This is a genomic window from Enterobacter kobei (assembly GCF_001729765.1).
GTDB lineage: Bacteria > Pseudomonadota > Gammaproteobacteria > Enterobacterales > Enterobacteriaceae > Enterobacter > Enterobacter kobei.
Window position 1 is genome coordinate 1490428 of the sequence record NZ_CP017181.1, and the last position, 115108, is coordinate 1605535.

Annotated in this window: 106 protein-coding genes, 3 tRNA genes, 3 pseudogenes and 1 CRISPR repeat array (2 of these 113 running past the window's edge); of the genes and pseudogenes, 74 read left to right on the forward strand and 38 right to left on the reverse strand. The window is 54.2% G+C overall.

Annotation, left to right across the window (positions count from 1 at the left end):
* A protein-coding gene (locus BFV64_RS07090; protein ID WP_045134888.1) for an ExeA family protein crosses the window boundary here: on the reverse strand, nucleotides 1-385 show its 5' portion. 1181 nt of this gene lie to the left of the window's left edge; only the first 385 of its 1566 coding nucleotides appear in the window; it begins with the start codon at nucleotides 383-385; its stop codon lies beyond the left edge, outside the window.
* Between the two features lie 300 nt (nucleotides 386-685).
* Between BFV64_RS07090 and BFV64_RS07095 the strand changes: the two genes are divergently transcribed.
* A complete protein-coding gene (locus tag BFV64_RS07095; protein WP_069601852.1) occupies nucleotides 686-1372 on the forward strand; it encodes a type II secretion system protein N in 687 nt (228 codons plus the stop codon).
* Here BFV64_RS07095 and BFV64_RS07100 read toward each other — a convergent pair.
* Nucleotides 1307-2004, reverse strand: a protein-coding gene (locus BFV64_RS07100) for an IS1-like element IS1B family transposase (protein WP_095033700.1) whose coding sequence is annotated in 2 segments (ribosomal slippage) — nucleotides 1307-1755 and nucleotides 1755-2004 — 699 coding nt in all. Because the reading frame shifts where the segments join, the coding sequence is not laid out codon by codon here. The genes BFV64_RS07095 and BFV64_RS07100 overlap by 66 nt on opposite strands.
* 36 nt (nucleotides 2005-2040) lie before the next feature.
* Here BFV64_RS07100 and gspG point away from each other — a divergent pair.
* The 5 genes and pseudogenes from gspG to BFV64_RS07125 all read left to right on the forward strand — a co-directional run.
* Nucleotides 2041-2346: pseudogene (gene gspG, locus BFV64_RS07105) on the forward strand (type II secretion system major pseudopilin GspG); the annotation flags it as partial.
* Nucleotides 2346-2609 (forward strand): annotated as a pseudogene (locus BFV64_RS07110) (prepilin-type N-terminal cleavage/methylation domain-containing protein); the annotation flags it as partial. The pseudogenes gspG and BFV64_RS07110, both read left to right, overlap by 1 nt.
* Nucleotides 2606-4918, forward strand: a pseudogene (locus BFV64_RS07115) (glycosyl hydrolase family 18 protein); the annotation flags it as partial. The pseudogenes BFV64_RS07110 and BFV64_RS07115, both read left to right, overlap by 4 nt.
* Nucleotides 4919-5021: 103 nt before the next feature.
* The gene (gene iagB / locus BFV64_RS07120; protein WP_045134882.1) at nucleotides 5022-5462 is read left to right on the forward strand and encodes a type III secretion system invasion protein IagB; all 441 of its coding nucleotides are present in this window, start codon (nucleotides 5022-5024) and stop codon (nucleotides 5460-5462) included.
* A 133-nt stretch (nucleotides 5463-5595) separates the two neighbouring features.
* Nucleotides 5596-7425, forward strand: coding sequence for a glycoside hydrolase family 19 protein (locus BFV64_RS07125; RefSeq protein WP_069601853.1), 1830 nt, complete (start codon nucleotides 5596-5598; stop codon nucleotides 7423-7425).
* Nucleotides 7426-7529: 104 nt separating this feature from the next.
* Here BFV64_RS07125 and BFV64_RS07130 read toward each other — a convergent pair whose 3' ends face one another.
* The 4 genes from BFV64_RS07130 to poxB form a co-directional block, all read right to left on the reverse strand.
* Nucleotides 7530-8543 carry a 3-beta-hydroxysteroid dehydrogenase gene (locus BFV64_RS07130; RefSeq protein ID WP_023336997.1) on the reverse strand — a complete coding sequence of 338 codons (1014 nt, stop codon included), beginning with the start codon at nucleotides 8541-8543 and terminating at the stop codon, nucleotides 7530-7532.
* An 89-nt stretch (nucleotides 8544-8632) separates the two neighbouring features.
* A complete protein-coding gene (locus BFV64_RS07135) occupies nucleotides 8633-10072 on the reverse strand; it encodes an SDR family oxidoreductase (protein ID WP_059372788.1) in 1440 nt (479 codons plus the stop codon).
* Between the two features lie 10 nt (nucleotides 10073-10082).
* Nucleotides 10083-11084 (reverse strand): low-specificity L-threonine aldolase, encoded by a 1002-nt coding sequence (ltaE, locus tag BFV64_RS07140; protein WP_045268543.1) that lies wholly within the window; start codon nucleotides 11082-11084, stop codon nucleotides 10083-10085.
* A gap of 38 nt (nucleotides 11085-11122) precedes the next feature.
* Nucleotides 11123-12841 carry a ubiquinone-dependent pyruvate dehydrogenase gene (gene poxB / locus BFV64_RS07145; protein ID WP_023332523.1) on the reverse strand — a complete coding sequence of 573 codons (1719 nt, stop codon included), beginning with the start codon at nucleotides 12839-12841 and terminating at the stop codon, nucleotides 11123-11125.
* 151 nt (nucleotides 12842-12992) lie between these two features.
* Between poxB and BFV64_RS07150 the strand changes: the two genes are divergently transcribed.
* On the forward strand, nucleotides 12993-13427 hold the full coding sequence (locus BFV64_RS07150; protein ID WP_023332524.1) for a DoxX family protein: 435 nt from the start codon (nucleotides 12993-12995) through the stop codon (nucleotides 13425-13427).
* Between the two features lie 165 nt (nucleotides 13428-13592).
* Nucleotides 13593-14584: direct repeats of the CRISPR family, unit length 28 nt; unit sequence GTTCACTGCCGTACAGGCAGCTTAGAAA.
* 261 nt (nucleotides 14585-14845) lie between these two features.
* Here BFV64_RS07150 and hcr read toward each other — a convergent pair.
* From hcr to aqpZ, 4 genes are all read right to left on the reverse strand, one after another.
* Entirely contained in the window at nucleotides 14846-15814 is a 969-nt protein-coding gene (gene hcr, locus BFV64_RS07155) for an NADH oxidoreductase (RefSeq protein ID WP_023337002.1), read from the reverse strand.
* Between the two features lie 10 nt (nucleotides 15815-15824).
* Nucleotides 15825-17477 carry a hydroxylamine reductase gene (gene hcp, locus BFV64_RS07160; RefSeq protein ID WP_014883191.1) on the reverse strand — a complete coding sequence of 551 codons (1653 nt, stop codon included), beginning with the start codon at nucleotides 17475-17477 and terminating at the stop codon, nucleotides 15825-15827.
* Nucleotides 17478-17621: 144 nt separating this feature from the next.
* Nucleotides 17622-18521: a LysO family transporter gene (locus BFV64_RS07165; RefSeq protein WP_023332526.1), complete on the reverse strand. Its 900-nt coding sequence runs from the start codon at nucleotides 18519-18521 to the stop codon at nucleotides 17622-17624.
* Nucleotides 18522-18691: 170 nt separating this feature from the next.
* Nucleotides 18692-19387, reverse strand: a complete 696-nt coding sequence (gene aqpZ / locus BFV64_RS07170; protein WP_014883193.1) for an aquaporin Z — start codon at nucleotides 19385-19387, stop codon at nucleotides 18692-18694.
* A gap of 289 nt (nucleotides 19388-19676) precedes the next feature.
* Here aqpZ and BFV64_RS07175 point away from each other — a divergent pair, with 289 nt between their 5' ends.
* Nucleotides 19677-21335, forward strand: coding sequence for an ATP-dependent endonuclease (locus tag BFV64_RS07175; protein ID WP_069601854.1), 1659 nt, complete (start codon nucleotides 19677-19679; stop codon nucleotides 21333-21335).
* Here the strand turns inward: BFV64_RS07175 and BFV64_RS07180 are convergent.
* Nucleotides 21332-22288, reverse strand: a complete 957-nt coding sequence (locus BFV64_RS07180; protein WP_023332528.1) for a VirK/YbjX family protein — start codon at nucleotides 22286-22288, stop codon at nucleotides 21332-21334. The two genes, BFV64_RS07175 and BFV64_RS07180, sit on opposite strands and share 4 nt — an antisense overlap.
* 159 nt (nucleotides 22289-22447) lie before the next feature.
* Here BFV64_RS07180 and macA point away from each other — a divergent pair, with 159 nt between their 5' ends.
* Together macA and macB are read left to right on the forward strand one after the other, a co-directional pair.
* Nucleotides 22448-23563, forward strand: coding sequence for a macrolide transporter subunit MacA (gene macA / locus BFV64_RS07185; protein WP_014883196.1), 1116 nt, complete (start codon nucleotides 22448-22450; stop codon nucleotides 23561-23563).
* Nucleotides 23560-25500, forward strand: coding sequence for a macrolide ABC transporter ATP-binding protein/permease MacB (gene macB / locus BFV64_RS07190; protein ID WP_069601855.1), 1941 nt, complete (start codon nucleotides 23560-23562; stop codon nucleotides 25498-25500). The genes macA and macB overlap by 4 nt, the downstream gene beginning before the upstream one ends.
* Before the next feature lie 70 nt (nucleotides 25501-25570).
* Here macB and cspD read toward each other — a convergent pair whose 3' ends face one another.
* Nucleotides 25571-25792: a cold shock-like protein CspD gene (gene cspD / locus BFV64_RS07195; protein ID WP_069601856.1), complete on the reverse strand. Its 222-nt coding sequence runs from the start codon at nucleotides 25790-25792 to the stop codon at nucleotides 25571-25573.
* A gap of 267 nt (nucleotides 25793-26059) precedes the next feature.
* Here cspD and clpS point away from each other — a divergent pair, with 267 nt between their 5' ends.
* The 3 genes from clpS (at nucleotide 26060) to BFV64_RS07210 (ending at nucleotide 29391) form a co-directional block, all read left to right on the forward strand.
* The gene (gene clpS, locus BFV64_RS07200) at nucleotides 26060-26380 is read left to right on the forward strand and encodes an ATP-dependent Clp protease adapter ClpS (protein WP_006174393.1); all 321 of its coding nucleotides are present in this window, start codon (nucleotides 26060-26062) and stop codon (nucleotides 26378-26380) included.
* Nucleotides 26381-26407: 27 nt separating this feature from the next.
* Nucleotides 26408-28687 carry an ATP-dependent Clp protease ATP-binding subunit ClpA gene (gene clpA, locus BFV64_RS07205; protein ID WP_014831269.1) on the forward strand — a complete coding sequence of 760 codons (2280 nt, stop codon included), beginning with the start codon at nucleotides 26408-26410 and terminating at the stop codon, nucleotides 28685-28687.
* Nucleotides 28688-28941: 254 nt separating this feature from the next.
* The gene (locus BFV64_RS07210) at nucleotides 28942-29391 is read left to right on the forward strand and encodes a hypothetical protein (protein WP_069601857.1); all 450 of its coding nucleotides are present in this window, start codon (nucleotides 28942-28944) and stop codon (nucleotides 29389-29391) included.
* A 71-nt stretch (nucleotides 29392-29462) separates the two neighbouring features.
* Here BFV64_RS07210 and infA read toward each other — a convergent pair whose 3' ends face one another.
* The 5 genes from infA to trxB all read right to left on the reverse strand — a co-directional run bounded on the left by infA (nucleotide 29463) and on the right by trxB (nucleotide 35286).
* Nucleotides 29463-29681 carry a translation initiation factor IF-1 gene (gene infA / locus BFV64_RS07215; protein WP_002211347.1) on the reverse strand — a complete coding sequence of 73 codons (219 nt, stop codon included), beginning with the start codon at nucleotides 29679-29681 and terminating at the stop codon, nucleotides 29463-29465.
* Between the two features lie 284 nt (nucleotides 29682-29965).
* The gene (aat, locus tag BFV64_RS07220) at nucleotides 29966-30670 is read right to left on the reverse strand and encodes a leucyl/phenylalanyl-tRNA--protein transferase (RefSeq protein ID WP_014883199.1); all 705 of its coding nucleotides are present in this window, start codon (nucleotides 30668-30670) and stop codon (nucleotides 29966-29968) included.
* Between the two features lie 45 nt (nucleotides 30671-30715).
* A complete protein-coding gene (gene cydC / locus BFV64_RS07225) occupies nucleotides 30716-32437 on the reverse strand; it encodes a heme ABC transporter ATP-binding protein/permease CydC (RefSeq protein WP_045281067.1) in 1722 nt (573 codons plus the stop codon).
* On the reverse strand, nucleotides 32437-34203 hold the full coding sequence (gene cydD, locus BFV64_RS07230) for a heme ABC transporter permease/ATP-binding protein CydD (RefSeq protein ID WP_023332534.1): 1767 nt from the start codon (nucleotides 34201-34203) through the stop codon (nucleotides 32437-32439). The genes cydC and cydD overlap by 1 nt, the downstream gene beginning before the upstream one ends.
* A gap of 114 nt (nucleotides 34204-34317) precedes the next feature.
* The gene (trxB, locus tag BFV64_RS07235) at nucleotides 34318-35286 is read right to left on the reverse strand and encodes a thioredoxin-disulfide reductase (RefSeq protein WP_023332535.1); all 969 of its coding nucleotides are present in this window, start codon (nucleotides 35284-35286) and stop codon (nucleotides 34318-34320) included.
* 544 nt (nucleotides 35287-35830) lie between these two features.
* On the opposite strand from trxB, the gene lrp reads away from it, so the two are divergent.
* From lrp to BFV64_RS07290, 11 genes are all read left to right on the forward strand, one after another.
* Nucleotides 35831-36325 (forward strand): leucine-responsive transcriptional regulator Lrp, encoded by a 495-nt coding sequence (gene lrp / locus BFV64_RS07240; RefSeq protein WP_000228469.1) that lies wholly within the window; start codon nucleotides 35831-35833, stop codon nucleotides 36323-36325.
* A 135-nt stretch (nucleotides 36326-36460) separates the two neighbouring features.
* On the forward strand, nucleotides 36461-40156 hold the full coding sequence (locus BFV64_RS07245; RefSeq protein WP_045281066.1) for a DNA translocase FtsK 4TM domain-containing protein: 3696 nt from the start codon (nucleotides 36461-36463) through the stop codon (nucleotides 40154-40156).
* A 128-nt stretch (nucleotides 40157-40284) separates the two neighbouring features.
* The gene (gene lolA, locus BFV64_RS07250; RefSeq protein ID WP_014883204.1) at nucleotides 40285-40899 is read left to right on the forward strand and encodes an outer membrane lipoprotein periplasmic chaperone LolA; all 615 of its coding nucleotides are present in this window, start codon (nucleotides 40285-40287) and stop codon (nucleotides 40897-40899) included.
* 9 nt (nucleotides 40900-40908) lie between these two features.
* The gene (gene rarA / locus BFV64_RS07255; protein ID WP_014883205.1) at nucleotides 40909-42252 is read left to right on the forward strand and encodes a replication-associated recombination protein RarA; all 1344 of its coding nucleotides are present in this window, start codon (nucleotides 40909-40911) and stop codon (nucleotides 42250-42252) included.
* A 92-nt stretch (nucleotides 42253-42344) separates the two neighbouring features.
* Nucleotides 42345-43637 (forward strand): serine--tRNA ligase, encoded by a 1293-nt coding sequence (gene serS / locus BFV64_RS07260; protein ID WP_023332538.1) that lies wholly within the window; start codon nucleotides 42345-42347, stop codon nucleotides 43635-43637.
* 212 nt (nucleotides 43638-43849) lie between these two features.
* Nucleotides 43850-46294, forward strand: coding sequence for a dimethylsulfoxide reductase subunit A (gene dmsA, locus BFV64_RS07265; protein WP_023338208.1), 2445 nt, complete (start codon nucleotides 43850-43852; stop codon nucleotides 46292-46294).
* A gap of 10 nt (nucleotides 46295-46304) precedes the next feature.
* Nucleotides 46305-46922 carry a DMSO/selenate family reductase complex B subunit gene (locus BFV64_RS07270; protein WP_014883208.1) on the forward strand — a complete coding sequence of 206 codons (618 nt, stop codon included), beginning with the start codon at nucleotides 46305-46307 and terminating at the stop codon, nucleotides 46920-46922.
* 1 nt (nucleotide 46923) lies between these two features.
* Complete coding sequence (locus tag BFV64_RS07275; protein ID WP_069601858.1) at nucleotides 46924-47787, forward strand: dimethyl sulfoxide reductase anchor subunit family protein; 864 nt, start codon at nucleotides 46924-46926, stop codon at nucleotides 47785-47787.
* A gap of 273 nt (nucleotides 47788-48060) precedes the next feature.
* On the forward strand, nucleotides 48061-49209 hold the full coding sequence (locus BFV64_RS07280; RefSeq protein WP_045282256.1) for an MFS transporter: 1149 nt from the start codon (nucleotides 48061-48063) through the stop codon (nucleotides 49207-49209).
* An 89-nt stretch (nucleotides 49210-49298) separates the two neighbouring features.
* Nucleotides 49299-49996, forward strand: a protein-coding gene (locus BFV64_RS07285) for an IS1 family transposase (protein WP_223216367.1) whose coding sequence is annotated in 2 segments (ribosomal slippage) — nucleotides 49299-49548 and nucleotides 49548-49996 — 699 coding nt in all. Because the reading frame shifts where the segments join, the coding sequence is not laid out codon by codon here.
* Nucleotides 49997-50108: 112 nt separating this feature from the next.
* Nucleotides 50109-50630: an anti-virulence regulator CigR family protein gene (locus BFV64_RS07290; protein WP_023338209.1), complete on the forward strand. Its 522-nt coding sequence runs from the start codon at nucleotides 50109-50111 to the stop codon at nucleotides 50628-50630.
* A 36-nt stretch (nucleotides 50631-50666) separates the two neighbouring features.
* Here BFV64_RS07290 and pflA read toward each other — a convergent pair whose 3' ends face one another.
* From pflA to ycaO, 4 genes are all read right to left on the reverse strand, one after another.
* Complete coding sequence (gene pflA / locus BFV64_RS07295; protein WP_014883212.1) at nucleotides 50667-51407, reverse strand: pyruvate formate lyase 1-activating protein; 741 nt, start codon at nucleotides 51405-51407, stop codon at nucleotides 50667-50669.
* 203 nt (nucleotides 51408-51610) lie between these two features.
* Nucleotides 51611-53893, reverse strand: coding sequence for a formate C-acetyltransferase (pflB, locus tag BFV64_RS07300; RefSeq protein ID WP_045282257.1), 2283 nt, complete (start codon nucleotides 53891-53893; stop codon nucleotides 51611-51613).
* A 51-nt stretch (nucleotides 53894-53944) separates the two neighbouring features.
* Nucleotides 53945-54802 (reverse strand): formate transporter FocA, encoded by an 858-nt coding sequence (gene focA / locus BFV64_RS25270; protein WP_032637072.1) that lies wholly within the window; start codon nucleotides 54800-54802, stop codon nucleotides 53945-53947.
* Nucleotides 54803-55208: 406 nt separating this feature from the next.
* Nucleotides 55209-56969: a 30S ribosomal protein S12 methylthiotransferase accessory factor YcaO gene (gene ycaO / locus BFV64_RS07310; RefSeq protein ID WP_167353003.1), complete on the reverse strand. Its 1761-nt coding sequence runs from the start codon at nucleotides 56967-56969 to the stop codon at nucleotides 55209-55211.
* A 127-nt stretch (nucleotides 56970-57096) separates the two neighbouring features.
* On the opposite strand from ycaO, the gene BFV64_RS07315 reads away from it, so the two are divergent.
* The 13 genes from BFV64_RS07315 to BFV64_RS07375 all read left to right on the forward strand — a co-directional run bounded on the left by BFV64_RS07315 (nucleotide 57097) and on the right by BFV64_RS07375 (nucleotide 72023).
* Nucleotides 57097-57789 (forward strand): DUF421 domain-containing protein, encoded by a 693-nt coding sequence (locus BFV64_RS07315; protein WP_014883216.1) that lies wholly within the window; start codon nucleotides 57097-57099, stop codon nucleotides 57787-57789.
* 162 nt (nucleotides 57790-57951) lie between these two features.
* Entirely contained in the window at nucleotides 57952-59040 is a 1089-nt protein-coding gene (gene serC, locus BFV64_RS07320; RefSeq protein WP_045134663.1) for a 3-phosphoserine/phosphohydroxythreonine transaminase, read from the forward strand.
* A 68-nt stretch (nucleotides 59041-59108) separates the two neighbouring features.
* Nucleotides 59109-60392, forward strand: coding sequence for a 3-phosphoshikimate 1-carboxyvinyltransferase (gene aroA / locus BFV64_RS07325; protein WP_069601860.1), 1284 nt, complete (start codon nucleotides 59109-59111; stop codon nucleotides 60390-60392).
* 185 nt (nucleotides 60393-60577) lie between these two features.
* Nucleotides 60578-61261: a (d)CMP kinase gene (cmk, locus tag BFV64_RS07330; protein WP_013097305.1), complete on the forward strand. Its 684-nt coding sequence runs from the start codon at nucleotides 60578-60580 to the stop codon at nucleotides 61259-61261.
* 111 nt (nucleotides 61262-61372) lie between these two features.
* Nucleotides 61373-63046 carry a 30S ribosomal protein S1 gene (gene rpsA / locus BFV64_RS07335; RefSeq protein ID WP_008499966.1) on the forward strand — a complete coding sequence of 558 codons (1674 nt, stop codon included), beginning with the start codon at nucleotides 61373-61375 and terminating at the stop codon, nucleotides 63044-63046.
* Nucleotides 63047-63216: 170 nt separating this feature from the next.
* On the forward strand, nucleotides 63217-63504 hold the full coding sequence (ihfB, locus tag BFV64_RS07340) for an integration host factor subunit beta (RefSeq protein ID WP_008499965.1): 288 nt from the start codon (nucleotides 63217-63219) through the stop codon (nucleotides 63502-63504).
* 214 nt (nucleotides 63505-63718) lie between these two features.
* The gene (locus tag BFV64_RS07345; protein WP_059372648.1) at nucleotides 63719-65983 is read left to right on the forward strand and encodes a ComEC family protein; all 2265 of its coding nucleotides are present in this window, start codon (nucleotides 63719-63721) and stop codon (nucleotides 65981-65983) included.
* A gap of 36 nt (nucleotides 65984-66019) precedes the next feature.
* A complete protein-coding gene (msbA, locus tag BFV64_RS07350) occupies nucleotides 66020-67768 on the forward strand; it encodes a lipid A ABC transporter ATP-binding protein/permease MsbA (protein WP_014883220.1) in 1749 nt (582 codons plus the stop codon).
* Complete coding sequence (gene lpxK, locus BFV64_RS07355; protein ID WP_045134661.1) at nucleotides 67765-68742, forward strand: tetraacyldisaccharide 4'-kinase; 978 nt, start codon at nucleotides 67765-67767, stop codon at nucleotides 68740-68742. The genes msbA and lpxK overlap by 4 nt, the downstream gene beginning before the upstream one ends.
* 44 nt (nucleotides 68743-68786) lie before the next feature.
* Entirely contained in the window at nucleotides 68787-70016 is a 1230-nt protein-coding gene (locus BFV64_RS07360) for a winged helix-turn-helix domain-containing protein (RefSeq protein ID WP_059372646.1), read from the forward strand.
* A gap of 45 nt (nucleotides 70017-70061) precedes the next feature.
* On the forward strand, nucleotides 70062-70244 hold the full coding sequence (gene ycaR, locus BFV64_RS07365) for a protein YcaR (protein ID WP_006174474.1): 183 nt from the start codon (nucleotides 70062-70064) through the stop codon (nucleotides 70242-70244).
* Nucleotides 70241-70987 carry a 3-deoxy-manno-octulosonate cytidylyltransferase gene (gene kdsB / locus BFV64_RS07370; protein ID WP_014883223.1) on the forward strand — a complete coding sequence of 249 codons (747 nt, stop codon included), beginning with the start codon at nucleotides 70241-70243 and terminating at the stop codon, nucleotides 70985-70987. Before ycaR ends, kdsB begins: the two co-directional genes overlap by 4 nt.
* Nucleotides 70988-71129: 142 nt before the next feature.
* Nucleotides 71130-72023: a YcbJ family phosphotransferase gene (locus tag BFV64_RS07375; protein WP_045134659.1), complete on the forward strand. Its 894-nt coding sequence runs from the start codon at nucleotides 71130-71132 to the stop codon at nucleotides 72021-72023.
* On the opposite strand, the gene elyC is transcribed toward BFV64_RS07375, so the two are convergent.
* Nucleotides 72000-72779: an envelope biogenesis factor ElyC gene (gene elyC, locus BFV64_RS07380; RefSeq protein WP_045134658.1), complete on the reverse strand. Its 780-nt coding sequence runs from the start codon at nucleotides 72777-72779 to the stop codon at nucleotides 72000-72002. The two genes, BFV64_RS07375 and elyC, sit on opposite strands and share 24 nt — an antisense overlap.
* Nucleotides 72780-72903: 124 nt before the next feature.
* On the opposite strand from elyC, the gene cmoM reads away from it, so the two are divergent.
* The 7 genes from cmoM (at nucleotide 72904) to BFV64_RS07415 (ending at nucleotide 83542) form a co-directional block, all read left to right on the forward strand.
* The gene (cmoM, locus tag BFV64_RS07385; protein ID WP_014883226.1) at nucleotides 72904-73683 is read left to right on the forward strand and encodes a tRNA uridine 5-oxyacetic acid(34) methyltransferase CmoM; all 780 of its coding nucleotides are present in this window, start codon (nucleotides 72904-72906) and stop codon (nucleotides 73681-73683) included.
* Nucleotides 73684-73686: 3 nt separating this feature from the next.
* On the forward strand, nucleotides 73687-75009 hold the full coding sequence (gene mukF, locus BFV64_RS07390) for a chromosome partition protein MukF (protein ID WP_014883227.1): 1323 nt from the start codon (nucleotides 73687-73689) through the stop codon (nucleotides 75007-75009).
* Nucleotides 74990-75694, forward strand: coding sequence for a chromosome partition protein MukE (mukE, locus tag BFV64_RS07395; RefSeq protein WP_008499954.1), 705 nt, complete (start codon nucleotides 74990-74992; stop codon nucleotides 75692-75694). Before mukF ends, mukE begins: the two co-directional genes overlap by 20 nt.
* Nucleotides 75694-80145 carry a chromosome partition protein MukB gene (mukB, locus tag BFV64_RS07400; RefSeq protein ID WP_069601861.1) on the forward strand — a complete coding sequence of 1484 codons (4452 nt, stop codon included), beginning with the start codon at nucleotides 75694-75696 and terminating at the stop codon, nucleotides 80143-80145. The genes mukE and mukB overlap by 1 nt, the downstream gene beginning before the upstream one ends.
* A 178-nt stretch (nucleotides 80146-80323) precedes the next feature.
* The gene (gene ldtD / locus BFV64_RS07405; RefSeq protein ID WP_023332553.1) at nucleotides 80324-82147 is read left to right on the forward strand and encodes a L,D-transpeptidase; all 1824 of its coding nucleotides are present in this window, start codon (nucleotides 80324-80326) and stop codon (nucleotides 82145-82147) included.
* 175 nt (nucleotides 82148-82322) lie between these two features.
* A complete protein-coding gene (locus tag BFV64_RS07410) occupies nucleotides 82323-82874 on the forward strand; it encodes a peptidoglycan L,D-endopeptidase MepK (RefSeq protein ID WP_014883230.1) in 552 nt (183 codons plus the stop codon).
* Between the two features lie 20 nt (nucleotides 82875-82894).
* A complete protein-coding gene (locus BFV64_RS07415) occupies nucleotides 82895-83542 on the forward strand; it encodes an MBL fold metallo-hydrolase (RefSeq protein WP_023332554.1) in 648 nt (215 codons plus the stop codon).
* Between the two features lie 52 nt (nucleotides 83543-83594).
* On the opposite strand, the gene aspC is transcribed toward BFV64_RS07415, so the two are convergent.
* The 15 genes from aspC to BFV64_RS07485 form a co-directional block, all read right to left on the reverse strand.
* The gene (gene aspC / locus BFV64_RS07420) at nucleotides 83595-84785 is read right to left on the reverse strand and encodes an aspartate transaminase (protein ID WP_014883232.1); all 1191 of its coding nucleotides are present in this window, start codon (nucleotides 84783-84785) and stop codon (nucleotides 83595-83597) included.
* Between the two features lie 184 nt (nucleotides 84786-84969).
* Nucleotides 84970-86076: a porin gene (locus BFV64_RS07425; RefSeq protein ID WP_014883233.1), complete on the reverse strand. Its 1107-nt coding sequence runs from the start codon at nucleotides 86074-86076 to the stop codon at nucleotides 84970-84972.
* 606 nt (nucleotides 86077-86682) lie between these two features.
* Nucleotides 86683-88083, reverse strand: a complete 1401-nt coding sequence (gene asnS / locus BFV64_RS07430) for an asparagine--tRNA ligase (protein WP_014883234.1) — start codon at nucleotides 88081-88083, stop codon at nucleotides 86683-86685.
* A gap of 165 nt (nucleotides 88084-88248) precedes the next feature.
* Nucleotides 88249-89451: a nicotinate phosphoribosyltransferase gene (gene pncB / locus BFV64_RS07435; protein WP_059373113.1), complete on the reverse strand. Its 1203-nt coding sequence runs from the start codon at nucleotides 89449-89451 to the stop codon at nucleotides 88249-88251.
* A 184-nt stretch (nucleotides 89452-89635) separates the two neighbouring features.
* The gene (locus BFV64_RS07440; protein ID WP_069601862.1) at nucleotides 89636-90928 is read right to left on the reverse strand and encodes a tyrosine-type recombinase/integrase; all 1293 of its coding nucleotides are present in this window, start codon (nucleotides 90926-90928) and stop codon (nucleotides 89636-89638) included.
* Nucleotides 90929-90972: 44 nt separating this feature from the next.
* Complete coding sequence (locus BFV64_RS07445; protein WP_045261754.1) at nucleotides 90973-91230, reverse strand: excisionase family protein; 258 nt, start codon at nucleotides 91228-91230, stop codon at nucleotides 90973-90975.
* Nucleotides 91214-91585 carry a hypothetical protein gene (locus tag BFV64_RS07450; protein ID WP_062939324.1) on the reverse strand — a complete coding sequence of 124 codons (372 nt, stop codon included), beginning with the start codon at nucleotides 91583-91585 and terminating at the stop codon, nucleotides 91214-91216. The genes BFV64_RS07445 and BFV64_RS07450 overlap by 17 nt, the downstream gene beginning before the upstream one ends.
* Nucleotides 91586-91599: 14 nt before the next feature.
* Nucleotides 91600-92178 (reverse strand): DUF5375 family protein, encoded by a 579-nt coding sequence (locus BFV64_RS07455; protein ID WP_044596884.1) that lies wholly within the window; start codon nucleotides 92176-92178, stop codon nucleotides 91600-91602.
* On the reverse strand, nucleotides 92178-92591 hold the full coding sequence (locus tag BFV64_RS07460; RefSeq protein ID WP_023062998.1) for a hypothetical protein: 414 nt from the start codon (nucleotides 92589-92591) through the stop codon (nucleotides 92178-92180). The genes BFV64_RS07455 and BFV64_RS07460 overlap by 1 nt, the downstream gene beginning before the upstream one ends.
* Nucleotides 92588-92827 (reverse strand): ParE family toxin-like protein, encoded by a 240-nt coding sequence (locus BFV64_RS26110; protein WP_418251736.1) that lies wholly within the window; start codon nucleotides 92825-92827, stop codon nucleotides 92588-92590. Before BFV64_RS26110 ends, BFV64_RS07460 begins: the two co-directional genes overlap by 4 nt.
* Nucleotides 92781-93188 carry a hypothetical protein gene (locus BFV64_RS07465; protein WP_006811080.1) on the reverse strand — a complete coding sequence of 136 codons (408 nt, stop codon included), beginning with the start codon at nucleotides 93186-93188 and terminating at the stop codon, nucleotides 92781-92783. Before BFV64_RS07465 ends, BFV64_RS26110 begins: the two co-directional genes overlap by 47 nt.
* Entirely contained in the window at nucleotides 93181-93405 is a 225-nt protein-coding gene (locus BFV64_RS07470) for a hypothetical protein (RefSeq protein ID WP_006811079.1), read from the reverse strand. Before BFV64_RS07470 ends, BFV64_RS07465 begins: the two co-directional genes overlap by 8 nt.
* Before the next feature lie 106 nt (nucleotides 93406-93511).
* Entirely contained in the window at nucleotides 93512-93898 is a 387-nt protein-coding gene (locus tag BFV64_RS07475; protein WP_069601863.1) for a S24 family peptidase, read from the reverse strand.
* A 66-nt stretch (nucleotides 93899-93964) separates the two neighbouring features.
* Complete coding sequence (locus BFV64_RS07480) at nucleotides 93965-94396, reverse strand: helix-turn-helix domain-containing protein (protein ID WP_006811077.1); 432 nt, start codon at nucleotides 94394-94396, stop codon at nucleotides 93965-93967.
* Nucleotides 94397-94571: 175 nt separating this feature from the next.
* Nucleotides 94572-95357: a S24 family peptidase gene (locus BFV64_RS07485; protein ID WP_102135191.1), complete on the reverse strand. Its 786-nt coding sequence runs from the start codon at nucleotides 95355-95357 to the stop codon at nucleotides 94572-94574.
* Between the two features lie 49 nt (nucleotides 95358-95406).
* Between BFV64_RS07485 and BFV64_RS24100 the strand changes: the two genes are divergently transcribed.
* The 6 genes from BFV64_RS24100 to BFV64_RS07510 are packed head-to-tail and all read left to right on the forward strand — an operon-like array spanning nucleotide 95407 to nucleotide 100004.
* Nucleotides 95407-95637, forward strand: a complete 231-nt coding sequence (locus BFV64_RS24100; RefSeq protein ID WP_071978052.1) for a transcriptional regulator — start codon at nucleotides 95407-95409, stop codon at nucleotides 95635-95637.
* 25 nt (nucleotides 95638-95662) lie between these two features.
* Nucleotides 95663-95959 (forward strand): transcriptional regulator, encoded by a 297-nt coding sequence (locus tag BFV64_RS07490; RefSeq protein ID WP_069602470.1) that lies wholly within the window; start codon nucleotides 95663-95665, stop codon nucleotides 95957-95959.
* Nucleotides 95956-96867 (forward strand): helix-turn-helix domain-containing protein, encoded by a 912-nt coding sequence (locus tag BFV64_RS07495; protein ID WP_069601864.1) that lies wholly within the window; start codon nucleotides 95956-95958, stop codon nucleotides 96865-96867. The genes BFV64_RS07490 and BFV64_RS07495 overlap by 4 nt, the downstream gene beginning before the upstream one ends.
* A 15-nt stretch (nucleotides 96868-96882) precedes the next feature.
* On the forward strand, nucleotides 96883-97764 hold the full coding sequence (locus BFV64_RS07500; RefSeq protein WP_069601865.1) for an ATP-binding protein: 882 nt from the start codon (nucleotides 96883-96885) through the stop codon (nucleotides 97762-97764).
* Nucleotides 97761-99140 (forward strand): replicative DNA helicase, encoded by a 1380-nt coding sequence (locus BFV64_RS07505; protein WP_069601866.1) that lies wholly within the window; start codon nucleotides 97761-97763, stop codon nucleotides 99138-99140. Before BFV64_RS07500 ends, BFV64_RS07505 begins: the two co-directional genes overlap by 4 nt.
* A gap of 27 nt (nucleotides 99141-99167) precedes the next feature.
* Entirely contained in the window at nucleotides 99168-100004 is an 837-nt protein-coding gene (locus BFV64_RS07510) for an antitermination protein (RefSeq protein WP_069601867.1), read from the forward strand.
* 108 nt (nucleotides 100005-100112) lie between these two features.
* On the opposite strand, the gene BFV64_RS07515 is transcribed toward BFV64_RS07510, so the two are convergent.
* Nucleotides 100113-101063, reverse strand: a complete 951-nt coding sequence (locus BFV64_RS07515; protein WP_016240226.1) for a hypothetical protein — start codon at nucleotides 101061-101063, stop codon at nucleotides 100113-100115.
* Between the two features lie 125 nt (nucleotides 101064-101188).
* On the opposite strand from BFV64_RS07515, the gene BFV64_RS07520 reads away from it, so the two are divergent.
* The 24 genes from BFV64_RS07520 to BFV64_RS07630 all read left to right on the forward strand — a co-directional run.
* A tRNA-Ile gene (locus BFV64_RS07520) sits at nucleotides 101189-101265 on the forward strand.
* 78 nt (nucleotides 101266-101343) lie between these two features.
* Nucleotides 101344-101419, forward strand: a tRNA-Thr gene (locus BFV64_RS07525).
* 3 nt (nucleotides 101420-101422) lie between these two features.
* A tRNA-Gly gene (locus tag BFV64_RS07530) sits at nucleotides 101423-101497 on the forward strand.
* 755 nt (nucleotides 101498-102252) lie between these two features.
* Nucleotides 102253-102558, forward strand: a complete 306-nt coding sequence (locus BFV64_RS07535) for a phage holin family protein (protein WP_122008274.1) — start codon at nucleotides 102253-102255, stop codon at nucleotides 102556-102558.
* Nucleotides 102545-102985: a lysozyme gene (locus tag BFV64_RS07540; RefSeq protein ID WP_058660492.1), complete on the forward strand. Its 441-nt coding sequence runs from the start codon at nucleotides 102545-102547 to the stop codon at nucleotides 102983-102985. The genes BFV64_RS07535 and BFV64_RS07540 overlap by 14 nt, the downstream gene beginning before the upstream one ends.
* Nucleotides 102982-103368 carry a DUF2570 family protein gene (locus BFV64_RS07545; protein ID WP_058660491.1) on the forward strand — a complete coding sequence of 129 codons (387 nt, stop codon included), beginning with the start codon at nucleotides 102982-102984 and terminating at the stop codon, nucleotides 103366-103368. The genes BFV64_RS07540 and BFV64_RS07545 overlap by 4 nt, the downstream gene beginning before the upstream one ends.
* Nucleotides 103352-103522, forward strand: coding sequence for an Rz1-like lysis system protein LysC (lysC, locus tag BFV64_RS26115; RefSeq protein WP_418251737.1), 171 nt, complete (start codon nucleotides 103352-103354; stop codon nucleotides 103520-103522). The genes BFV64_RS07545 and lysC overlap by 17 nt, the downstream gene beginning before the upstream one ends.
* Nucleotides 103523-103647: 125 nt before the next feature.
* Nucleotides 103648-104271 (forward strand): phage tail tip fiber protein, encoded by a 624-nt coding sequence (locus BFV64_RS07550; RefSeq protein WP_069601868.1) that lies wholly within the window; start codon nucleotides 103648-103650, stop codon nucleotides 104269-104271.
* Nucleotides 104272-104281: 10 nt separating this feature from the next.
* The gene (locus BFV64_RS07555) at nucleotides 104282-104509 is read left to right on the forward strand and encodes a hypothetical protein (RefSeq protein WP_044901840.1); all 228 of its coding nucleotides are present in this window, start codon (nucleotides 104282-104284) and stop codon (nucleotides 104507-104509) included.
* 17 nt (nucleotides 104510-104526) lie between these two features.
* A complete protein-coding gene (locus tag BFV64_RS07560; RefSeq protein WP_047363385.1) occupies nucleotides 104527-105984 on the forward strand; it encodes a glycosyltransferase family 2 protein in 1458 nt (485 codons plus the stop codon).
* Entirely contained in the window at nucleotides 105966-106163 is a 198-nt protein-coding gene (locus BFV64_RS07565) for a hypothetical protein (RefSeq protein ID WP_047363387.1), read from the forward strand. The genes BFV64_RS07560 and BFV64_RS07565 overlap by 19 nt, the downstream gene beginning before the upstream one ends.
* A 633-nt stretch (nucleotides 106164-106796) precedes the next feature.
* On the forward strand, nucleotides 106797-107384 hold the full coding sequence (locus tag BFV64_RS07570; RefSeq protein ID WP_394817752.1) for a hypothetical protein: 588 nt from the start codon (nucleotides 106797-106799) through the stop codon (nucleotides 107382-107384).
* Entirely contained in the window at nucleotides 107381-107722 is a 342-nt protein-coding gene (locus BFV64_RS07575) for an HNH endonuclease signature motif containing protein (RefSeq protein ID WP_042863315.1), read from the forward strand. The genes BFV64_RS07570 and BFV64_RS07575 overlap by 4 nt, the downstream gene beginning before the upstream one ends.
* Nucleotides 107722-107958 (forward strand): hypothetical protein, encoded by a 237-nt coding sequence (locus BFV64_RS07580; protein WP_042863313.1) that lies wholly within the window; start codon nucleotides 107722-107724, stop codon nucleotides 107956-107958. Before BFV64_RS07575 ends, BFV64_RS07580 begins: the two co-directional genes overlap by 1 nt.
* 149 nt (nucleotides 107959-108107) lie before the next feature.
* Nucleotides 108108-108593: a hypothetical protein gene (locus BFV64_RS07585; protein WP_033146302.1), complete on the forward strand. Its 486-nt coding sequence runs from the start codon at nucleotides 108108-108110 to the stop codon at nucleotides 108591-108593.
* Between the two features lie 6 nt (nucleotides 108594-108599).
* Nucleotides 108600-110114 carry a terminase large subunit gene (locus BFV64_RS07590; protein WP_069601869.1) on the forward strand — a complete coding sequence of 505 codons (1515 nt, stop codon included), beginning with the start codon at nucleotides 108600-108602 and terminating at the stop codon, nucleotides 110112-110114.
* Complete coding sequence (locus BFV64_RS07595; RefSeq protein WP_069601870.1) at nucleotides 110114-111388, forward strand: phage portal protein; 1275 nt, start codon at nucleotides 110114-110116, stop codon at nucleotides 111386-111388. Before BFV64_RS07590 ends, BFV64_RS07595 begins: the two co-directional genes overlap by 1 nt.
* Nucleotides 111389-111405: 17 nt before the next feature.
* A complete protein-coding gene (locus BFV64_RS07600) occupies nucleotides 111406-112083 on the forward strand; it encodes an HK97 family phage prohead protease (protein WP_016063561.1) in 678 nt (225 codons plus the stop codon).
* Nucleotides 112084-112085: 2 nt separating this feature from the next.
* Entirely contained in the window at nucleotides 112086-113243 is a 1158-nt protein-coding gene (locus BFV64_RS07605; RefSeq protein WP_045626368.1) for a phage major capsid protein, read from the forward strand.
* Nucleotides 113244-113276: 33 nt separating this feature from the next.
* Entirely contained in the window at nucleotides 113277-113603 is a 327-nt protein-coding gene (locus BFV64_RS07610) for a head-tail connector protein (RefSeq protein ID WP_016063563.1), read from the forward strand.
* Nucleotides 113603-113941, forward strand: a complete 339-nt coding sequence (locus BFV64_RS07615) for a phage head closure protein (RefSeq protein ID WP_045626370.1) — start codon at nucleotides 113603-113605, stop codon at nucleotides 113939-113941. Before BFV64_RS07610 ends, BFV64_RS07615 begins: the two co-directional genes overlap by 1 nt.
* The gene (locus tag BFV64_RS07620; RefSeq protein ID WP_069601871.1) at nucleotides 113938-114387 is read left to right on the forward strand and encodes an HK97-gp10 family putative phage morphogenesis protein; all 450 of its coding nucleotides are present in this window, start codon (nucleotides 113938-113940) and stop codon (nucleotides 114385-114387) included. Before BFV64_RS07615 ends, BFV64_RS07620 begins: the two co-directional genes overlap by 4 nt.
* The gene (gp17, locus tag BFV64_RS07625; RefSeq protein WP_069601872.1) at nucleotides 114384-114731 is read left to right on the forward strand and encodes a tail completion protein gp17; all 348 of its coding nucleotides are present in this window, start codon (nucleotides 114384-114386) and stop codon (nucleotides 114729-114731) included. Before BFV64_RS07620 ends, gp17 begins: the two co-directional genes overlap by 4 nt.
* 54 nt (nucleotides 114732-114785) lie before the next feature.
* Nucleotides 114786-115108 carry the 5' portion of a phage tail tube protein gene (locus tag BFV64_RS07630; protein ID WP_069601873.1) on the forward strand. Its footprint extends 148 nt past the window's final position, so the window shows 323 of its 471 coding nt (coding positions 1-323); it begins with the start codon at nucleotides 114786-114788; its stop codon lies off the right edge, out of view.

Genomic DNA, 115108 nt, shown 5'->3' on the forward strand with positions numbered 1-115108 from the left:
TCTCTTTCATCGCCTCGCAATGGCTAACGATCAGTATCTTCGCCCGGTTTTTTTCCGCCTGCCACTGGTGCAGTACGGCATCCACCGCCTGAATCCGGTTCTTGTTCTCTTTGGTTCCCGGGCTGAGCTTGTACAGCAGGCTACTGGCACTCAGTTTTGGAAACGCATTAATAGCAAGCACGTCGGGGTGGGCAGATTTGAGGGCGTCACTGAACTGCCCCAGCAGAGGGGCATCGTCGGAAAAGAGCCCGATAATTCCCGCCTGTTGGGTTTTCTCCTTCAGCAGGTTGAAAACATCCTGATAATAAGGCACCAGAAAATCGCCGTTTGAGCGGACGATCTTCCGAAAGGGCGGATTTTTAAAATTAAAGTGCTTCTGATACATAACGACTTACCGTCTCTGATTGGGAATAGCAACAGGACGAGAAAGTAAAGCAACGCCAGGGTGTGGTCAATTTACACACAGGGTAAAAATATCCACTGGACGATGCCTAACATCTGGATTTTATACGGTCAATAGTTTTCTGTATGAAAGTTAGTGGCAAAGTCAGTGGTCGAATTTACAGCAGCTCATTACTATTTCCTCACATGTTAGCGCAGCACGACGCTGCTTATTTTCGCTTTGCTATAGGCCAGATGAAAAATGAGGTTCTCATTTCTGTCACGGTGGATAACCCCCTGTATTATGTTTGCGCTGTTGCTATTTTGCGGCCAACAAGGGTATCTGACGTTTAAAGATTATAAAAAAGTTACAAATAAGTTGGCTAATTCTGATGTGCAGCCGCTGAAAAAACGTCGCGAAGAAAAATCCTTCACGCTTTTCACGGCTGCTGTTCGCCAGGATAACGTCGAGATAGCGGCAAAAGCGCCGCTGGCAGCGGAGATCGAAGGTATCGTGCGCAGTGATGATGCCTGGCTCTCCTTCGCCGTCATTAAAACCCCCGGAGGGGCGAGAAGCTACCGGGAGGGCGAGCCGTTGACCGGTTTTACCGACGCGTTTGTTCAGGAAATTAATAAAGATAATGTGGTGGTTAATTATGAAGGTGCTACGCAGGTACTCGCATTAAATAAGCCGGATTATTTTAAGGGCGGCGTTGACAGCGGCCCGGTGACGAAATTGACGAAGGATGCAGGCGCGGAAAGCGTGCATCTGGATGATTATCTGGTGTTAAAACCTCTGATCGAAAAAGGCCAGCTGGAAGGCTACAACATTAATCCAAGGAACGCCTCCGCCTTCTTCAGTCATTCAGGACTGGAAAAGGGGGATGTGGCGGTAAAAGTAAACTCTGTCGGTAATGACTCCAACTTATTGATAGTGTTTTATGTTCAGATAATGCCCGATGACTTTGTCATGCAGCTCCACCGATTTTGAGAACGACAGCGACTTCCGTCCCAGCCGTGCCAGGTGCTGCCTCAGATTCAGGTTATGCCGCTCAATTCGCTGCGTATATCGCTTGCTGATTACGTGCAGCTTTCCCTTCAGGCGGGATTCATACAGCGGCCAGCCATCCGTCATCCATATCACCACGTCAAAGGGTGACAGCAGGCTCATAAGACGCCCCAGCGTCGCCATAGTGCGTTCACCGAATACGTGCGCAACAACCGTCTTCCGGAGCCTGTCATACGCGTAAAACAGCCAGCGCTGGCGCGATTTAGCCCCGACGTATCCCCACTGTTCGTCCATTTCCGCGCAGACGATGACGTCACTGCCCGGCTGTATGCGCGAGGTTACCGACTGCGGCCTGAGTTTTTTAAATGGCGGAAAATCGTGTTGAGGCCAACGCCCATAATGCGGGCGGTTGCCCGGCATCCAACGCCATTCATGGCCATATCAATGATTTTCTGGTGCGTACCGGGTTGAGAAGCGGTGTAAGTGAACTGCAGTTGCCATGTTTTACGGCAGTGAGAGCAGAGATAGCGCTGATGTCCGGCAGTGCTTTTGCCGTTACGCACCACCCCGTCAGTAGCTGAACAGGAGGGACAGCTGATAGAAACAGAAGCCACTGGAGCACCTCAAAAACACCATCATACACTAAATCAGTAAGTTGGCAGCATCACCCGCTCGAAGGTTCGCTGGATATGTATAAGCTGGATAACCACCGTTATCCGACAACCGAACAGGGCCTGCAGGCGCTGGTGACCAAGCCGGAAATCGCGCCAATCCCGAACGGCTACCGCGCGGATGGCTATATTCGCCGTCTGCCGCAGGACCCATGGGGTAATGATTATCTCCTCGTAAGCCCGGGTGAGCACGGTGCGGTTGACGTCTTCTCGTCTGGCCCGGACGGTGAAGCCAATACCGCCGATGATATTACGAACTGGTCTCTGGATAAGAAAGAGAAATAATGAAAAATCAACGCGGCTTTACGTTGCTGGAAATTATTCTGGCGCTGGTGATATTTGCCAGCTGCGCCATGATGGTGGTGTCAACAATACCTTCGCGCAGCGGTGCGGATATATTTGGCCAGCAATTAAAAGCCCTCGTTGATTATGGTTCAGACCGTGCGGTGATGGACGGAAATATCGTCGGGCTGGTGATCACCACGGATAACTATCAGCTGGTGACGCTCGAAGATAAAGAGGGCGAGCGTCGCTGGGTACCGTTAGCCACCTGCTGCCGCTGAACACGACAATGCACGAGAACAACAAATCCTTCGCGCAGCATACCGATAAAGTGGTTGCGGCCTACTTCCCTGAGTGGGGCGTTTACGACCGTAACTTCCCGGTTGACAAAATTCCTGCTGCGAACCTCAACCACATTCTGTATGGCTTCATTCCAATCTGTGGCGGTGACGGCATCAACGACGGCCTGAAAACCGTAGAAGGCGGCAACAGCTACGGCGTGCTGCAGCGCGACTGCCAGGGACGTCCTGACTTTACCGTGGCGATCCACGATCCATGGGCTGCCCTGCAAAAACCACAGGCAGGCGTGTCCAACTGGGACGACCCGTACAAAGGTAACTTTGGTCAGCTGATGGCGCTGAAAAAAGCGCATCCGGACCTGAAAGTACTGCCATCTATCGGTGGCTGGACCCTGTCCGATCCGTTCTTCCACATGGGCGATCCGGCTATCCGCGCACGCTTTGTCTCCTCTGTTAAAGATTTCCTGCAGACCTGGAAATTCTTCGACGGTGTGGATATCGACTGGGAATTCCCGGGCGGCGGCGGTGTGACCGAGACGAAAGGCAACCCGCAGCAGGATAAAGCGACCTATACGGCGCTGATGCACGATCTGCGCGCGATGCTGAACGAGCTGTCTGCCCAGACTGGCCGTACCTATGAGCTGACCAGCGCAATCGGTGCGGGTAAAGATAAGATTGAAGACGTGGACTACACCACTGCTCAGCAGTACCTCGACCACATCTTCCTGATGAGCTACGACTTCTACGGCGGCTGGAGCAACACCGAGCTGGGCCACCAGGCTGCGCTGCATGCGCCAGCATGGCGACCAGACACCAACTATACCACGGAAAACGGGGTTGATGCCCTGCTGCAGCAAGGCGTACAGCCTGGCAAGATCGTGGTCGGTGCGGGCATGTATGGCCGTGGCTGGACGGGTGTACACGGCTACACCGGTAACAATCCATTCACCGGTACCGCGACCGGTATGGTGAGAGGAACCTGGGAACCGGGCGTGGTTGACTATCGTCAGATCGTTAACGAGTACAAAGGCAAACCAGGCTGGGAATACGGCTACGACGCGGATGCAGAAGCGCCATACGTGTTCAACAAAACGACGGGTGACCTGATCACCTATGAAGACGCGCGTTCTACTGCTGCAAAAGGCAAATACGTGCTTCAGAAAAACCTGGGTGGTCTGTTCGCATGGTCTATTGACTCCGATACCGGCGACATCCTGAACGCCATGAATGAAAGCCTGCTGGGTGGCGGCTCTACGCCGGTTGATCCTGTTGTGACCAACCATGCGCCAATCGCCTCTTCTGCAGACCAGAACGTTTCTGGCCCGGCAACCGTTACGCTCGATGGTTCCGCGTCCAGCGATCCAGACGGCGATGCAATTACCTACAAATGGACTCAGGTTTCTGGCCCATCGGTCACCCTGACCAACAGCACCAAAGCGAAAGCGACCTTCAACGTCGCGGCTGCGACCAGCGATCAGACCATGGTGTTCCGCCTGACGGTTACCGACGCCAAAGGCCTGAGCAACGCGATTGACGTGCAGGTTGTTAACAAGGCGCCGAAGGCTAACCAGGCACCGGTTGTGAACCCAATGGAAGCGGTGACGCTGCAGGCGGGTGAAACCTATGTTGTGCATGCACAGGCTGCGGATCCAGACGGTGATAACCTGACCTATACCTGGAGCGTTCCGGCAGATATGCACGCGACCGGTACTGACACCGCGAACGTGACCATCACTGCGCCAGAAGTGGCTTCTACCTCTTCCTACACCCTGAGTGTGGTGGTAGGCGATGGTAAAACCAGCGTGCAGTCTAACGTCCAGGTAACGGTTAATCCGAAACCAGCCGACGTGACGCCGCCAGCTGATGATGTGACTCCGCCGTCTGACGACGTTACACCACCTGCTGATGACGTGACTCCGCCATCTGACGAAGGCACTGCAACCGGCAGCTGCGACGCACCGGTTGACGCCAACGCCGGCAACTACGCCGCGTGGGATTCCAGCAAAATCTACAACACTGGCGATACCGTAAGCTTCGACCATCTGGTGTGGAAAGCGAAGTACTGGACTCAGGGCAACCAGCCTGGCTTCGGCGTGGACGCATGGGAACTTGCGAGCAACGTGAAGATGAACTGGCGTTCTGATCTGGTGTACAACGGCGGCGAAACCACTACTTACCAGGGCAACGTTTACCGTGCAAAATGGTGGACCCGTGGTGACAACCCAGCGAACAGCGATGTATGGGTCAAAGAAGGCCCAGCGACAGATTGCCAATAATCTGAGCTGATAAAGACTCCCCCCGTATAAGGGGGGAGTAAATCAAAAATGATTTTACAGGATGTTGTTAAGGAGAAATAAACGAAACGGTCAGCAGGTAAAAATGAAAAAGTTAATTTTTTTATTATTGATTATCAGCCAAAGCGCGCTGGCAAACTGTTGGGATAAAGCGGCACATTATTATCACGTCGATCCTTATTTACTGTACGCCATTGCCAATGTGGAGTCGGGAATGAACCCGTATGCGGTCGGCAGAAACCATGACGGTACGCGTGACGTGGGGTTGATGCAAATTAACAGCTCACATTTTTCGGCACTGGAGAGCAGGGGGATAGATGAATATCGGCTAATAACCGAACCCTGTACCTCGATTATGGTTGGCGCATCGATTTTATCCAGCATGATTAAAGTGTATGGCTATAACTGGGAGGCGGTCGGCGCCTATAACGCCGGATTAAAGAAAGAGAATTATCCGCAACGCATGATATACGCCCACAAAGTGTGGAGAAAATATCAGGAACTGAAAGCGACAGCAAACGAATGAGTTTTTTATTTTTGAAGAATTCCTGAGGGTGTTCTTCGAAAAGAGAAAACAGCTGTCTGCGGTTTATTTATTAACGGATTAATACATAAGCCTGGATTGTTATTATTTAACTTAAATAAACAGGAATAGTGAAATGAACAAAAGGACGTTACTGAGTGTTCTCGTTGCCGGCGCATGCGTAGCACCGTTTATGGCGCAGGCTGCCTCGCTGCAAGCGACCACCAGTGAACCATACACCATGAACGCCAGCGATCTGGCGAAGAAAGAGAAAGAGCTGACCAGCTTCCCGCTGATGGATGCCGTAAAGGAAACCATTAAGACGCTGGACAACGCCCAGGTTGAACTGATTGAACCTGGTCGTGCGGCGAACCCGGAGAACGTGAAACGCGTGGAAGGGATCGTGAAAGCCAGCGACTGGGAATATCTCTTCCCGCTGCGCGCGCAGGCGTACACCTACAGCAACTTCCTGAAAGCGGTTGGTAAATTCCCGGCGCTGTGTAAGACCTACAATGACGGTCGCGACAGTGACGCTATCTGCCGTAAAGAGCTGGCAACCATGTTTGCCCACTTTGCTCAGGAAATGGGCGGTCACGAAAGCTGGCGTCCGGAAGCCGAATGGCGTCAGGCCCTGGTTCACGTGCGTGAGATGGTCTGGAGCGAAGGCCAGAAGGGCGGCTATAACGGCGAATGTAACCCGGACGTCTGGCAGGGTCAGACCTGGCCGTGCGGTAAAGATAAAGACGGCGACTTCCTGAGCTACTTCGGTCGCGGTGCGAAGCAGTTGTCCTACAACTACAACTACGGCCCGTTCTCTGAAGCGATGTACGGTGACGTGCGTACGCTGCTCGACAAACCTGAGCTGGTGGCGGATACCTGGCTGAACCTGGCGAGTGCGATCTTCTTCTTCGCCTATCCACAGCCGCCTAAACCAAGCATGCTGCAGGTTATCGACGGCACATGGCAGCCGAACGATCACGATAAAGCCAACGGCCTGGTCCCTGGCTTCGGCGTGACCACTCAGATCATCAACGGTGGCGTTGAGTGCGGTGGTCCAACTGAAATTGCACAGTCTGAAAACCGTATCAAGTACTACAAAGAGTTCGCGAACTACCTGAAGGTCCCTGTTCCGGCGAACGAAGTGCTGGGCTGCGCGAACATGAAGCAGTTCGACGAAGGCGGTGCTGGTGCGCTGAAGATTTACTGGGAGCAGGACTGGGGATGGAGCGCGGATACACCAAGCGGTGCAACCTACTCTTGCCAGCTCGTCGGCTACCAGACGCCGTTCAGCGCGTTCAAAGAGGGTGATTACAGCAAGTGCGTGCAGAAGTTCTTTAACGTGAACATCGTTAACGACGACGGTTCCGTTACGCCGGATGAAACCCCGGTAACGCCAACGCCAACACCTACGCCGTCAGAAGACGAAACGCCGGCGCCTGCGCCAGTTCCGGATGAAACCCCGGCTGAACCTGCTGCGGTGAACCACGCGCCAGTGGCGCATATCGCGGGTCCAATTGGTGCAGTTGACGCCGGTGCGCAGGTTTCACTGAGCGCGGAAGGCTCTACTGATGAAGACGGCAACGCGCTGACCTACACCTGGCGTTCCCAGGACGGCCAGACCGTAACCGGTCAGGATAAAGCGGTAGTGAACTTCAAGGCGCCTGAATCGGCAACGGCTCAGCAAATTGAAATCAGCCTGACCGTGAGCGACGGTGAGTTGAGCAGCACGACCTCTTATCTGCTGAACGTGAAAGCCAAAGCAGCACCGTCTCAGGACGAAGGCACGTCTGGCGATTACGCGGCGTGGAGCGCGAACAGCAAGTACAAGGCAGGCGATATCGTGAACAACCACGGTAAACTGTTCCAGTGCAAACCGTTCCCGTACAGCGGCTGGTGTAACAACGCCCCGGCATACTATGAACCGGGCGCTGGTCTGGCATGGTCTGATGCCTGGACAGCTCTGTAAAAGCAAACGGCAACCGAAAGGTTGCCGTTTTAGTTTTTGCACCCTTTCCAGCGGTACGGTGCAGTTGTAGACCCGGTAAGGCGAAGCCGCCACCGGGCAACAGGCTAGCGGTGCAGTTTCCCGTGATCCCGTAACCACGCCGCCGTGCGCACAATCCCTTCATCCAGCGTCACCACCGGCCGATACCCCAGTTCGTTCTCTGCTCGCGAAATATCCAGCGTGAAATCAAAGTTGAGTTTTGAGACACCGTAATGCGTCAGCGCAGGTTCTTTGGCCGCTTTACTGCCAAATCGCTCCATGCTGCGGGCAATCATGTCAAGCATGGGGTAGGGGACAGAACGGATGCGGCAGTCGATCTGCAGTTCATCAATCAGCCGCTGCACAATGCTGCGTAACGTACAGGGTTCGCCGTTGGTGATGTTATAGGCGCGGCCAGAGATCAGCTTATCGCAGTCCGACTGGCTGGCCAGCCACATGGCGTGGACGGCGTTTTCGTAATAGGTCATATCCACCAGCGCATCGCCACCGCGCGGCAGCAGCACGCTGCCGTAGTGATGCATCATCTGCGCCAGGCGCGGAATAAACACTTTGTCGTGCGGTCCGAACAGGCTCTGCGGACGCAGTACCGTAAAACGGGTGTGCGGGTTCGACTGCGCCAGCAGGTCGATCACCTCTTCACTGGCCGCCTTGCTGCGCGCAAATTCACAGGCAAAGCGTGCCGGACGGAAATCTTCCTGCACATCGCGATGGTGGTGATAGTCGAAATAGAGCGACGGGGAGGAGATATGAATAAAGTTACGTACCCCCCAGGCAACGGCCCATTCGCCCAGACGGCGGGTGGCCCGCACGTTGGCGAGATCGAAGGCTTCCTGGGTCCCCCACGGAGAGGTAAAACTGGAGCAGTGCCACAGCGTATCGATTCCGGCGAGCATCACCTTCGCCTGCGAGGAGACCAGCTCCGTCAGGTCGGCATGGACGAACTCTGCGCCCATTTTTTGCAGCAGTTTTCCCATCGCCTCGTTGCGACCGGTAGCCCTGACGCTAATGCCCTTGTTGCGCAGAAATTCGACCGCATTTCGGCCTAAGCCGCTGGTCGCCCCGGTAACCAGTACCTTCATATCAATCCACTGTGTTGAAAAAGAATTTCGTGCGCATTCTTTCGTGAATTACGGCGCTATGCAATGGGAAAGGTGAAAGAAAAAGCGTTTTAATGAGTTATTTTCGTTTTTTGTTCTGCCAGTTGCGCAATCCGTTTCGCCATTCCCCGGAAGATAAAAAGATGGGCGGGGATCATGAACAGCCAGTAAAACAGGCCCGGCATCCCGTGCGGGTGCCACCAGGCGCGGACGTCCAGTTCCCGATGATCGCCTTTATCCTTAAGGGTGAAGCAGAGTCGCCCCAGCCCCGGCGCTTTCATACCGAACAACAACGCCAGCTGCTTTTCCGGCTCGACGATGATCACTTTCCAGCTGTCGACCGCGTCGCCCACCTCAAGAAACGGGCGCGCCGGGCGGCCTTTCGCCAGCCTGTGCCCCACCAGCAGATCCATTGTCCCACGCGTTTGCCAGAGAAGATTGCCGAAGAAATAACGTTCTTTGCCGCCAATTTGGTTCACCACTTCCCACAGCGCCTCAAGGCTGGCAGAGGTTTTTACCGTGCAGCCCGCCTGTTTCGGGTAATAACCGTACTCCGGCCGCCAGCGGGCAAAGGCCTGCGCGTCATAACCCCAGTCGCTGGAGTTCACCAGCTGCTCTTCTTCTTTCAGCGTATTGCGTACCGCGTCGTCAAAACGGATCAGATCCTGAGGGATTAAGGCGCGCAGCTCGCGATCGTCCGCCAGCAGATCGTGTTTCAGCCCCTGAATCAGCGCTTTGGCGGTGGTCGGCGGCACGGAGGTGATCACATTTAAAAACCAGACTGAGATCCAGCGGGTCGGGAAAGGGATGGGGATCAGCCAGCGGCGGCGTCCGCTGACGCGCATGAAATGTTCGAACTGCTGCTGATAGCTCAGCACTTCAGGGCCTGCTGCTTCAAGCACCCGGTGTTGCTCCGCCGGGTGATCGAGCAATGCCACCAGATAGTGGAGCAAGTTCGCCAGCGCAATCGGCGTGGTGCGCGAGCGGACCCAGCGCGGCGGCGTCAGTACCGGCAGGTTGTAGACCATATCGCGCATCACTTCAAAAGCGGCTGAGCCCGCGCCGACGATGATCCCTGCGCGCAGTTCGGTGACGGGGATATTCGCCCCGCGGAGGGTGTCCGCCGTCAGCTGGCGGGCGCGCAGGTGATCGGACTGCTCGCTCTCAGGCGCCTGGAGCGAACTTAAAAAAATCACCTGCTTCACCGGCGTTTGCAGCAGGGCATCGCGGACGTTCAACGCCACCTGTCGCTCGTGGGCGATAAAATCGCCGCCTTCGCCCATGCTGTGGACCAGGTAGTAAAGCGTGTCGACCTCTTCCAGCAGCGCGGGAAGCGCCTTCGGCCAGTTGAGGTCAACGTTGTGGCAGGTGACGCCCGGCAACGCCAGCTTTTGCAGGCGGTCGGTGTTGCGTGCCGCTGCCAGCACCTGATGTCCCCGCTGGCTCAATGCCGTGGTGAGATGCTGACCGATATACCCGCTGGCGCCCAGCACCAGAATGCGTTGCGGCACGTGAGGCTCCTTAGCGCTGTAAAAACGCCTGCCAGTGTTTCACCACCTCTGCCAGCTGTTCGCGGTTCACGTCGAGGTGCATGACCAGACGCACCACTGGAGAGGCGTTGATCAGCACGCCGCGCGCTTTCATAAATTCGCCCAGCGCAGCGGCATGTTCGTCGCCCACGCGAATGAACAGCATGTTGGTGTCGTGGCGCATCACGTCCGCACCGATCTCGCGCAGCTGTGTGGCCATCCATGCGGCGTTATCGTGATCGTCTTTCAGGCGCGCCACGTTATTTTTGAGAGCATACAGACCCGCTGCCGCCAGAATACCGGCCTGGCGCATGCCGCCGCCGGTCATCTTACGCCAGCGGTTGGCGCGCTTGATGTAATCCGCATTGCCGACCAGCAGGGAACCCACCGGCGTACCCAGCCCTTTGGAGAGGCAAATGGTGAACGAGTCGCAATATTGCGTAATCTCTTTCAGCTCGCAGCCGTACGCCACTACGGCGTTAAAAATGCGCGCACCGTCAACGTGCAGGCCGAGCTTGCGCTCGCGGGTGAAGTCCCATGCCGCTTTCAGGTACTCGCGCGGCAGCACTTTACCGTTGTGGGTATTTTCCAGACTGAGCAGTTTCGTGCGGGCGAAATGAATATCGTCGGCTTTGATTTTTGCCGCGACCTTATCGAGCGGGAGTGTACCGTCCGGCGCGGCGTCAATCGGCTGCGGCTGGATGCTGCCAAGCACCGCCGCACCGCCGGCTTCGTAGAGATAGTTATGCGCGCCCTGGCCGACAATATACTCTTCGCCGCGCTCGCAGTGGCTGAGCAGCGCCACGAGGTTCGCCTGCGTGCCGGTCGGCAGGAACAGCGCGGCCTCCTTGCCACTCAGCTCTGCCGCATAGCGCTGTAACGCGTTGACCGTCGGGTCATCGCCGTAGACGTCGTCCCCGACCGGGGCGGCCATCATCTCTTCGAGCATGGCACGGCTCGGGCGGGTAACGGTATCACTACGCAAATCAATCATTTCACATCCCTTTATTTTAAGAGGTCACGTGAAATGTTTTACCTGAGCCAGTTGGTTTTTGCCAGTTCGATCACTTCATCACCTCGGCCGCTGATGATGGCGCGCAGCATATAGAGGCTAAAACCTTTCGCCTGTTCCAGCTTGATTTGCGGTGGAATAGCCAGCTCTTCTTTGGCGACTACCACATCCACCAGCACCGGACCGTCGATAGAAAAGGCGCGCTGCAGGGCTTCATCCACGTCAGACGCTTTTTCCACGCGAATACCGGTGATGCCGCACGCCTCGGCAATGCGCGCGAAGTTGGTGTCATGCAGTTCGGTACCGTCCGTCAGATAACCACCGGCCTTCATCTCCATCGCCACAAAGCCCAGTACGCTGTTGTTGAAGACCACGATTTTGAGCGGCAGCTTCATCTGTACCACGGAGAGGAAATCCCCCATGAGCATGCTAAACCCGCCGTCGCCGCACATGGCCACCACCTGACGTTCCGGTGCCGTCGCTTTTGCGCCCAGCGCCTGCGGCATGGCGTTGGCCATCGAGCCGTGGTTGAACGAACCCAGCAGGCGGCGTTTGCCGTTCATCTTCAGGTAGCGTGCTGCCCAGACGGTTGGCGTGCCGACGTCGCAGGTAAAAATGGCGTCGTCGTCAGCGAAATGGCTGATCTGCTGTGCCAGGTACTGCGGGTGGATGGCTTTGTCGCTCGGTTTGGCGAGATCGTCCAGCCCCTTACGGGCATCGCGGTAGTCACTGAGGGCTTTATCAAGAAACGCGCGATCCGTTTTCTCCTCGAGCAGCGGCAGCAGGGCGGCCAGGGTGGATTTGATATCGCCTACCAGCGCCATATCCACCTTGCTGTGCGCGCCGATGCTGGCCGGATTGATATCGATCTGAATGATTTTGGCATCCGTCGGGTAAAACGCGCGGTAAGGGAACTGGGTACCGAGTAAAATCAGCGTGTCGGCGTTCATCATGGTGTGGAACCCGCTGGAGAAACCGATCAGCCCGGTCATTCCCACATCGTAGGGGTTGTCGTACTCGACGTGCTCTTTGCCGCGCAGGGCGTGAACAATGGGGGCTTTTAGCTTACCCGCGAATTCAAGTAGCTCCTTGTGCGCGCCCGCGCAGCCGCTACCGCACATCAGGGCAATATTGCTGGAGTAACGCAGCAGCTGCGCCAGCTTTTTCAGCTCTTCTTCCGCAGGCGTCACCACAGGCTGCGGGGCGTGATACCAGTGGGTGCTGGCCCCTTCTGGTGCGGACTTGAGGGCCACATCACCCGGGATAACGACCACCGACACGCCGCGGTTCAGCACCGCCTTGCGCATGGCGATAGCCAGAACCTGCGGGATCTGCTCCGGGGATGAAACCAGTTCGCAATAGTGGCTGCATTCACGGAACAGCTCCTGCGGATGCGTCTCCTGAAAATAGCCGCTACCGATTTCGGAAGAGGGGATATGGGCGGCAATCGCCAGCACCGGCACGTGGTTACGGTGGCAGTCAAACAGACCGTTGATCAGATGCAGGTTACCTGGCCCGCACGAGCCTGCACACACGGCCAGTTCACCGGTGAGCTGCGCTTCGGCTCCCGCGGCAAATGCGGCGACCTCTTCATGGCGGGTCGGCATCCATTCAATGGTTTTCATTTTGTTAAGGCTGTCGCTCAGTCCGTTCAGGGAATCGCCGGTTACGCCCCAGATACGTTTCACGCCAGCCTGTTCCAGGGTTTTCGCTATATATGCAGCCACGGTTTGTTTCATGGGTGTCCTTCTCCTTTTTGTGATATCGCTTACAAGCTTAGAAGAAAGTCGCTGTATTGCCTGCTCAATACCCCTCAATTAACAGGGTTTCCTTGCGCGATAATTCGGCATAATCTGGTGCTGACTCAGGTGAAAACAGGAATCATTTCAAATGGTTAAATCATTGTTAATTGCTGTTAATGAAAAGCTATCGTGCGACGATCTTGGCAAACTCTTGTTACGACTTGCCGTCGGTGGGTTGATGCTCTTTCACGGTTTGCACAAGTTATTCGGCGGCGTGGGCTTTATCAGCGGCATGCTGGTGGAAAAAGGGTTGCCGGGGTTTATCGCTTATGGCGTGTTGATTGGCGAAGTGGTGGCACCGATGTTGATTATTGTCGGGCTCTTTACGCGCCCGGCCGCGCTGATGCTGGCGTTTACGATGATTGTGGCATGGCTTATGGTAGGAATGGGTGAAACGCTCGCCCTCGATAAGGTTGGGGCATGGGCGATTGAAAGCCTGGTGTACTTCTTTATTGGCTCGCTGGCGGTGGCATTTTTAGGGGCAGGGCGGTTTGCGCTGGGGAAAGCACCGGCGTGGCGTTGAGGTTTGTGCTCTGGTATGAAGGAAGGGGTCTATAGACCCTTTTTTATTGGCTGTTTTTAACTTATTGATTTTATTGTGCTGAAATGTATGTGAAGAAAAAAGGGATCGAGACGATTTTTTAGGTTATTTCTTTATCTGACAACGTGATAGGTGTAGATTGTTCCAGTTCACTGCCGTACAGGCAGCTTAGAAATGTTCCGACACTGCGTTACCCGTCAGCTGCGCCGTTCACTGCTGTACAGGCAGCTTAGAAATGCAAAAATCCGCCACGTAATCAAGACTCGACGTTCACTGCCGTACAGGCAGCTTAGAAAGTTGGCAGTGGGTTCACTCTCACAACGCCTGAGTTCACTGCCGTACAGGCAGCTTAGAAATGATGGTTGGTTATGCACGAGAAAAGGGAACGAGTTCACTGCCGTACAGGCAGCTTAGAAATGCACTAACTGATTGATGCGAGGGTAGTTGTAGTTCACTGCCGTACAGGCAGCTTAGAAAAGTCATTTCAACGGGGCCATATCAAAACGTGAGTTCACTGCCGTACAGGCAGCTTAGAAAGTGCACGTTCGTGTTCAACCCGCAGATAGCGTCGTTCACTGCCGTACAGGCAGCTTAGAAAAGGAAACCCTTCTGATCCATGAGAACGAATGGGTTCACTGCCGTACAGGCAGCTTAGAAACTACACTTCGGGTTACGATCAGCCATTTCAACTGTTCACTGCCGTACAGGCAGCTTAGAAAGTCGCTATGAGCTGCACCGGCTCAACAAAAACGTTCACTGCCGTACAGGCAGCTTAGAAAAGAATCCCGGAGGACGGGATGGTGTTAAAACTGTGCACTGCCGTACAGGCAGCTTAGAAATCTTCAGGCATGTTGCAAATATGAACGCGATCGTGCACTGCCGTACAGGCAGCTTAGAAAAATCACGATAGTCCGGAGTATCGAAACTCTCAGTTCACTGCCGTACAGGCAGCTTAGAAATCTTTAATCCGAGCCTCAAGGACATCGTTTGTGTTCACTGCCGTACAGGCAGCTTAGAAAGAAAACCTCCTGCACGGAGGCGCGAAAACAGATTTCATTGCCGTACAGGCAGCTTAGAAAAGTCCGACACTGTGTTTCCGTCTGTTCAGTACGTTCACTGCCGTACAGGCAGCTTAGAAAACAATCTGAACTCCTTACCTTGTCACAGATGCGCTTAGTGCAATACAGGCAGCTTATAAAGTCGCGGAATACAACGACGCCATCTATCAATAGTTCACTGCCGTACACGCAGCAACCATATGTAGTTCGGCACAAACACTGTGCCGCCTGATTATAAGCCCGGTGGCGCTAGCGCTTACCGGGCCTACGACGATCCAGCCCCTACAAGGTAGGCCGGGTAAACGCAGTGCCACCCGGCAAAAACGGGGGCACCGCATCAGATTATGCGAGGACCAGATCCCCCTGCGGATGGCATGAGCACGCCAGCACGTAACCTTCGGCAATTTCCGCGTCGGAGAGCGTCATGGTACTGGTGACAGTGTACTCACCTGAAACCACTTTCGTCTTACAGCAACCGCATACGCCCGCACGGCAGGCGGCCACTACCGGTACCTTATTGCTTTCGAGTGCCTCCAGCAAAGTCGTTCCCACGCGGCCAAAGAAGGTCTGCGCAGGCTGTAGCTTAGTAAACTGAATCCCGCTGGTTGCCGCCTCCGCTACCGGCGTGAAGAATTGCTCCTTGAAGAAGCGGGTCACGCCAAGCGCCTTCACTTCTTTCTCGACGATATCCATGTAAGGCGCCGGGCCGCAGGTCATCACGGTACGGTGCGCAATATCCGGCACGCTTTGCAGCAGCTCGCGGCTCAGACGGCCGGGCACAAAACCGTGGACCGCATTGTGTTCTGCCACCAGTGTTACCGGATAATTACGCCACTCCTCGGCAAAAATGACATCTTCCGGAGAGCGAACGCTAAAGATCACCTGCACGTCGGCCTGCGGACGGTTTTTCGCCAGCCAGCGGCGCATGGACATAATCGGCGTGACGCCACAGCCCGCCGCCAGCAGCAGGAATTTATCTTCCGCCTTGTCGTCACAGGTGAAATCGCCCTGGGCGTCTGACAGCCAGATATAGTCTCCGCGCTTCACGTCACGGGTCAGCCACTGCGAGCCGGCACCGTCATCAATACGGCGAATGGTAAGCGTGATGTATTCGCTCACGCCCGGCGTTGAGGAGATCGTGTAGGCACGCAGGGTGTCCGCCGAATGGCGGACACTGACCAGCGCATACTGACCGGCACGGTACGGATAGTAATCGTGGCAAATCAGTGAGAGCGTCCACACATCCGGCGTCTCCTGGTGGATGTGATGAACCTGCATCCTCCACGGACATTGTGAGGTTGGCATGGTCATGAATAACTCCTTACGCGCTCAGCAGCTGCTTCATATCATCTTCAACGTTGGTGACGGAGCGCAGGCCGAATTTTTCGTTCAGCACGGCCAGCAGGTCCGGCGTCAGGAAGCCTGGCGCGGTCGGGCCGGTCACGATGTTGGTCACGCCCAGAGAGAGCAGGGTCAGCAGGATGACGATCGCTTTCTGCTCAAACCACGAAAGCACCAGCGACAGCGGCAGGTCGTTCACGCCACAGCCCAGTTTCTCCGCCAGGGTAACCGCCAGAATAATGGCCGAGTAAGCATCGTTACACTGGCCCGCATCGATCAGGCGCGGCAGACCTTCGATATTGCCGAAGTCCAGCTTGTTGAAACGGTATTTACCGCACGCCAGGGTCAGGATCAGGCAATCGTCCGGTACGCTGGTGGCGAAATCGGTGAAGTAGTTACGCTCACCGCGCGCGCCGTCGCAGCCGCCGACGAGGAAGATGTGGCGCAGCTTTTCACGGCTGACGAGATCGATCAGCGAATCTGCGGCGCCGAGCAGGGTTTCACGGCCAAAGCCGACGGTGATCAGATGCGGAATTTCGCTGTACGGGAAGCCCGCCATCTGCTGCGCCTGGGCAATAACCGGACCGAAATCGTCGCCTTCGAGGTGGCTCACGCCCGGCCAGCCGACGATGCTGCGGGTCCAGATGCGGTCGTCATACGCGCCCACGGTAGGGTCGATGATGCAGTTAGAGGTCATCACGATAGGGCCAGGGAAGCGGGCGAACTCCACCTGCTGGTTCTGCCAGCCGCTGCCGTAGTTACCGATCAGATGTTTGAATTTACGCAGCTCCGGGTAGCCGTGCGCAGGCAGCATTTCGCCGTGGGTATAAACGTTGACGCCAGTGCCTTCAGTCTGCTTCAGCAGGTTGTAGAGATCTTTCAGGTCATGACCGGAGATCAGGATACATTTACCCTCGGTCGCCTTCACGTTGACCTGCGTTGGCGTCGGGTGGCCGTAGGTACTGGTTTCACCGGCATCCAGAATGCTCATCACGCGGAAGTTCATCTGGCCGATTTCCATTGAGCACTCAAGCAGGGCGTTCATATCGGCAGGCCAGGTACCCAGCCACGCCATGATTTTGTGGTACTGCGCGTAGATATCGTTGTCGTACTGACCGAGAACGTGCGCGTGCTCCATATACGCCGCTGCGCCTTTCAGACCGTACAGGCACAGCAGGCGCAGGCCGAGAATGTTCTCGCCAATCGCCGCTTTGTCTTTATTCGGGGTAAAGTCTGCCGCCTGACGCTGGAGGTCGCCCAGGTCATCACTCGCCAGCTGGAGTTCTGACATCGGGTTGTCCACGCGAGCGTTAGCATCAGCGTTCAGGCACTGCGCTTTCAGCGCTTCACGCAGGGCGATAGCTTCACGGGCATAGCCGACGATACGAGGGGAATCAAAGTTAACGTTGGTCAGCGTAGAAAAGAATGCGCGCGGCGCGAAGCTGTCGACGTAGTGGTCGACGATGCCGTATTCGCGGGCTTTGAATGCCCATGCGGAAAGGCCTTGCAGGGCAGCAATCAGCAGGTCCTGCAGGTCTGATGTTTCTGCGGTTTTGCCGCACATACCCTGCGCGTAAGAGCAGCCATTGCCTGCCGGGGTACGGATGGTTTGTTCACATTGCACACAAAACATAATCACACCTGTTAAAGTTATATTTGATATACATGTTTAAGGTTATGCCTGTGCCAGAACGGTGAAAAGCGCTTTCTGCTACAAAATAGAGGGAGATTGATTTAGCGCAATTTTGGCGGCAGGCACCCTACCGCCAAAGAAGTATCAGGCAGAGAAGAACGCCATCAGAATGGGAACCAGTAAACTCAAAATAAAGCCGTGCACGATGGCCGCGGGCACCATTTCCAGCCCGCCTGAGCGCTGAAGTACCGGCAGGGTAAAGTCCATCGAGGTCGCGCCGCACAGACCCAGTGCGGTAGAGCGACTGCGGCGAACCAGCCCCGGGATCAGCATAATGGCAATCAGCTCACGCGCCAGATCGTTAAAGAAGGCGGCGCTGCCGATCACCGGACCGAATGATTCAGTCAGCAGAATACCGGAAAGGGAGTACCAGCCAAATCCGGAGGCCATTGCCAGGCCGGTTTTCAGCGGCAGATCGAGAATAAAAGCATTAATCACACCCGCCACCATTGAGCTGGCGACAACCATTACGGCAATAATCATTCCCCGACGGTTGAGGACAATCTGTTTCAGGGTCATGCCGTTATTTCGCAGCTGGATACCAATCAGGAACAGCAGGAAGATCAGGGTATATTCACTGGCTTCTGTCGCGTGCCGTAAAAATGCCCATCCGGTGAGACCCAGAAGAAAACCGAGCACCACGACGCCGCAGAGTTTTAATGACTCAAGTGCCATCGCAATACGGGAGGGCAGCTTTTCCTGGAGGTGATGGTTTTTCCAGGGAATGGTGCGTTCCAGCCACAGCAGTGCGGCAATATTGCACAGCAAAATAACCGTAACCGTGACGGCTGAATAATGCAAAATGGAGAGTAAATTCGCGGACAGGTTATCCAGGAAGGCCAGGCTGATCCCCATAAAGAAAAGAATGAGGTAAACAATCCCGCTGAGAAAACGGTTGATAAGCCGTAATGCGGATTCCTGACGCAGCGGAATAAGGTAGCCCGCAATCAGGGGCAGCAGAATAATGAGGAGTCCTGAAAACATGAACAGCCGGTCCTTTTGAGTGTCTGTTGAGCGCCAGAGACACTACCCAATAAAGGCTATTCAGTAAAGCGGCAAAAGAAAGCCGGGTGGCGGCTACGCCTTACCCGGCTTGTATGTGCGGCCTGTTGCCCTCACCCCGGCCCTCTCCCACGGGGAGAGGGAGGGAAAGATTAATCGCGTTTTTCCAGCAGGGTACGATACAGCACGCCGCCCAGAATACCGCCGATAATTGGCATCACCCAGAACAGCCACAGCTGCTCAAGCGCCCAGCCGCCCTGGAAGATGGCGACGGCGGTACTGCGTGCCGGGTTAACGGAGGTGTTGGTGACCGGAATTGAAATCAGGTGGATAAGCGTCAGCGCCAGACCAATAGCAATCGGGGCAAAGCCAGCAGGCGCGTGTTTGTCGGTGGCGCCGTGGATCACCAGCAGGAAGCCCGCGGTCAGCACAATTTCAATCACGATGGCAGACAGCATGGAGTAACCGCCCGGCGAGTGCTCGCCAAAGCCGTTTGAGGCGAAGCCGCTGGCGGCCGCGTCAAAGCCGGCCTTACCGCTGGCAATAACGTACAGAACGCCAGCCGCAATAATACCGCCCACCACCTGCGCCACGATGTAGCCAATGACGTCTTTAGCAGGAAAACGACCGCCCGCCCATAAACCTAACGTCACAGCCGGGTTAAAATGACCACCGGAAATATGCCCCACGGCGAAGGCCATGGTTAATACGGTTAAGCCAAACGCCAGCGCGACGCCGACAAAACCAATGCCTAATTCCGGGAACGCTGCTGCCAGAACGGCGCTACCGCAGCCACCAAATACCAGCCAGAATGTACCAAAACATTCTGCAGCCAATTTTCTAAACATAACCACCTCAAATAATTTCCGCGCGCTTTCCCGCGGGCGGGATATATCGCCATAAAGGGATGACGACTCAAAGAGCCCGTATTTTAGAAACCAACAACATCCCTTCGCCACTTAAATAAATTCGATAAATTTGATTTAAGGCAATGTGATGTCATTCCTTGTTCAAATGAGCGGTAAATAGAGCATAGACCAATTCTTGTCAGGGTGAATGTTATGCTGTCGTGACAAGATTCCTCCCGCTATACTGCTGATAACTTAAAGGAAAAAGTGTTCATTTCGCGGGGGATTTATGCTTCTCGAACGTGTGGAAATTGTCGGGTTTCGCGGTATTAACCGCCTGTTGCTGCAGCTTGAGCAGAACAACGTCCTGATCGGCGAGAACGCGTGGGGTAAGTCCAGCCTGCTCGATGCGCTGACGTTACTGCTATCCCCCGAAGACGATCTGTATCACTTTGTCCACGACGATTTCTGGTTCCCGCCCGGGGACGTGACGGGACGCGAGAAGCACCTGCATATTATCCTGACGTTCCGTGAATCCGAGCCAGGCCGTCACCGCGTGCGTCGCTTCCGCCCGCTGTCACCCTGTTGGGTGCCCTGTGACGATGATTTCCACCGGATTTTCTATCGCCTGGAAGGCGAGATGGCGGAAAACGAAGGGGTCCTGACCCTGCGCGAGTTTCTTGATGAAAAAGCCAACCCGATCCCACTGGACAACATCGACGATTTGGCTCGCCACCTGACCCGCCTGACGCCGGTATTGCGGTTGCGTGATGCGCGCTTTATGCGGCGTATCCGTAACGGCACGGTACCGAATATGCCGGAGGTGGAAGTCACCGCCCGCGAGCTGGATTTTCTGGCGCGTGAGCTGGTGTCGCGTCCGCAAAACCTGACCGATGGTCAGATTCGCCAGGGGTTGTCCGCGATGGTACAACTGCTGGAGCACTATTTTTCCGAGCAGGGGACATCGGAGTCGCGCCACAGGCTGATGCGCCGTCGCTCTCATGATGAACAACGCAGCTGGCGCTATCTCGACATCATCAACCGGATGATCGACCGGCCCGGCGGTCGTACCCATCGGGTGATTCTTCTGGGGCTGTTTTCAACACTTTTGCAGGCTAAAGGCACCGTGCGTCTTGACCGGGATGCCCGCCCGTTGCTGCTGGTGGAAGATCCTGAAACGCGGCTTCACCCCATCATGCTCTCGGTGGCGTGGCATCTGCTGAATTTGCTGCCGCTCCAGCGTATTACGACCACCAATTCTGGTGAGCTATTATCCATGACGCCGGTTGAGCATATCTGCCGTCTGGTGCGCGAGTCTTCGCGGGTCTCCGCGTACCGTCTCGGGCCTGGCGGTTTAAATGCCGAAGACGGGCGGCGCATCGCGTTTCATATTCGTTTTAATCGCGCGTCGTCACTTTTTGCCCGCTGTTGGCTGCTGGTGGAAGGGGAAACGGAGACCTGGGTCATCAACGAACTGGCGCGTCAGTGTGGGCACCATTTTGATGCGGAAGGCATTAAGGTGATCGAATTTGCCCAGTCGGGATTAAAACCGCTGATAAAATTTGCCCGCCGGATGGGTATTGAATGGCATGTGCTGGTGGACGGTGACGAGGCGGGTAAAAAGTATGCCTCGACCGTGCGTAGCCTGCTGAATAATGAACGGGAAGAAGAGCGCGACCATTTAACCATGCTCCCCGCGATGGACATGGAGCACTTTATGTATCGTCAGGGGTTTGACGATGTGTTCCACCGCATTGCGATGGTGCCGGTCGATGTTCCGATGAACATGCGCCGCGTGATCGCCAAAGCGATACACCGTTCGTCAAAACCGGATCTCGCCATTGAAGTGGCGACGGAAGCGGGAAGGCGGGGCGTGGAGGCGGTGCCCACTCTGCTGAGGAAGATGTTCTCCCGCGTGCTGTGGCTGGCACGCGGGAGGGCGGATTAACCTCGGGTCGCCTGATTCACCTGCTGAATCAGGCTGTCCAGCAGTTCGTAGCGACGGCGATATTCGGAACGTTTTTTGCTCGCGATCTCTTCCATCGGTTTACGCGGCATGACAAGCGGCAGCATAAAGTTACCGCTATCCTGCTTTTCACCGCCGAGGGAGAGCCAGAAGCTGTCATAATCAGCCAGCAGTTTTCCCTCTTTTTTCTTGCGGTAGCGCCAGCTGCGATAAATATGGGTGTCGTTACTGACGGCAACAATCTGTTCGACCGGGAAAGCGGCGCCGAGCGTCATGGCGGTTTCAACCAGCAGACGTTTCGGGAACAGCCCATGGCAGGCCTTCGTCGCTTTCTGGATCCGCTCATGGGGAACATGCGCTTTTGCGCCCTGCAAACCGCCAATGAACAGCGTCGATTTTCCGGCAAAAGGGCAGAGCGTGAAGGTTATCTCCGCCAGGACTGTATTTTGATCGTCGCAGAAGACGAGGGTGGCTTCTCCCTCTTTATCCATAAACGCATCAGCACACAGGCGAACGGTAAAGTGCTGTTCATCTTTACCGGTTAAGGTCAGCAGCGTGGCACCCTGCTTCGAAAGATAGCCCTGCAGCAGCGTCGCCGGAAGCTGGCGGCTCATGATCTGATAGTGCCAGTTAAGAGACTCCAGCGCGTGCTGACGTTCCATGTTCACCGTCAGCCACGGGCGGTGCATCCGGCAGGGCAGCCCCGGCTGAGCTTGTAATATCTGCATCAGACGCGGCTGTTTTGCCAGGCGCGTCAACAGGCGAGAGGTGGTGACGGGAGCCGCAAGCGACCGTAACACGAACTTGCGCCGATAAGCCGGATTCTGCCATGCCAGTCCTGGGGTAAGCTTACCCAAAGCCAGGTTTTTGAAAAGCTGCCAGCCGGAGGCAGGCTGCGTCAGGGGGGAATAAGGCGTATCGACGATGGAAGACATGATAAATCCTGAATCTTTTGGAATATCACTATTTCAACAAGAGGAATATCAACATCTCGTCAACAAATTAGGACGATTTCGGAGAACAGGGGTTTCGTTAAGGAGTCGTTTAGATAGAATCAACATTTATTATTGCCAGAACATTTATTTGGAATATTTATGAACCTCAAGGGAAAACGCAGAACGCTATTTCTGCTGCTGGCGGTCGTGATTTTAGTCGGTGGATTCTGGTTATGGCAGGTGCTTAACGCACCGGTGCCGCAGTACCGGACACTGATCGTTCGCCCCGGCGAACTGCAGCAAAACGTCCTGGCGACGGGTAAGCTTGATGCATTGCGCAAGGTTGACGTTGGCGCTCAGGTCAGCGGCCAGCTGAAAACGCTGTCGGTAGAGATCGGTGATAAGGTAAAAAAAGGCCAGTTGCTGGGTGTTATCGATCCTGAACAGGCCGAGAACCAGATCCGCGAGGTGGAAGCCACGCTGATGGAGCTGCGCGCCCAGCGTGCTCAGGCGCTGGCTGAACGTAATCTGGCCCAGGTCACGCTGACCCGTCAGCAGGCGCTGGCAAAAACCCAGGCCATTTCGAAGCAGGATTTAGATACTGCCACGACGGAGCTGGCGGTCAAGCAGGCGCAGATTGGCACCATCGACGCACAAATCAAACGTAATCAGGCCTCGCTGGACACGGCGAAAACCAACCTCGACTACACGCAAATCGTTGCGCCGATGGCCGGTGAAGTCACCCAGATCACCACGCTGCAGGGGCAGACGGTAATTGCCGCCCAGCAGGCGCCTAACATTCTGACGCTGGCGGATATGAGCACTATGCTGGTCAAAGCGCAGGTTTCCGAGGCGGATGTTATCCATCTGAAACCTGGGCAGAATGCCTGGTTTACCGTGCTTGGCGACCCGCAGACGCGCTATGAAGGCGTGCTGAAAGACATTCTGCCGACGCCGGAAAAGGTTAACGACGCTATCTTTTACTACGCCCGTTTTGAAGTGCCAAACCCACAGGGCGTGCTGCGTCTGGATATGACTGCCCAGGTGCATATCCAGCTGACCGGCGTGAAGAACGTGCTCACCATTCCGCTCTCCGCGCTGGGCGAATCCGCCGGGGACAATCGCTATAAAGTGAAAGTGCTGCGCAACGGCGAGACGCGCGATCGCGAAGTGGTGATTGGCGCGCGTAATGATACCGATGTGGTGGTGGTGAAAGGGCTGGAAGAGGGTGAGGAGGTGGTTGTCAGTGAAAGCCTGCCCGGAGCCGCGAAATGACCGCGCTGCTTGAGCTGAAGGATATCCGTCGCAGCTATCCGTCGGGCGACGGTCCGGTGGAGGTGCTGAAAGGTATCTCCCTGCGCGTGGAAGCGGGCGAGATGGTGGCGATTGTCGGCGCGTCAGGCTCCGGTAAATCGACGCTGATGAACATTCTCGGCTGCCTGGATAAACCCACCAGCGGGACCTATCGCGTGGCCGGGACGGATGTCTCCACGCTCGACGGCGACGCGCTGGCGAAGCTGCGCCGGGAACATTTTGGTTTTATCTTCCAGCGTTACCACCTGCTCTCACACCTGAACGCGGCGCAAAACGTCGAGGTGCCAGCCGTCTATGCAGGCGTGGAGCGGAAGAAACGTCTTGAGCGTGCGAAGACGCTGTTAACGCGTCTCGGGCTGGCTGAACGCGTGGAGTACCAGCCGTCGCAGCTGTCCGGTGGCCAGCAGCAGCGCGTGAGTATTGCCCGCGCGCTGATGAATGGCGGGCAGGTGATCCTCGCGGATGAACCCACCGGGGCGCTCGACAGCCATTCCGGTGAAGAGGTGATGGCGATCCTCCACCAGCTTCGCGATCAGGGGCACACGGTGATCATCGTTACCCACGATCCGCAGGTGGCGGCGCAGGCGGAACGCATTATTGAGATCCACGACGGCGAGCTGGTCAGCAACCCGCCGCCGCGTGCGTCCAGAGCGGCAGCCCCGAAAGAAGCTCTGCCGGCCTCAACCGGCTGGGGACAATTTTCCAGCGGCTTTCGTGAAGCGCTGAACATGGCCTGGCTGGCGATGGCGGCCAACAAAATGCGCACCCTGCTGACCATGCTCGGGATTATCATCGGTATTGCTTCGGTGGTCTCGATTGTGGTGGTGGGCGACGCCGCCAAGCAGCTGGTGCTGGCCGATATTCGCGCCATCGGTACCAATACCATTGATGTCTATCCCGGCAAGGACTTTGGCGACGACGAACCGCAGTATCAGCAGGCGCTAAAGTATGACGATCTGGCAGCGATTCAGAAGCAGCCGTGGGTAAACTCCGCCACGCCAGCCGTTTCGCAAAACCTGCGTCTGCGGGTAGGGAATGTTGACGTTGCCGCCAGCGCCAACGGCGTCAGCGGGGACTACTTCAACGTCTACGGCATGACCTTCAGCGAAGGGGCGACCTTTAATGCCGAACAGCTGGCGGGCAGGGCGCAGGTGGTGGTGCTGGATGCGAACTCGCGCAGGCAACTCTTCCCTAATAAAGCCAGTGTGGTCGGTGAAGTGATCCTGGTCGGCAACATGCCTGCCACGGTCATTGGTGTGGCGGAAGAGAAACAGTCGATGTTTGGCAGCAGCAAGATCCTGCGCGTCTGGTTGCCCTACACCACGATTTCCGGGCGGATCATGGGGCAGTCATGGCTCAACTCCATCACCGTGCGTGTGAAGGAGGGCTACGACAGCGCGCTGGCCGAACAGCAGCTTGAGCGGTTGCTTACGTTGCGCCACGGGAAGAAGGATTTCTTCACCTGGAACATGGACGGCCTCTTGAAAACGGCGGAAAAGACCACACGTACTCTTCAGCTGTTCCTCACGCTGGTGGCGGTGATCTCGCTGGTCGTCGGCGGCATCGGGGTGATGAATATCATGCTGGTGTCGGTCACGGAACGTACCCGGGAGATTGGCATCCGCATGGCGGTCGGGGCCAGTGCCAGTGATGTACTGCAACAGTTTCTGATTGAGGCTGTGCTGGTGTGCCTGGTCGGCGGGGCGATGGGGATTGCGCTCTCGATGATGATTGCGTTCGCGCTCCAGCTCTTTTTACCCGGGTGGGAGATTGGTTTCTCGCCGGTCGCCATTATTACCGCATTTTTATGTTCGACCTTTACCGGCATTTTGTTTGGCTGGCTCCCCGCCCGCAACGCGGCGCGGCTGGATCCGGTGGATGCGCTGGCTCGGGAATAACCCGAAAATAAAAATGCCAGCCGATCGGGCTGGCATTTTGACTGCGGGATGTACACAATAAAACAGAGCGCTATGCAACCGTCTCTGCTTCAATGGGTACGATAAGGCTTGCATGATTGCCTTTTGGTCCCTGGTGTACATCGAACCGGACGGACTGCCCGCCTTTGAGCGTTCTGTAACCATCCATCTGAATGGTGGAATAGTGAGCGAAGATATCCTCGCCGCCGCCTTCGGGGCAGATGAAGCCAAACCCTTTGGCGTTGTTGAACCACTTAACAGTACCCATTTCCATGCTTCGACATCCTTCGTAAATCTTATAAGTTAAGATGGAATGAACCGGTGGTGGAGTGGGGGCTGTTCAAAACCTCGCCATCTCACGCTTGTACAATTTAGAGAAACGAAAGACGTCGTCAAGCGTTTGGCGCTGGAGATGGGACAATAATCAACCAAAGTTTGAAGCAGTTAACGCTATTGCAACGGTTTGTGACAGACATCGCGGATGACAGTAATAGATGATTGTTATCTAACATCTGAGGTAGATTCAAAGTGGTTATGCAAAATGGGTAAGACCAACGACTGGCTGGATTTTGACCAGCTGGCGGAAGATAAAGTGCGTGACGCGCTAAAACCGCCATCTATGTATAAAGTTATGTTAATGAACGATGATTACACGCCGATGGAATTTGTTATTGACGTGCTACAAAAGTTCTTTTCTTATGATGTAGAACGTGCAACGCAACTGATGCTTACCGTTCATTATCGAGGCAAAGCCATCTGCGGCATCTTTACGGCAGAAGTGGCGGAAACCAAAGTGGCGATGGTGAACGACTATGCGAGGGAGAACGAGCATCCGTTGCTGTGTACGCTGGAAAAGGCCTGATAAGGCATAAAATTGGGGGAGGTGCCTATGCTCAATCAAGAACTGGAACTCAGTTTAAACATGGCTTTCGCCAGAGCGCGTGAGCACCGACATGAGTTTATGACCGTCGAGCATTTACTGCTCGCACTGCTTAGCAACCCATCTGCCCGCGAAGCGCTGGAAGCCTGCTCCGTGGATCTGGTGGCGCTACGTCAGGAACTCGAAGCCTTCATCGAACAAACCACACCGGTGCTGCCAGCCAGTGAAGAGGAGCGCGACACGCAGCCGACGCTCAGCTTCCAGCGCGTGCTGCAGCGCGCGGTATTCCACGTCCAGTCTTCCGGACGTAGCGAAGTGACTGGCGCAAACGTCCTGGTCGCCATCTTCAGCGAGCAGGAGTCACAGGCGGCCTACCTGCTGCGCAAACACGAAGTCAGCCGACTCGACGTGGTGAACTTTATTTCTCACGGAACGCGCAAAGACGAGCCTAACCAGGCATCGGATTCCAGCAATCAGGTCAATAACAATGAAGAGCAAGCAGGCGGGGAGGATCGTATGGAAAACTTCACCACCAATCTTAACCAGCTTGCTCGCGTTGGCGGTATCGACCCGCTGATTGGTCGCGATAAAGAGCTGGAGCGCGCGATCCAGGTGCTGTGCCGTCGCCGCAAAAACAACCCGCTGCTGGTGGGTGAGTCAGGCGTGGGGAAAACCGCGATTGCGGAAGGTCTGGCCTGGCGCATTGTGCAGGGCGACGTGCCGGAAGTGATTGCCGATTGCACCATCTACTCGCTGGATATTGGCTCGCTGCTGGCGGGCACCAAATACCGCGGCGATTTTGAAAAACGCTTCAAGGCGCTGTTAAAACAGCTGGAGCAGGACACCAACAGCATTCTGTTTATCGATGAGATCCACACCATCATCGGCGCAGGTGCGGCGTCCGGTGGCCAGGTGGATGCCGCTAACCTGATCAAACCGCTGCTCTCCAGCGGCAAGATCCGCGTGATTGGCTCCACTACCTACCAGGAGTTCAGCAACATCTTCGAAAAAGACCGTGCGCTGGCGCGCCGCTTCCAGAAAATTGACGTGACCGAACCGTCCGTTGAGGAAACGGTGCAGATCATCAACGGTCTGAAGCCGAAGTATGAAGCGCACCACGACGTGCGTTACACCGCGAAAGCGGTCCGTGCGGCGGTGGAGCTGGCGGTGAAATACATCAACGATCGTCATCTGCCGGATAAGGCGATTGACGTGATTGATGAGGCAGGGGCGCGAGCGCGCCTGATGCCGGCCAGCAAGCGTAAGAAAACGGTTAACGTGGCGGACATTGAGTCCGTGGTGGCCCGTATCGCACGTATTCCTGAGAAGAGCGTCTCTCAGAGTGACCGCGACACGCTGCGCACCCTCGGCAATCGCCTGAAAATGCTGGTCTTTGGTCAGGATAAAGCCATTGAGGCCTTAACCGAAGCGATCAAGATGGCCCGCGCCGGGCTGGGGCATGAGCACAAGCCTGTCGGGTCCTTCCTGTTCGCTGGCCCAACCGGCGTCGGGAAAACCGAGGTGACGGTCCAGCTTTCCAAAGCGCTGGGCATTGAGCTGCTGCGCTTTGATATGTCCGAGTACATGGAGCGCCACACCGTCAGCCGCCTGATTGGTGCGCCTCCGGGCTACGTGGGCTTCGACCAGGGCGGCCTGCTCACCGACGCGGTGATCAAGCATCCGCACGCGGTACTGCTGCTCGATGAAATCGAGAAAGCGCACCCGGATGTGTTCAACATCCTGCTGCAGGTGATGGACAACGGGACGCTGACCGACAACAACGGGCGCAAGGCGGACTTCCGCAACGTGGTGCTGGTGATGACCACCAACGCCGGTGTGCGTGAAACCGAGCGTAAATCCATCGGCCTGATCCATCAGGACAACAGTACCGATGCGATGGAAGAGATCAAAAAGATCTTCACGCCGGAGTTCCGTAACCGTCTGGACAACATTATCTGGTTCGATCACCTGTCTACCGAGGTGATCCATCAGGTGGTGGATAAGTTCATCGTCGAGTTGCAGGTACAGCTGGACCAGAAAGGCGTATCGCTGGAAGTGAGTCAGGAGGCCCGCAACTGGCTGGCTGAGAAAGGCTACGACCGTGCGATGGGTGCCCGTCCGATGGCGCGTGTGATTCAGGACAACCTGAAGAAACCGCTGGCGAACGAGCTACTGTTTGGCTCGCTGGTAGACGGCGGTCAGGTGACCGTGGCGCTGGATCAGGCGAAGAACGAGCTGACGTACGACTTCCAGAGTGCGGCGAAGCACAAGCCGGAAGCGGCTCACTGAGTAGTAAGGTAAAAGCAAAACGGCAACTTCGGTTGCCGTTTTTTATTGTTTGCTCCCTCTCCCTGTGGGAGAGGGCCGGGGTGAGGGCAACAGGCAGCAGAGGAATTTTGCGAGGCGCTTTCCAATTTCTTTCGATGTCTGTTGCTGGATGAATCCACAGTAATAAAATGGCGGCGCACCTGCAAAATCAGGTGTCGGGATTGGCGTCCTGAAAGCGTGTGCACAGACAATCTTGCGTGCATAAAGGATCACATATGACTGATATTAATGGCTTCACCCAACTCTACACCGAACTCTCCCTCAATCCCGATCTTCCAACCCTTGCTGAGCGCTGCAAACTACTCACCGAAATCCTCCTCGACTGCAAATCACTCCCGCAGACGCAGCCCGTGTGCCGTTGCCTTGGTGCATACCTGGAAGAAATGAAAATCGGCCTCACAGAATCAATGCGTGACTTTCAGGTGGTGGAATTTGAGCACGAAGCGGAAGAACCGCGACAAAAAGAGTGGCTGCTGGAAGATACAGAAACGAAATGCGACTACTGCCGGGCATTAAACCATGTGCTGCTGGTATCGCATTTTGACCGCGATATGTTGCCGCACCTGACGGGATTACTGCATGATATGGTTCATTCTATGGCGGTGGATTTAATCACTACTGTACAGCCGTGGATGACAATACATCTTCCGGTACAGCAACACTAGAGCCATAAATAAAAAAGGCCGGGATGATCCCGACCTTTTAAATATTCATCTGCCATTACAGGCGAAAACAATTAGCGACTACGGAAGACAATGCGGCCTTTGCTCAGGTCGTACGGGGTCAGTTCAACAGTCACTTTGTCGCCCGTTAAAATGCGGATATAGTTTTTGCGCATTTTACCGGAGATGTGCGCAGTTACCACGTGACCGTTTTCCAGCTCTACGCGAAACATGGTGTTAGGCAACGTATCAAGTACGGTACCCTGCATTTCAATATTGTCTTCTTTGGCCATCTAATCCTCTGGGGTATCACTACCAAGTTTTGAACCGGCAAGATAATGCCGAAATTCATCAATTAAGTAAAGAATTGCGCGTTTAAAACGCAGCAAAACAGTTTCGGCGCATTGCCCAAGCGTCACGGTACAACCGAACGGAAAGCGCATTCGTAAAGGGGATACAACAGGATAAACGTCAGGACGTTATCTGAAGCGAAGGTCCCAAACGGCGGCGGGGCAACAGGCAGAAGCTACTCTGCGGCATAATTATAACACCCTCACAAAAAATATGCGGAAAACATTTAGGCATTGGGCATAAAGAGCGTTCTCGGTATCCAGAAGTCGCGCGGGAGCTTCTGCTGGCGGCTGGCATCCAGATGTTCGATGTACTGGCGTCGCGGGATCTCAACGGCGCCGAGGGAGGCCGTATGCTCATTGAGGACCTGACAATCGATCAGGTTTCCGCCGCGTTGCGCGAATTCCTGGCAGAAAATGAGCAGCGCAGTTTTCGAGGCATTCACCGCGCGAGAGAACATCGACTCGCCGCAAAACAGCGTCCCTTGCGCCACGCCGTACATGCCGCCGACGAGTATGCCGTCTTCCCATACTTCGATGGAGTGAGCGTAGCCAAGCTCATGAAGCTGGTGGTAGGCGGTAATAATATCGCGGGTTATCCACGTCCCTTCATGGCGGTCTTGCGCACAGCCTTCAATGACCTGACCAAACGCGTGGTTGAGCGTGACGCGGTATGGAGATTTGGCATGGAAACGCTTCATGCTGCGGCTGAGGTGAAACTGCGCTGGCCACAGCACGGCGCGCGGATCGGGTGACCACCATAAAATCGGGTCGCCGGGCGAAAACCACGGGAAGATGCCGCGCTGGTAAGCCATCAAGAGCCGTGCAGGGCTGAGGTCCCCACCCAGGGCCAGCAGCCCATTGGGCTCACGTAGCGCTCCCTCCGGCGACGGGAACGCAATGTTATGACGAGAAAGCTGGACCAGGCGCATGACAGCAAAACTCCAGTACGCGAGTGAGGACGCTACAAATATAGTCTACAGACGCTGTTTAAACTGGTAGTAGCGACCCTGTTTCGTCAACAGCTCTGCGTGACTACCTTGCTCAATAATGTGTCCGTTGTCCATTACAATTATCCGATCAAAACTTGCCAGTCCACGCAGGCGGTGTGTGACCATCAGCACGGTTTTCCCTGCCATCACATTCGCCAGTAAATCAAGGATTTGACTCTCAGTCGTCGCATCCAGTCCTTCAGTCGGTTCGTCGAGCAGCATCAGCGGTGCATCATGCAGCAGCGCACGCGCAATCGCCAGACGACGCAGTTCTCCACCGGAGAGCTGACGACCACCTTCACCCAGCCAGCTGTTCAGCCCGTCGTCCTCAAGCAGTTTTTGCAGCCCGACCTGTTCCAGCGTGGCGCGAAGCGCGTCGTCCGAAGCCTCCGGCGCGGCCAGTAACAGGTTATCGCGCAGGGTGGCGCTAAACAGATGCACACGCTGTGGAACGACGCTGACGGTCTTACGTAGCGCCTGCTCGCTGAAATCTGTCAGCAACGTATTATTGAAGCGAATCTGGCCGTGCTGCGGATCCCAGGCGCGGGTCAACAACTGTAGCAGCGTCGATTTACCGCAGCCGGTGCGGCCAAGGATCGCAATCCGCTGCCCCGCATCAACTGACAGAGTGATACCTTCCAGCGCATTCTGCGCCTGTTTGTCATAGGCGAAGGTCACGTCATCAAGCGTCAGCGTCACCTGCTCAGGCACCGCGGTCTGCGCTGCGCTGAACGTTACCTCAGGCTCCTGCTCGGCAATCTGGGTGATGCGCAGGGCAGAGGCGATCACCTGACCAAGATGCTGGAAAGCGCCCGTTACCGGTGCCAGCGCTTCAAAAGCGGCCAGTGCGCAGAAAACGAAGAGGGCAATAAGCGGACCTGGCTGAGGATTACCGCCAACTCCGCCGGAAGCCAGCCACAGCATGGCAATCACCGCCACGCCGCCGATCAACATCATCAGCGCCTGAGAGAAGGCCGTCAGTTCAGACTGACGGCGCTGGGCTTCGTGCCAGTTCAGCTCCGTACTTTCCATCCGGGCGCGATAGCGCTTGCTGGCGCCAAAAATGGTCAGCTCTGCCTGCCCCTGAAGCCAGGAGGTCAGCTGCTGGCGGTAATCGCCGCGCAGACGCGTCAGGTTTTCCCCCGTGGATTTTCCGGCGCGGTAAAACAGCGGCGGCAGAATAATGAGCGTTAACAGCATGATCCCGCCGAGCGTTAGCGCAACGGGAACATCCAGAACAGCCAGCCCCAGCGTGACCACCACAATCACCACAAACGCGCCCACGATCGGGGAGATCACGCGCAGGTAAAGGTGATCCAGCGTATCGACATCCGCAACGACACGGTTCAGTAATTCACCCTGACGAAAACGCGCCAGCCCGGCAGGGGAGAGGGGCAGCAGTTTGCTGAAGGTGTAGATACGCAGATGCTGCAGGACGCGGAACGTGGCGTCGTGGCTGACTAAACGCTCGAAATAGCGTCCGGCCGTGCGGGTAATGGCTGTACCGCGAACACCTGCCGCCGGAAGCATATAGTTGAAGCTGTATAATCCGGCGAACCCCGCCACGGCCGAGGCCGACAGAAACCAGCCGGAAAGCGTGAGCAGGCCGATACTGGCGAGCAGCGTCACAATGGCCAGCACAATCCCCAGCGTCAGCATCCATTTATGGCGTTTATAGAGTGCAAGATAAGGCAGCAGAGCACGCATCAGATGTCCTCCTGACGGTTTGCCAGCAGGGCGGCAAACGGCCCCTGCGCGGCAACGAGTGAGGCGTAATCGCCTTGTTCAACAATACGTCCGTTTTCCATCACCCAGATCTCGTCCCAGTCAGCAATCCCTTCCAGCTGATGGGTAACCATCAGCGTGGTTTGTTGCAAGGAGGCGGCGTTCAGCGCCGCCATGACGCGCTGCTCACTGTGTGCGTCCAGACTGGCTGCGGGTTCATCCAGCAGCATCAGCTGGCACGGGTTAAGCAGAGCGCGGGCAACGGCCACGCGCTGCGCCTGTCCAACCGACAGCCCGGCAGACTGGTCGCCGACCACGGTATCTATACCTTGCGGGAGCATCGGCAGAAACTCGCTGACCCAGGCGCGGTCGAGAACCGATTGCAGTTCATCTTCACGCGCATCCGGGCGCGCCAGCAGAACGTTTTCACGCAGCGTAGAGGCAGGCAGTTGCGGGTTTTGCCCCACCCAACTGAGCTGTTGACGCCAGGCGTCAGGATCGAGATGACGCAGTTCGGTTTTGTTGATCCGCAGTGAACCGGTGTAGGCCATAAAACCGGATAACGCATTCAGCAGAGAACTTTTCCCGGAACCGCTGGTGCCAACCAGCACCACGCGCTTTCCGGCCGGCAGGGTGAAGTTCAGCGGGCCTGCCAGCACTTTCCCTTCCGGCGAGAGGATGCAGAAATCGCTCGCGTCGAGGGTTACCGGCTCTTTGCTGTTCAGCGTCACGTCACCCCGATCCGGATGCGCCAGCGGCGTCTCCAGGAATGTTTTCAGGCTGTCAGCTGCGCCAACTGCCTGCGCTTTGGCGTGATAGAACGTCCCCAGGTCGCGAAGCGGCTGGAAAAATTCCGGGGCCAGGATCAGCGCCAGGAAACCGGCGGAAAGGGTCACTGCCGTGCCGTAATGACCGAAATCCAGCGCGCCCAGATAGGAGAAGCCAAAGTAGACCGCCACGAGGGCAATAGACAGCGAGGTAAAGAACTCCAGTACGCCGGACGACAGGAATGCCAGGCGTAACACCTCCATGGTGCGCTGACGGAAGTCCTGCGATGCCCGACGAATGTTTTCGGTTTCCGCTTCACCACGACCAAAAATGCGCAATGTTTCCATGCCGCGAAGACGGTCCAGGAAATGGCCGCTTAAGCGCCCCAGTGCCAGGAAGTTACGGCGGTTGGCATCCGCAGCACCCATTCCGACCAGCGCCATAAAGAGGGGAATCAGCGGCGCGGTGCCCATCAGGATCAGCGCAGCCATCCAGTTCACCGGGAAGATGGCGATCACAATCAGCAGCGGAACGAAGACGGCAAGCGCCATCTGTGGCAGATAGCGTGCGTAGTAGTCGTGCATATCGTCAATCTGTTCAAGGATCAACGTCGCCCAGCTTCCGGCCGGTTTACCCTGGATCCACGCGGGCCCGGCTTCCTGCAGACGATCGAGCACCTGACGGCGGATCTCGTAGCGGATATGCTGTCCGGCATGGAAACCGACGCGCTCGCGCAGCCACACCACCCATGCGCGCAGGATAAAAATCAGGACCAGGACGATAAAAGGCATCAGGAGCGCTTCGCGCGGAATGTTCTCCATGATCATGTGGTTAAGAATGCGGGCCAGCAGCCATGCCTGGGCAACAATCAACAGACCACTGACAAACCCCAGAACACGGGAGATCGTAAGCCAGCGGCGGGAAATAACGCTTTGCTGTTTCAGCCAGCGTGTTAACTCTTGTTGACGGGTTTTTTCCATTGCGTATTTTGCAGGTGACGTTATAAGAAATTAGACATCTGCATGTTACACGCGAGCAAAAATAAAGGCGACCTGTGGCCGCCTTTATTTACGTTTGTTACTGACTTGTAAAGATTATTTACCTTGTTCAGCCAGTCCATCAAGATAGCGTTCTGCGTCCAGCGCGGCCATACAGCCGGTGCCCGCAGAGGTGATCGCCTGACGGTAAATATGGTCCATCACGTCACCAGCAGCGAACACGCCAGGGACGCTGGTTTGAGTTGCATTACCGTGAATACCAGACTGCACCTTGATGTAGCCGTTTTCCAGTTCCAGCTGACCTTCGAAGATAGCGGTATTCGGGCTGTGACCGATTGCCACAAACAGGCCAGCCACGTCCAGCGTTTCGACGTTATCGGTGTTCTGGGTGTCACGAATGCGCAGTCCGGCAACGCCCATCTGATCGCCCGTTACTTCTTCCAGGGTGCGATTGGTGTGCAGCACGATGTTGCCGCTCGCCACTTTATCCATCAGACGTTTGATCAGGATCTTCTCGGCGCGGAAAGTGTCACGACGGTGGATCAGGTGCACTTCAGAGGCGATGTTTGCCAGGTAGAGCGCTTCTTCCACGGCGGTGTTGCCGCCGCCGATAACCGCGACTTTCTGATTGCGATAGAAGAAACCGTCGCAGGTTGCGCAGGCAGAGACGCCGCGGCCTTTAAACGCTTCTTCAGACGGCAGGCCGAGGTAGCGGGCAGAGGCGCCGGTGGCAATAATCAGCGCGTCACAGGTGTACTCGCCGCTGTCACCCGTCAGGCGGAACGGACGGTTCTGAAGATCGACCTTGTTGATATGGTCGAACAGGATTTCAGTTTCGAATTTCGCGGCATGCTCGTGCATGCGCTCCATCAGCAGCGGCCCGGTCAGGTCGTTCGGGTCGCCTGGCCAGTTTTCCACTTCTGTGGTGGTGGTCAGCTGACCGCCTTTTTCCATACCGGTGATCAGTACCGGTTGCAGGTTAGCGCGTGCAGCATAGACCGCCGCGGTATATCCCGCAGGTCCGGAACCAAGGATTAGCAACTTACTGTGTTTGGTCGTGCCCATGAGATCCCCATTGTTGTTGGCAGGCAATGGGCTGGATTGTAGGGAATTTGTTGCCGTAAAAAAAGAGCACTGGAGTTTTGCTTTCGATATATGCAATAGCCACGCCCGATGGATCTGGCGCAGTGTTATCACGTCTGCTGCTGAAAATCGCGCGTTTATAAGTCAGTAAAATGAGGATTAATACCCCTCCGTAATGAATATCCGGCATCTTGTACTAAAAATCGATGTTTTGCTTTGACAATCCCCTGCGCTTTTGCGAAAACATTCAAGGAAGAAAAAAAACCGCGTTAACCGTATGCCGCATAGGCATGCACGTAAATGCCATTTTTACCGTGTCAGTGAAATCTACGCATGGCGTGGACAGACGCCATACGTGATGTCGGTGACGGCCTTCGGGCAACGGTCTTCTTACCAATAGAACCCGAATCCGCATCGCGTCAAATACATAACCAGGCGATGTGATGACTAACGGGTACAGGCTCTGAACAGTGATGTGCACAGGGTCCAGGCAGGAGTAGGGAAGGAATACAGAGAGACAATAATAATGGTAGATAGCAAGAAGCGCCCTGGCAAAGATCTCGACCGTATCGATCGTAACATTCTTAATGAATTGCAAAAGGATGGGCGTATTTCCAACGTCGAGCTTTCAAAACGTGTGGGTCTTTCCCCGACGCCGTGCCTTGAGCGTGTGCGCCGACTGGAAAGACAGGGTTTTATTCAGGGCTATACGGCTCTGCTGAACCCGCATTATCTGGATGCCTCACTTCTGGTATTTGTTGAGATTACTCTGAATCGTGGTGCACCGGATGTGTTTGAGCAATTTAACGCCGCTGTACAAAAACTTGAAGAAATTCAAGAGTGTCACCTGGTGTCCGGTGATTTCGACTACCTGTTGAAAACCCGTGTGCCTGATATGTCCGCCTACCGTAAGCTGCTGGGGGAAACCCTGCTGCGTCTGCCAGGCGTGAACGACACCCGTACTTATGTGGTGATGGAAGAGGTCAAACAGAGCAATCGTCTGGTTATTAAGACGCGCTAACACGGAACAGGTGCAAAATCAGCGTAGTTTGATTACACTCCTGTTAATCCATACAGCAACAGTGCCGGGGAGTCCCGGCGCTGTTGTCCGTTTTAGCAAACAGGCAGGATATGCCTGATACCTGGAGAGCCTTTCTTGAGCCAGGAATACACTGAAGACAAAGAAGTCACACTATCGAAGCTAAGCAGCGGACGTCGTCTCCTCGAGGCTTTGCTGATTGTTATTGCCCTTTTTGCCGTCTGGCTGATGGCAGCCTTACTCAGTTTCAACCCTTCCGATCCCAGCTGGTCACAAACCGCATGGCATGAACCTATCCATAATTTAGGTGGTGTACCCGGTGCCTGGCTTGCGGACACGCTCTTTTTCATATTCGGTGTGATGGCCTACACCATTCCCGTCATTATCATCGGCGGATGCTGGTTTGCATGGCGTCATCGTCAGAACGATGATTACATCGACTATTTTGCGGTTTCCCTGCGCCTGATTGGCGCGCTGGCACTGATCCTCACCTCCTGCGGGCTGGCGGCGATTAACGCCGATGACATCTGGTACTTCGCCTCCGGCGGGGTCATTGGTAGCCTGCTCAGTTCTGCGTTACAGCCCATGCTGCACAGCAGCGGTGGCACGCTGGCGCTGCTGTGCATCTGGGCGGCAGGATTGACGCTGTTTACCGGCTGGTCATGGGTGAGCATTGCCGAAAAAATCGGCAGCTTTATTCTCACGATCCTGACGTTCGCCAGCAACCGGACCCGCCGCGACGATACGTGGGTCGATGATGACGACTATGAAGAAGAGTACGAAGAGGAAGACGAGGCCCCGGTACCGCGTCGTGAATCTCGTCGTGCCCGTATTCTGCGCGGTGCCCTGGCGCGTCGCCAGCGCGTCGCGGAAAAATTTGCCAACCCGCTTGGACGCAAAACGGATGCCGCGCTCTTCTCCGGTAAACGTATGGATGAAGACGAGCAGGTTGAGTACCGTGCCGCGGGTGCCGCTGTCGATCCTGATGATGTGCTGTTCTCCGGCAGCCGTGCTACCCCGGGTGAATTTGACGAATACGATCCGCTGCTGAACGGCCATTCGGTCAGCGCACCGGTTGCGGCAGCCGCAGCCGCCACGACGGCCGCGCAGGCGTATGCCGCGCCTGTCGAAGCCGTGATGCCATCCGCGCCGGTTCCACCACCAGAATCCGTTATTCAGCAGCCAAACGTTGTGTGGCAGACCGCGCCCGGTGTTCATACGCCGGAGCCCGTCATCGCGCCTGAACCTGAAAGCTATATTCCTGTGCAGCAGGAACCGTGGCAGCAGCCTTACCAGCCGCCGCAACCTGAGTATGAACCGCAGCACTATGAGCAGCCTGTGGCCCAGCCGTATCAGGAGTATGTGCCTGAACCGGTTGAACCTGCGCAGCCATATGCAGAGCCTCAGCCTGAACCTGAGGTGATGGAAGAGGTGAAACCGTCTCGTCCGCCAATGTACTATTTTGAAGAAGTTGAAGAACGCCGCGCCCGTGAACGCGAGCAGCTGGCGGCCTGGTATCAGCCTGTGCCTGAACCCGCGCAGGAGCCCGTTACGAAGGCACCTTCAGTTTCGGTTCCGCCGGTCGACGCGACGCCTGCGGTTGCACCTGTCGCCGAAAGCGTGAAGCAGGCCACCGTGGCCGCTGCTGCTGCCGCACCTGTCTTCAGCCTGGCTACGGGTGGCGCACCGCGTCCTCAGGTGAAAGAGGGGATTGGTCCACAGTTGCCACGCCCTAACCGCGTTCGCGTTCCTACCCGTCGTGAACTTGCCTCTTACGGCATCAAACTGCCATCCCAGCGTATGGCCGAAGAAAAAGCACGTGAGTCGGACTACGAAGATGACGCAGATGACATGCAGCAGGACGAACTGGCTCGCCAGTTCGCGGCACAGCAGAATCAACGCTACGGTGAAGAATACCAGCACGATGAGCCCGCTCTGGACGATGAAGATGAAGATGAAGCTGCAGAGGCAGAGTTAGCGCGTCAGTTCGCGGCAACGCAACAGCAGCGCTACTCCGGGGAACAGCCAACGGGTGCCAACCCGTTCTCATTGTCTGATTTCGAGTTCTCACCAATGAAAGACCTGGTGGATGATGGTCCGAGTGAGCCTTTATTTACCCCGAGCGTGATGCCTGAAGCTGAACCTGTGCGTCAGCAGCCTGCCCCGCAGGCCTACGCGCAGCCGCAACAACCGGTTCAGCAGCCGTATGCTCAACCGCAGCAGCCACAACACCAGCCGCCGCAGTTCCAGCAGCCAGCGCCACAGCCGCAGGAGAGCCTGATTCACCCGCTGCTGATGCGTAACGGTGACAGCCGTCCGCTGCAGCGTCCAAGCACGCCGCTGCCGTCACTGGATCTGCTGACGCCACCTCCTGCTGAAGTCGAGCCGGTTGATACTTTTGCTCTGGAGCAGATGGCCCGTCTGGTGGAAGCCCGTCTGGCTGACTTCCGCATTAAGGCGGATGTGGTGAACTACTCCCCGGGTCCGGTCATCACCCGTTTCGAACTGAACCTGGCGCCGGGCGTAAAAGCCGCGCGTATTTCTAACCTGTCTCGTGACCTGGCGCGTTCTCTGTCGACCGTGGCGGTGCGTGTGGTGGAAGTGATTCCGGGTAAACCGTACGTGGGTCTTGAACTGCCGAACAAAAAACGTCAGACCGTCTACCTGCGTGAAGTGCTGGACAACACCAAGTTCCGTGATAACCCATCCCCACTGACCGTCGTGCTGGGTAAAGATATCGCCGGCGATCCGGTGGTGGCAGATCTTGCGAAAATGCCTCACCTGCTGGTGGCCGGTACGACCGGTTCCGGTAAGTCCGTCGGGGTGAACGCCATGATCCTCAGCATGCTCTACAAAGCGCAGCCGGAAGATGTGCGTTTCATCATGATCGACCCGAAAATGCTCGAACTGTCCGTCTACGAAGGTATCCCGCATCTGCTGACGGAAGTGGTCACCGACATGAAAGACGCTGCCAACGCCCTGCGCTGGAGCGTCAACGAGATGGAACGCCGCTACAAGTTGATGTCTGCATTGGGCGTGCGTAACTTGGCCGGTTATAACGAGAAAATCGCCCAGGCGATGCGCATGGGACGTCCGATTCCGGATCCTTACTGGAAGCCGGGCGATAGCATGGATGCCCAGCATCCGGTGCTGGAAAAACTGCCTTACATCGTCGTGCTGGTGGATGAGTTTGCTGACCTGATGATGACCGTCGGTAAGAAGGTGGAAGAGTTGATTGCTCGTCTGGCGCAGAAAGCGCGTGCGGCCGGTATTCACCTTGTGCTGGCCACCCAGCGTCCTTCGGTGGACGTTATTACGGGTCTTATCAAAGCGAACATTCCGACGCGTATCGCCTTTACCGTATCAAGTAAAATTGACTCCCGTACCATTCTTGACCAGGGCGGCGCAGAGTCGCTGCTGGGTATGGGTGACATGCTCTATTCCGGCCCGAACTCCACCTCTCCGGTGCGTGTCCACGGTGCGTTCGTCCGCGATGAAGAAGTTCACGCCGTCGTGCAGGACTGGAAAGCACGCGGTCGCCCACAATATGTGGACGGTATTACCAGCGATACGGAAAGCGAAGGCGGCGGCGGTGGCTTTGACGGCGGCGAAGAGCTGGATCCGTTATTCGATCAGGCGGTTAATTTCGTCACCGAAAAACGTAAAGCCTCGATCTCTGGCGTCCAGCGTCAGTTCCGCATTGGCTATAACCGCGCGGCGCGTATCATCGAACAGATGGAAGCCCAGGGCATCGTGAGCGAGCAGGGGCATAACGGTAACCGCGAGGTGCTGGCGCCGCCGCCGTTTGATTAACCTTCAGCGATTGCAAAGAAGGGTAAATCAGCCAAAATTAAGCATTTTCTTCTGTCGCCTGCCTTCGGGCAGGTCCAGAATAGATGACGGAAACCCCATTTCGGGAAGACGTATTTTAAGGAATAACAATGAAAAAAATCGCCATCGCCTGTGCATTACTCACCAGTTTTGTTGCCAGCAGCGTCTGGGCTGATGCGGCCAGCGACCTTAAAAGCCGACTGGATAAAGTGAGCAGCTTCCACGCCAGCTTCACGCAGAAAGTGACTGACGGCAGCGGCAACGCGGTGCAGGAAGGTCAGGGAGATTTGTGGGTAAAACGCCCGAATCTGTTTAACTGGCACATGACTCAGCCGGATGAGAGCATCCTGGTCTCTGACGGTAAAACACTGTGGTTCTTCAACCCGTTCGTTGAGCAGGCCACGGCAACCTGGTTGAAAGATGCCACCAGCAATACGCCCTTTATGCTGATTGCCCGCAACCAGGCCAGCGACTGGCAGCAGTACAATATTAAGCAGAACGGTGATGAGTTTGTCCTGACGCCGAAAGGCAGCAACGGCAACCTGAAGCAGTTCACCATCAACGTCAGCACCAACGGGACCATCAATCAGTTCGGCGCGGTTGAGCAGGACGATCAGCGCAGCAGCTACCAGCTCAAGTCTCAGCAGAACGGCGCCGTGGATGCATCGAAATTCACCTTCACCCCGCCGCAGGGCGTAACGGTGGACGACCAACGCAATAAGTAAGAGGCATGAGTGAGCAATCTGTCGCTCGATTTTTCAGATAATGCGTTTCAACCTCTGGCCGCTCGTATGCGGCCAGAAAATTTAGCGCAGTACATCGGCCAGCAGCACCTGCTGGCTGCGGGGAAACCTTTGCCGCGGGCCATTGAGGCCGGGCATTTGCACTCCATGATCCTCTGGGGACCACCCGGGACCGGCAAAACGACCCTCGCTGAAGTGATTGCCCGCTATGCCAACGCTGACGTCGAACGTATCTCGGCGGTCACGTCCGGCGTAAAGGAGATCCGCGAGGCAATCGAGCGCGCGCGCCAGAACCGTAATGCCGGGCGCCGCACCATCCTCTTTGTCGACGAAGTTCACCGCTTCAACAAGAGCCAGCAGGATGCTTTTCTGCCGCATATTGAAGACGGCACAATTTTCTTCATCGGCGCGACCACCGAAAACCCCTCGTTTGAACTGAATTCGGCGCTGCTCTCTCGCGCCCGCGTTTACCTGCTCAAATCCCTGACCGCCGAGGATATCGAAAAGGTTCTGACCCAGGCGATGGACGATAAAGCACGCGGCTACGGCGGGCAGGATATCGTTCTGCCTGACGAAACGCGCAGGGCGATTGCGGAGCTGGTTAATGGCGATGCGCGCCGCGCGCTGAACACCCTGGAAATGATGGCCGATATGGCCGAAGTGGATGATGCCGGAAAGCGGGTGCTGAAGCCGGAACTCCTGACCGAAATTGCCGGTGAGCGCAGCGCGCGTTTTGATAATAAAGGCGATCGTTTCTACGACCTGATCTCGGCATTGCATAAGTCCGTCCGCGGCAGCGCCCCGGATGCGGCGCTTTACTGGTACGCGCGCATAATCACCGCGGGTGGCGATCCGCTGTACGTGGCGCGCCGCTGTCTGGCGATTGCCTCAGAAGATGTCGGCAATGCTGACCCGCGCGCCATGCAGGTTGCCCTTTCTGCCTGGGACTGCTTTACCCGCGTGGGCCCGGCAGAAGGCGAGCGTGCGATTGCGCAGGCGATTGTCTATCTGGCCTGCGCGCCGAAAAGCAATGCTGTCTATACCGCCTTTAAGGCCGCGATGTCGGACGCACGTGAACGCCCGGATTACGATGTGCCGGTTCATCTGCGCAACGCGCCAACCAAACTGATGAAGGAGATGGGCTACGGGCAGGAGTATCGCTATGCGCATGACGAGCCCAACGCCTATGCCGCCGGGGAGGAGTATTTCCCGCAGGAAATGGCACAAACCCGCTATTATCACCCTACAAACAGAGGTCTTGAGGGCAAGATTGGTGAAAAGCTCACCTGGCTCGCCGGACAGGATCAAAATAGCCCTATAAAACGCTACCGTTAGTTCGATCGTTGCGGTAATGTTGGCATAGTATCCTTGTGACCGCAGGCTGTGGTCACATTTTCCTATTTTAATTCGATAAGCACAGGATAAGCATGCTCGATCCCAATCTGCTGCGTAATGAGCCAGACGCAGTCGCTGAAAAACTGGCACGCCGGGGCTTTAAGCTGGATGTAGATAAGCTGCGCGCTCTTGAAGAGCGTCGTAAAGTTCTGCAGGTACAAACTGAAAATCTGCAGGCAGAGCGTAATTCTCGATCGAAATCCATTGGCCAGGCGAAAGCGCGCGGGGAAGATATTGAGCCATTACGCCTGGAAGTGAACAAACTGGGTGAAGAGCTGGATCAGGCGAAAGCCGAGCTGGACGTTCTTCAGGCCGAAATTCGCGATATTGCGCTGGCGATCCCGAACATTCCTGACGACAGCGTGCCTGTCGGCAAAGACGAGAACGACAACGTTGAAGTGAAACGCTGGGGTACGCCTCGCGAGTTCGACTTCGAGGTGCGCGATCACGTCACGCTGGGCGAAATGCACGCGGGTCTGGACTTTGCGGCCGCGGTTAAGCTGACCGGTTCTCGCTTCGTGGTGATGAAAGGCCAGATTGCCCATCTGCACCGTGCGCTGGCCCAGTTCATGCTGGATCTGCACACCGAGCAGCACGGTTACAGCGAAACCTACGTCCCGTATCTGGTCAACCACGATACGCTGTACGGTACGGGTCAGCTGCCGAAATTTGCCGGCGACCTGTTCCATACCCGTCCGCTGGATGAAGAAGCAGACAGCAGCAACTATGCGCTGATCCCTACCGCAGAAGTGCCGCTGACTAACCTCGTCCGTGATGAGATCATCGACGAAGACGAACTGCCGATCAAACTGACCGCACACTCTCCGTGCTTCCGTTCTGAAGCGGGATCTTATGGCCGCGACACGCGTGGTCTGATCCGTATGCACCAGTTCGATAAAGTCGAGATGGTGCAGATTGTTCGTCCGGAAGACTCCATGGACGCGCTGGAAGAGATGACGGGTCACGCCGAGAAAGTCCTCGAGCTGCTGGGCCTGCCGTATCGTCGTATGGCGCTGTGTACCGGTGATATGGGCTTTGGTGCCTGCAAAACCTTCGACCTGGAAGTGTGGGTACCTGCGCAGAACACCTACCGTGAAATCTCCTCCTGCTCTAACGTCTGGGATTTCCAGGCGCGCCGCATGCAGGCACGCTGCCGCAGTAAATCTGACAAGAAAACCCGTCTGGTGCATACCCTGAACGGCTCTGGTCTGGCTGTGGGTCGTACGCTGGTTGCCGTGCTGGAAAACTATCAGCAGGCAGATGGCCGTATTGAGATCCCTGAAGTGCTGCGCCCATACATGAAAGGTCAGCAGTACATTGGCTAAATATGTGCCTCAAAACAAAAAAAGCGCCTTCGGGCGCTTTTTTTATGCCTGTGAATTGATACGACGCAATACCCCCTGCCTCTAAAGTAGTAATACTCCTCCGAATGAAAGTCAGCAGAAAAAGCTGATAACGAATAATTTCGTTATATATAAAACTACATAGCGGTTTGTGCCGCCTCTCTTTTCTTTGTGAGCAACCAAAGTGAGTCTCTATGAAAATCAACGCGCCTGAAGAATTGCTGGCTGCCGAGGTCACTCGCCGTGGTTTGATGAAAACCACGGCAATAGGCGGCCTGGCTGTAGCCAGCAGCGCTTTCACGCTCCCTTTTACCCGACTGGCGTCAGCGGCGGATGCACTATCCCCGGCCTCAGTCCCGGAAAAAGTGGTGTGGAGTGCCTGTACGGTAAACTGCGGTAGCCGTTGCCCGCTGCGTATGCACGTAGTGGATGGCGAAATAAAATATGTCGAAACCGACAATACCGGGGACGATAACTACGAAGGGTTACACCAGGTTCGCGCCTGTCTGCGTGGCCGCTCCATGCGTCGTCGCGTCTATAATCCGGATCGTCTTAAGTACCCAATGAAGCGCGTGGGTAAACGTGGGGAAGGGAAGTTCGAGCGCATTAGCTGGGATGAAGCCTACGATATTATCGCCACCAATATGCAGCGGCTGATCAAAGAGTATGGCAACGAATCCATCTACCTGAACTACGGTACCGGAACGCTGGGCGGCACGCTAACCCGCTCCTGGCCACCGGGAAAAACGCTGGTGGCGCGTCTGATGAACTGCTGCGGCGGTTATCTTAACCACTATGGTGACTACTCCTCTGCACAAATCGCCGCAGGACTGAATTACACCTACGGTGGCTGGGCAGACGGCAACAGCCCGTCTGATATCGAAAACAGCAAGCTGGTCGTTCTGTTCGGGAACAATCCGGGTGAAACGCGTATGAGCGGCGGCGGGGTGACCTACTACCTCGAACAGGCGCGTGCTAAATCCAATGCCCGCATGATCATTATCGATCCGCGCTATACCGACACCGGTGCAGGACGCGAAGATGAGTGGATCCCAATCCGCCCAGGTACCGATGCCGCGCTGGTCTCCGCGCTGGCGTGGGTGATGATCACTGAAAATCTCGTCGATCAGCCGTTCCTGGATAAATACTGCGTCGGTTATGACGAGAAAACCCTGCCAGCCAGTGCCCCAGCTAATGGCCACTACAAGGCGTATATTCTCGGTCAGGGCAGCGACGGCGTGGCGAAAACGCCGGAGTGGGCGTCCACCATCACCGGTATTCCGGTCGAGCGTATTGTTCAACTGGCGCGTGAGATTGGCTCAGCCAAACCGGCCTATATCAGCCAGGGGTGGGGACCGCAGCGTCATGCGAACGGTGAAATTGCCACCCGCGCAATCTCCATGCTCTCCATTCTGACCGGCAACGTGGGGATTCATGGTGGTAACACTGGTGCGCGTGAAGGCTCATATGAAGTCCCGTTTGAACGTATGCCAACGCTGGACAACCCGGTACAAACCAGCATTTCCATGTTTATGTGGACCGATGCGATTGAACGTGGCCCGGAAATGACCGCCTTGCGCGACGGCGTGCGCGGTAAGGACAAGCTGGACGTGCCGATCAAGATGATCTGGAACTACGCCGGTAACTGTCTTATCAACCAGCATTCGGAAATCAACCGCACTCATGAAATCCTGCAGGACGACAAGAAGTGCGAGATGATTGTGGTGATCGACTGCCACATGACCTCCTCGGCAAAATACGCCGACATTCTGCTGCCGGACTGCACCGCGTCTGAGCAGATGGACTTCGCGCTGGATGCCTCCTGCGGCAACATGTCTTACGTGATCTTCACCGATCAGGCGATCAAACCGCGCTTCGAGTGCAAAACCATCTATGAGATGACCTCCGAGCTGGCGAAGCGTCTGGGCGTTGAGCAGCAGTTTACCGAGGGACGTACTCAGGAAGGCTGGATGCGCCATCTGCATGAACTCTCCCGCAAAGCCATCCCAGACCTGCCGGATTTCGATACCTTCCGCAAGCAGGGCATGTACAAACAGCGCGATCCTGAAGGGCATCACGTTGCCTACAAAGCGTTCCGCGAAGATCCGCAGGCGAACCCGCTGACTACGCCGTCGGGCAAAATTGAAATCTACTCCGAAGAACTGGCAAAAATTGCGTCTACCTGGGAGCTGCCGGAGGGGGACGTTATCGATCCGCTGCCGATCTACACGCCAGGATTCGAAAACTATAACGACCCGCTCACGGCGAAATTCCCGCTGCAGTTGACCGGTTTCCACTATAAAGCACGCGTTCACTCCACCTACGGTAACGTCGACGTACTGAAAGCCGCCTGCCGCCAGGAGATGTGGATCAACCCGATGGATGCGAAAGCGCGTGGTATTAACAATGGCGATCGCGTGCGCATCTTCAACGGCCGCGGTGAGGTACACATTGAAGCCAAAGTCACGCCACGCATGATGCCAGGCGTCGTGGCGCTGGGAGAAGGGGCATGGTACAGCCCTGATGCCAACCGCATCGATCAGGCAGGCAGCATTAACGTACTGACCACGCAGCGTCCGTCGCCGCTGGCGAAAGGCAACCCGTCTCACACAAACCTTGTTCAGGTTGAAAAGGTTTAAGGAGTAACCGATGACAACCCAGTATGGATTTTTCATTGATTCCAGCCGTTGCACCGGGTGCAAAACCTGCGAGCTGGCCTGTAAAGATTACAAAGATCTCACCCCAGACGTGAGTTTCCGTCGCATCTACGAATACGCCGGAGGTGACTGGCAGGAAGATAACGGTGTCTGGCATCAGAACGTGTTTGCCTATTACCTGTCGATTGCCTGTAACCACTGCGAAGACCCGGCCTGTACGAAGGTCTGTCCGAGCGGGGCGATGCACAAGCGTGAAGACGGTTTCGTGGTCGTGGATGAAGATGTTTGTATCGGCTGCCGCTACTGCCATATGGCCTGCCCGTACGGCGCGCCTCAGTACAATGCCGCCAAAGGGCATATGACCAAGTGCGACGGCTGCCACTCTCGCGTCGCGGATGGCAAAAAACCGATCTGCGTCGAGTCCTGTCCGCTGCGCGCGCTGGACTTTGGCCCTATTGAAGAACTGCGTCAAAAACATGGTCAGCTTGCTGCGGTAGCACCGCTGCCGTCCGCGCACTTCACGAAGCCAAGTATTGTGATTAAACCTAACGCCAACAGCCGTCCAACAGGTGATACCACCGGCTACCTGGCAAACCCGAAGGAGGTGTGAGATGGGAAGTGGATGGCATGAATGGCCGCTGATGATCTTCACGGTCTTTGGTCAGTGCGTGGCGGGTGGCTTCATCGTGCTCGCGCTGGCACTGCTGAAAGGTCAACTCACTGCTGAACAGCAGCAGCGTTTAGTGTTGAGCATGTTTGGCCTGTGGGTGCTGATGGGGATTGGTTTTATCGTCTCTACGCTGCACCTGGGCTCACCGATGCGCGCGTTTAACTCGCTTAACCGCGTGGGGGCATCGTCCCTCAGTAACGAGATTGCCAGCGGGGCGATTTTCTTCGCCATCGGCGGGCTGGGCTGGTTGCTGGCAGCGCTTAAAAAATTGCCTGCAGGTCTGCGTAGCCTCTGGCTGATCGTGACCATGGTGCTGGGCGTGGTGTTTGTATGGATGATGGTGCGTGTCTATAACACCATTGATACCGTCCCTACCTGGTACAGCGTCTGGACGCCAATGAGCTTCTTCCTGACGATGTTTATCGGCGGGCCGCTGCTCGGCTATCTGCTGTTGCGCGTGGCGGGGGTAGACGGCTGGGCAATGCGTTTGCTGCCAGCCGTATCGCTGCTGGCGCTGGTAGTGAGTGCAATCGTTGCTCTTATGCAGGGTGCTGAGCTGGCCACCATTCATAGCTCGATTCAGCAGGCCTCTGCGCTGGTGCCGGATTACGGTTCTCTGATGGCCTGGCGTATCGTGCTGCTGGTAGCGGCGTTGGTATTCTGGATCGCGCCTCAGCTAAAAGGCTACCAGCCTGCTCTGCCGTTGTTATCACTGGCCTTTGTGCTGGTGCTGGCAGGGGAGTTGATTGGTCGTGGCGTCTTTTATGGTCTGCATATGACGGTCGGTATGGCCATCGCCAGCTAATCTTATTTTTTGTTATAAAAGCCGGGACATAGCGCCCGGCTTTTCTTTTTTCATTCATGAAATTTTTCGACTGTCGTTTTGTTTTAATTTCTACCATTAATAAATAAAAACAGAGACATAATTAATATCTATAGCAGGCACTGCATTAGCAGGATAAGTTTTTTAAATCGACAGGGAACATATCGTGCGAGCCGGCTAAATCAGTGGATTGACTTTGTTTTTGCCAGTGGCATGATGCGCACGAAATCTGAACTTCCTCACGGTTTTTAATCCATGACCACCTATACCCGGCCAGTGCTACTGTTGCTCTGTGGCCTGCTTCTGCTGACCCTGGCGATCGCAGTGTTGAATACGCTCGTCCCGCTGTGGCTCGCCCATGAAAACTTACCGACCTGGCAGGTGGGTATGGTTAGCTCGTCCTTTTTCACCGGGAACCTGCTGGGCACATTATTAACCGGTAGCCTGATTAAACGCTTTGGCTTTAATCGCAGCTATTATCTGGCTTCGCTGATTTTCGCCGCCGGGTGTGCCGGGTTGGGCCTGATGGTCGGCTTCTGGAGCTGGATGGCGTGGCGCTTTATCGCCGGTGTCGGTTGCGCGATGATTTGGGTGGTTGTTGAAAGTGCGCTGATGTGCAGCGGCACGTCACGTAACCGCGGGCGCCTGCTGGCAGCCTATATGATGGTTTACTATGTGGGCACCGTGCTGGGACAACTGATGGTCAGCAAACTGCCAACGGACCTGATGAGCGTGCTGCCATGGGTAACCGGTATGGTGCTGGCGGCGATCCTGCCGCTGCTCTTTACGCGTATCGTTAACCAGAAAAGTGAGCATCAGGAAGCGACCCACATCTGGCCGATGCTGAGGCTGCGCCAGGCGCGTCTGGGAGTGAATGGCTGTATTATCTCGGGGATTGTTCTGGGCTCGCTCTATGGTCTTATGCCGCTCTACCTGAACCATCAGGGTGTCAGCGATGCCGGGATTGGTTTCTGGATGGCGGTCATGGTGAGCGCGGGGATTGTCGGACAGTGGCCGATTGGCCGCCTGGCCGATCGCTTCGGTCGCCTGCTGGTGCTGCGCGTTCAGGTCTTTGTGGTGATCATGGGCTGTTTTGCTATGCTCAGCAACGCCGCGATGGCCCCAGCGCTGTTTATCCTTGGGGCAGCGGGGTTCACGCTTTATCCGGTCGCGATGGCGTGGGCCTGTGAGAAAGTTGAACATCACCAGCTGGTGGCGATGAACCAGGCGCTGTTATTAAGCTATACCATCGGCAGCCTGCTGGGACCAACATTTACCGCGATGCTGATGCAGAGTTATTCTGACAATTTGCTGTTTATCATGATCGCCAGCGTGTCGTTTATTTATCTCTTAATGCTGCTGCGCAAAGCAGGCGAGCATCCAACGCCTGTGGCGCACGCCTGATTAAATAAAAGCCTGTCAATGACAGGCTTTTTTGGGTAATGGTGCCAACTTACTGATTTAGTGTACGATGGTGTTTTTGAGGTGCTCCCGTGGCTTCCATCTCCATCAGTTGTCCCTCCTGCTCAGCTACTGAAGGCGTGGTGCGTAACGGTAAAAGTACTGCCGGACATCAGCGCTATCTCTGCTCTCACTGCCGTAAAACATGGCAGCTACAGTTCACTTACACCGCCTCTCAGCCCGGTACACACCAGAAAATCATTGATATGGCCATGAATGGTGTTGGATGCCGGGCAACCGCCCGCATTATGGGCGTTGGCCTCAACACGATTTTACGTCACTTAAAAAACTCAGGCCGCAGTCGGTAACCTCGCGCATACAGCCGGGCAGTGATGTGATTGTCTGCGCTGAAATGGACGAACAGTGGGGCTACGTCGGTGCTAAATCACGTCAGCGCTGGCTGTTTTACGCGTATGACAGGATACGGAGGACGGTTGTGGCGCACGTCTTCGGTGAACGCACTCTGGCCACACTGGAGCGTCTTCTGAGCCTGCTGTCGGCCTTTGAGGTCGTGGTATGGATGACGGATGGCTGGCCGCTGTATGAATCCCGCCTGAAGGGAAAGCTGCACGTAATCAGCAAGCGTTACACTCAGCGAATTGAGCGGCATAACCTGAATCTGAGACAACATCTGGCAAGGCTGGGACGGAAGTCACTGTCGTTCTCAAAATCGGTGGAGCTGCATGACAAGGTCATCGGGCATTATCTGAACATAAAACACTATCAGTAAGTTGGAGTCATTACCCTTTTTTGTCCCTGTCATATATAAGACTTTTACGTATTGTTTGTTTTCCCCGCCCGGCGATAATTCAAATGAGTTCTACCACTAAAAGGCAACAATCATGTCTAAACGTCGTTTTTCCACTACCGCACTTGCCGTAGTGTTGTCTTTAACGTTTGCAACGGCTCCGGTCATGGCTAATCCAGGAAACGGGAATGGCGGTGGTCACGGCAACGGTGGCGGACAAGGTAATGGCGGCAATCATGGTAACGGGAACTCTGGTAACCATGGTAATAAGCAAAATAGCGGTCAGGATAACCCAGGGAAATCAGATAAGAGCTTTAAAAGCAGCAAAGATGTCGGCAATGATGTTGACGCTCGCGTAAGCTTCGATCATGCCCGTCACCTGGCACTGAATTACGGCTTAACGGGCTATGAGTCTCTGCCTCCGGGTATTGCGAAAAACCTGGCCCGCGGTAAACCACTTCCTCCGGGTATTGCGAAGAAAACCGTGCCAGCCTCTATGCTTGGCCAGCTTCCATCCTACCCAGGTTATGAATGGCGCGTGGTGGGTGACGATCTGGTCTTAATCGCGCTGAGTACGGCGATTGTGACTTCCGTTATTAACGGCGTCTTTAAATAGAATTTAAAAAGGCCCGGTTCTCACCGGGCCTTTTCTTTAATACATGACCTTGTGGCCATACTGCTCAAGAATACCTTTCACGCGCTCCATCGTCTCTTTTTTCGGTGGCTTCACGCCATCAAGTTTGTACTCTTCACCCATCGCCACCCATTTATGTTTGCCGAGTTCGTGATAGGGCAGAAGCTCAATTTTCTCGACGTTGCCCATGTCGCGGGTAAATTCCCCCAGGCGGTGCGCAGAGTCGTCATCATCTGACCAGCCGGGAACAACAACATAGCGGATCCAGGTTTTGATGCCTTTGTCGGCAATATACTTCGCAAATTCCAGCGTACGGTGGTTGGAAACGCCAACCAGATTCTGGTGGATCTCATCATTCATCTGTTTGAGATCGAGCATCACCAGATCGGTCACTTCGAGCAGTTCATCAATGACCGGATCGTAGCGGCGCACGAAGCCGTTGGTATCGAGACAGGTATGAATGCCTTCCTTGCGGCAGGCGCGGAACCAGTCGCGGACAAATTCAGCCTGAAGAATGGCTTCGCCGCCGGATGCGGTCACGCCGCCGCCGGACGCGTTCATAAAGTGGCGATAGGTCACCACCTCTTTCATCAGATCTTCCACGGTGACTTCTTTCCCACCATGAGTGTCCCACGTGTCGCGGTTGTGGCAGTACAGGCAGCGCATCAGGCAGCCCTGGAAGAAGGTAATAAAGCGGATACCTGGGCCATCGACGGTGCCACAGGATTCAAAGGAGTGAATGCGACCAATAGTTGACATTGCGGTGAGATCTCCGAATTTGGCCCATCCGGGGGCCTATGTAGTTGCACAGCTCAAAGGCTATGTCGAGTCTGTTTTGGCTGTTATCCATTCAGTATAGATAGCGGACAAAAGAGACTGATGAAGCGAGGGTGTTAAAAAGGCCCCACTTGCGTGGAGCCTTTATTGTACGCCTTTTAACGCGTGATTTCAGTCAATTCCACTTACATGGACTGAGTGAAAGTACGGGTGATAACGTCCTGCTGCTGTTCTTTAGTCAGGGAGTTAAAACGTACTGCGTAGCCAGATACACGGATGGTCAGCTGAGGATATTTCTCAGGGTGTTCCATCGCATCGAGCAGCATTTCACGGTTCATTACGTTCACGTTCAGGTGCTGACCACCTTCGATGGACGCTTCGTGGTGGAAGTAACCATCCATCAGACCCGCGAGGTTAGTTTTACGTACTTCGTCATCTTTACCCAGCGCGTTTGGCACGATAGAGAAGGTGTAAGAAATACCATCTTTCGCGTAGGCAAACGGCAGTTTAGCAACGGAGGTCAGAGAGGCAACCGCACCTTTCTGGTCACGACCGTGCATTGGGTTAGCACCTGGGCCGAATGGCGCGCCAGCACGACGACCGTCTGGGGTGTTACCGGTTTTCTTACCATACACAACGTTAGAGGTGATGGTCAGAACAGACTGAGTCGGGATAGCGTTACGGTAGGTAGTGAGTTTCTGAATTTTCTTCATGAAACGTTCTACCAGGTCAACCGCCATGTCATCAACGCGAGCGTCGTTGTTACCAAACTGCGGGTATTCGCCTTCGATTTCGAAGTCGATAGCCAGACCGTCTTCGTCACGAATTGGTTTAACTTTCGCATATTTGATTGCAGACAGGGAGTCAGCCGCAACGGACAGGCCTGCGATACCACACGCCATGGTGCGAACCACGTCACGGTCGTGCAGCGCCATCAGAGAGGCTTCGTAGCTGTACTTGTCGTGCATGTAGTGGATAACGTTCAGTGCAGTCACGTACTGCTTCGCCAGCCAGTCCATGAAGTGGTCCATGCGCTCCATGACTTCGTCATAGTTCAGCACGTCGCCTTTGATAGGTTCAGACTTAGGACCCACCTGCATTTTCAGTTTTTCATCAACGCCGCCGTTGATGGCGTACAGCATGGTTTTCGCCAGGTTTGCACGCGCACCGAAGAACTGCATTTGCTTACCAACAACCATTGGGCTTACGCAGCACGCGATAGCGTAGTCGTCGTTGTTGAAGTCCGGACGCATCAGGTCATCGTTCTCATACTGCAGAGAAGAGGTGTCGATGGACACTTTAGCGGCGAATTTCTTGAAGTTCAGAGGCAGTTTTTCAGACCACAGAACGGTGATGTTCGGCTCCGGAGAAGGACCCATGGTGTACAGGGTGTTCAGGAAGCGGAAGCTGTTTTTGGTTACCAGAGTACGGCCATCTACGCCCATACCGCCGATAGATTCGGTTGCCCAGATTGGGTCACCAGAGAACAGCTCATCATATTCTGGAGTACGCAGGAAGCGAACCATACGCAGCTTCATGACCAGGTGGTCAATCATTTCCTGAGCGTCTTGCTCGGTGATTTTACCTGCTTTCAGGTCACGTTCGATGTACGCATCCAGGAAGGTGGATACGCGGCCGAAGGACATTGCTGCACCATTCTGAGACTTAACAGCGGCCAGGTAGCCGAAGTAGGTCCACTGGATAGCTTCCTGGGCGTTGGTTGCAGGACCAGAGATATCGCAGCCATATTTCGCTGCCATCTCTTTGATCTGACCCAGCGCACGGTGCTGTTCAGCAATTTCTTCACGCAGACGGATAGTCGCTTCCAGGTTTACGCCGTTTTCCAGGTCAGACTGCAGGGAAACAAACTGCGCGTATTTGTCTTTCATCAGGAAGTCGATACCGTACAGCGCAACGCGACGGTAGTCACCAATGATACGGCCACGGCCATACGCATCTGGCAGACCAGTCAGAACGCCAGATTTACGGCAGTTCAGAATGTCTTTGGTGTAAACATCGAATACACCCTGGTTGTGGGTTTTACGGTATTCGGTGAAGATTTTTTTCAGCATTGGGTCCAGCTCGCGGTTATACGCTTTGCAGGAACCTTCAACCATTTTGATACCACCGAACGGGATGATTGCGCGTTTCAGTGGTGCTTCAGTCTGCAGACCAACGATTTTCTCAAGGGCTTTGTTGATATAGCCAGCATCGTGAGAAGTGATGGTGGAAGCAACGGAGGTGTCAAAATCAACTGGCGCGTGAGTGCGGTTTTCCAGTTTAACGCCTTCCATTACGCTGTCCCACAGCTTGGTGGTCGCGTCAGTTGCGCCAGCCAGGAAGGATTCGTCACCTTCATACGGGGTATAGTTTTTCTGAATGAAGTCACGGACGTTGACTTCATTCTGCCAGTCACCTTTCGCAAAACCTTCCCAGGCTGTGGCTAACTTTTCATTAAGCTCGGACATGTAACACCTACCTTCTTAAGTGGATTTTTTATTTACTGCCTGAGATAACCATCAATGATGGTCGTCGCCACGCAGGTAAATGACCCAGTATGTCAACCCAACTAACAGACCCCCACCGATAATGTTCCCGATAGTGACGGGGATCAGGTTATCAGTAATGAAATTCATAATAGTCAGGTGAGAGAAACTTTCCGGGGATGAACCAATTGCGGTCCAGAACTCCGGGCTTGCAAAGTTGCGGATAACAATCCCCATCGGGATCATGAACATATTCGCAATACTGTGCTCAAAGCCGCTGGCAACAAACATCGCAACCGGCAGAACCATAATCATGGCTTTATCCATCAGGCTACGACCAGAATAGCTCATCCAGACCGCCAGGCAGACCATCAGGTTTGCAAGGATGCCGAGAGCAACGGCTTCGATAAATGTGTGGTGCATTTTGTGGTCGGCGGTTTGCAGGACGTTAAGCCCCCAGCCGCCGTTGGCGGTCATGTACTCGCCAGAAAGCCACATCAACAGAACAAAGAGCAGACAGCCAATCAGGTTGCCAACGTAGACGTTAAGCCAGTTGCGCGCCAGTTGACCCCAGGTAATTCTTCCGCTGGCTTTTGCCACGACAATCAGCACCGTTGAGGTGAAGAGGTCGGCACCGCAGATGACGCAAAGAATCAGACCCAGTGAGAAGCAAATGCCGCCAATCAGTTTGGCCATGCCGAAAGGCATTCCGGCAGTACCGGTGGTGGCGGTGATGTAGAAGACGAAAGCGATTGAGATGAACACACCAGCAGTAATCGCCAGATAGAACGTCTTCATCGGGTGTTTCGTTGCTTTATAGACACCCGCTTCTTCGGCAACTTTTGCCATCGCGGCGGGGAGTAAAAGATCAAAAGGGTTGTCAGCTTTCACACTAACTCTCTCTTTATTAAGTCGGCGACGAGATACTAACAAAGCATTATAGAAGAGAAATTGATATAGATCATATCTCGCCTGGCTTATAGGCCCGCAGTGTGTATGGTTTTACAGCAAATGCGGAGTAAGTAATTGATTATCCGTATAAAAATAAATTTTAAAAGTTATGAAAAGAGTTGAATTATTTCGTTCGTCCCCCTCCGAAACAGTTAATTAATATGGAGTATTTACCATAAAAAGTAACAATAAAGCCCGGGTAAAGATTATTATATTTACCCATGTTTAACTTTATTATTACAATCAGCAATCATTACCGAAAAAAATAAAAAACGGGGCAATGAAATTGCCCCGTAATATAGCCCAGACGATTGAATACGCCTACTGCTGCTAATGTTATATGCGCTTATTTTGACCAGTAAGCGGCTTTTGCTTTCTGCAGCTTTTCATAGGCCTTGAGCAGCGACTGATGCGCCGGGAAGGCTTTCAGATCGCTGTCCACGGCCTGCAGACCGTAGAATGGCTCTTCACCGCTGAGCGCCGCGCTGGCGGCTTCAACCGCTTCAGCACCGTACATACGCACGAAAGCGTTCAGGTACTGCAGTGGCTCGCGATCCTCTTCCTGCGAAAGCAGCAGCAGGGTTTGCAGGCAACGGTAATAGTTGGTGCGCTCGGCAGAGAAGACCGACTGGTTGAATTCCATCGTCCATTCCGTCCAGGCCAGGGCCTGATCCAGATCGCCGCCAGCCAGCGCCAGCATCGCTTTCAGTTCCCCGATACGCAGGGTATACCAGCCGTTGTCTTTACCCGTCGCCAGGCCCAGCAGTTCACGCACGCGAGTGAAATCATCGTGACCTTCTTCGTCCAGTTGGGCGATCAGGTTCAGATAATCCTCTTTTTCCCACTCGCTGCCTGGCAGAGCAAGCAGGGTTTCGCGCAGGTGCGCACCCATGCTGTTGTTCGCCAGCCACAGATCTTCAGCAGGGTAGATGTCGGACATGCCCGGCACAATGATGCGGCATGCGTAAACGCCCAGGTGTTCATAGTCGGCAATGTAGACTTCCTGATCTTCGGCGTTAAAGATGGCCATTAGCGTGGCGAACTCTTCTTCCGTGGTGCCGGCAAAGCTCCAGTCTACGAACGGATAGTTTGCGTCCTGCTTAAACATATCCCAGGAGATCAGGCCGCTGGAATCGATGAAGTGGGTTTCGAGGTTGGTATGCTCCGCCACTTCTTCATCGTCAAAGGTTGGCGGGGTGAAGACGTCGAGATCTTTCAGGCTACGGCCTTGCAGCAGTTCGGTGACGGTACGCTCCAGCGCCACGCCGAAGTCAGGGTGCGCGCCGAAGGAGGCGAAGCAGGTGCCGTTTTCTGGGTTAAACAGCACCACGCAGATCACCGGATATTTACCGCCCAGTGAGCCATCGTAGGCGAAGATTGGGAAACCTTCCGCTTCGAGTTTGGCGATGGATTCCACCACGCCCGGGTAGCGCGCCAGCACGTCGGCCGGAATTTCAGGCAGGCTGATAGATTCGGCGATAATGCGGTTTTTAATGTGACGCTCGAACACTTCTGACAAGCCCTGAACGCGCGCTTCGTTGCGGGTGTTACCGGCGGACATGCCGTTAGACACATACAGGTTGCCGACGATGTTCATCGGAATATACACGGTCTGCTCGTCAGACTGGCGGGTGAACGGCAGGGCGCAGATACCACGATCTTCGTTACCAGACTGCAGATCGATCAGCATGCTGGCGGTCAGTTCGTTTTCTGGATCGTAGAACGCACGCAGGCGGGCGTCGAGAATACCTTCCGGCAGTTCATCGTCTTCGGTCAGCGGGAACCATTTTTCGTTCGGATAGTGAACGAATGGGCCGTTAGCGATGGTTTCGCCCAACCAGAAGTCAGCGAAGAAATAGTTGGTGGACAGACGCTCAAAATACTCACCCAGCGCGGAGGCCAGTGCCGCTTTTTTAGTCGCGCCTTTCCCGTTGGTAAAGCACAGGGCACACTCTTTGTCGCGAATATGGACGGACCAGACATGGGGCACCGGATTGAGCCAGGAGGCTTCTTCGATGTTAAAACCCAGGTCGGTCAGTTTCTGCTGGAAGCGAGCGATGGAATCTTCCAGAGCGGCGTCTTTGCCAGGGATAAACGTTTGAGTCATGGCGTTCACTTTTATCGTACGTAAAGCGCGCAATGATACGGGTTTTGCGTGACGGGTGCTATCTTCGGCGAAAATAAAAGGCTGGGCTATGCTTAGTGGCAGTAACTGACTGTTAAGGCATAGAAAAATGAAAGCATTTGATCTCCAGCGGATGGCGTTTGATAAAGTTCCCCCCGAGTTTTTAGGCGAAGTGGCTTTGCGGAGCCTGTATACCTTCGTTCTTGTCTTTCTGTTTCTTAAGATTACTGGCCGTCGCGGTGTGCGGCAGATGTCGCTTTTTGAAGTGTTAATCATCCTCACGCTGGGGTCAGCGGCGGGGGATGTCGCCTTTTATGACGATGTGCCGATGGTGCCGGTCTTTATCGTCTTTGTCTCGCTGGCGCTGCTGTACCGCCTTGTGATGTGGCTGATGTCGAAGAGCGAAAAGCTGGAAGATCTGCTGGAAGGGAAGCCTGTGGTGATTGTCGAAGACGGACAGTTGGCCTGGGAAAATGTGCAAAGTGCCAATATGACCGAGTTCGAATTTTTTATGGAATTGCGTCTGAACAGCGTCGAACAACTCGGACAGGTGCGTCTGGCCATTATGGAAACGAACGGTCAAATCAGCGTGTATTACTATCATGATGACGAGGTGAAGCCGGGGTTATGCATCCTGCCGGATATGCTCATTGAGCGATACAAAACCGTCCCCGATGCGGGCGAATATGCCTGTATAAAATGTAGTCATGTGGTGGTGATGAAGGCAGGCGATCATCAATTATGCCCTCGCTGTACGAATCCAGAATGGACGAAGGTTAGCCGGGCTAAACGGATCACCTGACAGCCATTTTGTCGGTTTTGTCCTGGCGAGGCGGCAGATTGTTTTGTGTGATGTGAGCCACATTTCACGGGTCATAAGTTTTAGACATTGCGGCGCGTGTCACTGAATGATAAAACCGATATCCACAGTTATAACTTATGGCTTTTAGCGTGGTGAGGGGAAATGGTTCAAGTCTTTAATTTCAGTTCAGGTCCGGCGATGTTACCGGCAGACGTGCTTAAACAGGCTCAACAGGAACTTTGTGACTGGAACGGTCTCGGTACGTCGGTGATGGAAATCAGCCACCGTGGTAAAGAGTTTATTCAGGTGGCGGAAGAGGCAGAAAAGGATTTTCGCGATCTGCTGAATATTCCCTCGAACTACAAAGTATTGTTCTGTCACGGCGGCGGACGCGGCCAGTTTGCTGGCGTACCGCTGAATATCCTTGGCGATAAAACGACGGCTGACTACGTTGATGCGGGCTACTGGGCGGCAAGCGCCGTTAAAGAAGCGCACAAATACTGCACGCCGAACGTTATCGACGCCAAAGTGACCGTTGACGGTCTGCGCGCCGTGAAGCCCATGAGCGAATGGCAGCTTTCTGATAACGCAGCCTATCTCCACTACTGCCCGAACGAAACTATCGACGGGATTGCCATCGACGAGACGCCAAACTTCGCCAGCGATGTTGTGGTTGCCGCCGACTTCTCCTCCACCATTCTTTCTGCCCCGATTGATGTCAGCCGCTACGGCGTTATCTATGCAGGCGCACAGAAAAATATCGGTCCTGCGGGCCTGACAATCGTCATTGTACGTGAAGATCTCCTGGGGAAAGCCCATAAGTCTTGCCCGTCAATTCTCGACTACACCGTGCTGAACGATAACGACTCCATGTTCAACACGCCACCGACGTTTGCCTGGTACCTCTCGGGCCTGGTCTTCAAATGGCTGAAGCAAAACGGCGGTGTGGCGCAGATGGACAAGGTCAATCAGCAGAAAGCTGAACTGCTGTACGGCGTGATCGACAAAAGCGATTTCTACCGTAACGATGTGGCGAAAGCTAACCGCTCCCGCATGAACGTGCCGTTCCAGCTGGCAGACAGCAACCTGGACAACGTGTTCCTGAAAGAGTCCTTCGCGGCAGGTCTGCACGCGCTGAAAGGCCACCGTGTGGTGGGGGGGATGCGCGCCTCTATTTATAACGCGATGCCGCTGGAAGGGGTTAAAGCTCTGACCGATTTCATGATCGACTTCGAACGTCGCCACGGTTAATCGCGCTGTTTCCACCCCCGTAGCCCTGCTGCGGGGTTTTTATTATGTTGAGTTGAGAGTTAAGTTTCATGGAATCCCTGACGTTACAACCTATCGCGCGGGTAGATGGCACCATCAATCTGCCTGGTTCAAAAAGTGTCTCGAACCGCGCTCTGCTGCTGGCAGCTCTGGCAAACGGCACCACCGTCCTTACAAACCTGCTGGACAGCGATGACGTACGCCACATGCTCAATGCGCTGAAAGCGTTGGGTGTTCATTACACTCTCTCTGACGATCGTACCCGCTGTGAAGTGACCGGCAACGGCGGCGCGCTGCGTTCGGGTGAAGAGCTCGAGCTGTTTCTGGGCAACGCGGGTACCGCGATGCGTCCATTGGCGGCGGCGCTGTGTCTGGGCACCAATAACATCGTGCTGACCGGCGAGCCGCGCATGAAAGAGCGTCCGATCGGCCATCTGGTCGATGCCCTGCGTCAGGGGGGCGCGCAGATTGAGTATCTTGAGCAGGAAAATTATCCGCCACTGCGTCTGCGCGGGGGCTTTAGCGGCGGTGACGTCGAGGTGGACGGTAGCGTTTCCAGCCAGTTCCTGACGGCCCTGCTGATGACCGCGCCGCTGGCACCGCAGGATACGGTTATCTCGATTAAAGGTGAGCTGGTCTCCAGACCGTACATTGATATCACGCTGCACCTGATGAAAACCTTCGGCGTCGAGGTGGAAAACCAGTCTTATCAGCGTTTTGTGGTGCGTGGGGTGCAGCAGTATCAGTCTCCGGGCAATTACCTGGTTGAAGGCGATGCATCATCGGCCTCTTACTTCCTGGCTGCGGGCGCGATCAAAGGCGGCACCGTGAAGGTGACCGGGATTGGCCGCAACAGCGTGCAGGGCGACATCCGTTTTGCCGACGTGCTGGAGAAAATGGGCGCCACTGTCACCTGGGGCGATGATTTCATCTCCTGTACCCGCGGCGAGCTGAATGCCATTGATATGGACATGAACCACATTCCGGATGCGGCGATGACCATCGCCACGGCTGCGCTGTTTGCCAAAGGCACCACCACGCTGCGCAACATCTACAACTGGCGCGTGAAAGAGACTGACCGTCTGTACGCGATGGCGACCGAGCTGCGTAAAGTGGGGGCTGAGGTGGAAGAGGGCGAAGACTACATTCGCGTCACCCCTCCGGCAAAACTGCAGTTCGCAGAAATTGGCACCTACAACGATCACCGTATGGCGATGTGCTTCTCGCTGGTGGCGCTGTCCGACACGCCTGTGACCATTCTTGACCCGAAATGTACGGCGAAAACCTTCCCGGACTACTTCGAGCAGCTGGCGCGCATCAGTACGCTGGCCTGATAGCGTTATGCCGCATCCTTCGATGCGGCATTTCCTTACGCTTCCTGACGAACACTTCCGCTCATTTCTTCTACACTCTGCTTCAATCATTCCGTAATTTGCACGCAAAGGTAACAGTTGCGCACGTTGGCGCGTATAATGCGCGGCGTTCATGTTAACGGTATGCCTTATTTAAGGAGAAAAAGATGACGGCAGTTGCCCCGGTAATCACCATTGATGGGCCGAGTGGCGCAGGGAAAGGTACCCTGTGCAAAGCGATGGCGGAAGCATTGCAATGGCATCTTTTAGATTCGGGCGCAATCTATCGCGTGCTGGCGCTGGCTGCGCTGCATCATCATGTCGATGTCGCCTCTGAAGAAGCGCTGGTACCGCTGGCTGCGCACCTGGATGTCCGTTTTGTGTCTACCGATGGCAACCTGGAAGTGATCCTTGAAGGGGAAGACGTGAGCGGTGAAATCCGTACGCAGGAAGTGGCGAATGCGGCCTCTCAGGTTGCGGCCTTCCCGCGTGTGCGCGAGGCGCTGTTACGTCGCCAGCGTGCGTTCCGCGAAGCCCCGGGGTTGATCGCCGACGGACGCGATATGGGCACCGTGGTATTCCCTGATGCGCCTGTAAAAATTTTCCTTGACGCCTCTTCAGAAGAACGTGCTCAACGCCGCATGCTTCAGTTGCAGGAGAAGGGGTTTAGTGTTAACTTTGATCGCCTTTTATCCGAGATAAAAGAGCGCGATGATCGCGATCGTAACCGCGCTGTCGCGCCACTTGTTCCTGCAGAAGATGCATTAGTTCTGGATTCAACCAGTTTAACTATTGAGCAAGTGATTGAAAAAGCGCTACAATATGCGCGCCAAAAACTGGCACTCGCGTAAACGCGACCGATTTAGCAGTACCCCCGCTGCAATGGATTGACGGCGGGTATGTGAAACAACCCCATCCGGCACGGAGCCAGGTGGACGTTAATATTAACCTGAAGATTAAACATGACTGAATCTTTTGCTCAACTGTTTGAAGAATCCTTAAAAGAAATCGAAACCCGTCCGGGTTCCATCGTTCGTGGTGTTGTTGTTGCTATCGACAAAGACGTAGTACTGGTTGACGCCGGTCTGAAATCTGAGTCCGCCATCCCGGCAGAGCAGTTCAAAAACGCCCAGGGCGAGCTGGAAATCCAGGTTGGTGACGAAGTTGACGTTGCGCTGGACGCAGTAGAAGACGGCTTCGGTGAAACCCTGCTTTCTCGTGAGAAAGCTAAACGTCACGAAGCATGGATCACCCTGGAAAAAGCTTACGAAGAAGCTGAAACTGTGGTCGGTGTTATCAACGGCAAAGTTAAAGGTGGCTTCACTGTTGAGCTGAATGGTATTCGTGCGTTCCTGCCAGGTTCTCTGGTAGACGTTCGTCCAGTCCGTGACACCCTGCACCTGGAAGGCAAAGAGCTTGAGTTCAAAGTCATCAAGCTGGACCAGAAGCGTAACAACGTTGTTGTATCCCGTCGTGCCGTTATCGAATCCGAAAACAGCGCAGAACGCGATCAGCTGCTGGAAAACCTGCAGGAAGGCATGGAAGTCAAAGGTATCGTTAAGAACCTCACTGACTACGGCGCATTCGTTGACCTGGGCGGCGTTGATGGCCTGCTGCACATCACCGACATGGCGTGGAAACGCGTTAAGCACCCAAGCGAAATCGTGAACGTGGGCGACGAAATCACTGTTAAAGTGCTGAAGTTCGACCGCGAGCGTACTCGTGTATCCCTCGGCCTGAAACAGCTGGGCGAAGATCCATGGGTAGCTATCGCTAAGCGTTACCCAGAAGGTACTAAACTGACTGGTCGCGTAACCAACCTGACTGACTACGGCTGCTTCGTTGAAATCGAAGAAGGCGTTGAAGGCCTGGTGCACGTTTCCGAAATGGACTGGACCAACAAAAACATCCACCCATCCAAAGTTGTTAACGTTGGTGATGTAGTGGAAGTGATGGTTCTGGATATCGACGAAGAACGTCGTCGTATCTCCCTGGGCCTGAAACAGTGCAAAAACAACCCATGGCAGCAGTTCGCGGAAACCCACAACAAGGGCGACCGTGTTGAAGGTAAAATCAAGTCTATCACTGACTTCGGTATCTTCATCGGCCTGGACGGCGGCATCGATGGCCTGGTTCACCTGTCTGACATCTCCTGGAACGTTGCAGGCGAAGAAGCAGTTCGTGAATACAAAAAAGGCGACGAAATCGCTGCAGTTGTTCTGCAGGTTGACGCAGAGCGTGAGCGTATCTCTCTGGGCGTTAAACAGCTCGCAGAAGATCCGTTCAACAACTGGGTTGCACTGAACAAGAAAGGCGCAATCGTAAACGGTAAAGTAACTGCAGTTGACGCTAAAGGCGCAACCGTAGAGCTGGCTGACGGCGTTGAAGGTTACCTGCGCGCTTCTGAAGCTTCCCGTGACCGCGTTGAAGATGCCACTCTGGTTCTGAACGTAGGCGACGACGTTGAAGCTAAGTTCACCGGTGTTGACCGTAAGAACCGTGCAATCAGCCTGTCTGTTCGTGCTAAAGACGAAGCTGATGAGAAAGATGCAATCGCAACTGTTAACAAACAGGAAGATGCAAACTTCTCTAACAACGCAATGGCTGAAGCTTTCAAAGCAGCTAAAGGCGAGTAATATCAGGTTCTCAGCATCATTTGAGCTGTAACGCATTTACAGCGCGAAGGATGAAGAGCAAACTTGACAGATTACAGGATCCGTCCTGTAATCAATAACAAAGGGCGGCTACGGCCGCCCTTGTTTAATGAGCTGTTCAGCTAATTGGTTTGAAAGGAACCGGAGGAATCATGACCAAGTCAGAATTGATTGAAAGACTTGCCAGTCAGCAACCGCATATCCCTGCCAAGGCAGTGGAAGATGCCGTAAAAGAGATGCTGGAGCATATGGCCTCCACTCTTGCCCAGGGCGAGCGCATTGAAATCCGCGGTTTCGGTAGTTTTTCTCTGCACTATCGTGCTCCACGCACCGGGCGTAACCCGAAAACGGGTGATAAAGTCGAGCTGGAAGGTAAGTACGTTCCACACTTTAAACCGGGTAAAGAACTGCGCGATCGCGCCAATATTTACGGCAACTGAGTTTAGCCAGCCGGTTAAACTGGGTTCGAAAGAAAGCACCTGCGGGTGCTTTTTTTGTTCCTGTCGTTTTCTTCTGGGAGGCATCCCGCATTTCCCGCTGCGTTTTCTGCAACCTGTTAAAAACCTTGCTGCGCTTGCTGTAAATCCTTTTCTTCACAACTGACGAGCCGCATCACCCACGAGCATACTGTCCCCCTGAAACAGGGAGGTAGCAATGGGAATTCCCGCTTTATGTATCTGCGCCATTCTGGCGATAGCCCCGTTACTCTGGTTACCTGAACTGCCATCACGCTATACCGTCTGGATAATGCTGGCGGGCGGGGTGGTTCTGGGCACATGTCAAAACGTGCGCCTGAAGTATGTGGGAATCGCGCTGTTATTTTGCGCGTGGGGCCTTCTGGCCGCGCAGGAGAGCGTCTGGCCGATGCAGCATTTAACCACGGGAGCCGTGCAGGCCGAGGTAGAGATCACCGCCACTGATGGCGCAACTCAGCATCAGGGAAAAATACGCACCGTAAACGGTGGGCGCTGGTGGGCGTCCACCGGCGTAACGCTGTATGGCAATTATTTGCCACAGAGAGCATGTGCTGGCCAGCGCTGGGCGATGATGCTCAGGCTAAAACCTGCACACGGCGAGCTGAACGACGGAGGCTATGATCCCCAACGCAGCACCATTGCCCGACATCAAACGCTGAGCGGGCGCTTCACCCATGCGGAACTTGTTGATGGACACTGCAGCCTGCGATCGCAATACCTGATGTCGCTGCAAAACCGACTTTCTGATTATCGCTGGGGAGCGGTTATCCTCGGGCTGGGGATGGGAGAGCGTCTGGATGTCCCCCGAGAAATAAAAGACCTGATGCGTGAAACCGGCACACTGCATCTGATGGCGATTTCGGGCCTGCATATCACGCTGGCGGCATCCCTCGTCTGGTTACTCGCGCGTGCGATCCAGTTTATATTCCCCAGCCACCGGGTCCACTGGCAAATGCCACTCCTGGCCGGGTTGTTCTTCGCCGCTTTCTACGCCTGGCTTACCGGTCTGCAACCTCCTGCACTACGAACGGTCATCGCACTTGCCGTGCTGGCGGCGCTGCGAATCGGTTCCCGCCAATGGTCGCCGTGGCAGGTATGGTGTTGCTGTGTCGCGGCGATCCTGATAAGCGATCCCTTAGCCATACTTTCTGAGAGTCTGCTCCTGTCCGCATTTGCCGTCGCGGCGCTGATTTTCTGGTTTCAGTGGCTGCCTCTTCCTCGCTGGCAGTGGGCCCGACGCATACGGCCACTACTTAATCTGATCTATCTGCAGGTCGGCATGCTGGTGTTGCTCATGCCGTTACAGGTGTTGATTTTCCACGGCTTCAGTATCTCCTCTCTGGTCGCCAATCTCTTTGCCGTTCCGATAGTGACGTTTGTCAGCGTACCGCTGATTTTACTTGGTATGTTGCTCCATCTGTTTCCGCTGGGGGGAATAGAAAGTGCCATCTGGTTTGCAGCCGATAAGTCCCTTGCCGGGCTGTTCTGGCTACTAATGCGCTTGCCAGACGGCTGGCAGAGTGTGGATCAGCGCTGGCAGTACATGACGCTACTGCCCTGGCTTATCATCATCGGCTGGCGTTTGCGAGCCTGGAAAACCGTTCCAGCCGTGTGTCTGGCTGGGTGTCTGTTGCTGGCATTTCCCCTCTGGCGAACGGCTAAAAGTGATGCCTGGACGCTACATATGCTGGATGTGGGGCAGGGGCTGGCCATGGTCATCGAACGGCAGGGAAAAGCGATTCTCTATGATACCGGGCTCGCCTGGCCTAGGGGAGATAGCGCACAGCGGTTAATTATCCCCTGGCTGCGCTGGCACCATCTGCGGCCAGATGGCGTGATTCTCAGCCATGAACATCTTGACCATGCAGGAGGTCTCGCATCGCTGCAAAAAGCATGGCCGGAGATGTGGGTAAGAAGTCCATTACGTCTGGCGGGGCATCGGCCCTGCTTTCGTGGGCAGAGCTGGAGATGGCAGGGATTAACCTTCACCGTCCACTGGCCCCTGGAAAATGACCCGGCTCGGGGAAACAACCGCTCCTGCGTGGTGAAAGTGGACGATGGTGAGCAGAGTATACTGCTGACGGGAGACATTGAAGCGCCAGCAGAACAGGCTATGCTTAGCCATTACTGGCAACATCTGACGTCGACGTTAATCCAGGTTCCCCATCATGGCAGCAATACCTCATCGTCATTGGCGCTGGTACAACGGGTGGAGGGAAACATTGCGCTGGATTCAGCAGCCCGCTATAACGCCTGGCGGTTTCCGTCGGCGAATGTAGTCCGACGTTATCGAAAAGAGGGGTATATCTGGCAAGATACCCCCCATTCCGGGCAAATATCGGTGACATTCTCGCAACATCGCTGGCAAATCCGGCGCTTGCGGGATCAATTTTTACCACGTTGGTATCATCAGTGGTTTGGCGCGCCCGTAGATAACGGGTAGAATATGCGGCTATTTCAACAAATGCTGGTTTTTTGAATGCATAACGACAAAGATCTCTCCACGTGGCAAACCTTCCGCCGACTCTGGCCGATGATTGCACCTTTTAAAGCAGGCTTGATCGTGGCGGGTGTAGCGTTAATCCTCAACGCAGCCAGCGATACTTTTATGTTATCGCTCCTTAAACCGTTACTGGACGACGGTTTTGGTAAAACGGATCGCTCAGTGTTGCTATGGATGCCGCTGGTGGTTATCGGGCTGATGATCTTACGTGGTATCACCAGCTATATCTCCAGCTACTGCATCTCCTGGGTATCCGGGAAAGTGGTTATGACCATGCGCCGTCGTCTGTTCAGCCACATGATGGGCATGCCGGTCTCATTCTTTGACAAGCAGTCTACGGGGACACTGCTGTCCCGTATTACCTACGATTCAGAGCAGGTTGCGTCCTCCTCCTCAAGCGCGTTGATTACCGTCGTGCGTGAAGGGGCGTCGATCATCGGCCTGTTTATCATGATGTTCTATTACAGCTGGCAGCTGTCGCTCATCCTGATCGTTTTGGCTCCGGTTGTCTCCATTGCCATCCGCGTTGTGTCCAAGCGTTTCCGCAATATCAGTAAAAATATGCAGAATACGATGGGGCAGGTAACAACCAGCGCCGAACAGATGCTGAAAGGACACAAAGAGGTGTTAATTTTCGGTGGCCAGGACGTCGAAACCAAACGCTTTGACAAAGTCAGCAACAAAATGCGTCTGCAGGGGATGAAAATGGTCTCGGCCTCTTCCATCTCTGACCCGATCATTCAGCTGATTGCCTCGCTGGCGCTGGCGTTTGTCCTTTATGCGGCAAGCTTCCCAAGCGTGATGGAGACGCTGACGGCGGGTACCATCACAGTGGTCTTCTCCTCGATGATCGCCCTGATGCGTCCCCTGAAATCTCTGACTAACGTGAATGCCCAGTTCCAGCGCGGGATGGCGGCTTGTCAGACATTGTTCAGCATTCTGGATTCCGAGCAGGAAAAAGACGAAGGTACACGCGAGATTGAGCGCGCCCGTGGCGATGTTGAATTCCACAACGTGACCTTCACCTATCCGGGCCGCGATACGCCCGCTCTGCGCAATATCAACCTGACGATTCCGGCGGGTAAAACGGTGGCGCTGGTAGGCCGTTCTGGCTCAGGTAAATCCACCATTGCCAGCCTCATCACCCGTTTCTACGACATCAACGAAGGTGAAATTCTCCTGGACGGTCACGACCTGCGGGAGTACACCCTGCAGTCGCTGCGTAACCAGGTTGCGCTGGTTTCTCAGAACGTACATCTGTTTAACGATACGGTCGCCAACAACATCGCTTATGCGCGCACTGACGAGTACAGCCGCGAGCAGATCGAGAATGCCGCACGCATGGCCTATGCGATGGACTTTATCAACAAGATGGATAACGGTCTGGATACCATCATTGGTGAAAATGGCGTGCTCCTGTCCGGTGGTCAGCGTCAGCGTATTGCGATTGCGCGCGCGCTGCTGCGTGACAGCCCAATCCTGATTCTGGATGAAGCGACGTCCGCACTGGATACCGAATCTGAACGCGCTATTCAGTCGGCGCTGGACGAACTGCAAAAGAACCGTACCTCACTGGTGATTGCACACCGTCTGTCGACTATCGAGCAGGCGGATGAGATCGTGGTGGTTGAGGATGGCGTCATTGTTGAACGCGGAAGCCACGCAGCTTTGCTGGAACATCGCGGCGTATACGCCCAGCTTCATAAGATGCAGTTCGGCGAATGATTGCACGCATCTGGTCCGGTGAATCCCCGCTGTGGCTGCTGCTTTTGCCGCTCTCCTGGCTTTACGGCCTGGTGAGCGGCATCATTCGTCTGCTTTACCGTCTGGGGATCAAGCGGGCCTGGCGTGCGCCAGTGCCGGTTGTGGTTGTGGGCAATCTTACGGCGGGCGGCAACGGTAAAACACCGGTGGTGATCTGGCTCGTGGAACAGCTGCAAAAACGCGGTATCCGCCCGGGTGTGGTCTCGCGTGGGTATGGCGGTAAAGCGGCGCAGTACCCACTGCTGCTGGCAGAGAAAACCACCACTGCCGAAGCGGGTGATGAACCGGTATTGATTTTCCAGCGTACTGGCGCGCCGGTGGCAGTCTCCCCGGTTCGCAGCGACGCCGTGCAGGCGCTGCTTGCCGAACACTCGGTACAAATTATCATCACTGACGATGGCCTGCAGCATTACGCGCTGGCGCGTGATAAAGAGATTGTGGTCATCGACGGGGTTCGCCGTTTCGGTAACGGATGGTGGCTGCCAGCCGGCCCTATGCGTGAACGCGCTTCACGTCTGAAGTCCGTTGATGCGGTGATTGTAAACGGTGGTGAGGCAAAAGCGGGTGAAATCCCTATGCACCTGTTGCCGGGACTGGCGGTAAACCTGGTGACAGGTGAACGCCGGGCGGTTGCTGAGCTGCCTTCGCTGGTGGCAATGGCAGGGATTGGTCATCCTCCGCGCTTCTTCGCAACGCTTGAGCAGTGTGGTGCCAGGCTTGAAAAACGCATTCCACTGGCTGACCATCAGGCGCTGGTGGCAGAGCAGGTTGATGCGCTCACGGCGTCGGGACAGACGCTCATTATGACCGAAAAAGATGCGGTGAAATGCCGTGCCTTTGCGAAAGAAAACTGGTGGTATCTGCCGGTTGACGCTGAACTCAGCGGCGAGCAGCCGGAACACTTGCTCAAGGAACTGATTGCGTTAGTGCAGTGAGGGCTTACGCGGTTCTGGTGGCGCTTTGACTGACAGGAAAACGCATGTCTTTACCGCAACTCTCGCTTACAGCTGCACGTCATTTACACCTCGCCGCGCAGGGGCTGCTCAAAAAGCCCCGTCGCCGCGCACAGCCTGCCGATATCCTCTCTGCCATCCAGCGCATGTCGCTGCTGCAAATCGACACCATTAATATTGTTGCCCGTAGCCCTTACCTGGTGCTGTTCAGCCGCCTGGGCCACTATCCCTCTCACTGGCTTGATGAGGCGCTCAGCAAAGGGGATCTCATGGAGTACTGGGCGCACGAAGCCTGTTTCCTGCCCCGTAGCGATTTTGCCCTGGTGCGTCACCGCATGCTTGCCCCTGAAAAGATGGGCTGGAAATACCGACAGGCGTGGATGCAGGAGCACGCGGCCGAAATAGAGCAACTGATCAGCCATATTCAGGAAAAGGGGCCAGTGCGTTCCGCTGATTTTGAACATCCGCGAAAAGGCACTAGCGGCTGGTGGGAGTGGAAACCGCACAAACGTCATCTTGAAGGGTTATTCACCTCCGGCCAGGTCATGGTGATTGAACGGCGAAATTTTCAGCGCGTCTATGACCTGACCCAGCGCGTGATGCCGCACTGGGACGACGAGCGTGACCTGCTTACCCAGGAGGCTGCCGAGGCCATCATGCTGGAAAACAGCGCCCGCAGTCTGGGCATTTTCCGGCCGCAATGGCTGGCAGATTATTACCGCCTGCGCCAGCCCGCGCTGAAGCCGCTGCTGGAGATGTGGCAACGCGAACAGCGCGTCATTCCCGTCACGGTAGAAACCCTGGGAGAGATGTGGCTGCATGCGGATGTCCTTCCTTTGCTGCCCAAGGCGCTGGGCGGAAATCTCCAGGCAACCCACAGCGCAGTGTTGTCGCCTTTCGACCCGGTGGTCTGGGACCGAAAACGCGCCGAACAGTTGTTCGATTTCAGCTACCGGCTGGAGTGTTATACCCCGGCACCAAAGCGTCAGTACGGCTATTTTGTTTTACCCCTGCTGCATAAGGGGCGGCTGGTCGGGCGCATGGATGCCAAAATGCACCGCAAAACCGGCACGCTTGAAGTCATTGCGCTCTATCTGGAAGAGGGGGTCAGGGTGACGGCGAGTCTGGAGAAGGGCTTAACGTCCGCCATTAGCGAGTTCGCCCTCTGGCAGGGGGCTCGCGACGTCACGCTGGGACGCGTTCCCGAAGGGTTATTTATATCCTGTCGAAGTGGCTGGGAAACAGACACGCCCTGAAAAAGGAATGTGTTAAGCTTTAGCGATTACCCATACGGAGGAACTATGGATCACCGTTTACTTGAAATTATTGCCTGCCCGGTGTGCAACGGCAAACTCTACTACAGCCAGGACAAACAGGAGCTGATTTGCAAGCTGGACAGTCTGGCTTTCCCGCTGCGTGACGGCATTCCGGTGTTGCTGGAAAACGAAGCCCGTTCCCTGGTGGCAGAAGAGAGCAAACCATGAGTTTTGTTGTCATTATTCCTGCTCGTTATGCCTCAACGCGTCTGCCGGGTAAACCGCTGGTGGATATCAACGGCAAGCCAATGATTGTGCACGTCCTTGAACGCGCCCGTGAATCCGGAGCCGATCGCGTGATTGTTGCCACCGATCATCCGGACGTCGCCCGTGCGGTTGAAGCCGCAGGTGGTGAAGTGTGCATGACCCGCGTCGATCACCAGTCCGGCACCGAGCGTCTCGCCGAAGTCGTTGAGAAATGTGGTTTCAGCGATGATACCGTCATTGTGAACGTGCAGGGCGACGAGCCGATGATCCCGGCCGTTATTATCCGTCAGGTGGCAGAAAACCTGGCGCAGCGTCAGGTGGGTATGGCGACGCTTGCGGTGCCTGTTCACCACGCTGAAGAGGCATTTAACCCGAATGCGGTGAAAGTGGTGATGGATGCCGAAGGCTATGCGCTCTATTTCTCCCGCGCCACCATTCCATGGGATCGCGACCGCTTTGCGCTCTCGAAAGAGACCATCGGGGATTCCTTCCTGCGCCATCTGGGGATTTACGGCTATCGTGCCGGTTTCATTCGCCGCTATGTCACCTGGGCACCCAGCCCGCTGGAGCATATCGAAATGCTGGAGCAGCTTCGTGTGCTCTGGTATGGCGAGAAAATTCACGTTGCTGTTGCCAAAGAAGTACCAGGAACGGGCGTTGATACGCCGGAAGATCTTGAGCGCGTTCGCGCCGAATTACGTTAATACCGCCTGCATCCCTCCTTTCGGAGGGATGTCCTCTCGCCACTATTTTCGCTTTTCTTTTCCCTGATTGATCTCTACCGGGTGACATCTTCATTCTGCGCGCTCATTATAAAAGCAGTAGCATTAATGGGGGTAATCTCATATGGAACAGCTGCGTGCCGAACTTAGCCATCTGCTGGGTGAGAAATTAAGCCGGGTCGAGTGTGTGAGTGAAAAGGCCGATACCGCGCTCTGGTCGTTGTATGACAGTCAGGGAAACCCAATGCCGCTGATGGCGCGAAGTTTCACGTCGCCGGGTGTTGCCAGGCAGCTCGCCTGGAAAATGTCGATGCTGGCGCGGGAGGGTACCGTCCGAATGCCGACCGTGTACGGCGTCATGACGCACGAGGAACACCCCGGCCCCGATATCCTGTTGATAGAGCGTTTACGCGGCGTGCCTGTTGAAGCACCCGCGCGCACGCCGGAACGCTGGGAGCAGCTGAAAGACCAGATTGTCGAGGCGCTGCTGGCCTGGCATCGCCAGGATAGCCGTGGGCTCGTGGGGCCGGTCGACAGCACCCAGGAGAACCTGTGGCCGCTGTGGTATCGCCAGCGGGTGGAAGTGCTGTGGGGAACGCTCAACCAGTTCAATAACACCGGTTTGACCATGCAGGACAAACGTATTCTGTTTCGCACTCGTGAATGCTTGCCAGCGCTGTTCGATGGTTTTAATGATAACTGCGTGCTGATCCACGGCAATTTTACCCTGCGGAGTATGCTGAAAGACTCCCGCAGCGATCAGCTGCTGGCGATGTTGGGGCCTGGAATAATGCTGTGGGCCCCACGTGAATATGAGTTGTTCAGGCTCAGCGACAGCGCGGCGGCAGAAGGGTTACTGTGGCACTACCTTCAGCGTGCGCCCGTTGCCGAAGCATTTCTCTGGCGGCGCTGGTTGTACCTGCTCTGGGATGAAGTCGCGCAACTGGTCAATACCGGGCGTTTCAATCGCGCAAACTTCGATCTCGCGGCTAAGTCACTCTTGCCCTGGCTCGCCTGAGGAACCTTTCAGCCACTGCCAGAGACGGCCGAGCGTCTCATAGCCGACGCGATCGCTATGCATCAGCCACATCGGGGAGGGGATCACGCGTTCCCATGGGTTAAGTGGCGCGTTGATGGCCATCTGGTTTGCCGGTGCGGGAAGCGGGTGCAGGCCCTGCTTTTCAAAGAAAATCATCGCCCGTGGCAGGTGTGAGGCGGAGGTGACCAGCAAGAATGGAACATCGCCAATCGCCTGCTTCACCGCAGCGGCTTCTTCTTCGGTATCTTTTGGACTGTCCAGGGTGATGATAGCGGAACGCGGTACGCCGAGGGATTCCGCAACTCTGGCACCCGCTTCAGCCGTACTCACCGGGTTCGTTTTTGCTGCGGCGCCGGTGAAGATCATTTTTGATCCCGGATTCGCCAGCCACAGGCGAATCCCTTCGTTTAGCCGTGGCAGGCTGTTGTTGATCAGATTCGAGCTGGGGGCCCAGTCAGGATCCCAGGTATACCCACCGCCCAGCACCACGATGTATTCCACTTTCTGATTTCCCTGCCATGTCGGGTACTTATCTTCAATGGGGCGTAACAGGCCATCCGCGACCGGTTGCAGGCTCAGCAGCAGTAAGACAAGCCAGCCGAACGTGATGAGCGTTTTGCCACTTTTCTGAAAGCGGCTGAACCACACCAGCGCCAGCCCCAGCGCGATGATGATGAGCAGCAGCGGAAGGGGAAGCATCATCCCTCCAATGTATTTCTTAAGGGTAAAAAACATCCTTTTTGGTTCCTTTTTTGACCATACAGCAGGTGATTACCGGTGATATTACACCAGAGAGGTTCATTCTCCGCGCGGGTGTGACAAAATAGCGGTTTTGCAGTTAGCGAGTGGAACTCTCCCAATGCGGGATCGCAATTTTGATGACATCGCGGAAAAGTTTTCGCGCAACATTTATGGCACCACAAAGGGGCAGCTCCGTCAGACGATCCTCTGGCAGGATCTGGACACCATTCTGGCCACTTTTGGCGACCAGACGTTGCGCGTGCTGGACGCCGGTGGCGGCGAAGGACAGACGGCGATAAAAATGGCCGAGCGCGGTCATCACGTCACGCTTTGCGATCTTTCGGCTGAAATGGTCGCCCGCGCGACGCGTGCTGCAGATGAGAAAGGTGTGAGCGACAACATGCATTTTATACAATGCGCCGCTCAGGACATCGCACAGCATTTGGAAACCCAGGTTGATCTGATATTGTTTCATGCGGTGCTGGAGTGGGTGGCCGATCCGCAAAGCGTGTTACAAACCCTGTGGTCGATGTTGCGCCCGGGCGGCACGCTGTCGCTGATGTTCTACAATGCTAACGGCTTCCTGATGCACAACATGGTTGCAGGTAACTTTGACTATGTGCAGGTCGGGATGCCTAAAAAGAAAAAGCGCACGCTTTCCCCGGACTATCCGCGCGATCCGCAGCAGGTTTACGGCTGGCTGGAAGAGATTGGCTGGCAGATTGTCGGGAAAACGGGCGTCAGGGTGTTTCATGATTATCTGCGTGAAAAACACAAACAGCGTGACTGTTTTGACACCTTAACAGAATTAGAAACGCGGTATTGCCGTCAGGAGCCATTTGTCAGCCTTGGCCGCTATATTCACGTCACCGCGCACAAGCCGCAGATGCAAGGATAACCTATGAGTGAATTTTCCCAGACAGTCCCCGAACTGGTTGCCTGGGCCAGGAAAAACGATTTCTCCATCTCGCTGCCGGTAGACAGACTCTCTTTCCTGCTGGCGGTTGCCACGCTAAACGGCGAACGACTGGATGGCGAAATGAGCGAGGGTGAACTGGTGGATGCGTTCCGCCATGTCAGTGATGCGTTTGAGCAAACCAGCGAAACCATTAGCGTGCGTGCCAACAACGCAATCAACGATATGGTACGTCAACGTCTGCTGAACCGCTTTACCAGCGAGCAGGCGGAAGGAAACGCCATCTATCGCCTGACGCCGTTGGGTATCGGCATCACCGATTACTACATTCGCCAGCGCGAATTTTCCACGCTGCGTCTTTCCATGCAGCTCTCGATCGTGGCGGGTGAGCTTAAGCGTGCCGCCGATGCTGCAGATGAAAACGGTGATGAATTCCACTGGCACCGCAACGTTTACGCGCCGCTGAAATATTCGGTGGCCGAGATTTTCGACAGCATCGATCTAACCCAGCGTTTGATGGACGAACAGCAGCAGCAGGTCAAAGACGACATTGCGCAACTGCTGAATAAAGACTGGCGTGCCGCCATCTCCAGCTGCGAACTTTTACTGTCAGAAACCTCCGGTACGCTGCGTGAACTGCAGGATACGCTGGAGGCGGCAGGGGATAAGCTGCAGGCCAACCTGCTGCGCATCCAGGACGCGACGCTGGCGCATGACGATCTGCATTTTATCGACCGTCTGGTGTTCGATCTGCAGAGCAAGCTCGACCGCATCATTAGCTGGGGACAGCAGTCGATCGACCTGTGGATCGGCTACGACCGACACGTGCATAAGTTTATCCGCACCGCGATTGATATGGATAAAAACCGCGTCTTTGCTCAGCGTCTGCGCCAGTCGGTTCAGACCTACTTCGATGCGCCATGGGCGCTGACTTACGCCAATGCCGATCGCCTGCTGGATATGCGCGACGAAGAGATGGCCCTGCGCGATGAAGAGGTGACCGGTGAACTGCCGCCGGATCTGGAGTTCGAAGAATTCAACGAAATTCGTGAACAACTTGCGGCGATGATCGAAGAACAGCTCGCTGTCTACAAAACCAGACAAGCTCCGCTGGATCTTGGACTCGTGGTGCGCGACTATCTGGCGCAATATCCGCGCGCGCGCCACTTCGACGTTGCCCGCATTGTGGTAGACCAGGCGGTGCGCCTGGGTATCGCGCAAGCAGATTTCACCGGACTGCCGCCGAAGTGGCAGCCAATTAACGATTACGGAGCCAAGGTACAGGCGCATGTCATTGACAAATATTGAACAAGTGATGCCGGTTAAGCTGGCACAGGCGCTGGCGAATCCGTTATTTCCGGCGCTGGACAGCCAGCTGCGTGCCGGTCGTCACATTGGCTTAGACGAGCTGGATAATCACGCCTTTTTGATGGACTTCCAGGAGTACCTGGAAGAGTTTTACGCCCGCTACAACGTGGAGCTGATTCGCGCGCCGGAAGGTTTTTTCTACCTGCGCCCGCGCTCCACGACGCTGATCCCGCGCTCCGTGCTCTCCGAGCTGGATATGATGGTCGGCAAAATTCTTTGCTATCTCTATCTCAGCCCGGAACGTCTGGCGAATGAAGGCATCTTCACCCAGCAGGAACTCTACGATGAGCTACTGACGCTGGCGGATGAGAGCAAGCTGCTCAAGCTGGTGAACAACCGTTCGACCGGATCGGATCTTGACCGTCAGAAATTACAGGAAAAGGTGCGCTCTTCCCTGAACCGTCTGCGTCGTCTGGGGATGGTCTGGTTTATGGGCCACGACAGCAGCAAATTCCGCATTACGGAATCAGTCTTCCGCTTCGGCGCCGATGTGCGTGCGGGGGATGACGCGCGTGAAGCGCAGCTTCGCATGATCCGTGACGGTGAAGCGATGCCGGTGGAAAACCATTTGCAGCTCAATGACGAGCATGAAGAGAATCTGCCGGATAGCGGGGAGGAAGAGTAATGATTGAACGCGGTAAATTTCGCTCACTAACGCTGATTAACTGGAACGGCTTCTTTGCCCGAACCTTCGATCTGGACGAGCTGGTCACGACGCTCTCCGGTGGTAACGGGGCGGGGAAATCCACCACCATGGCGGCGTTTGTGACGGCGCTGATCCCCGACCTGACGTTGCTTCACTTCCGTAACACCACTGAAGCAGGCGCGACAAGCGGCTCCCGCGATAAAGGTCTGCACGGTAAGCTGAAAGCGGGCGTCTGTTATTCCGTTCTGGACGTTATCAACTCTCGTCACCAGCGCGTGGTGGTGGGGGTTCGTTTGCAGCAGGTTGCCGGTCGCGACCGTAAAGTGGATATCAAACCGTTTGCTATCCAGGGGCTGCCAACCTCCGTGCAGCCGACCGCGCTGCTGACGGAAACCCTGAATGAACGCCAGGCGCGCGTGCTGACGTTACAGGAACTGAAAGACAAGCTCGAAGCCATTGAGGGCGTGCAGTTCAAGCAGTTCAACTCCATCACCGACTACCACTCCCTGATGTTCGATCTGGGCGTGGTGGCGCGTCGTCTGCGTACCGCTTCAGACCGTAGCAAATACTACCGTCTGATCGAAGCGTCCCTGTACGGCGGTATCTCCAGCGCCATTACCCGCTCCCTGCGCGACTACCTGTTGCCGGAGAACAGCGGCGTGCGTAAGGCGTTCCAGGATATGGAAGCGGCGCTGCGTGAAAACCGCATGACGCTGGAAGCGATTCGCGTGACCCAGTCAGACCGTGACCTGTTTAAACACCTGATCAGCGAAGCCACCAACTACGTGGCGGCGGACTACATGCGTCACGCCAATGAGCGCCGCGTCCATCTCGATCAGGCATTAGAATACCGCCGCGAACTGTTTACCTCCCGTAAACAGCTGGTGGCAGAGCAGTATAAGCACGTCGAAATGGCGCGCGAGCTGGGCGAGCACAACGGCGCTGAAGGTGACCTGGAAGCCGACTACCAGGCCGCCAGCGATCACCTGAACCTGGTGCAGACCGCGTTGCGCCAGCAGGAGAAAATCGAGCGCTATGAAGCGGATCTCGATGAGCTGCAAATTCGTCTCGAAGAGCAAAATGAAGTGGTGGCCGAAGCCGCCGAGATGCAGGAAGAGAACGAAGCCCGCGCCGAAGCCGCCGAGCTGGAAGTGGATGAGCTGAAAAGCCAGCTTGCTGATTACCAGCAGGCATTGGACGTGCAGCAGACGCGTGCGATTCAGTACACCCAGGCACTGCAGGCGTTACAGCGCGCGAAAGAGCTGTGCCATCTGCCTGACCTGACGCCGGAAAGCGCCGACGAGTGGCTGGATACCTTCCAGGCCAAAGAGCAGGAAGCCACCGAGAAACTGCTCTCTCTTGAACAGAAAATGAGCGTCGCGCAAACGGCGCACAGCCAGTTTGAACAAGCGTATCAGCTGGTGGTCGCCATTAATGGCCCGCTGGCGCGTAACGAAGCCTGGAACGTTGCCCGTGAACTGCTGCGCGACGGCGTCAACCAGCGCCATCTGGCCGAGCAGGTGCAGCCGCTGCGTATGCGCCTGAACGAACTGGAACAGCGCCTGCGTGAGCAGCAGGAAGCCGAGCGTTTGCTGGCTGAGTTCTGTAAGCGTCAGGGTAAACATTACGATTTCGACGAGCTTGAGGCGCTGCATCAGGAGCTGGAAGCGCGTATCGCTGCGCTTTCCGATACGGTCTCCAGCGCCAGTGAGCAGCGCATGACCCTGCGCCAGGAGCTGGAACAGCTTCAGTCCCGTTCTAAAAGGCTCCTGGAGCGCGCGCCGGTCTGGCTGGCGGCGCAAAGCAGCCTTAACCAGCTCAGCGAACAGTGCGGCGAACAGTTCGAATCCAGCCAGCAGGTGACCGAATACCTGCAACAGCTGCTGGAGCGTGAGCGCGAAGCCATTGTTGAGCGTGATGAAGTCGGCGCACGTAAGCGTGACGTCGATGAAGAAATTGAGCGCTTAAGCCAGCCGGGCGGGTCAGAAGATCCGCGCCTCAATGCCTTAGCCGAGCGTTTTGGTGGCGTACTGCTGTCTGAGATTTACGACGATGTCGGCCTGGACGATGCGCCATACTTCTCCGCATTGTACGGCCCATCCCGTAACGCGATTGTGGTGCCGGATCTGTCGCTGATTTCTGACCAGCTCGCCGGGCTGGAAGATTGCCCGGAAGATCTCTATCTGATCGAAGGGGATCCACAGTCGTTCGATGACAGCGTGTTTAGCGTTGACGAGCTGGAAAAAGCGGTGGTGGTGAAAATCGCTGACCGCCAGTGGCGTTACTCCCGCTTCCCGGAACTGCCGCTGTTTGGCCGTGCCGCACGTGAAAGCCGTATTGAGAGCCTCCATGCCGAGCGTGAAACGCTGTCGGAACGTTTTGCGACCCTGTCGTTTGATGTACAGAAAACCCAGCGTCTGCATCAGGCGTTCAGCCGTTTTATCGGTAGCCATCTGGGCGTGGCGTTTGAAGCCGACCCGGAAGCGGAAATCCGCAAACTCAATACCCGCCGCGGCGAGCTGGAACGCGCCATTGCCAGTCATGAAAGTGACAACCAGCAGAGTCGCGTCCAGTTTGAACAGGCGAAAGAGGGCGTCGCTGCCCTTAACCGCATCCTGCCGCGCCTCAACCTTCTGGCAGATGACACGCTGGCCGATCGCGTGGATGAGATCCAGGAACGTCTGGATGAAGCCCAGGAAGCCGCGCGTTTCGTGCAGCAGCACGGCAATCAGCTGGCGAAGCTGGAGCCCGTGGTGTCTGTCCTGCAGAGCGACCCGGAACAGTTCGAGCAGTTAAAAGAAGATTATGCCTGGTCGCAGCAGGTGCAGCGCGAAGCGCGTCAGCAGTCGTTTGCCCTGACGGAAGTCGTGCAGCGTCGCGCACACTTCGGCTATTCCGATTCGGCTGAAATGCTGAGCGGTAACAGCGACCTGAATGAAAAGCTGCGTCAACGTCTTGAGCAGGCAGAAGCGGAACGTACCCGAGCACGCGAAGCGATGCGCAGCCACTCCGCTCAGCTTAATCAGTACAACCAGGTGCTGGCCTCGCTGAAAAGCTCCTTCGACACCAAGAAAGAGCTGTTAAACGACCTGCAGAAAGAGTTGCAGGACATTGGCGTGCGTGCCGACAGCGGGGCGGAAGAGCGCGCCCGTCTTCGTCGTGATGAACTGCATAGCCAGCTCAGCAACAACCGTGCGCGTCGTAATCAGCTGGAAAAAGCGCTGACCTTCTGCGAAGCCGAAATGGATAACCTGACCCGTCGCCTGCGCAAGCTGGAACGCGACTATCACGAGATGCGCGAGCAGGTGGTGACGGCGAAAGCGGGCTGGTGTGCGGTCATGCGGATGGTGAAAGACAACAACGTGGAACGTCGCCTGCACCGTCGCGAACTGGCGTACCTCTCAGCCGATGAGCTGCGTTCAATGTCGGATAAGGCGTTGGGTGCGCTGCGCCTGGCGGTGGCGGATAATGAGCACCTGCGCGATGTGCTGCGCATGTCAGAAGATCCGAAACGTCCGGAGCGTAAAATTCAGTTCTTCGTGGCGGTTTATCAGCATCTGCGCGAGCGTATTCGTCAGGATATCATCCGTACCGACGATCCGGTCGAAGCCATCGAACAGATGGAAATTGAGCTGGGGCGTCTGACGGAAGAGCTGACTTCCCGCGAGCAGAAGCTGGCTATCAGCTCCCGCAGCGTGGCGAATATTATTCGCAAAACCATTCAGCGTGAGCAGAACCGTATCCGCCAGCTGAACCAGGGTCTGCAGAGCGTGTCGTTTGGTCAGGTGAACAGCGTGCGTCTCAACGTCAACGTGCGTGAAGCCCACGCGACGCTGCTGGACGTGCTCTCTGAGCAGCACGAGCAGCATCAGGATCTGTTCAACAGCAACCGTCTGACCTTCTCTGAAGCGCTGGCGAAGCTGTACCAGCGTCTGAACCCGCAGATTGATATGGGTCAGCGCACGCCGCAAACCATCGGTGAAGAACTGCTGGATTACCGTAACTACCTGGAAATGGAAGTTGAGGTTAACCGTGGTTCAGACGGCTGGCTGCGTGCGGAATCCGGGGCGCTCTCTACCGGTGAAGCGATCGGTACCGGGATGTCCATTCTGGTGATGGTTGTACAGAGCTGGGAAGATGAAGCACGCCGTCTGCGCGGTAAAGACATCTCTCCATGCCGCCTGCTGTTCCTGGATGAAGCGGCGCGTCTTGATGCCCGCTCTATTGCCACGCTGTTTGAGCTTTGCGAGCGTCTTGATATGCAGCTCATCATTGCGGCACCGGAAAACATCAGCCCTGAAAAAGGGACCACCTATAAACTGGTGCGTAAAGTGTTCCAGAACAGCGAACACGTTCATGTTGTCGGGTTGCGTGGTTTTGCGCCGCAGCCTCCGGAGTCATTGCCGGAAACCACGGCAGACGCTTCCTGAGGCGTTTTGTTACAAAGAGCGGCGCAAAAGCGCCGCTTTTTTTATTCACTTAACTTGTGCTTAGGGCTGCGTTATCTTTAAACTTCTTTACATAAGGTAAGGCAACAGGTTTGCCGTCTACCTATAATAAAAGAAAGCCCCACCGTGATGGGCATGTCGTAAAAACAGGGGGCAAGGGATGTTGCTAAAGAAAGAATGTGGTCGTCAGCTGTCTGCGCTGAGTTTATGCCTGGCAGTGATGTTTGCTCCACTGTTAACCGCCCAGGCCGACGAGCCTGAAATTGTGCCGACGGACAGCTCCGCAGCGACAGGCGCGCAGCCGACGTCATTGTCTCAGCCGCTGGAACAGTCTCCGGCGACCGCCGTCATGGCCGGCATTAAGCCGTTGCCGGAAGGCATCGATATCGAATCGCTTAGCCAGCAGCTCCTCTCAGGGTTGCCGTCAGGCTACACGCCCGCCTATATCAATCAGCTCACGCTGCTTTATGCAGCCCGGGACATGAAACCCATGTGGGAAGATCGTGATGCCGTGCGCGCGTTCCAGCAGCAGCTGGCAGAAGTGGCGATTGCGGGTTTTCAGCCGCAGTTTACGAAGTGGGTTGAGCTGTTAACCGATCCAGCCGTCACTGGCCAGGCGCGGGACGTGGTGCTTTCCGATGCCATGATGGGCTATCTGCAGTTTGTGGCGGGTATTGCGGTCAACGGCAACCGCTGGTTATATAGCGATAAGCCCTACAAGCTGGCGACGCCAGCGCTGTCGGTGATCAACCAGTGGCAGCTGGCGCTGGATAATAGCGATCTGCCGCGCTTTATTGCCAGTCTCGCCCCGGCGCACCCGCAGTATGCCACCCTGCATGAGTCGCTCCTCGCGCTGGTAGGCGACTCGCGTCCCTGGCCGCAAATGCGGGGTACCGCGACGCTACGTCCAGGCCAGTGGAGCAGCGATGTTCCTGCTCTGCGCGAAATCCTGAAACGCTCCGGTATTCTTGAGGGCGGGCCGAAGATTGCCCTGCCGGGCGACGATCCGCAAAGCGCGGTTGTGAGCCCGTCAGCGCCGGTGAAAGAGAAGAAGGCCGCTCTCCTGAGCGATAAACCTGCGGCATACGATCGCGAACTGGTTGCTGCGGTTAAGCAATTCCAGGCTGCGCAGGGGCTGGGTGCCGACGGGGTAATAGGTCCGTCAACGCGCGACTGGCTTAACGTCTCTCCTGCGCAGCGGGCAGGGGTGCTGGCACTAAATATTCAGCGTTTGCGCCTGCTGCCGGGCACCTTGTCCACAGGCATTATGGTGAATATTCCGGCCTATTCCCTGGTCTATTATCAGGATGGCAGCGAAAAACTGGCCTCGCGCGTTATTGTCGGGCGTCCGGATCGTAAAACACCGATGATGAGCAGCGCGTTAAATAACGTGGTGGTTAACCCACCGTGGAACGTGCCGCCGACGCTGGCACGTAAAGACATTCTGCCAAAGGTCTGGAACGATCCGGGTTATCTGGAACGTCATGGCTATACGGTGATGCGCGGCTGGAACAGTAAAGAGGCGATTGATCCTTACATGGTCGACTGGTCGACGATTACGGCTTCCAACCTGCCGTTCCGCTTCCAGCAGGCTCCCGGGGCGCATAACTCCCTGGGGCGTTACAAATTCAATATGCCGAGTTCAGATGCTATCTATCTGCACGATACGCCGAACCACAACTTGTTCCAGAAAGATACCCGCGCCCTCAGTTCAGGCTGCGTGCGCGTAAACAAAGCCTCGGAGCTGGCCAATATGCTGTTGCAGGATGCGGGCTGGAACGATACGCGTATTTCTGATGCCCTGAAACAGGGGGATACGCGCTACGTGAATATTCGACACAACATTCCGGTCAATCTTTACTATCTGACGGCATTTGTGGGTGAAGACGGGCGCACTCAGTATCGTACAGATATTTACAATTATGATCTCACTGCGCGATCCGGCGCACAAATTTTGCCAAAAGCGGAACAATTAATCAGGTAAATGAAGTAGTTCGGGAAAAATGATTGTCGTAAGTTATGGTGAATAGGGGGCGATATCGCTGTAAGCCGCGTATTCACTGGGGTTGGGCGCCTTGACGTACCCCGTTTTGCCAGTTAAGGTGCCCTTCGTGCGCTAAGCATACTTACGATTTCATTGACCTGTAGACCTGATTATCATGGACAAATTTGACGCTAATCGCCGCAAACTGCTGGCGTTAGGTGGTGTTGCGCTTGGCGCAGCGGCCATCTTGCCGACGCCAGCATTTGCCACCCTCTCGACACCTCGTCCGCGAGTTTTAACGCTCAACAATCTTCATACCGGTGAGTCGCTAAAAGCGGAGTTTTTCGATGGCAGAGGCTATATTCAGGATGAATTAGCAAGACTCAACCATTTTTTCCGTGATTTCCGCGCGAATAAAGTAAAAGCCATCGACCCAGGATTGTTTGATCAGTTGTTCCGCCTTCAGGGCCTGCTGGGCACCAGGAAGCCCGTGCAGCTCATTTCTGGTTATCGCTCACTGGATACCAATAATGAACTACGCGCCCATAGCCGTGGGGTAGCGAAAAAAAGCTATCACACGAAGGGACAGGCAATGGATTTCCATATTGAAGGCGTTTCGTTAGCCAATATTCGCAAAGCTGCGTTATCTATGCGCGCAGGTGGTGTAGGATATTACCCCAGCAGCAACTTTGTGCATATTGATACCGGTCCGGTCCGGCACTGGTAATAACGAAACACAGGAGCAGTATGAACTATCGTATTATTCCGGTTACCGCGTTCTCCCAGAACTGTTCATTGATCTGGTGCGAGCAAACCAAACTGGCCGCGCTTGTTGATCCCGGCGGCGACGCCGAGAAAATCAAGCAGGAAGTCGCCGACAGCGGTGTGACGCTGATGCAGATTTTACTGACGCATGGTCATCTCGATCATGTTGGCGCAGCGGCAGAGCTGGCACAGCATTTTGGTGTGCCGATCATCGGTCCGGAAAAAGAAGATGAGTTCTGGCTGCAGGGGTTACCTGCCCAAAGCCGCATGTTTGGCCTTGATGAGTGTCAGCCTCTGACGCCCGATTGCTGGCTGAACGAAGGAGAGCGCGTTAACGTAGGGAATGTGACTTTACAGGTGTTGCATTGTCCTGGGCATACGCCAGGCCATATCGTCTTCTTTGATGACCAGTCTCGTCTGCTGATTTCGGGCGACGTGATTTTCAAAGGCGGCGTAGGACGCAGCGATTTTCCGCGCGGCGATCACGGGCAGCTGATTCAGTCGATCAAACAGAAGTTATTGCCGCTGGGCGATGACGTGACGTTTATCCCTGGACACGGTCCGATGTCGACGCTGGGCTATGAACGGCTCCATAATCCGTTCCTTCAGGATGAAATGCCTGTCTGGTAAACCTGGTTAAATAAAAAAGCCTGCTGAACGCAGGCTTTTTTGTGGGCGTAAATTACAGTACGGCGACAATCGCTTCGCACAGAGGCGCCATGTTGTCAGGCGTCATCCCTGCCACGTTCACGCGACCGGAAGCCACGGCGTATACGCCAAACTCTTCACGCAGACGCAGAACCTGCTCTTTGGTCAGGCCGCTGAAAGAGAACATGCCGTTCTGTTTGATGATGAAGCTGAAGTCACGGTCTGCGCCTTTCTCGGCCAGAGTATTAACAAACAGCAGACGCATACGCTGGATACGCTGGCGCATATCGTTCAGCTCTTGTTCCCAGATCGCGCGCAGCGCATCGTTGCTGAGAATGGTTGCAACAACGGACGCACCGTGTGCCGGTGGGTTAGAGTAGTTCGCGCGGATAACCGATTTCATCTGGCTGAAGGCACGATCGACGGTTTCGTCGTTAGCCGCAACCAGCGTACAGGCACCTACGCGCTCATTGTACAGACCGAAGTTCTTGGAGTAGGAGCTGGCAACGATCAATTCCTGGTGTACGGCTGCAAAAGCGCGCAGGCCTTCTGCATCTTCTTCCAGTCCACGGGCGAAACCCTGATAGGCGAAGTCAAACAGCGGCAGCCAGCCTTTCTCTACGGAGAGTTTAGCCAGCTGTTCCCACTGCTCAAGCGTCGGGTCGATACCGGTTGGGTTATGGCAGCAGCCGTGGAACAGCACCACATCACCCGCCTGCGCTTCGTTCAGGCTTGCCAGCAGGCCATCAAAGTCGAGAGCATGGTTTGCCGCGTCGTAGTATGCATATTCGCGCACTTCCAGACCTGCAGAGTTAAAGACGCTCTTGTGGTTCGGCCAGCTTGGGTTGCTCACCCAGACACGCTTAACAGAGGTGTTTTTCGCAAGGAAATCCGCCGCCACACGCAGTGCGCCGGTACCGCCTGGTGTCTGTGCTGTACGCGCACGTTTGTCACTCACAATTGCGCTACCTTTACCGAACAGCAGCTCCTGCGTGCAGCGACCAAATTCAGGAATACCATCAATACCGAGGTAGTTTTTGGTGGTTTCATTTTCCAGCAGATACTGCTCAGCTTTCTTAACGCTGGTCAGTACCGGGGTTTTGCCGGTTTCATCTTTATATACACCAATACCCAGGTTGATTTTGCCAGGGCGGTCGTCGGCACGAAACAGATCGGCCAGGCCCAGAATTGGGTCGGCAGGAGCGGCGGTAATGTTCTCAAACATGACGAAGTTCCATTGTGATTACAGAAGTGAAATCCGCTATCAGGTTAACGGTAGATTTACAAAATGCCAACCGTTTGCGACGAAAAGCGTGCGGCTTTTCAAAAGTCGCCATTATTTTCTGTCAGGCATAAAAAAACAGGGCCGAAGCCCTGTTCATTAAGCATATAACAAAGTGGTGTTCTGATTAGAACTGGTAGGTTACACCCACAGCAGCCATATCGTCGTTGCCGTTCAGACCGCCAACCGCTTTCGCGTAGTCGGTGTCTTTGTCCAGCAGGTTGATGTAGTAGTCAGCCCACACGTTGAAGTTTTTGTTGAAGTAGTAAGTGGTACCCACCTGGATGAATTTAGCCAGGTCTGCATCGCCACCGCTGAAGCCGCCGACGGCAGCCAGGTCTTTACCTTTGGTCTGCACGTAGGAGATGGCTGGACGCAGGCCGAAGTCGAACTGGTACTGAGCAACCACTTCGAAGTTCTGCGTTTTGTTAGCAAAACCAGCATCACCGCTAGAACCGGTACGGGTGGTGTTACGGGTTTCTGCATAGGTGGTTGCCAGGTACAGGTTGTTAGCGTCATATTTCAGACCAACACCCCATGCTTCAGCTTTGTCACCCTGACCATCAGCTTTCTGGTTCAGAGTACGGTTAGCGTTGCTGTAAGATGCGATTGCACCGAAGCCTTCGCCGAAGTCGTAACCCAGGGAGTAACCTACGCCGTCACCGTTAGAGGTTTTAACGTCAGCACGGTCGTTTTTACCCTGGTACTGTACGCCCAGGCTCAGACCGTCAACCAGACCGAAGAAATCGCTGTTACGGTAGGTCAGCAGGCCGGTGCTACGGCTGGTCATAAAGTTATCAACGTAGTTACCGCCCCAGGTCATACCTGAGAAGGACGGCGCCATATCGGTGTATGACTCTACGTCATAAACGATACCGTAGTTACGGCCGTAGTCGATGCTGCCAGCGTCGCCCGCTTTCAGACCGGCAAAGGCCAGACGGTTTTTGTTTTTCTGTGCAGTGTTTTCCGCATCATTGGCCATGAAGCGGTATTCCCACTGGCCGTAACCGGTCAGCTGGTCGTTGATCTGAGTTTCGCCTTTGAAACCGATCTGCGCGTAGGTTGCGTCGTTGTTGTTGGTGTTATCACCAGAGGTCACGAAATCGTGCTCGGCGTTAACTTTCCCGTAGAAGTCCAGTTTGTTGCCGTTCTTGTTATAGATTTCTGCAGCGTTAGCTGCACCGGCTACCAGCAGGGCAGGGATTACCACTGCCAGAATATTGCGCTTCATCATTATTTATTACCCTCATTGGTTTTTTTATGACACTCGCCACTGCCGTCAATAAATTCTGTCAATAAATATTTCCGGAACTATTGATGAGAGTTAGGTGTCTTTATGTATCTGACAGGCATCTTTCCATTCACTGAAGCGTTTCGCTAGCCTGAAAGTGCTACAATTCTCAAGATTGAGTTACAAAAAGAAAATGTGTGTAACTAAATGTGTATTTTTCGGAACTTTGTGAACCATCTCAAATTTCAGAACGCCCTGGCGAATTAAACAGCAGATTGTTTCCTATATATATGAATTCCTTATGATTAATTTGGATAAAGGCAATTCCTATAAACAGATGTTAAACGACTCGTTTTTTCTTATGACCGAAAAAAGACTTCTGGATGGCTGAAAAAGTGGTTGAAAATTGTGCTATTGCTTGAGGGTGTAATAATCGCAATAAGAATAGGGTTTATTTTTTGTGGCTAGATGTTTCTCGGAAACAAAACGTAACAGGTAGTGGTTGTGACGGGGTGGTGCTTTAAAAACACTGACTTTGCGCTGACGAAAACTGACAGTGCAGAATAAAATAATGGCCAGCAAATGCTGGCCATGGTCTGTTTTTTGCTCTTAGAAGCTGGCGTTACGTGGCGTACGCGGGAACGGAATCACATCACGCACGTTCTGAACACCGGTAACGTAGGCGATCAGACGCTCGAAGCCCAGGCCGAAACCTGAATGCGGAACGGTGCCGTAACGACGAAGATCGCGATACCAGCTATAGTCCGCAGGATTGAGACCCATCTCTTCCATGCGCGCGTCCAGCACATCCAGACGTTCTTCACGCTGAGAACCACCGATGATTTCACCGATGCCAGGCGCCAGGACGTCCATCGCTGCGACGGTTTTACCGTCTTCGTTAAGGCGCATATAGAAGGCCTTGATGTCTTTCGGGTAGTTTTTAACGACAACCGGCGCTTTGAAATGTTTCTCGGCCAGATAGCGTTCGTGCTCAGACGCCAGGTCAACGCCCCAGTAAACCGGGTTCTCGAACTTCTCACCGCATTTCTCGAGGATCGCAACCGCGTCGGTATAGTCCACCTGCGCAAAGTCGGCAGAGACAAAACGTTCCAGACGGGCGACCGCATCGCTGTCTACGCGCTCAGCGAAGAACTTCATATCGTCCGGACGCTCTTCCAGCACCGCTTTGAAGACGTACTTCAGCATCGCTTCTGCCAGACCGGCGACATCGTCGAGGTTAGCAAACGCCACTTCCGGCTCCAGCATCCAGAATTCCGCCAGGTGGCGGCTGGTGTTGGAGTTTTCAGCACGGAAGGTTGGGCCGAAGGTATAAATCTTAGACAGTGCACAGGCGTAGGTTTCGCCGTTGAGCTGACCGGATACCGTCAGGAAGGCCTCTTTACCAAAGAAGTCTTTGTCATAGTCCACTTTACCTTCTGGCGTGCGCGGCAGGTTTTCCATGTCCAGCGTCGAGACGCGGAACATTTCACCCGCACCTTCCGTATCGGAAGCGGTGATCAGTGGGGTAGACACCCAGAAGTAACCCTGCTCATCGAAGAAGCGATGCAGCGCCTGAGCCAGCGTATGGCGCACGCGTGCCACCGCGCCGATCAGGTTGGTACGTGGACGCAGGTGCGCCACTTCACGCAGGTACTCGATGCTGTGACGTTTTGCCGCCATCGGGTAGGTGTCCGGATCTTCAACCCAGCCGGTCACTTCAATTGCAGAGGCCTGAATTTCGAAACTCTGGCCCTGACCCGGAGACGCCACAACCACGCCGGTCACAATGACGGAACAGCCGGTTGTCAGGTGCAGAACGTCATCATTGTAATTGGGCAGAGAATTATTAATGACGGCCTGTACAGGATCAAAGCAGGAACCGTCATAGACGGCGAGGAAGGAGATGCCAGCTTTAGAATCTCGGCGGGTACGCACCCATCCGCGCACGGTGACTTCCTGGTCAACGGCGACACGGCCCTGGAGTACGTCGGCTACAGGCACAACGCTCATAATATTCTCTCTGTTAATAGTCGGAAAAAATAAACACTTGTCCACCCTTATGGGGGGATATCTATGTTACCTGCCATCCGCTATCAGACAAGTAAATTTCGCAGTCAAAAGAGAAGAATTGAGAAATAAATAAGGGAAGGGAGCCCTTCAGGCTCCCGTAAGCGCTTAACTGGCTTTTTTGATCTGCGGGAGATCGAAGGCTTTGCGCAATGCGCGGACAAACGCTTTGTCATGGCAGATGGTTTTACCCGGGCTGTCGGAGAGTTTCGCCACCGGCTTGCCGTTACATTCCACCAGCTTTATCACAATATTCAGAGGTTTTACCTGAGGAATGTCGCAGGTCAAACGGGTACCAATCCCGAAGCTCAGGTTCACTCGGGTGTTGAAATGGCGATAAAGTTCAACCGCTTTCGCCAGGTCAAGATTATCGGAGAAAACCAGCACCTTACTCATCGGGTCAATGCCGAGTTTTTGGTAATGGGCTATCGCCTTCTCGCCCCATTCAACCGGGTCCCCGGAATCGTGGCGTAACCCCTGATAACGTTCAGCAAACTCGGGTCCGAAGTCACGCAGGAAGGCATCCATCGTAATGCAGTCGGTGAGGGCGATCCCGAGTTGATTCGGGTACTCCTTAAGCCATGCGGCGAGGGCCGCGCGCTGGCTGTTAGCCAGATCCGGGCTGATTTGCTGATGCGCCTGGAACCACTCGTGCGCCTGGGTACCCATCGGCGTCAGGTTGAGGCGACGCGCCAGGTCGTAGTTACTGGTGCCCACGAACCACGGCTCCTGCTGCAGACGTTTAACGATGGCCTGCTGAACCTCGCGAGAGAAACGGCGACGGGTGCCGAAATCCATCAGGCGGAAGCGGGACATATCCAGCCCTTCGGTCAGCGTGGTGAAGGCTGCAAGTTTATTTTCCAGCGAGGCGACCGCCTGGGCGACGCCCATTTCCGGCGAACGGTAGCGGTGAGCCAACTCGCTGATCACTGCCAGCAGCGGCACTTCCCACATGATCACTTCCCGCCACGGACCTTCAAGGCGAATATCCAGCTTGCCGTTCTCGTTGGTCACGGTGACCTGCTCCGGCTTATAGCGGAAATCACGCAGCCAGTTCAGGTAATCGGTTTTAAAGAAAGGCAGGCCAGAAAGCCACTGGTATTCATCGTCCTGCAGCGTCAGATGCTGCATCGCATCGACCTGTTCACGAATGGAGTCTGCGTAGATACCGAGCAAATCGTCACCACGGCAGCGGAATTCCGCCGCGACGTGAACGTCATAGTAATGGTGGAAAACGGCTTGCTGCATATGCAGTTTATACGCGTCGGTATCCAGCAACGTATGCAGAACCGGAGAAGCGAATTGAGTCATAGGTGCGCTGTAGCATCCTCTCACGGGAGCGTTTAGTACAATAAACAACTCCGGAGTATACCTTGTTTAGTGATTTATTGAACCCCGATCACAACATAAGCACACTTTATGGTCGAGGGCATTTTGTGCCCCGTGTTATACAAATGTAGCAATAGTGCTGCTAACCACTTGAATTTAAGGTTTTCTACTGCGCTACTACCATGCTTTGGGGCAGTGATGGGGCAAAGCGTGAAAGCGCCTGGTTGAGCAGAGAAACCTGTTCGGCACTTTTCTCTGACATCCACTTTCCATACACTTTGTAAACCATCTGAGCATCTGTATGCCCCATCTGAGTTGCTATAAAGTTTGGGTTCGCGCCAGCTGACAATGACCAGCACGCATAGGTATGTCGTGACTGGTAGGCGTTACGGTATCGAATACCGGCGCGCTTGATTATCGGACCCCAAATTTTATTAATCGAATTAACCGCGTAGTGATATCCTCTTCTGGGCCCACGCTTAACGCATTGAGGGCTGAAAACGAAAGTGCATGGATGTATGACTGACTGGCCATACTCCCGCAATTTCACTTCAACCTCATACTGCCGGCCAAGGCGCGTCAGCTGGGCCTGATTCCTCAGGGCATCAATAGCTGGTTGAATGAGATAAATCACCCTGTCAGTGCCTGCGTCTGTCTTTGGCAGGGTGAACTCATCCGTCTGGGTTAGGTTGCGTTTCACAGTAATTGTCCCGGCTTGCAGATCGATATCTTCCCAGGCCAGACCGCACAACTCCCCATGCCTCATTCCGGTATAGACTGCCAGTGACCAGAGATTTCTCATCTGCTGGTGGCCGCATGCCTGGACAAACCTGATGAACTCGTCTGTCGTGAGTGGATCTGGCTCGCCCTTCGCTTTCTTGAGGCGGTTAATTCCGCTAAACGGGTTTTCCTTTGCATAGCCGTTATCTGCTCCAAACTGGAAGATCTCGGCCATTAGCATCATGTAATTGTTTACGGTGGAGGACTTCCGACCCTTTACCTGCGTCCGGTGATCCTTCTTCATCACATGAAAACCTGTCAGCAACTCCTTCCTTACGTACAGCAAATCCTCAGTGGTAACCGCAGAAACCATTTTGTTTTCGCCGATGCGCGGAAGCATGTTTTTTATGATGGACTCGTACCGACTCATGGTGTTTGAGCTGATTTCCATCTTCTTCAGCTCTGACCATTTTTCGGTAAGCTCCAGCACAGTAATCTCCTTACTATCCTGACCGAACCGGGCAAGGTTCGGTGAGTTTGGGAATTTTTCCGCATAGTCGAAATTCCCCATTCTTATCGCAAAACAAACCGAAGAACGAAGCTCACCGGCGATCTTGCGATTTTTGGCTGTATCAGGGACTCCGAGGTTTTCCCTGACACGTTTGCCTTTATAAAGAAACCAGACGCGGAGCGAACCGCCGTGGTTTTCGACGCCTGTCGGGTATGATGCATTAGCCATTGATCCCTCCTGACGTCCAGGAGCGTGGACGAGTGTACTGCTTTTCATGCTGTCTTCGCACCTGGTTGATTTTTTTTCTGCGCCTCGATCCACTGATCAACGGCTTTCCTGTTGTACATGCATTCGCTCGAAGGCTTGGGATTACCATCTGGTGAAATGTGCAGGTACTCGCGGCCCAGCATCCAGGATTCTTTTCTGGCGCGGGTGATGGTTCCGGGCTTGAGCCCGGTAACCACAATCAGAACCTTTTCGCTAACCCAGTCATTCGGCACCAGAAGAACGATTTCAGCACTGGTTTGCATGGATCTCCTCCATTTTCTCTTTAGCCAGACGCACGCAACGCGCAAAAGAGGAGGGCGTTACAATTTCGCGCAGAGCCTGAACCAGGAAGTCGTTGTGCTGCTGGTGCAGATCTATGTTGCGTTCTTTTTCCTCATGACGCAGGACTGCCAGACGGGCTGTGATGATGCGACGCTTCCCTTTGATCAGCCGCAGAGCGTTCTCTGCCTTTTTGCGCCATGTACTCCATTCACTGCTGCTGTTCGATTTCGCCAGTTGCTCTTCAATACTGAGCTGCGCTTCTTCTGCGTTAACAAGCTGCTGCAGGCAATCGCTGATAGTGTTCAGGTTGTCTGTCTCCACGAAGAATTTGTGCATTCTTAACCCCTCCCTCAGTGCATTACCGGCATGTCTGGCATACCTTCTTTCTGAATCTGTTCAATGAAGCTGTCATGCAGGAGATTGAAACCCTCCCGGCCCATTTTTGAGAGTCGAAGCCCGTTCTCAGCGTCCGTATCTAACATGTCCCGGTACATGCGCAGCGCCATCTGCTGGCCGATTTCCTGACCGTATTTCTCAATGGCTAACCCTTCCACATGGCTTGCGAGTGCGAACCGCTCTGGCGCGGGATAAACACTGATTGAACCGAGTTGTCCTGAGTAGATAACTGCGGTGTCAAACCCTCCAGAATCGTTGGCAACCTCAACCGTGCCGTTCTTTGCCTGCTCCTCGGTAATGAAGACGGCAACAAGCATCCAGCGCCAAATGATGATTTCTTTCTCGATGCCCGGGGTAAACCAGCCGCTTTCAATCGCTTCCATCACGCAAGCCAGCAGATCTAATCCATCCGGAATTCGTTTGTCATAGATGCCATTGTCGAGTTGGCGAACAGCGACGGAATAACCAATGACGCGGTTACCAAAACGGATGCCTGTTGATGTCGGCTCCGGAGTAAAGGCTGAAGCAATCATCAATACACTCCTTTAGGCTTGATGGCTTGAAGTGCATCGACCTCTTTAATGAACCGGTCATGCATCGCGTCCCATTTCTTACGCCACTTCTCCATTTCTCGCTTACGCGCCAGGATGCGACGTAGACGGCGAACACAACGCTGATGGGCGGCCAGATACTCAGCCTTTGTTTCCCCGTCTCGCCATACCTCCCTATCATCGCGATCAATACGCACCCGCGGGTGACGCTGCGGAAAACCTGAACGCTCAAAAGCCTCGGTGGTCATGAAGAAAGCCAGATAGCGGATCGCCGTATCTCGCGTGAAGCATTTTTTGATACGACCGTGGCGTACTGCCACGAACAGTGGGCCAACTGGCGTATCGTGTTTCTGTAATGCCAGGTCAATCATGCTTACGGTGCGTTTATCGTTCATTTCCGGTCCTTAACTTTGCTGTATCGTTCGTGACTCATTACTTCCCAGTTCTTTCCGCCATCGCGGGATAGTAGCCGCCAGCGATGATTAACCTTGAGGCTCAAATTACCGGAGCTGTGCATACGGCAGGGGTGAATGCGCCTTGCTCTGAACTGGCTTAAAACGTGTGCGGCTTTGAGGTGAACCCACTCAGGAATTCGTATCGCTGTAAGAGCCATCAGATCCCTCCATTTCATGACCCTCCGTTTTCGGAGCCTCCACTTTTTGTTTTTTGACGAACTCAACCAGCTCAGAAATGAGCTCGTCGATTAACTCCTTCCCGCTATCCGTAAGGAATTCACCGCTGCCATTAACATCAACAGCGCTGCTGTAAATTCCCTTGATAGCTTTTACGCCTTCGACATTCCCGTACTCACTGATCGCAAGCCTTTCGAATTTTCTCAATAATCCATCAAGAAGAATCTCTGTTAACTCGACCGTGTTAATGCCGCCTTTATTGAGCTTAATAACAAGGCAGTTACTGCCTGTTTTACGCTGGTGGCGTAATAACGCTGCTTTTAAAATTCGGCGGCGATATGTCTCGATTAATTTATCCATTGCGGCGAGCCTCCTCCTCTAAGCTCATAACAATTTCCTCTTCTTTTTCGGTCCAATCATGAATTTCTCCAGCAATGTCATAAACAAGAGAGCAAATAGTTTTAAGTTGGAAATGGTCCAGTTTGTCGTGATATTCAAATAATGTTTGCGATAAACCAGCCAGTTGCTCGGCTTTGATGTTCACAACCTGAATGTCTTGCCTTTTTAATAAGCTCATAATTACCGACCATATGCTTTTTTAAGATAAAGACGAGCGATTACCTCGTAACCGCAGGCCGCATAAAGGCATGCTGTTCTATATGCCGATTTATCAATGATGAAAGTCATACGAAGCGTCTCACAGCCAAAGAAGCCACCACCCGACCGTGAATTTTGCTTTCTTTCTGTTCATCGGTATTAAGGGTGAAAGTTTCGTAATGATGGTTATCAGAAATGATTTTTAATGAGCCATCAGCTAATGGCTCAATTCTCTTAATGAAAAGGCATGGGAGACCAAAAGCATCCATTGTGTAAACATAAATGCCAGAGGTAAGCGCACGTCCACCGCAATCAACGAAAGCCACAACCTCACATGGTTCGATGGTCGGCTGCATTGAATCACCTTCCATCCGGCAGCTTTGAACGCGGTTGCCAAAGTCATTAATGTTGTCAAATCCGAACAGCATTTGAGGTGTTTTAACTGGCTGATTAATTGCGACGGAATTTTGCATTTTCATTTCCTAAGGGTGAGTTTGTCCCCACCAAGAAAGGTGTTAATTAAATAATGTTAATTAATTTTAAATTTTGTCGGCTTGCTTGCAGATGGTTTCTTGCAAGTCGTCTAATTTTTCATAAACGATAGTTAGTGTACCGATAGCCGACAATTCCGGAGGCATGCAATCCATAGCGTTAGATAAAGCCATTCTGCAATTGCCAATATCAGCAGACCATGAGTTAAGTTGATTGGACGTTATAATACTTGTTGGTTCTGTAAATTCACCGCACTGCTCGTTGCCTGAAATGAGCCACAGAACATCAGAATGAAGAATGTTAGCCAATTGGATTAACTGGTCAGCAAACGGAACTGTTTTTTCCGTTTCCCAGTTGTTAATGGTTTCGGTTGTTAAACCAAGATGATCAGCCAAAAAATCCTGAGAGAGTCGAAGCGAAGATCTTTGATTTAATATTCTTTTGCCGATGGTTTTGGCTACGGTGATTTGAGTATTCATTTCATTGGCTCCATTGTTTGCCGATGAATGAACTTTATCTCAAAGATAAATTTTGGTAAATATCTTTTTGATAAATTATGATAAATTAATAGTTATACCTTTGATATATATGGTAAATTATTTTGTGCAGGGCATAAAAAAACCAGCCGAAGCTGGTTTTTTATATGTATGAGTCTCAACCCAAACGGTTGTATGACATTTGCCATCTACCGACAACTAAGCCCTGAATGTGAAACTCGCTTTGATCAGTTTCAGATACAAACCATTTTTCGTAAGTTGAATTATCGCTGATGACTACCAGCTTGTCCTTAAGCAGCTGTAAGCGTTTGATATGAAAGTTGTCTCCATAAACGAACGCATAAATCCCATCACCTATCAACCGGTTTACCGTAACGTCTATAACGACAAGATCCCCAGGGAAAATAGTCCCGAGCATGCTATCTCCGACAACCGTGCAGATTTTCAGGGAGGTAGGGCTACGCCCACCAAACATCCTTTTAGCTTCCTCTGGATCAAGTTCAATCGATTTAACTATTTCAGGATAGTCCATGTTCATCCTGCCACTTCCGCAACTGAACTCAGTGTCCATCACCTCAATTCGGTATTGTTGCTGATTTTTTGTCAGTGGATTTATGAAAAAGTTAGGCTTGGTACCAGATGCATCAACATCTGCTCTCTTTGAATCCATCCAGCCATGGGGCAGGCCCATACTTGATTCAATTCTCCTAGCTATTATGTCGCCAATGTTACGAGAGGCGTTAGAGCCAGATAACTGACTCAGTTGAGAAGGGGGTATACCAATTTTTTCAGCAATTTGTGCCTTGGTATAACCTTCCACGATGTACTCACCAATCAACCTGTTTAGGTTCTGGCGTCGAATGTTTTTTATGTCCATGACCAAATACTCCCACTTTTTAGCAATATGATAAATACCCAATTTGATAAATTTATCTTGCCTCATAGTTATCGTAAAGATAAACTTTACCAAAATGATAAATTGAGGTGTGGGTATGGAAAACGAACTTCTTTCCTGGCGTCGTGCTTCCACTAAAGAAGAGTGGCACGCTTTGGCAGTTAAGAGCGGTACATCAACAGGATATTTGAATCTTATTGCCTACGGATACAGAAATGCGTCACCAAAACTTGCAACTTCTATTGAAGCAGCAAGTAGAACTTTTGTGGGTAAAAAACCCCTCAAGCGAGAAATGCTTGTTTTCCCACATCCGGGCAATGAGGTGTGACATGTCACGGCATGCTGGAGGAATCATGAATCACTCTGACTTCGTACGTAAATATACATTCGATAACCCACTTCAGCGGTTGGTCATGCTTCGCATTTTGATGGGCGGATCTATGGATGGAGAGGGGGAGCGAGTTATCGATCATCAGGTCCTGGCTGAATTCTGTTGCTGCTCAAAACAAGCCATGTTTAAGGAGATCGAGGCACTTGAACGCGCAGCTTGCCTGAAAGTGAGAAAAATTGGTGCCCACGATACAGGCCTTAAAACTCGGATTGAGCCAGCTCGCGGCTACACAATCACGCCAGTTCAGGAGTTTGTATGAGTAGCAAAATTCTCGGTAACGTCTGGGACGCATGCGCCGCGCATGACATTAAGGGTGCCAAACTGGTGATTATGGCTCGCCTGGCTGACTACTCGAATGATGAAGGTGTCTGCTATCCGAGTGTTGAGACCATCTGCCGCCAGTTGGGTCTGGGGGAAAGCACGGTCAGGACCGCTATTGCAGAACTTGAGTCTGCCGGTTGGCTGCGTCGTGAATTCCGCCGTAAAGGTAATCGCAACACGTCCAATCTTTATTATTTGAATGCTGATCGTCTCGAGGCTCTGGCACGCATTGAGAAAGACAAAGTGGCAGCGCTGAAACAGCAGCGCAGGGCTAACGGTTTTCACCCGTCAGATTCTGAACCTTCAAATTCTGAACCGTCAGGTTCTGGATGTTCAAACGGTTTTCACCCTTCAGTATCTGACAAAAATGGTGTTTTCACCCGTCAGAATCTGACCCCAGATCCACAAGTAAATTCAAAACATGATCCACAAGTAAATTCAAAACAAGAATCACAAGATATTGGCGCATGTGGGAAAGTCCATTCTGAAAATCGCTCTTCCAAAGAGAACTATTCCAACGAGTTCGAGCAGGCCTGGCAGGCATACCCTAAACGTGCTGGCGGTAATTCTAAAGCTGCTGCCTGGAAAGCCTGGAAAGCTCGAATCAAAGACGGTGTTACCACTGTGGCAATGCTGGATGGCGTAAATCGCTATGCGGCATATGTCCGCGCAACCGGTAGCGCCGGAACGCAGTACGTGAAACAGGCGGCGACCTTCTTTGGTCCCGATCGGCATTTCGATGAGTCATGGCAGGCGCCTGCAGTTGCGGCAAGCGGTCGATCTGGGGGACTGCCGGTTTCGGGGTTTAGTGAACAAGACTATGGCCAATCAGACTGCAACTGGTAAGCAGGAGAAATCACAATGCTGAGTATTAAACAACGCGAAGAAAGGGAAGCTCTGGTGGCAAAGCGCGAAGGGCTTCGTGAAGAACTGGCGTTTGCTGTTGAACATAAAAAACCGTGGCAGTGGGGAAGCTGGGAGTCAGGGAACGTCCACGCCGCCGCCTGTGAAAAACATGGTGATTATCAGCGTATTTCCCTCACTGGAAAAGCCTATCGAGGCGTTGAAAATGTTAAGCACTCCCAATGCCCGGAGTGTGTGAAAGCGGAACTCGCTGGCATTGAATCCAGTCTGCGTACATTGCGAGTAGCCGACCTGATAGACAATGCTGGGATTGCACGACGGTTCGAAGCATGTGAATTCGATAACTACCATTCCATCAATCAGGATGCCGCCAAAAATCTCGCGGCTTGTCAGCGTTATGCCAGTAGCTGGCCTGAGCGACTTAATGCCGGTACCGGGCTTGTTATGACCGGCAATTGCGGCACCGGCAAAAACCACCTGGCAGTGGCTATGGCAAAGAGCATCATCCGCGATCACCTTGCGAATGTGGAAATCACCGATGTCATGCGCCTAACCCGGGCGGTAAAAAGCACATGGCGCCACAATGCCGAAATGACCGAGGAAGACGTCATTGAACGCTTTGCTTCACTGGATCTGCTGATTATCGACGAAGTTGGTGTTCAGTTCGGCAGCCCGACTGAAATGACCATCCTGCAGGAAATTATCAATGCCCGGTACGAAAGCATTTTGCCAACCATCCTGATCAGCAATCTCACATTTGACCAGCTGAAAGAGACTATTGGTGAGCGAATCGTGGACCGGGTTACAGATGGTGGCCGCAACCGTCTGGCATTTGGCTGGGGAAGTTTCCGTGCCATCGCGTCAGGAGTTGTAGCATGACTCCTGTCTGGAAAAATGAAGATCTGGAAGGTGCGGTGATCGGCGCAATTTTTCTGCGTGGAGCCGACCCTGAGGTACTGGATATTCTTTCCAGGGTGCCGGCCACCGCTTTCTCGGTACCGCAGTATCGGGAAATATATACTGGGATCTGCCGTCAGGCGCGTGGAGCTGGCGTTATTGACCCTGTACTGCTCTGCGAAAACATGCCAAAGCACAGCGCAATCATTATGGATTCGAGCCGTATCGCATGGGCCAAGTCAGCGCTTGTGTCATACGTTGCCACGCTTGAGCGTAATGCAGCTGTTCGTGATGCCGAAGCTGTGATTGAAAGGGCGCTGGCTGATCTACGGAGTGCTCACAATGGTGATGCGGCTTTATCGGCATTCAGGGCTGCACAGAACAGCATTGCCGCAATTTCTCTCGAAGAAAAGACCGTTCAGCCAGTTCATATAGACGACATTCTTCCTGCTGTAGTGGATCGGGTAGATGCACGCAACCGCGGCCTCGAAGAAGCCAGAAGCCTCATGACGGGCATTGAAGAGCTTGATGCAAAGACTGGAGGCATTGAACCAACAGACCTGGTGTTTATCGCTGCGCGGCCGTCGATGGGTAAAACTGAATTGGCGCTGGATATCATCGACAAAGTTTCTGAGCAGGGCCGCGGTGTGCTGTTCTTCAGCATGGAAATGCCAAATATCCAGATCGGTGAGCGAATGGTATCTGCTGCGGGTGGTATGTCTGTTTCACGCCTGAAAAAGGCTGCTGATTTTGAGGATGAGGACTGGGCCAGGCTGACAAATGGTGTAGAACGGCTGACTGGTCGTAGCATCTGGATGGTTGATTCCACCGATCTGACAGTAGATCAGATTCAACAGATAGCTACCCGCCTGCAACTGGCGCATCCGGAAATAGCGCTGGTGGTGGTGGATTATCTGGCACTCATCAAAATCGAAAGCACTGCACGATATGACCTTGCCGTCGGCGAAGTGTCAAAAGGACTAAAACGTCTGGCTAAATCTAATAAAACGCCGGTGCTTGCCCTGAGCCAGCTTTCTCGTGGCGTTGAGTCGCGGCCCAATAAGCGTCCGATGAACTCAGACCTCAAAAATTCGGGTGAGATTGAAGCGGATGCTGATCTGATCATGATGCTTTACCGAGATGAAGTTTATAACCCTGAGTCGCCAGCGAAGGGGATTGCGGAAATTAACGTGACTAAACAGCGCAACGGTGAGCTGGGCACGATCTATCGTCGATTCTATAACGGGCACTTCCTGCCAATTGACCAGGAGTTAGCAAAACAACGTTCCGCGCCGCAGCAGAAAGCCCATACCAGACGTTACTCAAAAGAAAGGCATTCCAGCAATGCAGACTATTAAAAACATCAAAGCAGCGGGGGCAACCTTATGAAGTTGGAAGCATCACTCAAACATTTCAGCCCTCAGGGAATGCACATCAGCGACGACGTGAAAGGAACTTCTCCGGATCGCCTTACAGGAACAGATGTAATGGCGGCAATTGGCACCACCAGCAGCCGTGCGCGCTTCGGACTGGCGGCGTTCTTCGGTAAAGCGGGAATCAGCAAAACGGATGAACAGCTCGCAGTTCAGGCGCTGGCGCGATATGCGATGGATGTCGCACCGAAGAATGTTCGCAAAGCAGCTGGTGGGCAGTTCGGATGGTGCATGCAGATGTTGGCACAATTTGCCTTTGCTGATTATTCACGTTCGGCGGCTACAAGCGTGACGTGTCACAGCTGCAGTGGTACCGGACGAACAACCCGCGAACAGATTACCCGCAAGGTTTCGTACCCATGGGGTAAAGCTCCATACTGGGCCTGCCGCTCTCGTGCTGTTCGACCGTCTGACTGGGAGCAGTGGATGGAGGTAACAGAGGTTGTACCGGCGGTCTGTGATGCTTGCGAAGGCAAGGGAACGATCAGCGCCCGTTGTCGTTGCGGCGGTAAAGGCGAGGTTCTAGACCGCAAGGCCACATGCGAGCGCGGCGCGCCGGTGTTTAAAACCTGCGAGCGCTGCAGCGGAAATGGATTTTCTGCGGTGCCGTCTACCGCAGCCTATAAAGTGATACTGAAGCGCGTTCCGGATCTGCACGTCAGAACATGGACTCGCAACTGGAAACCGTTTCTTGAGGCGCTGGTAAGCATTTGTCAGCAGGAGGAGGGAAACGCCGCAAGAGAATTTCAATCTGCAACCAGTTTAGGCGAAGAAGGTGACGAAATTTAGCATTATTACGACATAAGGCTTGATTTTGTCCGAAGTTGTCGTGTATGCTTCTAATCATGCGGAGTAACGCCTGAAAGATTTCAACAATAAGCCCCTTGCGGGGCTTTTTTATGGCAGCGAGTTAACGAAAGAACTGAAAAGGGCCTTATCTTTATTGCTAATTGATTTTTTCAAATGTAGTTGATGATTTAAAGGTTTAAAGTTTTCCTTTGTGAGATATATACATGCTTTCTCAAAACGATCCTGAAGGAATTGAAATCTTTCATTCAGCCTGGAAACTTTTAATCCTAATGACATGACCTTCTTCTCAGGAATATCGTCAGGATTGCAATTATTGAGTTCTTCCAGCACAAGGCGAATATCTCTTTCGAAGATTAGCGCTATGTTATAATCGTTGAGGAGGCATTCAGGATTACGAACAATGCCAATTACTTCGTCGATGAATTGTGGTTTTACATTATCCTCAGCATTTTCATCTTCGTTATCGGAAGGTTTTTGAGACATAACATTCGACAACTGCATTTCTTCCTTGGTTTTCCTTCTGGGAAGTAAAACTTTTCCATCTCCTAAAGCAGCCATACGTTTCAAAGCTTGACTCCCGGCTCGGCCAACTACTTTAGAATCTCTTAAATCTAAAATTTTATGTGCGACCCATTCTAATGATGGTTCACTGGCTTCGATTTTGGCTTTTGCTTGGTAATGGAGAAAAATATTTTTCTTGGCTTCCTTGAGGGCTGTTAGATATCTGTGGAAATTTGCCTTTTTCTCGAGGTCAGTGGCTAGGTTTTCAAATGCTATACCGAAGACTTTTGTACCGCAAACGTGACCCAGGTTCGTCTCCAGACCATCCTCAGTAAGAACAAGAAACCCTTTTTTATGGCCTGTTCGACAGCTCGACTTGCCACACGGGATTTCTTCCGGGAGGTCATCATAATAACCAAAAACATCGGATAATTGTTGATCGGTCAGTTCCAGCCTGGAATGATAGCTTTCCCGAGCTTGAATTTCTGTCCAGTCATTAATGCGATCAAAGCTATTGCCGTTTTTAATAAAAATCATATCTTCCCTTGCTCTGGTTAGATTGAAAGCACTGCCGCTTGATATTTAACCATTTCCCTGATTGTTTTTCATCATAAAACCATATTATTGCAAGGGTAGTTTTACCTATGTATCTTCTTGCTCCCGGCCCTTTAGCTCAGTTGGTTAGAGCGTGCGACTCATAATCGCCCGGTCGCTGGTTCAAGTCCAGCAAGGGCCACCAGACCGCCACTAGCTCATCGGGAAGAGCGGCAACCCAGGTGTTGTGGTACGGGGTTCGAGGCTCCGGTGGCGGACCACTGCCGACTTAGCTCAGTAGGTAGAGCAACTGACTTGTAATCAGTAGGTCACCAGTTCGATTCCGGTAGTCGGCACCATATGCGGGCATCGTATAATGGCTATTACCTCAGCCTTCCAAGCTGATGATGCGGGTTCGATTCCCGCTGCCCGCTCCAGTTTAAGCTTTTCGGTCTGCGATGATGGGGTCCCCGGAGTGACTGAAAAGCGACCTAGTTTTGAATGGGCGCTGCTTTTTGCAAAATTGCTGTGTGAAAATGCTGACCTTTGGGTTCAGCGCTCATCCAAAAGCATCTCGTTAAAATCCAGTTAACCTCGGGTGGTTTGTTGGGTGAGGTGCCTCAAATTCAAATAGCCTCGCTTCGGCGAGGTTTTTTCATTTGTAAGACAACCATCAGGAAGCAATGGCTTAATCTCATTGACTGCAGGAATAAGTTCGGCGTAATTTATTTCTGTGGTGAATCCTTTCTAAGCGAAAGGGCGTTCCAGCCAACTGCTATCTGCAGGTATGCGCGCGACTTTGCTGGCTGGAGTAGAGTCACCGGGAGGCACCCGGCACCATGACAACTACAATACAAGTTTCAAATTCCTTGAGAGCCTGCCATTAAACGCAGGCCTTTTTTTATGGTTTTGCAAACTGCTGCTACGCTTTGAGTTGTGGGAAGTAACTGAATGCCCGGTGGTTCTCCTGGACCGATAGTGAATCAGCCGATACAGCTTCACCTCTGAGCATAAGTCTTACTCACACCTACCTTACAAATAGTCAACTCATTAGCCCGCTATCAAAAGCGGGCTTTTTTTATTTCAGGCTCCGGGAACCATCATCGACATGACTGCTTGTTAAATCGTCCCGAGGGCCTGACCCCTTACTACAAACAGCACCCCGTTTTTCGGAGGTGATATGGCTAAACGTATGCAAGATAAAGAAAGCATTGCCGGAGTGTCATGGCTGATTGTCCTTGCTCTGTCATGCTGGGGCGGCCTGGTCCGATACCTTATTGACGTTAAGCAGAACAAAGCCACCTGGAGCTGGATCAACGCGCTGGCACAAATTGCAGTGTCCGGATTTACCGGCCTCATTGGTGGCCTGATCAGCGTTGAAAGCGGCCTGAGCCTTTACATGATCCTGGTTACGTCTGGTATCAGCGGGGCGATGGGCTCCGTTGCACTGACGTACTTCTGGGAGCGCCTTACGGGGATGAAGAATGCAAACCAGTGATAAAGGCATTGCCCTGATCAAGCAGTTCGAAGGCTGCAAGCTCACCGCGTACCAGGACAGCGTCGGAGTGTGGACGATCGGATACGGATGGACTCAGCCTGTCGACGGCAAACCAATCCGCGCCGGGATGACGATTAAGCAGGAAACGGCTGATCGTCTACTGAAGACCGGACTTGTCAGCTACGAAAGTGACGTGTCCCGCCTGGTTAAAGTCGGGCTGACTCAGGGGCAATTCGACGCCCTGGTGTCTTTCGCTTATAACCTCGGCGCCCGGGCATTGTCGACATCGACTCTTCTACGAAAACTCAACGCCGGTGATTACGCTGGCGCTGCCGATGAGTTCCTGCGCTGGAATAAAGCTGGTGGCAAAGTCCTGAACGGACTCACCCGTCGCCGGGAGGCGGAGCGCGCTCTGTTCCTGTCATGATTGGCGCGCTGGTTAAGCGTTACTGGCTGCAACTGAGTGCGGTGGCGTTAATCGGAGTGCTGGCGTTCTTCGTGAACCATTACCGCGACAACGCCATCACCTACAAAGACCAGCGCGATAAGGCGACGGTCAGGGCCGACACATCAGAGGCGATCACCAATAACGTGATCACCACGATGAACCTCATTCGCGATATCTCACAGGCTACCCAGAATGCAAAGAACGAACTGGCCAAAAAAGGCGAAACGCGCATTGTCTACATCAGGCAGGCGCTTGAAGGCGATCCGTGCGCTAACCAGCTTGTTCCTTCTGCCGCTGCTGACAGCCTGCGGGAATACGCAGACAGTTTACGTTCCGGCCCCGTTGGTGCCGATAAGCGCTGACCTGACCGCAGACACGCCGATCCCCGGAATGGTGGTTCCGTTCACATGGCAGGCAAGTCTGGAGTTGAACGCTCAGCTCTATACGGCGCTAGGGCAGTGCAATCTTGATAAGTCAGCAATCAGGAAAATCGAATCATCAAGAGCCTCGCAATAGCGGGGCTTTTTTATGCGCATCGCACGCGCACATCAAAGAAAGTCTTTCAGCTGTGAGCCTGGGCAAACCGTTAACTTTCGGCGGATTTGCCGTGCGACAGGCTCACGTCTAAAAGGAAATGAGAAATGAATAAAGATATGGTGCTCATATTACGTGACGATGGCCATGAGCTTCAAACGGCCGAGTATACAGCCCGCTACGATCGTAATGGGAAAAGAACGATTGCCATGGGGCTTTATGAAAAGAGTCCATTCAGTTTCCGCGTTGAACGATTAACAGAGGATAAATCCACGGGATTGGCTATTGGCGTCAAAGAAGGCGAGGTCTTTATCAAGGATGCCTTTATTGGCAGTGGCATTGTATCTGCGAACTATAACGTGAAGTTGAATATCAACAACGTTGGCAAATTACACGAAGCTGGCATGACCCTCGGTGTTGAAGATGGCCAGAGCAACGTTGAGTTTATGGCTGATCGCTATATGGTGCATGAAGCCGCTTCATCCATCATCGAGAACGCCGTCGCAACAAGCGCGAAGACGAAGATTAGGCTTGGCGATGAAATGACGCAGGCCATCATTGATGCTGTACGTGAAAGCGATTTGTTCGCAGCCCTCCAGGCAAAGATTGATGCGCAAACAGCTTCAGTAGTTGGCTTGCAACAGGCGATGCACGAAGCGGTGAACGACGCTCTTCGCAATGCGCTCAAGCCAGGCGGCATCCTCTGGAATACACGGTCGAGTGGACTCTGAGGGAGGATGTATGCGTATCACTGTATTGGATGACGATCCGGGGCGGAAAATTAATCTCGCTCGGGAACGATATAAAGTCTATATCGATGGCGTTGAAGTTGCGCACATACTCACTGCTGATGACGAAAAAGGCGAGGTAATTGCCGCCGTAACCGATGAGCGCGGATACATTACGGCAGAGAACGGCGAAGTAAAGCGGCAATCTTTTTACGGGCGAGTAATTATCCAACGCCAATAAACCCCGATGGAGAAATTATGCAGGTCACTATTGATGGTGTCCCGTTTGTGCCTGCCTGCGCTACAGCGTCACGGATTGGCCTTGCAATTACTACCCACAACCGGCCAGACGTTTTAAAGCGCGCCATTGAGCAGCACACCAAACATCTTCCCATCGGTGCGCTGGTGGTGGTTATCGACGATGGCTCTAAACCTGCCGCAGTAGTGCCTGATGGCGTGCAGCTGCTTCGCCATGAAACATCACTCGGCATTGTTGCTTCGAAGAACGCCAGCCTGTCAGCCATGATGGATGCCGGGTGCGAGCATCTTTTTGTGTGGGATGATGATGCCTGGCCTATCGCTGATAACTGGCACCTCCCTTACATCGAATCACCCGAGCCACACCTGGCTTACCAGTTCCTCGATCTTGCTGGCCAGAATAAGCTCAATGACCTTTCGGTGCTTTACCGTGACGATCAGCATGTGGCGTACACCGGGCAGCGCGGAGTGATGCTCTATTACCACCGTAGCGCCATCGAGAAGGTGGGTGGATTCGATCCGGTTTATGGTCGCGGCATGTACGAACACAGTGACCTCGCGCTACGTATCCATAACGCTGGCCTGACGACGTGGGCTTACGGTGATGTGGTCGGTTCAGAAAAGCTGATTCATTCTCTCGATGAGCATGAAGCCGTAGAGCGTTCGGTACCGCGTCCCGATCGACAGGCGCTGGTGGAACGTAACGTTAAAATCCACAACGAACGGCGTGATGCCGGGTTTACCGGTTACGTTGAATACCGCAAGCGGCGCGACGTGGTTATCACTACGCTACTGACCAGCCAGCCCGACCCGCAGCGCGGCAAGAAAATGGTGGCTTCGCCTGACATGCTGAGCAAATGGGCGGCCTCGCTTCAGAATTGTGGTCGTATCGCGCTGGTGGATGAACTGCAGACAGCCCCGGCAGACGTTGAGCTGTACCGCGTGCCTGACGTGAAGATGAATGTTTACTTTCGGCGCTGGCTTCACATCTGGCAGCATCTACGCGATCACCCAGAATACCGGTTCGTCTGGTGTACCGATGGTACTGATGTCGAAATGCTGCGCGCGCCATGGGATGAAATGCAGCCCGGGAATGTTTACGTCGGTTCTGAACCGAAGACGTACTCCGACACTTGGGCAAAGCAGAATCATCCGGAGCGTATCTATCAGGATTTCATTGAAGCGCACAGAAATCATGTGATGCTTAACGCTGGCCTGCTGGGCGGTACCCGCGCTGATGTAATGGCGTTTGCTCACGGCATCATCCGTCTTTACTACCGGATCGAGAGTTATCGTTTCTGGAAGAAAGAACAGGCTGGCGCCGCGGTGGGTGACATGCTGGCGTTCGGTATTGTCGCTCATTCATTCGCAGGAAAGGTTATTACCGGACCTCATGTGCACACTGTTTTCAAAACTGATGGGATCGGTAAGGAGGCCGCATGGTGGAAACACAAATGAAAGGCATTTTGATAGAAAGCGATCCGAGATTAATGAACGGTCTGGATGCAGTTGATACGAATTGCATTGCAAAACTGAGACGCATCCAGACTGTTAAGTTTTGGAAGGAAAAAAAATCTGAAACCAGCAACGTTAATCTTTTTCCGGGAGAGTTTGTGCATGCCGAGCATGAAAAATAAGTGTTTTCATAGCTTGTCTTCCCTCTCGTAGGTTCATTGTTTTCAATGATGGCTTTAGGAGATCGTTAACCTCAGACAAAGCATTAGTAAATCCTGACCGGGTAGGAATGGAGGTTTGAACAGATACGTCATTCAATACAAGAGTGGCCATTGCTTCCATAACATTTATGTTGAGTAATGACGAAACATCTTGAGCCGTTAATGGTTGAAAAATGAAATTATGACCATCTGTTTTGATTAACACCTTCGATTTATCAGGACGCATTTCTTCATTCACAAAAGGCATTATTCGCCACCCACAGTACCAATTACGACAAACGCCAGGTCTGGAGTTGTAGATTGCGCAGCCTTTCACTGAAGATAGGTGGGGGCACGGTACATCTGCTTTTTTCGTTAGCTCAGGTTCTTCAATACGAAGAGAAATGCAACACACTGAGCATTCACTACAGGTTCGTTCAGGGATTAAGTGTTTATCAAGTGACATGACCACCTCGTAATTCACTTTAAAAATTGTAGTTAGCCTAAATTTCTAGGCGTGATAACACCATACAATATCTGTGGTCATGAAAAAATTACACCCTGATATTCTGACAGTAGCCGCCATCGTGCGGCTTTTTTATTGGAGGTTCGCTGGTGGCTGAAGACATAAAGTTTGTGGTGGTCGGCCATCACATCCGCGTAGGGCAAGCGCAACGGCTTGCTGCGCTGCTGGATGCTCATCTACTGGTGGATGATAGTAACCATGGTGCGAACTGGAATCATCGGCGCGCTATCGAGTGGGCAGCCGAGCAGCCTTGCCGTGTAGTGGTGTTGGAAGACGACGCGCTGCCGGTACATGGATTCACCGATAAGGTCACTGACTGGCTGGCTCGTTTTCCTGACGACATGCTGAGCTTTTATCTCGGCACCGGCCGACCGCCGCAGTATCAGAAAGAGATTGCCGGAATGCTGGTGGAAGCAGACAGAGTAAACGCTGATTACCTTGTTCTTAGCAAACTGATTCACGGCGTATGTTACAGCCCTCCTCGGGGCAGGCTGGCGCGCATGCTTAACGCATGGAATAAAACGCTGGCAGCTGATTACGCCGTCGGTGAGGCATTCGGTGGCCGGGTGATTTATCCGTGTTACTCGCTGGTGGATCACGCTGACCTCCCGACGGTTGAGCGTCACCCTGACAACGAACCGAGGACGGAACGCCGCCGCGCATGGAGACTGGCATGAACAAAGAGCCCCGCGTATATGGCAGCCGATGGGATAAGGCCCGTCTGCGTTTCCTGCAGCAGCACCCACTATGTGTGATGTGCGAGCAGCAGGGGCGCATAACCCCAGCAACGGTGGTTGACCATATCGAGCCCCACAAACTTAAAGATGCGCTTAAGTCAGGTAACCCTCTGGCCATATCGAAAGCACAGCACCTGTTCTGGAGTAAAGAGAACTGGCAGCCACTGTGCAAAGCGCATCATGACTCAACGAAACAGAGAATGGAGAAGAGCGGCGCGGTAATAGGCTGTGATGCCAACGGCTACCCGCTCGATCCTGCGTCTCACTGGAGCACGTAATGAAAGACCTCAGCATTGAATACCGCGATGGAAAATTCGTTCGCCTGGTGATTGATGGCGTGGAGATGAAGAACGTGACATCCATTCAGTTCTCGCACGCTGTAGGGCAGGAGGTGCCGACAGTGACCGTCTCAGGGCATGTTGTCTCCGGGCGTGGGAAAGGCACTCAGAAACTCGAACAGGTTGATAAACAGACGTCCTGGAATGATGAAGTGAAGCGGATAATGAATGAGTGAAATCATTTCATATGCAATGAAATCAAATGAGAACGAATCGCATCAGGGCAGGGGGGGGATCAAATCTTCAAAACCTTTGCCCCAAATGACCGCCGCCAAAGTTTGATTTTAACGCTAACCCGATTTTTTTAGTTTTAAGGTGTTGACATATGGCAGATAAACGAACCCGTTCCGACAGTTCGGCGGCAGCGGTTCAGGCCATGAAAAATGCAGCAGTGGACACCATCGATCCTCCGTCCCATGCAGGTTTGGAAAAAAAAGCCGAACCATTCTGGCATGACAATATCAGATCGAAAGCTCTGGACAGCTGGACGCCAGCCGACCTTCTGGCCGCTGCAGAACTGGCAAATAACCAGCTCTATCTCACCGTTTTACGCAGAGATTTGCGTAAAGAAGAACGCGTGCGCGGCGAAGCGAGAAATGAGGCGCTGATTAAAAACCTCCGCAAACAAATTCCTGATTTGCAGCGAACTATCCTGGCTCAGCGCCGTGACCTGCAGATCCATTCCCACGCAACCAACGGTGAAAGCCGCGACCAGAAGAAACGCAATCAGAATGATCGTGATGCACGAAATACCAAAACCGAGCATCAGGACCAGGACGACAACCTGATCGCCTTTCCCAAGCACGGATAAAAGACTATGACGCGAGGTGAGCGTGTAATAGCGTTCATTGAGCGCTTTTGCATCGTGCCGGAAGGCAAGCTTATCGGCCAGCCTATGCGGTTGGACCCCTTTCAGAAAGATTTCATCCTGGCGGTTTACGACAATCCAGCCGGAACGGATATGGCGATCCTCAGTATCGCCCGAAAAAACGGTAAAACAGGCTTAATTGCCGGAATCCTGCTGGCTCACCTGGTGGGGCCTGAAGCGGTCCAGAACACGCAGATTGTCAGCGGTGCACTTAGCCGGGAACAGGCGGCCATCGTTTTTAACCTCGCGGTGAAGATGGTCAACCTGAACCCTAAGCTGCAGGAGATTGTGCACATTACGCCAAGCGGAAAAAAGCTGATCGGCCTGCCGTGTAACGTCGAATACAAGGCTTTATCCGCAGAAGGAAAGACGACGCACGGCCTTTCCCCCATTCTGGCCATTCTCGATGAAACCGGGCAGGTTAGGGGGCCGCAGGATGATTTTATCGATGCAATAACTACCGCGCAGGGGGCGCATGAAAACCCGCTGCTGATTGTTATCAGTACGCAGGCAGCAAACGATGCTGACCTGCTGAGCATCTGGATTGATGATGCGGTCAAATCGAAAGATCCGCACATCGTGTGCCACGTTTATGAAGCGCCAAAAGACGCCGATATCAGTAAACGCGAGTCCTGGCTGGCTGCGAACCCGGCGCTGGGCACATTCAGGTCAGAAAAAGACATGGCGCGCCAGGCTGAGAAAGCTGGCCGAATGCCAAGCTTCGAAAACACCTTCCGAAACCTAAACCTCAATCAGCGCGTTTCTACCGTATCGCCGTTTATTTCCCGCAGCGTGTGGGAGCTTTGCGGAGAGATGCCGATAAACACCCCGAGGAAGTGGTACGCGGGGCTGGATCTGTCAGCCAGGAACGACTTAACGGCGCTGGTTATCGCTGGTGAAGCAGATGATGGTGTCTGGGATGTTTTTCCCTTCTTCTGGACACCGCAAAAGACTCTTGAAGAGCGAACCAAAACGGACCGCGCACCCTATGACGTTTGGGCCAGGGAGGGGCTGCTGCGCACCACGCCAGGAGCTTCAGTGGATTACTCATTCGTCGTTGCGGATATCGCTGAAATTATCGGTGATTTCGACCTTACCTCGATGGCTTTCGACCGCTGGCGCATTGACCAGTTCAGGAAGGATGCCGATGCCATTGGCCTGAACCTCCCGCTGGTCGAGTTCGGCCAGGGCTTTAAGGATATGGGGCCAGCTGTAGACACGCTGGAGTCTCTAATGCTTAACGGGCGCGTGAGGCATGGCATGCACCCCGTATTAACGATGTGTGCTGTGAATGCGGTGGTGGTTAAAGATGCTGCAGGCAACCGCAAGCTCGATAAGTCCAAAGCAACAGGCCGTATTGATGGCATGGTCGCAATGACAATGTCCGTTGGTGCTGCTAATGGGGAAGTTACCGAACAGGGTGGTGACTTCGATGACTTCATTTTCCGACCGCTGAGCATGTGATGGAAGAACCTAAATACACGATTGACCTGCGAACCAATAACGGCTGGTGGGCAAGGCTGCAGTCCTGGTTTGTCGGCGGGCGTTTAGTCACCCCAAATCAGGGCTCACAGACGGGGCCTGTTTCGGCCCACGGACACCTGGGCGATTCATCCATTAACGATGAACGGATACTGCAAATTTCGACGGTTTGGCGCTGCGTGAGCCTGATTTCAACGCTCACGGCATGCTTACCGCTTGATGTCTTCGAAACCGACCAGAATGACAACCGCAAAAAAGTGGGTTTGAGCAATCCGCTGGCGCGACTGCTGCGCTACTCACCGAATCAGTACATGACCGCCCAGGAATTCAGGGAGGCCATGACGATGCAGCTCTGTTTCTACGGTAACGCGTATGCACTGGTGGACCGCAACAGCGCGGGTGACGTGATAAGCCTTCTCCCGCTTCAGTCTGCCAATATGGATGTGAAACTCGTCGGAAAAAAAGTGGTTTATCGCTATCAACGCGACAGCGAATACGCCGACTTTTCGCAGAGAGAGATTTTTCACCTCAAAGGCTTCGGATTCACCGGGCTGGTCGGCCTGTCACCCATTGCTTTTGCCTGTAAATCGGCAGGTGTGGCAGTTGCGATGGAGGACCAGCAGCGAGATTTCTTTGCCAACGGCGCCAAGTCTCCGCAAATCCTCTCAACCGGCGAAAAAGTGCTGACTGAACAGCAGCGCTCGCAGGTCGAAGAGAACTTCAAAGAGATCGCTGGCGGCCCGGTAAAAAAACGCCTCTGGATTCTGGAAGCGGGGTTTACCACTTCACCAATTGGCGTAACGCCACAGGACGCCGAAATGATGGCGTCCCGAAAATTTCAGGTAAGTGAACTGGCGCGATTCTTTGGCGTACCTCCTCACCTTGTCGGCGACGTCGAGAAATCAACGAGCTGGGGATCGGGCATAGAGCAGCAGAATCTCGGCTTCCTGCAGTACACCCTGCAGCCCTATATCTCCCGGTGGGAAAACAGCATTCAGCGTTGGCTTATCCCGGCTAAGGATGTTGGCCGGATTCACGCTGAGCATAATCTTGATGGTCTGTTAAGGGGCGATTCTGCATCCCGCGCAGCCTTTATGAAGGCAATGGGCGAATCTGGGCTCCGCACTATTAACGAGATGCGTCGAACTGACAACATGCCTCCATTACCTGGTGGCGATGTGGCAATGCGACAGGCGCAATACGTGCCGATCACCGACTTAGGAACCAACAAAGAGCCCCGTAATGACGGGGCTTAATTTTTATGGGGGCCGTAATGCCTGAAATTGTAAAAACGCTCTCTTTCGACGAGACAGAAATCAAATTCACTGGTGACGGAAAGCAGGGGATCTTTGAAGGCTACGCCTCTGTTTTTAATAACACTGATTCCGATGGCGACATCATTCTTCCCGGGGCGTTTAAAAACGCACTGGCGAACCAGACCCGCAAAGTGGCGATGTTTTTCAACCACAAGACGTGGGAGCTGCCGGTTGGTAAATGGGACAGCCTGGCAGAAGACGAAAAAGGCCTGTATGTGCGCGGTCAACTTACCCCAGGGCACAGCGGCGCCGCCGACCTGAAAGCGGCAATGCAGCACGGTACGGTTGAAGGTATGTCGGTTGGCTTTTCCGTTGCGAAAGATGACTACACCATCATTCCAACAGGCCGCATTTTTAAGAATATCCAGGCTCTGCGCGAAATCAGCGTCTGCACTTTCCCCGCCAACGAACAGGCTGGCATCGCAGCCATGAAAAGTGTCGACGGCATTGAAACAATTCGTGATGTGGAGAACTGGCTGAGGGATTCAGTCGGGCTCACCAAATCACAGGCAGTTGGGCTAATAGCCCGGTTTAAGTCAGCGATTCGGAGCGAGTCCGAGGGCGACGGAAACGAAGCACAAATCAACGCTCTGCTTCAGAGCATTAAATCTTTCCCTTCTAATTTAGGTAATTAATTATGTCTGAACTCGCTCTCATTCAAAAAGCTATTGAAGAATCCCAGCAGAAAATGTCCCAGCTTTTCGATGCACAGAAAGCAGAAATCGAAAGCACGGGTAAGGTATCCAAACAGCTGCAGGCCGACCTGGTGAAGGTACAGGAAGAACTGACCAAATCCGGTACCCGCCTCTTCGATCTTGAACAGAAACTGGCATCCGGCGCTGAGAATCCGGGTGAGAAGAAATCCTTCTCTGAACGCGCTGCTGAAGAGCTCATTAAGTCATGGGACGGTAAACAGGGCACCTTCGATGCGAAGACGTTCAATAAGTCGCTCGGCAGTGACGCTGATTCTGCTGGCGCACTGATCCAGCCTATGCAGATCCCGGGAATTATCATGCCGGGCCTGCGCCGTCTGACCATCCGTGACCTGCTGGCTCAGGGCCGCATTTCCAGTAACGCTCTGGAATATGTGCGTGAAGAGGTGTTTACCAATAACGCCGATGTGGTGGCTGAGAAAGCGCTTAAGCCAGAATCGGATATCACATTCAGCAAGCAGACCGCGAACGTGAAGACTATCGCGCACTGGGTGCAGGCATCACGTCAGGTGATGGACGATGCGCCAATGCTGCAGTCATACGTCAACGGCCGTCTGATGTATGGCCTGGCGCTGAAGGAAGAAGGCCAATTGCTGAACGGCGACGGTACCGGGGATAACCTGGAAGGTCTGAACAAAGTGGCAACCGCCTACGACACCTCGCTGAATGCCACTGGTGACACCCGCGCTGACATTATCGCTCACGCTATTTACCAGGTGACAGAGTCTGAGTTTAGCGCTTCCGGTATCGTCCTGAACCCGCGCGACTGGCACAACATTGCGCTGCTGAAAGACAACGAAGGCCGCTATATCTTCGGTGGTCCTCAGGCGTTTACCAGCAACATCATGTGGGGCCTGCCAGTGGTTCCGACTAAGGCGCAGGCCGCCGGCACCTTTACGGTGGGCGGTTTTGATATGGCCTCACAGGTGTGGGATCGCATGGATGCCACCGTGGAAGTCAGCCGTGAAGACCGCGATAACTTCGTGAAAAACATGCTGACCATCCTGTGCGAAGAGCGCCTGGCGCTGGCGCACTATCGCCCGACGGCAATCATCAAGGGCAGTTTTTCTTCTGGCTCATGATGGAGGGGGCGGGGTGACCCGCCCTTTTAATGTATGGCGATAGATGTTCTGGATGTAATTGGCCTCCGCCTGTTTAAGCAGCAGATTGAATTTGAGGAAGACGACAGGGACGAGCTGATCACCCTGTACGCTCAGGCAGCTTTTGACTACTGCATACGCTGGTGCGATGAACCAGCATGGAAAGTTGCAGCTGATATTCCTGCAGCCGTTAAGGGCGCCGTTCTCCTTGTCTTTGCTGACATGTTTGAACACCGCACTGCGCAAAGCGAAGTACAGCTTTATGAGAACGCTGCAGCCGAACGCATGATGTTCATCCATCGCAACTGGCGCGGTAAATCTGAACCTGAGGAGGGCTCCTGATGGAACCTGGACGATTCAGGCACAGGGTAAAAATTCTCACCTTCACGACTTCGCGCGATCCATCTGGTCAGCCGGTTGAATCGTGGAGTGGTGGCAACCCGGTCCCGGCTGAGGTAAAGGGGATCAGCGGCAGAGAGCAGATGTCTGGCGGTGCGGAAACGGCGCAGGCAACCGTTCGCGTCTGGATGCGCTTCAGGGCTGAGCTGAATGCCTCTTCTCGTCTGGAAGTGCTCAGCGGCCCGTATAAAGGTCAGGTGCTAAATATCATCGGTCCTCCTGTAGCAAATGCGACCGGCACTCGCCTGGAAATTCTTTGCAAAACGGGAGCCGAAAAATGATTGAGACGAGCCTCGATTTTTCCGGGCTGAATGACATCGCAAAGGATCTGGAGGCGCTTAGCCGCGCTGAAAACAACAAGGTTCTGCGTGATGCCACGCGCGCTGGCGCCGAAGTGCTTAAGGAAGAAGTGATCGCCCGCGCGCCGGTGCGCACCGGGAAACTGAAAAAAAACGTGGTGGTGGTGACCCAAAAAAGCCGCCGCCGCGGGGAAATTTCTTCCGGCGTCCATATTCGTGGTGTTAACCCGCTCACCGGGAACAGCGATAACACGATGAAGGCGAGTAACCCGAGAAACGCCTTTTACTGGCGATTCGTTGAAATGGGAACCGTTAACATGCCACCGCACCCTTTCATTCGTCCCGCGTTCGATGTACGTCAGGAGCCGGCGACGGAGGTCGCAATCAGGCGCATGAACCAGGCCATTGACGAGGCATTAAGCAAATGACGGAAGACGATCTCTATCCTCTGCTGGCGCCGCTGGCCGGAGGGCAGGTTTATCCCTACGTTGTGCCGCTCGGCAGTGACGGGAAGCCTTCAGTCTCGCCGCCCTGGGTAATTTTCTCGATTATTACCGACGTGACCGCTGACGTTCTCTGCGGTCAGGCTGAATCAGCCGTTTCTGTGCAGGTTGATGTTTATTCCAGCACTATCACTGAAGCGCGCACGATCAGGAATCTGGCGCTTGATGCTCTGCAGGTGCTGAAGCCGGAAAGCATTGTGAAAACGCCGGGCTATGAGCCTGATCTGCGCTATCACCGGGCAACGCTCGAATTTCAGGTAACCGTTTAACTTTACCCACCATAACAGACCGCTCCGGCGGTCTTTTTTTTAACTGGAGAAACCATGACCAGTAAGTATGAAGTCACAAAGGGGATGACCTTTGCCGTCTCCGACGCACCCGTAACCGCCGAGGATTTTAACGCCTCAGGTTTCCCGGGGGCTGGTGTTACCTGGCTGGAAGCAGCCTGTGCAACAAAGGAGATCACATTCACCGGCGGGCAGAAAGGGGATATCGACGTAACCACGCTGTGCTCAACTGAACAGGAGCAAACCAACGGCCTCGCCGCGCCAGCTGAAATGAGCATTACCCGTAACTGGGTTGGCGATGAAGCAGCACAGGGGGCTCTACAGACCGCTTACGAAAATGACGAACTGCGCGCGCTGCG

What these genes read in the sequence shown, in the direction of transcription:
- mukB (WP_069601861.1), top strand. Translation starts at nt 75,694, where the DNA reads ATGATTGAACGCGGTAAATTTCGCTCACTAACGCTGATTAACTGGAAC.
- BFV64_RS07415 (WP_023332554.1), top strand. Translation starts at nt 82,895, where the DNA reads ATGAACTATCGTATTATTCCGGTTACCGCGTTCTCCCAGAACTGTTCA.
- ldtD (WP_023332553.1), top strand. Translation starts at nt 80,324, where the DNA reads ATGTTGCTAAAGAAAGAATGTGGTCGTCAGCTGTCTGCGCTGAGTTTA.
- BFV64_RS07485 (WP_102135191.1), bottom strand. Translation starts at nt 95,357, where the DNA reads ATGAGGCAAGATAAATTTATCAAATTGGGTATTTATCATATTGCTAAA.
- BFV64_RS07375 (WP_045134659.1), top strand. Translation starts at nt 71,130, where the DNA reads ATGGAACAGCTGCGTGCCGAACTTAGCCATCTGCTGGGTGAGAAATTA.
- BFV64_RS07425 (WP_014883233.1), bottom strand. Translation starts at nt 86,076, where the DNA reads ATGATGAAGCGCAATATTCTGGCAGTGGTAATCCCTGCCCTGCTGGTA.
- BFV64_RS07490 (WP_069602470.1), top strand. Translation starts at nt 95,663, where the DNA reads ATGAATCACTCTGACTTCGTACGTAAATATACATTCGATAACCCACTT.
- cmoM (WP_014883226.1), top strand. Translation starts at nt 72,904, where the DNA reads ATGCGGGATCGCAATTTTGATGACATCGCGGAAAAGTTTTCGCGCAAC.
- BFV64_RS07580 (WP_042863313.1), top strand. Translation starts at nt 107,722, where the DNA reads ATGAAAGACCTCAGCATTGAATACCGCGATGGAAAATTCGTTCGCCTG.
- BFV64_RS07125 (WP_069601853.1), top strand. Translation starts at nt 5,596, where the DNA reads ATGAACAAAAGGACGTTACTGAGTGTTCTCGTTGCCGGCGCATGCGTA.
- BFV64_RS07540 (WP_058660492.1), top strand. Translation starts at nt 102,545, where the DNA reads ATGCAAACCAGTGATAAAGGCATTGCCCTGATCAAGCAGTTCGAAGGC.
- gp17 (WP_069601872.1), top strand. Translation starts at nt 114,384, where the DNA reads ATGACGGAAGACGATCTCTATCCTCTGCTGGCGCCGCTGGCCGGAGGG.
- hcr (WP_023337002.1), bottom strand. Translation starts at nt 15,814, where the DNA reads ATGACCATGCCAACCTCACAATGTCCGTGGAGGATGCAGGTTCATCAC.
- BFV64_RS26110 (WP_418251736.1), bottom strand. Translation starts at nt 92,827, where the DNA reads ATGAAATGGAGGGATCTGATGGCTCTTACAGCGATACGAATTCCTGAG.
- ycaR (WP_006174474.1), top strand. Translation starts at nt 70,062, where the DNA reads ATGGATCACCGTTTACTTGAAATTATTGCCTGCCCGGTGTGCAACGGC.
- clpS (WP_006174393.1), top strand. Translation starts at nt 26,060, where the DNA reads ATGGGTAAGACCAACGACTGGCTGGATTTTGACCAGCTGGCGGAAGAT.
- aroA (WP_069601860.1), top strand. Translation starts at nt 59,109, where the DNA reads ATGGAATCCCTGACGTTACAACCTATCGCGCGGGTAGATGGCACCATC.
- aqpZ (WP_014883193.1), bottom strand. Translation starts at nt 19,387, where the DNA reads ATGTTTAGAAAATTGGCTGCAGAATGTTTTGGTACATTCTGGCTGGTA.
- BFV64_RS07535 (WP_122008274.1), top strand. Translation starts at nt 102,253, where the DNA reads ATGCAAGATAAAGAAAGCATTGCCGGAGTGTCATGGCTGATTGTCCTT.
- BFV64_RS07565 (WP_047363387.1), top strand. Translation starts at nt 105,966, where the DNA reads ATGGTGGAAACACAAATGAAAGGCATTTTGATAGAAAGCGATCCGAGA.
- BFV64_RS07470 (WP_006811079.1), bottom strand. Translation starts at nt 93,405, where the DNA reads ATGAGCTTATTAAAAAGGCAAGACATTCAGGTTGTGAACATCAAAGCC.
- BFV64_RS07550 (WP_069601868.1), top strand. Translation starts at nt 103,648, where the DNA reads ATGAATAAAGATATGGTGCTCATATTACGTGACGATGGCCATGAGCTT.
- BFV64_RS07615 (WP_045626370.1), top strand. Translation starts at nt 113,603, where the DNA reads ATGGAACCTGGACGATTCAGGCACAGGGTAAAAATTCTCACCTTCACG.
- BFV64_RS07545 (WP_058660491.1), top strand. Translation starts at nt 102,982, where the DNA reads ATGATTGGCGCGCTGGTTAAGCGTTACTGGCTGCAACTGAGTGCGGTG.
- BFV64_RS07165 (WP_023332526.1), bottom strand. Translation starts at nt 18,521, where the DNA reads ATGTTTTCAGGACTCCTCATTATTCTGCTGCCCCTGATTGCGGGCTAC.
- BFV64_RS07510 (WP_069601867.1), top strand. Translation starts at nt 99,168, where the DNA reads ATGAAGTTGGAAGCATCACTCAAACATTTCAGCCCTCAGGGAATGCAC.
- BFV64_RS07270 (WP_014883208.1), top strand. Translation starts at nt 46,305, where the DNA reads ATGACAACCCAGTATGGATTTTTCATTGATTCCAGCCGTTGCACCGGG.
- BFV64_RS07555 (WP_044901840.1), top strand. Translation starts at nt 104,282, where the DNA reads ATGCGTATCACTGTATTGGATGACGATCCGGGGCGGAAAATTAATCTC.
- iagB (WP_045134882.1), top strand. Translation starts at nt 5,022, where the DNA reads ATGAAAAAGTTAATTTTTTTATTATTGATTATCAGCCAAAGCGCGCTG.
- BFV64_RS07605 (WP_045626368.1), top strand. Translation starts at nt 112,086, where the DNA reads ATGTCTGAACTCGCTCTCATTCAAAAAGCTATTGAAGAATCCCAGCAG.
- pncB (WP_059373113.1), bottom strand. Translation starts at nt 89,451, where the DNA reads ATGACTCAATTCGCTTCTCCGGTTCTGCATACGTTGCTGGATACCGAC.
- BFV64_RS07180 (WP_023332528.1), bottom strand. Translation starts at nt 22,288, where the DNA reads ATGTCTTCCATCGTCGATACGCCTTATTCCCCCCTGACGCAGCCTGCC.
- cydC (WP_045281067.1), bottom strand. Translation starts at nt 32,437, where the DNA reads ATGCGTGCTCTGCTGCCTTATCTTGCACTCTATAAACGCCATAAATGG.
- lolA (WP_014883204.1), top strand. Translation starts at nt 40,285, where the DNA reads ATGAAAAAAATCGCCATCGCCTGTGCATTACTCACCAGTTTTGTTGCC.
- BFV64_RS07495 (WP_069601864.1), top strand. Translation starts at nt 95,956, where the DNA reads ATGAGTAGCAAAATTCTCGGTAACGTCTGGGACGCATGCGCCGCGCAT.
- trxB (WP_023332535.1), bottom strand. Translation starts at nt 35,286, where the DNA reads ATGGGCACGACCAAACACAGTAAGTTGCTAATCCTTGGTTCCGGACCT.
- BFV64_RS07345 (WP_059372648.1), top strand. Translation starts at nt 63,719, where the DNA reads ATGGGAATTCCCGCTTTATGTATCTGCGCCATTCTGGCGATAGCCCCG.
- poxB (WP_023332523.1), bottom strand. Translation starts at nt 12,841, where the DNA reads ATGAAACAAACCGTGGCTGCATATATAGCGAAAACCCTGGAACAGGCT.
- BFV64_RS07575 (WP_042863315.1), top strand. Translation starts at nt 107,381, where the DNA reads ATGAACAAAGAGCCCCGCGTATATGGCAGCCGATGGGATAAGGCCCGT.
- infA (WP_002211347.1), bottom strand. Translation starts at nt 29,681, where the DNA reads ATGGCCAAAGAAGACAATATTGAAATGCAGGGTACCGTACTTGATACG.
- BFV64_RS07410 (WP_014883230.1), top strand. Translation starts at nt 82,323, where the DNA reads ATGGACAAATTTGACGCTAATCGCCGCAAACTGCTGGCGTTAGGTGGT.
- elyC (WP_045134658.1), bottom strand. Translation starts at nt 72,779, where the DNA reads ATGTTTTTTACCCTTAAGAAATACATTGGAGGGATGATGCTTCCCCTT.
- cydD (WP_023332534.1), bottom strand. Translation starts at nt 34,203, where the DNA reads ATGGAAAAAACCCGTCAACAAGAGTTAACACGCTGGCTGAAACAGCAA.
- BFV64_RS07465 (WP_006811080.1), bottom strand. Translation starts at nt 93,188, where the DNA reads ATGGATAAATTAATCGAGACATATCGCCGCCGAATTTTAAAAGCAGCG.
- aat (WP_014883199.1), bottom strand. Translation starts at nt 30,670, where the DNA reads ATGCGCCTGGTCCAGCTTTCTCGTCATAACATTGCGTTCCCGTCGCCG.
- BFV64_RS07315 (WP_014883216.1), top strand. Translation starts at nt 57,097, where the DNA reads ATGAAAGCATTTGATCTCCAGCGGATGGCGTTTGATAAAGTTCCCCCC.
- rpsA (WP_008499966.1), top strand. Translation starts at nt 61,373, where the DNA reads ATGACTGAATCTTTTGCTCAACTGTTTGAAGAATCCTTAAAAGAAATC.
- BFV64_RS24100 (WP_071978052.1), top strand. Translation starts at nt 95,407, where the DNA reads ATGGAAAACGAACTTCTTTCCTGGCGTCGTGCTTCCACTAAAGAAGAG.
- BFV64_RS07610 (WP_016063563.1), top strand. Translation starts at nt 113,277, where the DNA reads ATGGCGATAGATGTTCTGGATGTAATTGGCCTCCGCCTGTTTAAGCAG.
- pflA (WP_014883212.1), bottom strand. Translation starts at nt 51,407, where the DNA reads ATGTCAACTATTGGTCGCATTCACTCCTTTGAATCCTGTGGCACCGTC.
- BFV64_RS07600 (WP_016063561.1), top strand. Translation starts at nt 111,406, where the DNA reads ATGCCTGAAATTGTAAAAACGCTCTCTTTCGACGAGACAGAAATCAAA.
- BFV64_RS07590 (WP_069601869.1), top strand. Translation starts at nt 108,600, where the DNA reads ATGACGCGAGGTGAGCGTGTAATAGCGTTCATTGAGCGCTTTTGCATC.
- BFV64_RS07095 (WP_069601852.1), top strand. Translation starts at nt 686, where the DNA reads ATGTTTGCGCTGTTGCTATTTTGCGGCCAACAAGGGTATCTGACGTTT.
- BFV64_RS07585 (WP_033146302.1), top strand. Translation starts at nt 108,108, where the DNA reads ATGGCAGATAAACGAACCCGTTCCGACAGTTCGGCGGCAGCGGTTCAG.
- macA (WP_014883196.1), top strand. Translation starts at nt 22,448, where the DNA reads ATGAACCTCAAGGGAAAACGCAGAACGCTATTTCTGCTGCTGGCGGTC.
- BFV64_RS07595 (WP_069601870.1), top strand. Translation starts at nt 110,114, where the DNA reads ATGGAAGAACCTAAATACACGATTGACCTGCGAACCAATAACGGCTGG.
- serS (WP_023332538.1), top strand. Translation starts at nt 42,345, where the DNA reads ATGCTCGATCCCAATCTGCTGCGTAATGAGCCAGACGCAGTCGCTGAA.
- msbA (WP_014883220.1), top strand. Translation starts at nt 66,020, where the DNA reads ATGCATAACGACAAAGATCTCTCCACGTGGCAAACCTTCCGCCGACTC.
- BFV64_RS07515 (WP_016240226.1), bottom strand. Translation starts at nt 101,063, where the DNA reads ATGATTTTTATTAAAAACGGCAATAGCTTTGATCGCATTAATGACTGG.
- BFV64_RS07210 (WP_069601857.1), top strand. Translation starts at nt 28,942, where the DNA reads ATGACTGATATTAATGGCTTCACCCAACTCTACACCGAACTCTCCCTC.
- BFV64_RS07445 (WP_045261754.1), bottom strand. Translation starts at nt 91,230, where the DNA reads ATGCAAACCAGTGCTGAAATCGTTCTTCTGGTGCCGAATGACTGGGTT.
- mukF (WP_014883227.1), top strand. Translation starts at nt 73,687, where the DNA reads ATGAGTGAATTTTCCCAGACAGTCCCCGAACTGGTTGCCTGGGCCAGG.
- kdsB (WP_014883223.1), top strand. Translation starts at nt 70,241, where the DNA reads ATGAGTTTTGTTGTCATTATTCCTGCTCGTTATGCCTCAACGCGTCTG.
- BFV64_RS07620 (WP_069601871.1), top strand. Translation starts at nt 113,938, where the DNA reads ATGATTGAGACGAGCCTCGATTTTTCCGGGCTGAATGACATCGCAAAG.
- BFV64_RS07130 (WP_023336997.1), bottom strand. Translation starts at nt 8,543, where the DNA reads ATGAAGGTACTGGTTACCGGGGCGACCAGCGGCTTAGGCCGAAATGCG.
- pflB (WP_045282257.1), bottom strand. Translation starts at nt 53,893, where the DNA reads ATGTCCGAGCTTAATGAAAAGTTAGCCACAGCCTGGGAAGGTTTTGCG.
- BFV64_RS07475 (WP_069601863.1), bottom strand. Translation starts at nt 93,898, where the DNA reads ATGCAAAATTCCGTCGCAATTAATCAGCCAGTTAAAACACCTCAAATG.
- BFV64_RS07150 (WP_023332524.1), top strand. Translation starts at nt 12,993, where the DNA reads ATGGTTAAATCATTGTTAATTGCTGTTAATGAAAAGCTATCGTGCGAC.
- BFV64_RS07450 (WP_062939324.1), bottom strand. Translation starts at nt 91,585, where the DNA reads ATGCACAAATTCTTCGTGGAGACAGACAACCTGAACACTATCAGCGAT.
- BFV64_RS07175 (WP_069601854.1), top strand. Translation starts at nt 19,677, where the DNA reads ATGCTTCTCGAACGTGTGGAAATTGTCGGGTTTCGCGGTATTAACCGC.
- BFV64_RS07455 (WP_044596884.1), bottom strand. Translation starts at nt 92,178, where the DNA reads ATGATTGCTTCAGCCTTTACTCCGGAGCCGACATCAACAGGCATCCGT.
- asnS (WP_014883234.1), bottom strand. Translation starts at nt 88,083, where the DNA reads ATGAGCGTTGTGCCTGTAGCCGACGTACTCCAGGGCCGTGTCGCCGTT.
- BFV64_RS07505 (WP_069601866.1), top strand. Translation starts at nt 97,761, where the DNA reads ATGACTCCTGTCTGGAAAAATGAAGATCTGGAAGGTGCGGTGATCGGC.
- BFV64_RS07500 (WP_069601865.1), top strand. Translation starts at nt 96,883, where the DNA reads ATGCTGAGTATTAAACAACGCGAAGAAAGGGAAGCTCTGGTGGCAAAG.
- macB (WP_069601855.1), top strand. Translation starts at nt 23,560, where the DNA reads ATGACCGCGCTGCTTGAGCTGAAGGATATCCGTCGCAGCTATCCGTCG.
- lrp (WP_000228469.1), top strand. Translation starts at nt 35,831, where the DNA reads ATGGTAGATAGCAAGAAGCGCCCTGGCAAAGATCTCGACCGTATCGAT.
- mukE (WP_008499954.1), top strand. Translation starts at nt 74,990, where the DNA reads ATGTCATTGACAAATATTGAACAAGTGATGCCGGTTAAGCTGGCACAG.
- BFV64_RS07275 (WP_069601858.1), top strand. Translation starts at nt 46,924, where the DNA reads ATGGGAAGTGGATGGCATGAATGGCCGCTGATGATCTTCACGGTCTTT.
- cmk (WP_013097305.1), top strand. Translation starts at nt 60,578, where the DNA reads ATGACGGCAGTTGCCCCGGTAATCACCATTGATGGGCCGAGTGGCGCA.
- aspC (WP_014883232.1), bottom strand. Translation starts at nt 84,785, where the DNA reads ATGTTTGAGAACATTACCGCCGCTCCTGCCGACCCAATTCTGGGCCTG.
- serC (WP_045134663.1), top strand. Translation starts at nt 57,952, where the DNA reads ATGGTTCAAGTCTTTAATTTCAGTTCAGGTCCGGCGATGTTACCGGCA.
- hcp (WP_014883191.1), bottom strand. Translation starts at nt 17,477, where the DNA reads ATGTTTTGTGTGCAATGTGAACAAACCATCCGTACCCCGGCAGGCAAT.
- BFV64_RS07360 (WP_059372646.1), top strand. Translation starts at nt 68,787, where the DNA reads ATGTCTTTACCGCAACTCTCGCTTACAGCTGCACGTCATTTACACCTC.
- lpxK (WP_045134661.1), top strand. Translation starts at nt 67,765, where the DNA reads ATGATTGCACGCATCTGGTCCGGTGAATCCCCGCTGTGGCTGCTGCTT.
- dmsA (WP_023338208.1), top strand. Translation starts at nt 43,850, where the DNA reads ATGAAAATCAACGCGCCTGAAGAATTGCTGGCTGCCGAGGTCACTCGC.
- ltaE (WP_045268543.1), bottom strand. Translation starts at nt 11,084, where the DNA reads ATGATTGATTTGCGTAGTGATACCGTTACCCGCCCGAGCCGTGCCATG.
- BFV64_RS07560 (WP_047363385.1), top strand. Translation starts at nt 104,527, where the DNA reads ATGCAGGTCACTATTGATGGTGTCCCGTTTGTGCCTGCCTGCGCTACA.
- BFV64_RS07290 (WP_023338209.1), top strand. Translation starts at nt 50,109, where the DNA reads ATGTCTAAACGTCGTTTTTCCACTACCGCACTTGCCGTAGTGTTGTCT.
- clpA (WP_014831269.1), top strand. Translation starts at nt 26,408, where the DNA reads ATGCTCAATCAAGAACTGGAACTCAGTTTAAACATGGCTTTCGCCAGA.
- cspD (WP_069601856.1), bottom strand. Translation starts at nt 25,792, where the DNA reads ATGGAAATGGGTACTGTTAAGTGGTTCAACAACGCCAAAGGGTTTGGC.
- BFV64_RS07460 (WP_023062998.1), bottom strand. Translation starts at nt 92,591, where the DNA reads ATGAACGATAAACGCACCGTAAGCATGATTGACCTGGCATTACAGAAA.
- ihfB (WP_008499965.1), top strand. Translation starts at nt 63,217, where the DNA reads ATGACCAAGTCAGAATTGATTGAAAGACTTGCCAGTCAGCAACCGCAT.
- BFV64_RS07440 (WP_069601862.1), bottom strand. Translation starts at nt 90,928, where the DNA reads ATGGCTAATGCATCATACCCGACAGGCGTCGAAAACCACGGCGGTTCG.
- BFV64_RS07280 (WP_045282256.1), top strand. Translation starts at nt 48,061, where the DNA reads ATGACCACCTATACCCGGCCAGTGCTACTGTTGCTCTGTGGCCTGCTT.
- BFV64_RS07480 (WP_006811077.1), bottom strand. Translation starts at nt 94,396, where the DNA reads ATGAATACTCAAATCACCGTAGCCAAAACCATCGGCAAAAGAATATTA.
- ycaO (WP_167353003.1), bottom strand. Translation starts at nt 56,969, where the DNA reads ATGACTCAAACGTTTATCCCTGGCAAAGACGCCGCTCTGGAAGATTCC.